This window comes from Dickeya sp. ws52, assembly GCF_007210685.1.
Lineage (GTDB): Bacteria > Pseudomonadota > Gammaproteobacteria > Enterobacterales > Enterobacteriaceae > Dickeya > Dickeya chrysanthemi.
In genome coordinates, this window is record NZ_SZVX01000003.1 from 56,985 (window position 1) to 172,327 (window position 115,343).

At 54.9% G+C, this 115,343-nt stretch carries 91 protein-coding genes (2 of these 91 cut by a window edge); 19 read left to right on the forward strand and 72 right to left on the reverse strand.

The window, feature by feature from the left end; translation table 11 throughout:
• The 3 genes from FDP13_RS03805 to FDP13_RS03815 form a co-directional block, all read right to left on the reverse strand.
• A protein-coding gene (locus FDP13_RS03805; RefSeq protein WP_143838703.1) for an efflux RND transporter periplasmic adaptor subunit crosses the window boundary here: on the reverse strand, positions 1 to 864 show its 5' portion. Its footprint begins 240 nt before the window's first position; only the first 864 of its 1,104 coding nucleotides appear in the window; the start codon lies at positions 862 to 864; its stop codon lies beyond the left edge, outside the window.
• A gap of 473 nt (positions 865 to 1,337) precedes the next feature.
• Complete coding sequence (locus FDP13_RS03810; protein WP_033577456.1) at positions 1,338 to 1,901, reverse strand: TetR/AcrR family transcriptional regulator; 564 nt, start codon at positions 1,899 to 1,901, stop codon at positions 1,338 to 1,340.
• Positions 1,902 to 2,060: 159 nt separating this feature from the next.
• Positions 2,061 to 3,065 (reverse strand): alpha/beta hydrolase, encoded by a 1,005-nt coding sequence (locus tag FDP13_RS03815; RefSeq protein ID WP_234424368.1) that lies wholly within the window; start codon positions 3,063 to 3,065, stop codon positions 2,061 to 2,063.
• A gap of 331 nt (positions 3,066 to 3,396) precedes the next feature.
• Here FDP13_RS03815 and FDP13_RS21605 point away from each other — a divergent pair, with 331 nt between their 5' ends.
• From FDP13_RS21605 to ggt, 3 genes are all read left to right on the forward strand, one after another.
• On the forward strand, positions 3,397 to 3,546 hold the full coding sequence (locus FDP13_RS21605; RefSeq protein WP_012769194.1) for a hypothetical protein: 150 nt from the start codon (positions 3,397 to 3,399) through the stop codon (positions 3,544 to 3,546).
• 587 nt (positions 3,547 to 4,133) lie between these two features.
• Positions 4,134 to 5,381: a glycosyltransferase gene (locus tag FDP13_RS03820; RefSeq protein ID WP_033577455.1), complete on the forward strand. Its 1,248-nt coding sequence runs from the start codon at positions 4,134 to 4,136 to the stop codon at positions 5,379 to 5,381.
• 351 nt (positions 5,382 to 5,732) lie between these two features.
• On the forward strand, positions 5,733 to 7,496 hold the full coding sequence (ggt, locus tag FDP13_RS03825) for a gamma-glutamyltransferase (RefSeq protein ID WP_143838705.1): 1,764 nt from the start codon (positions 5,733 to 5,735) through the stop codon (positions 7,494 to 7,496).
• On the opposite strand, the gene FDP13_RS03830 is transcribed toward ggt, so the two are convergent.
• Positions 7,490 to 9,088, reverse strand: coding sequence for a methyl-accepting chemotaxis protein (locus FDP13_RS03830; RefSeq protein WP_143838706.1), 1,599 nt, complete (start codon positions 9,086 to 9,088; stop codon positions 7,490 to 7,492). The two genes, ggt and FDP13_RS03830, sit on opposite strands and share 7 nt — an antisense overlap.
• Before the next feature lie 380 nt (positions 9,089 to 9,468).
• Between FDP13_RS03830 and FDP13_RS03835 the strand changes: the two genes are divergently transcribed.
• Positions 9,469 to 10,485: a S66 peptidase family protein gene (locus FDP13_RS03835; RefSeq protein WP_143838708.1), complete on the forward strand. Its 1,017-nt coding sequence runs from the start codon at positions 9,469 to 9,471 to the stop codon at positions 10,483 to 10,485.
• Here FDP13_RS03835 and FDP13_RS03840 read toward each other — a convergent pair.
• On the reverse strand, positions 10,476 to 11,360 hold the full coding sequence (locus tag FDP13_RS03840) for a LysR substrate-binding domain-containing protein (protein WP_143838710.1): 885 nt from the start codon (positions 11,358 to 11,360) through the stop codon (positions 10,476 to 10,478). The two genes, FDP13_RS03835 and FDP13_RS03840, sit on opposite strands and share 10 nt — an antisense overlap.
• A gap of 360 nt (positions 11,361 to 11,720) precedes the next feature.
• Between FDP13_RS03840 and FDP13_RS03845 the strand changes: the two genes are divergently transcribed.
• Both FDP13_RS03845 and FDP13_RS03850 read left to right on the forward strand, forming a co-directional pair.
• Complete coding sequence (locus FDP13_RS03845; protein ID WP_143838712.1) at positions 11,721 to 12,896, forward strand: pyridoxal phosphate-dependent aminotransferase; 1,176 nt, start codon at positions 11,721 to 11,723, stop codon at positions 12,894 to 12,896.
• 138 nt (positions 12,897 to 13,034) lie between these two features.
• Positions 13,035 to 13,811, forward strand: coding sequence for a transporter substrate-binding domain-containing protein (locus FDP13_RS03850; protein WP_027711587.1), 777 nt, complete (start codon positions 13,035 to 13,037; stop codon positions 13,809 to 13,811).
• Positions 13,812 to 13,922: 111 nt separating this feature from the next.
• Here the strand turns inward: FDP13_RS03850 and FDP13_RS21755 are convergent, their stop codons facing one another.
• The 5 genes from FDP13_RS21755 to FDP13_RS03875 form a co-directional block, all read right to left on the reverse strand.
• Positions 13,923 to 16,169, reverse strand: a complete 2,247-nt coding sequence (locus FDP13_RS21755; protein WP_234424369.1) for a hypothetical protein — start codon at positions 16,167 to 16,169, stop codon at positions 13,923 to 13,925.
• Between the two features lie 60 nt (positions 16,170 to 16,229).
• The gene (locus FDP13_RS03860; RefSeq protein WP_143838714.1) at positions 16,230 to 17,435 is read right to left on the reverse strand and encodes a hypothetical protein; all 1,206 of its coding nucleotides are present in this window, start codon (positions 17,433 to 17,435) and stop codon (positions 16,230 to 16,232) included.
• A 291-nt stretch (positions 17,436 to 17,726) separates the two neighbouring features.
• Positions 17,727 to 18,932 (reverse strand): hypothetical protein, encoded by a 1,206-nt coding sequence (locus tag FDP13_RS03865; RefSeq protein ID WP_143838716.1) that lies wholly within the window; start codon positions 18,930 to 18,932, stop codon positions 17,727 to 17,729.
• 223 nt (positions 18,933 to 19,155) lie between these two features.
• Positions 19,156 to 20,295 carry a hypothetical protein gene (locus FDP13_RS03870; RefSeq protein ID WP_234424370.1) on the reverse strand — a complete coding sequence of 380 codons (1,140 nt, stop codon included), beginning with the start codon at positions 20,293 to 20,295 and terminating at the stop codon, positions 19,156 to 19,158.
• 225 nt (positions 20,296 to 20,520) lie between these two features.
• On the reverse strand, positions 20,521 to 21,675 hold the full coding sequence (locus FDP13_RS03875) for a hypothetical protein (RefSeq protein ID WP_234424371.1): 1,155 nt from the start codon (positions 21,673 to 21,675) through the stop codon (positions 20,521 to 20,523).
• Positions 21,676 to 21,799: 124 nt separating this feature from the next.
• Here FDP13_RS03875 and FDP13_RS03880 point away from each other — a divergent pair, with 124 nt between their 5' ends.
• Positions 21,800 to 21,940: a DUF3885 domain-containing protein gene (locus FDP13_RS03880; RefSeq protein ID WP_231578136.1), complete on the forward strand. Its 141-nt coding sequence runs from the start codon at positions 21,800 to 21,802 to the stop codon at positions 21,938 to 21,940.
• A 174-nt stretch (positions 21,941 to 22,114) separates the two neighbouring features.
• Entirely contained in the window at positions 22,115 to 22,660 is a 546-nt protein-coding gene (locus FDP13_RS03885; protein WP_012769181.1) for an NADPH-dependent FMN reductase, read from the forward strand.
• A 49-nt stretch (positions 22,661 to 22,709) separates the two neighbouring features.
• Here FDP13_RS03885 and cobA read toward each other — a convergent pair whose 3' ends face one another.
• From cobA to FDP13_RS03925, 8 genes are all read right to left on the reverse strand, one after another.
• Positions 22,710 to 23,540, reverse strand: coding sequence for a uroporphyrinogen-III C-methyltransferase (cobA, locus tag FDP13_RS03890; protein ID WP_012769180.1), 831 nt, complete (start codon positions 23,538 to 23,540; stop codon positions 22,710 to 22,712).
• A gap of 27 nt (positions 23,541 to 23,567) precedes the next feature.
• Positions 23,568 to 26,216, reverse strand: a complete 2,649-nt coding sequence (locus FDP13_RS03895) for a nitrate reductase (RefSeq protein WP_143838720.1) — start codon at positions 26,214 to 26,216, stop codon at positions 23,568 to 23,570.
• Positions 26,213 to 30,373 (reverse strand): nitrite reductase large subunit NirB, encoded by a 4,161-nt coding sequence (gene nirB, locus FDP13_RS03900; protein WP_143838722.1) that lies wholly within the window; start codon positions 30,371 to 30,373, stop codon positions 26,213 to 26,215. The genes FDP13_RS03895 and nirB overlap by 4 nt, the downstream gene beginning before the upstream one ends.
• A 12-nt stretch (positions 30,374 to 30,385) precedes the next feature.
• A complete protein-coding gene (locus tag FDP13_RS03905) occupies positions 30,386 to 31,180 on the reverse strand; it encodes an ABC transporter ATP-binding protein (RefSeq protein ID WP_143838724.1) in 795 nt (264 codons plus the stop codon).
• A gap of 10 nt (positions 31,181 to 31,190) precedes the next feature.
• Positions 31,191 to 32,123, reverse strand: a complete 933-nt coding sequence (ntrB, locus tag FDP13_RS03910) for a nitrate ABC transporter permease (RefSeq protein ID WP_143838726.1) — start codon at positions 32,121 to 32,123, stop codon at positions 31,191 to 31,193.
• Between the two features lie 12 nt (positions 32,124 to 32,135).
• Complete coding sequence (locus tag FDP13_RS03915) at positions 32,136 to 33,434, reverse strand: CmpA/NrtA family ABC transporter substrate-binding protein (RefSeq protein ID WP_012769175.1); 1,299 nt, start codon at positions 33,432 to 33,434, stop codon at positions 32,136 to 32,138.
• A 450-nt stretch (positions 33,435 to 33,884) separates the two neighbouring features.
• Entirely contained in the window at positions 33,885 to 35,174 is a 1,290-nt protein-coding gene (locus FDP13_RS03920) for a nitrate regulatory protein (protein WP_027711580.1), read from the reverse strand.
• 277 nt (positions 35,175 to 35,451) lie between these two features.
• Complete coding sequence (locus FDP13_RS03925) at positions 35,452 to 36,960, reverse strand: hypothetical protein (protein ID WP_143838728.1); 1,509 nt, start codon at positions 36,958 to 36,960, stop codon at positions 35,452 to 35,454.
• Positions 36,961 to 37,926: 966 nt separating this feature from the next.
• Between FDP13_RS03925 and FDP13_RS03930 the strand changes: the two genes are divergently transcribed.
• Entirely contained in the window at positions 37,927 to 39,576 is a 1,650-nt protein-coding gene (locus tag FDP13_RS03930; RefSeq protein WP_234424372.1) for a family 43 glycosylhydrolase, read from the forward strand.
• A gap of 139 nt (positions 39,577 to 39,715) precedes the next feature.
• Positions 39,716 to 41,098 (forward strand): pectate lyase, encoded by a 1,383-nt coding sequence (gene pelA / locus FDP13_RS03935; RefSeq protein ID WP_143838730.1) that lies wholly within the window; start codon positions 39,716 to 39,718, stop codon positions 41,096 to 41,098.
• 158 nt (positions 41,099 to 41,256) lie between these two features.
• On the opposite strand, the gene FDP13_RS03940 is transcribed toward pelA, so the two are convergent.
• A complete protein-coding gene (locus FDP13_RS03940) occupies positions 41,257 to 42,237 on the reverse strand; it encodes an alpha/beta hydrolase (RefSeq protein WP_012769170.1) in 981 nt (326 codons plus the stop codon).
• Between the two features lie 684 nt (positions 42,238 to 42,921).
• Complete coding sequence (fdhE, locus tag FDP13_RS03945) at positions 42,922 to 43,857, reverse strand: formate dehydrogenase accessory protein FdhE (protein ID WP_033577442.1); 936 nt, start codon at positions 43,855 to 43,857, stop codon at positions 42,922 to 42,924.
• 332 nt (positions 43,858 to 44,189) lie between these two features.
• On the opposite strand from fdhE, the gene FDP13_RS03950 reads away from it, so the two are divergent.
• Positions 44,190 to 45,488, forward strand: coding sequence for an MFS transporter (locus FDP13_RS03950; protein WP_143838731.1), 1,299 nt, complete (start codon positions 44,190 to 44,192; stop codon positions 45,486 to 45,488).
• Between the two features lie 377 nt (positions 45,489 to 45,865).
• Here FDP13_RS03950 and fdoI read toward each other — a convergent pair whose 3' ends face one another.
• The 18 genes from fdoI to hybO form a co-directional block, all read right to left on the reverse strand.
• Positions 45,866 to 46,501, reverse strand: a complete 636-nt coding sequence (gene fdoI, locus FDP13_RS03960) for a formate dehydrogenase cytochrome b556 subunit (protein WP_143838733.1) — start codon at positions 46,499 to 46,501, stop codon at positions 45,866 to 45,868.
• Positions 46,488 to 47,390 carry a formate dehydrogenase subunit beta gene (fdxH, locus tag FDP13_RS03965; RefSeq protein WP_143838735.1) on the reverse strand — a complete coding sequence of 301 codons (903 nt, stop codon included), beginning with the start codon at positions 47,388 to 47,390 and terminating at the stop codon, positions 46,488 to 46,490. The genes fdoI and fdxH overlap by 14 nt, the downstream gene beginning before the upstream one ends.
• Before the next feature lie 15 nt (positions 47,391 to 47,405).
• Complete coding sequence (gene fdnG / locus FDP13_RS03970; RefSeq protein WP_072033838.1) at positions 47,406 to 50,456, reverse strand: formate dehydrogenase-N subunit alpha; 3,051 nt, start codon at positions 50,454 to 50,456, stop codon at positions 47,406 to 47,408.
• 855 nt (positions 50,457 to 51,311) lie between these two features.
• The gene (locus FDP13_RS03975; RefSeq protein WP_143838863.1) at positions 51,312 to 52,724 is read right to left on the reverse strand and encodes a PLP-dependent aminotransferase family protein; all 1,413 of its coding nucleotides are present in this window, start codon (positions 52,722 to 52,724) and stop codon (positions 51,312 to 51,314) included.
• Between the two features lie 11 nt (positions 52,725 to 52,735).
• A complete protein-coding gene (locus FDP13_RS03980) occupies positions 52,736 to 53,461 on the reverse strand; it encodes a glutamine amidotransferase (protein WP_143838736.1) in 726 nt (241 codons plus the stop codon).
• Between the two features lie 125 nt (positions 53,462 to 53,586).
• On the reverse strand, positions 53,587 to 54,063 hold the full coding sequence (locus FDP13_RS03985; RefSeq protein WP_027711569.1) for a YlaC family protein: 477 nt from the start codon (positions 54,061 to 54,063) through the stop codon (positions 53,587 to 53,589).
• A gap of 124 nt (positions 54,064 to 54,187) precedes the next feature.
• Complete coding sequence (gene hypF, locus FDP13_RS03990) at positions 54,188 to 56,488, reverse strand: carbamoyltransferase HypF (protein WP_143838738.1); 2,301 nt, start codon at positions 56,486 to 56,488, stop codon at positions 54,188 to 54,190.
• 385 nt (positions 56,489 to 56,873) lie between these two features.
• Positions 56,874 to 57,902 (reverse strand): hydrogenase expression/formation protein HypE, encoded by a 1,029-nt coding sequence (gene hypE, locus FDP13_RS04000; RefSeq protein ID WP_033576336.1) that lies wholly within the window; start codon positions 57,900 to 57,902, stop codon positions 56,874 to 56,876.
• Positions 57,902 to 59,017: a hydrogenase formation protein HypD gene (gene hypD / locus FDP13_RS04005; RefSeq protein WP_143838740.1), complete on the reverse strand. Its 1,116-nt coding sequence runs from the start codon at positions 59,015 to 59,017 to the stop codon at positions 57,902 to 57,904. Before hypD ends, hypE begins: the two co-directional genes overlap by 1 nt.
• Complete coding sequence (gene hybG, locus FDP13_RS04010) at positions 59,004 to 59,291, reverse strand: hydrogenase maturation factor HybG (RefSeq protein ID WP_013318684.1); 288 nt, start codon at positions 59,289 to 59,291, stop codon at positions 59,004 to 59,006. Before hybG ends, hypD begins: the two co-directional genes overlap by 14 nt.
• A 2-nt stretch (positions 59,292 to 59,293) precedes the next feature.
• Positions 59,294 to 60,532, reverse strand: coding sequence for a hydrogenase nickel incorporation protein HypB (hypB, locus tag FDP13_RS04015; protein ID WP_143838742.1), 1,239 nt, complete (start codon positions 60,530 to 60,532; stop codon positions 59,294 to 59,296).
• 70 nt (positions 60,533 to 60,602) lie between these two features.
• Positions 60,603 to 60,947 (reverse strand): hydrogenase maturation nickel metallochaperone HypA, encoded by a 345-nt coding sequence (gene hypA, locus FDP13_RS04020; RefSeq protein ID WP_012769155.1) that lies wholly within the window; start codon positions 60,945 to 60,947, stop codon positions 60,603 to 60,605.
• A complete protein-coding gene (gene hybE / locus FDP13_RS04025) occupies positions 60,940 to 61,449 on the reverse strand; it encodes a hydrogenase-2 assembly chaperone (RefSeq protein WP_050516111.1) in 510 nt (169 codons plus the stop codon). The genes hypA and hybE overlap by 8 nt, the downstream gene beginning before the upstream one ends.
• Positions 61,450 to 61,495: 46 nt before the next feature.
• Positions 61,496 to 61,996 carry a HyaD/HybD family hydrogenase maturation endopeptidase gene (locus tag FDP13_RS04030; RefSeq protein WP_033576338.1) on the reverse strand — a complete coding sequence of 167 codons (501 nt, stop codon included), beginning with the start codon at positions 61,994 to 61,996 and terminating at the stop codon, positions 61,496 to 61,498.
• Complete coding sequence (gene hybC, locus FDP13_RS04035) at positions 61,996 to 63,702, reverse strand: hydrogenase 2 large subunit (protein WP_012769152.1); 1,707 nt, start codon at positions 63,700 to 63,702, stop codon at positions 61,996 to 61,998. The genes FDP13_RS04030 and hybC overlap by 1 nt, the downstream gene beginning before the upstream one ends.
• Positions 63,680 to 64,879 carry a Ni/Fe-hydrogenase cytochrome b subunit gene (hybB, locus tag FDP13_RS04040; RefSeq protein WP_033576339.1) on the reverse strand — a complete coding sequence of 400 codons (1,200 nt, stop codon included), beginning with the start codon at positions 64,877 to 64,879 and terminating at the stop codon, positions 63,680 to 63,682. The genes hybC and hybB overlap by 23 nt, the downstream gene beginning before the upstream one ends.
• Positions 64,866 to 65,882: a hydrogenase 2 operon protein HybA gene (gene hybA, locus FDP13_RS04045; RefSeq protein WP_143838746.1), complete on the reverse strand. Its 1,017-nt coding sequence runs from the start codon at positions 65,880 to 65,882 to the stop codon at positions 64,866 to 64,868. Before hybA ends, hybB begins: the two co-directional genes overlap by 14 nt.
• A gap of 3 nt (positions 65,883 to 65,885) precedes the next feature.
• Entirely contained in the window at positions 65,886 to 67,013 is a 1,128-nt protein-coding gene (gene hybO / locus FDP13_RS04050) for a hydrogenase 2 small subunit (protein ID WP_012769149.1), read from the reverse strand.
• A gap of 225 nt (positions 67,014 to 67,238) precedes the next feature.
• Here hybO and FDP13_RS04055 point away from each other — a divergent pair, with 225 nt between their 5' ends.
• On the forward strand, positions 67,239 to 67,502 hold the full coding sequence (locus FDP13_RS04055; RefSeq protein WP_143838748.1) for a hypothetical protein: 264 nt from the start codon (positions 67,239 to 67,241) through the stop codon (positions 67,500 to 67,502).
• A gap of 303 nt (positions 67,503 to 67,805) precedes the next feature.
• Here FDP13_RS04055 and FDP13_RS04060 read toward each other — a convergent pair whose 3' ends face one another.
• Entirely contained in the window at positions 67,806 to 69,398 is a 1,593-nt protein-coding gene (locus tag FDP13_RS04060) for an ABC-F family ATPase (protein ID WP_012769148.1), read from the reverse strand.
• Positions 69,399 to 69,611: 213 nt separating this feature from the next.
• Here FDP13_RS04060 and FDP13_RS04065 point away from each other — a divergent pair, with 213 nt between their 5' ends.
• Positions 69,612 to 70,493 (forward strand): PhzF family phenazine biosynthesis protein, encoded by an 882-nt coding sequence (locus tag FDP13_RS04065; protein WP_143838750.1) that lies wholly within the window; start codon positions 69,612 to 69,614, stop codon positions 70,491 to 70,493.
• A gap of 391 nt (positions 70,494 to 70,884) precedes the next feature.
• Here FDP13_RS04065 and FDP13_RS04070 read toward each other — a convergent pair whose 3' ends face one another.
• The 15 genes from FDP13_RS04070 to lrhA all read right to left on the reverse strand — a co-directional run bounded on the left by FDP13_RS04070 (position 70,885) and on the right by lrhA (position 90,173).
• Positions 70,885 to 72,846, reverse strand: coding sequence for a multicopper oxidase family protein (locus tag FDP13_RS04070; RefSeq protein WP_234424373.1), 1,962 nt, complete (start codon positions 72,844 to 72,846; stop codon positions 70,885 to 70,887).
• Positions 72,847 to 73,486: 640 nt separating this feature from the next.
• The gene (nuoN, locus tag FDP13_RS04075; protein ID WP_012769145.1) at positions 73,487 to 74,944 is read right to left on the reverse strand and encodes an NADH-quinone oxidoreductase subunit NuoN; all 1,458 of its coding nucleotides are present in this window, start codon (positions 74,942 to 74,944) and stop codon (positions 73,487 to 73,489) included.
• Between the two features lie 6 nt (positions 74,945 to 74,950).
• On the reverse strand, positions 74,951 to 76,486 hold the full coding sequence (gene nuoM, locus FDP13_RS04080; RefSeq protein WP_033576386.1) for an NADH-quinone oxidoreductase subunit M: 1,536 nt from the start codon (positions 76,484 to 76,486) through the stop codon (positions 74,951 to 74,953).
• Between the two features lie 96 nt (positions 76,487 to 76,582).
• Positions 76,583 to 78,433, reverse strand: coding sequence for an NADH-quinone oxidoreductase subunit L (gene nuoL, locus FDP13_RS04085; protein ID WP_143838753.1), 1,851 nt, complete (start codon positions 78,431 to 78,433; stop codon positions 76,583 to 76,585).
• Positions 78,430 to 78,732, reverse strand: a complete 303-nt coding sequence (gene nuoK / locus FDP13_RS04090) for an NADH-quinone oxidoreductase subunit NuoK (RefSeq protein ID WP_012769142.1) — start codon at positions 78,730 to 78,732, stop codon at positions 78,430 to 78,432. Before nuoK ends, nuoL begins: the two co-directional genes overlap by 4 nt.
• The gene (gene nuoJ, locus FDP13_RS04095; protein WP_012769141.1) at positions 78,729 to 79,280 is read right to left on the reverse strand and encodes an NADH-quinone oxidoreductase subunit J; all 552 of its coding nucleotides are present in this window, start codon (positions 79,278 to 79,280) and stop codon (positions 78,729 to 78,731) included. The genes nuoK and nuoJ overlap by 4 nt, the downstream gene beginning before the upstream one ends.
• Before the next feature lie 10 nt (positions 79,281 to 79,290).
• Complete coding sequence (nuoI, locus tag FDP13_RS04100) at positions 79,291 to 79,833, reverse strand: NADH-quinone oxidoreductase subunit NuoI (RefSeq protein WP_012769140.1); 543 nt, start codon at positions 79,831 to 79,833, stop codon at positions 79,291 to 79,293.
• Between the two features lie 16 nt (positions 79,834 to 79,849).
• Positions 79,850 to 80,824 (reverse strand): NADH-quinone oxidoreductase subunit NuoH, encoded by a 975-nt coding sequence (gene nuoH / locus FDP13_RS04105; protein WP_012769139.1) that lies wholly within the window; start codon positions 80,822 to 80,824, stop codon positions 79,850 to 79,852.
• Positions 80,821 to 83,547: an NADH-quinone oxidoreductase subunit NuoG gene (gene nuoG / locus FDP13_RS04110; RefSeq protein WP_012769138.1), complete on the reverse strand. Its 2,727-nt coding sequence runs from the start codon at positions 83,545 to 83,547 to the stop codon at positions 80,821 to 80,823. The genes nuoH and nuoG overlap by 4 nt, the downstream gene beginning before the upstream one ends.
• 114 nt (positions 83,548 to 83,661) lie before the next feature.
• On the reverse strand, positions 83,662 to 85,011 hold the full coding sequence (nuoF, locus tag FDP13_RS04115) for an NADH-quinone oxidoreductase subunit NuoF (protein WP_012769137.1): 1,350 nt from the start codon (positions 85,009 to 85,011) through the stop codon (positions 83,662 to 83,664).
• Positions 85,008 to 85,538 carry an NADH-quinone oxidoreductase subunit NuoE gene (gene nuoE, locus FDP13_RS04120; protein WP_033576343.1) on the reverse strand — a complete coding sequence of 177 codons (531 nt, stop codon included), beginning with the start codon at positions 85,536 to 85,538 and terminating at the stop codon, positions 85,008 to 85,010. Before nuoE ends, nuoF begins: the two co-directional genes overlap by 4 nt.
• 2 nt (positions 85,539 to 85,540) lie before the next feature.
• Positions 85,541 to 87,340 (reverse strand): NADH-quinone oxidoreductase subunit C/D, encoded by a 1,800-nt coding sequence (gene nuoC / locus FDP13_RS04125; protein WP_012769135.1) that lies wholly within the window; start codon positions 87,338 to 87,340, stop codon positions 85,541 to 85,543.
• A gap of 117 nt (positions 87,341 to 87,457) precedes the next feature.
• On the reverse strand, positions 87,458 to 88,132 hold the full coding sequence (locus FDP13_RS04130; protein ID WP_012769134.1) for an NADH-quinone oxidoreductase subunit B family protein: 675 nt from the start codon (positions 88,130 to 88,132) through the stop codon (positions 87,458 to 87,460).
• Positions 88,133 to 88,150: 18 nt separating this feature from the next.
• Complete coding sequence (locus tag FDP13_RS04135) at positions 88,151 to 88,594, reverse strand: NADH-quinone oxidoreductase subunit A (protein WP_012769133.1); 444 nt, start codon at positions 88,592 to 88,594, stop codon at positions 88,151 to 88,153.
• 649 nt (positions 88,595 to 89,243) lie between these two features.
• Entirely contained in the window at positions 89,244 to 90,173 is a 930-nt protein-coding gene (gene lrhA / locus FDP13_RS04140; protein ID WP_012769132.1) for a transcriptional regulator LrhA, read from the reverse strand.
• Positions 90,174 to 91,511: 1,338 nt separating this feature from the next.
• Between lrhA and FDP13_RS04145 the strand changes: the two genes are divergently transcribed.
• Together FDP13_RS04145 and yfbR are read left to right on the forward strand one after the other, a co-directional pair.
• Positions 91,512 to 92,726 carry a pyridoxal phosphate-dependent aminotransferase gene (locus tag FDP13_RS04145; RefSeq protein WP_012769130.1) on the forward strand — a complete coding sequence of 405 codons (1,215 nt, stop codon included), beginning with the start codon at positions 91,512 to 91,514 and terminating at the stop codon, positions 92,724 to 92,726.
• Positions 92,727 to 92,873: 147 nt separating this feature from the next.
• Positions 92,874 to 93,473, forward strand: a complete 600-nt coding sequence (gene yfbR, locus FDP13_RS04150; RefSeq protein WP_012769129.1) for a 5'-deoxynucleotidase — start codon at positions 92,874 to 92,876, stop codon at positions 93,471 to 93,473.
• A 62-nt stretch (positions 93,474 to 93,535) separates the two neighbouring features.
• Here the strand turns inward: yfbR and FDP13_RS04155 are convergent, their stop codons facing one another.
• The 4 genes from FDP13_RS04155 to yfbV all read right to left on the reverse strand — a co-directional run bounded on the left by FDP13_RS04155 (position 93,536) and on the right by yfbV (position 97,300).
• Positions 93,536 to 95,371: an SLC13 family permease gene (locus FDP13_RS04155; RefSeq protein ID WP_143838755.1), complete on the reverse strand. Its 1,836-nt coding sequence runs from the start codon at positions 95,369 to 95,371 to the stop codon at positions 93,536 to 93,538.
• 144 nt (positions 95,372 to 95,515) lie between these two features.
• Positions 95,516 to 96,172 carry a sugar phosphatase gene (locus FDP13_RS04160; protein ID WP_143838758.1) on the reverse strand — a complete coding sequence of 219 codons (657 nt, stop codon included), beginning with the start codon at positions 96,170 to 96,172 and terminating at the stop codon, positions 95,516 to 95,518.
• Between the two features lie 41 nt (positions 96,173 to 96,213).
• Positions 96,214 to 96,708 (reverse strand): YfbU family protein, encoded by a 495-nt coding sequence (locus FDP13_RS04165; RefSeq protein ID WP_027711549.1) that lies wholly within the window; start codon positions 96,706 to 96,708, stop codon positions 96,214 to 96,216.
• 136 nt (positions 96,709 to 96,844) lie between these two features.
• Positions 96,845 to 97,300: a terminus macrodomain insulation protein YfbV gene (gene yfbV, locus FDP13_RS04170; protein WP_012769125.1), complete on the reverse strand. Its 456-nt coding sequence runs from the start codon at positions 97,298 to 97,300 to the stop codon at positions 96,845 to 96,847.
• A 451-nt stretch (positions 97,301 to 97,751) separates the two neighbouring features.
• On the opposite strand from yfbV, the gene ackA reads away from it, so the two are divergent.
• Both ackA and pta read left to right on the forward strand, forming a co-directional pair.
• Complete coding sequence (gene ackA, locus FDP13_RS04175; protein ID WP_143838760.1) at positions 97,752 to 98,954, forward strand: acetate kinase; 1,203 nt, start codon at positions 97,752 to 97,754, stop codon at positions 98,952 to 98,954.
• A gap of 90 nt (positions 98,955 to 99,044) precedes the next feature.
• A complete protein-coding gene (pta, locus tag FDP13_RS04180; protein ID WP_012769123.1) occupies positions 99,045 to 101,186 on the forward strand; it encodes a phosphate acetyltransferase in 2,142 nt (713 codons plus the stop codon).
• 100 nt (positions 101,187 to 101,286) lie between these two features.
• Here the strand turns inward: pta and yfcD are convergent, their stop codons facing one another.
• Together yfcD and yfcE are read right to left on the reverse strand one after the other, a co-directional pair.
• Positions 101,287 to 101,898 (reverse strand): NUDIX hydrolase YfcD, encoded by a 612-nt coding sequence (gene yfcD / locus FDP13_RS04185; protein WP_012769122.1) that lies wholly within the window; start codon positions 101,896 to 101,898, stop codon positions 101,287 to 101,289.
• A gap of 90 nt (positions 101,899 to 101,988) precedes the next feature.
• A complete protein-coding gene (gene yfcE / locus FDP13_RS04190; protein ID WP_143838762.1) occupies positions 101,989 to 102,540 on the reverse strand; it encodes a phosphodiesterase in 552 nt (183 codons plus the stop codon).
• Between the two features lie 252 nt (positions 102,541 to 102,792).
• Here yfcE and yfcG point away from each other — a divergent pair, with 252 nt between their 5' ends.
• The gene (gene yfcG / locus FDP13_RS04195) at positions 102,793 to 103,422 is read left to right on the forward strand and encodes a GSH-dependent disulfide bond oxidoreductase (protein WP_012769120.1); all 630 of its coding nucleotides are present in this window, start codon (positions 102,793 to 102,795) and stop codon (positions 103,420 to 103,422) included.
• 267 nt (positions 103,423 to 103,689) lie between these two features.
• Positions 103,690 to 104,598: a TIGR01777 family oxidoreductase gene (locus FDP13_RS04200; protein WP_033576346.1), complete on the forward strand. Its 909-nt coding sequence runs from the start codon at positions 103,690 to 103,692 to the stop codon at positions 104,596 to 104,598.
• Between the two features lie 64 nt (positions 104,599 to 104,662).
• On the opposite strand, the gene hisP is transcribed toward FDP13_RS04200, so the two are convergent.
• From hisP to truA, 12 genes are all read right to left on the reverse strand, one after another.
• Complete coding sequence (gene hisP / locus FDP13_RS04205) at positions 104,663 to 105,436, reverse strand: histidine ABC transporter ATP-binding protein HisP (RefSeq protein WP_143838764.1); 774 nt, start codon at positions 105,434 to 105,436, stop codon at positions 104,663 to 104,665.
• A gap of 25 nt (positions 105,437 to 105,461) precedes the next feature.
• Positions 105,462 to 106,178: an ABC transporter permease gene (locus FDP13_RS04210; RefSeq protein WP_027711543.1), complete on the reverse strand. Its 717-nt coding sequence runs from the start codon at positions 106,176 to 106,178 to the stop codon at positions 105,462 to 105,464.
• Positions 106,171 to 106,860, reverse strand: coding sequence for a histidine ABC transporter permease HisQ (locus FDP13_RS04215; protein WP_012769116.1), 690 nt, complete (start codon positions 106,858 to 106,860; stop codon positions 106,171 to 106,173). Before FDP13_RS04215 ends, FDP13_RS04210 begins: the two co-directional genes overlap by 8 nt.
• Before the next feature lie 68 nt (positions 106,861 to 106,928).
• Positions 106,929 to 107,708: a lysine/arginine/ornithine ABC transporter substrate-binding protein ArgT gene (gene argT, locus FDP13_RS04220; protein WP_033576348.1), complete on the reverse strand. Its 780-nt coding sequence runs from the start codon at positions 107,706 to 107,708 to the stop codon at positions 106,929 to 106,931.
• 379 nt (positions 107,709 to 108,087) lie between these two features.
• Positions 108,088 to 108,657, reverse strand: a complete 570-nt coding sequence (locus tag FDP13_RS04225; RefSeq protein ID WP_012769114.1) for a UbiX family flavin prenyltransferase — start codon at positions 108,655 to 108,657, stop codon at positions 108,088 to 108,090.
• A gap of 142 nt (positions 108,658 to 108,799) precedes the next feature.
• Positions 108,800 to 110,317: an amidophosphoribosyltransferase gene (gene purF / locus FDP13_RS04230; RefSeq protein WP_012769113.1), complete on the reverse strand. Its 1,518-nt coding sequence runs from the start codon at positions 110,315 to 110,317 to the stop codon at positions 108,800 to 108,802.
• A gap of 30 nt (positions 110,318 to 110,347) precedes the next feature.
• On the reverse strand, positions 110,348 to 110,839 hold the full coding sequence (cvpA, locus tag FDP13_RS04235) for a colicin V production protein (RefSeq protein ID WP_012769112.1): 492 nt from the start codon (positions 110,837 to 110,839) through the stop codon (positions 110,348 to 110,350).
• Positions 110,840 to 111,112: 273 nt separating this feature from the next.
• Positions 111,113 to 111,970, reverse strand: coding sequence for a cell division protein DedD (gene dedD / locus FDP13_RS04240; RefSeq protein ID WP_012769111.1), 858 nt, complete (start codon positions 111,968 to 111,970; stop codon positions 111,113 to 111,115).
• Complete coding sequence (folC, locus tag FDP13_RS04245) at positions 111,960 to 113,228, reverse strand: bifunctional tetrahydrofolate synthase/dihydrofolate synthase (protein WP_143838765.1); 1,269 nt, start codon at positions 113,226 to 113,228, stop codon at positions 111,960 to 111,962. Before folC ends, dedD begins: the two co-directional genes overlap by 11 nt.
• 79 nt (positions 113,229 to 113,307) lie before the next feature.
• Positions 113,308 to 114,219, reverse strand: a complete 912-nt coding sequence (gene accD / locus FDP13_RS04250) for an acetyl-CoA carboxylase, carboxyltransferase subunit beta (protein WP_143838767.1) — start codon at positions 114,217 to 114,219, stop codon at positions 113,308 to 113,310.
• A 229-nt stretch (positions 114,220 to 114,448) separates the two neighbouring features.
• On the reverse strand, positions 114,449 to 115,114 hold the full coding sequence (locus FDP13_RS04255; protein WP_370512547.1) for a DedA family protein: 666 nt from the start codon (positions 115,112 to 115,114) through the stop codon (positions 114,449 to 114,451).
• 77 nt (positions 115,115 to 115,191) lie between these two features.
• A protein-coding gene (gene truA / locus FDP13_RS04260; RefSeq protein ID WP_027711535.1) for a tRNA pseudouridine(38-40) synthase TruA crosses the window boundary here: on the reverse strand, positions 115,192 to 115,343 show its 3' end. Its footprint extends 679 nt past the window's final position; only the last 152 of its 831 coding nucleotides appear in the window; its start codon lies beyond the right edge, outside the window; the stop codon is at positions 115,192 to 115,194.

A 115,343-nucleotide genomic window follows, 5' to 3' on the forward strand; every position in this document is an offset into this window, starting at 1 on the left:
ATGGATGGCTCGCTGGGGGATCAGAATAGCGTCGGGGTCAACGGCCTGCGTCAGGTGAATACGGACGTACATACCCGGCAACAGCGCACCCTTTTTATTAGGGAACTCACCACGCATTAAAAACTGCCCGGTATCACGACTGACAGTGATGTCACTGAAGAGTAAGCGCCCTTCATGTGTTTCCGGCGAGCCATCAGCCGTCAGAGAAATGATCTGATTCTTACCCACCGATTGCGTATCAGCCGCCCCTTCAAAAGAGGCCCGCAGGCGACGTGCATCGGTTACGGGTTGCTGAAAGTCCGCGTAGACAGAATCAATTTGCTGAATGGTGGCAAGAGGCGTGGCTTCGTTCTGACCGACCAGTGCGCCTTCAGTGACCAGCGCCCGACCAATTCGCCCGGATATCGGCGCACGAACCGTGGCGTAATCAAGATTCAGTGCTGCGGCTTGTACATCAGCATAAGCAGACTGGCGTGTTGCCTGGGCTGTTTTCAGCGTAGTCTGCGCGTTATCAAAATCCTGTCGGCTCACGGCGCTGATGTCGACGAGGGGTTTGTAACGACGAAGAACGGCCTGGGCGTCGCTTAACGCAGCATCTGCCCTGGCAAGATCACCCTGTGCCCGAGATAACGCCATCCGGAAAGAGGCCGGGTCGATGTGAAAGAGGATCTGGCCTGCTTTAACCATCTCACCTTCGCGGAAATCCCGACTCAGGACAATACCGGCCACCCGGGCCCTGACTTCTGCCACTCTGACAGGTTCAATACGCCCGGGCAGTGTTGTCTGCAGTACAAAGGGCTGCGCCTTAACCGTTAACGATTGAACAGAAATGGGTGGGATTTCCTGTGCTACCGGATGTGACATGTCACATCCGGCAACCAGAAGTGGTAAAGCGAGTAAGGCTATTTTTCTACGTGCAGAAGGGCGTTTACATTTACCCCCACAATTATATTTTTTGCTGAAAAACATATAGCTTGAAGATGGCATGATACTGGATCCTGTTAAATATTGAATTAACGGTTAGTGACATGGAAATAAATAAACACGCACACACGTCTATTCCACATCGTGCATCAGATGTAGAAATACCCTGAAATATAAGTGCACTAGTTACATCAACTACTTCTCATCTATTCTCTTATTGGCGTCATAATAAAAAATTGAAAATACAATTACAGTGAAAAATGCGCAGGAGCATCCCTGCTAAGAAAAAGCAAATTTGTGCCAGGTCGGAACATGTGAATCAGAATTTATCGGTAAAGATAAAAAGCTGATGATTATTGGTATGTACTTCTGAAATCACCCTGTAATAAAAAGACATCACAGGGTGCGATATATTAATTAATCAGTTTCCAGAAAACGGCAAATCCCGCTTCTTTGTAGGCTTCTGCGTTTTCAGGATAGCGGGACGCAAACTTCACGGTTGAGTCAGCAAGTGACTGGAATACCGTATCAGCATAACCCCGGCTCAAACCGTTAAACACTGGGCTTTGCACAAATGCCTCATCCACCCCCATGTCAGGAAAGAATTCTGCGGCCTTTTGTTTTATTTCCGACGTAATCAGATCACCAATATCAAGATGGCTCAGTGTGATATTCGCTGAAGGGTTACTGACTCCCCATGAAATATAGCTAAACCACAAAAATCGAGCCCGCACTTCCAGTGAGGCAGACGGCGAGAAACCATTAGAGAGATAAGCACACAAGTCTTTTTTCAGATACAGGTAAAGTTCATTAATTAACTCTTCTTTACTCGGAAAGTAGCGGAACAACGTTCCCTCTGACAAACCGGCATGCTTTGCAATCATTGCTGTTGACGCACTGATACCACGTTCAGCAAAACATAAGCTGGCCGCTTCAAGTATTGCCTGTGCTTTTTCTTCACTACGAGGTCTTGCCATGTCACGTAAACCTATAAATAAGGAACCCTGAGGATTCAATTTTAATAAAAAAGTACTCACTCATTATAAGGAAACGATCTTCTGTTGCAACCCTTTACCCCATGTGATGTCAGGACAATACCCGGTGTTTCTACTTTACACATCCACCAGGTGTACACACTATTTCAGATTTGCTGCATAGAATTTGGTGAGTTGGGCGACAGCCTGATTAACGTATTCAGGTTTGTCATAAAGATCGAAATGCGAAGCGCCATCCAGGACCATCAGATCTTTATGCGTTGAGGCAGCACGCTGATACAAATCATGACCATCTTTATTTGAGCCAAATGCCCCCTGTTTGCTACCAACGATAATCTGCAAAGGTTGCGTCAGTAACGAGTCGGATAAGTAAAAGGCATCAAAGACTGTAACGGCATCCATACTGGTGAAGCGCATCTTGTTTTGCCAGTTAGGAACGGCACCTCTTTCAGTGCGATAGTGTTGCCACGCTTCCCGCAGGTCGATATCGTCAGAGGTTTTATACTCATCCGGAATGAATGGAATAATCATCGGTGCTTCACCTTGGGCTTCTGCGGTACGTTGCTTTGCTACCGCTTCAAGAGAAGCAATCGTGGCCTCCGCGCCACCGGCACGCATTTCACGTCCCGCGTTTACCGGCGCGACCACGCCGGCCGCTTTGATACGACGTTCACTCATGGATGCACTTACCGAGTACCCGCCTCCGGCGCAAATGCCGAGGACACCGATACGGTTTTCATCAACGAAAGACTGGCTAACCAGGTAATCCACCGCGCTACGGATATCTTCCACACGAGTAATCGGATCTTCCTTAAAACGTGGCGAGCCACCACTTTCTCCCTGGAAGGACGCATCCATGGTCAGGGTAACATAACCTTTCTCCGCCATTTTCTGAGCATACAGCCCTGCTGTTTGCTCTTTCGCCCCCCCAGCTGGAGGAACGGTAATAATGGCCGGGTATTTATGGGATTTGTCGAAGCCATCCGGGTAGCGGATGTTGCCCACCAGATTAATGCCTAACTTGTTGTGAAAACTCACTTTCTGGAGTGTCACTTTTGCCACCGCACCATGACTCGCGCCCATGATGGTGAAGGCGGCAACGGTTAGCACAGATAATATCCGCATGATTTTACTGTTAAATTTCATATTTACACCTGTACTTTATTAAGAAAATCGAGCGCTGCAAAAAGAGCAACTGCCCTATTAGCCATCGGATAAACCAACATTTTCACAGCGTACTTCCCACTGAGATCCACCTAACCACAATCATTAAATGAGTAAGTACTTGCTCATTATAGGCAGATTAGAAACCCAATCACAAGGAAAATGTTGATGCAACTGCTCTAGTTCTATAATTTTTTTATCAGGATGATGGCTAACCTTGTTACTTAGATAAATCAGATAATTGGACTGATCCTGCCCAGCATCCGTGGACGCGCGACTAAGTGAGTAAACTCTCAGCCAGAGGTGATTACTCATGACAAAACCCGCATCAACCAGTAAAACGTCCCGTAAACAGTACACGCCTGAATTCCGTGATGAAGCACTTAAACTGGCTGAACGCATCGGTGTCGCCGCCGCCTGCGAACTCGGCCCGGAACAATGTGAAAACCAGAACCTTGCTTAGGGCGGTGTCCACATTACGTGGGTAGGATCACCTCTCCCTGACGCTGTTACCCGTCAGGCATCTTCGCTGAACAATGCATAACTCACGATCAACATCGTCATCATCACAACTAAATTAATGCAAAATGAAACGAGTTAGCTGCTTTTTTCACTTAGGTTGATAATCAATCAAAATATTCATCAGAGCATTACGCAATCCCTTCAACACCGAAAACGCCGTGATAATTTAATTTTGTTATCTCTTTTTTTGCTATTTTATTTTTATATATAAAAAACAAATCAATGTGTAATCACTATTAAAACCATCTGCCGAAATAATACCTGTACAGCCTTACACTACCTCCCCTATACTCGCGACAACATGCTGACCAGTCGATTGTTATTATCGCTGCTCAGCGAACAGTTACGGTATGACGTCTTACCAGAACAGGCGAGACGCCCTATCCTCAGCAAACCAGCCTCATGCAGGGTAAAGGAAAAACGCTGAGATCCGTGAAAACGTAATTGTTCATGTCATGATTAATTACGGTAATAAATTACACATCAAGGAAGATATGCGTCGGAAATATTGGCGAACAGGAGGGAATCATGAGGATATTTTTATCCACACTTGGCTCTGCCGGAGATGTTTATCCGTTCATCTTAATAGGAGAAGCATTAAAGAATGCAGGATTAGAGGTTTACCTTTGTACTAATCCATATTTTGAGAAAACGGCAAAGGAAAGAGGACTTCATTTTATTCCGGTTGGCAGTAGCGAAGAGTATTTGCGTACTGTTAATTCACAACAATTGTGGCATCAACGCTCCGCCTTCAATGAAATGGTTAATTACATGAATGCGCAGCAAAAACCGGCCTATGACGCGCTGGAACCATGGGTAGACAGCTCTTCTGTCATCCTCACATCACTGTGGTCGTTCTCCGCCAAGATGTTCAGTGAAACCCATGGTTGCTGCGTCATTCCCGTCCGTGTTACACCCTCAACATTTATCTCCAGTTACGATCCGCCCCACCATCGTCAGCTGGCATGGAGTCGGCGACTGCCGATAGGTCTGCGCCGCCTGTTTTTGTATTTTGTCGAGAAATACCTGGTTGACCGTACACTGGCGCCCTTTATCAACGACTTCAGAAGCCAGCTACAGTTACCGCGTATCGAACGCATTCTGACATCATGGGCGCATCATTCAGATTCGGCTTTGCTATGCCTGTTCCCGGAATGGTTTGCCTCCCCTTTGCCAGACTGGCCGGCTCATGTTCATCAGGTGGGTTTCCCATTATTTAATTTGCTGGATAATCAGCAAGATGATGAGTTGGCACGCTTCATTGCACGTGCGCCTACCGTGATTTTTATGCCGAGCTGGGCATTGAGCACTAAGCGGGAATTGATCGTCTCTCTGGTCAAAAAAACCCGGCAACGAGGTTATCAATGTCTGATCATCAGCCAGCTAGACCACCATTTAACCGACGATGACGGCATTCGTGTCGAGCGTCATATCAACCTGAGTCAATACCTGCATCAGTGCGCCGCTATTCTCCATCATGGCGGCATTGGCACCATGGCGCAATCTTTCGCGGCCGGCATCCCTCAACTGGTTATTCCCAGTGCTTTTGATCAGTTCGACAATGCTCGCCGAGTCACCGCTATGAAATGCGGAACATGGCTTAAAGACAGCGATATCGACAACCTGGATGAGAAATTACGCCAGATCCTGGACGACCCCGATATTGCGGAAAATTGTCGACGTACCCGGCAGCAATGTGCTCCGACTCAGGCCGTCTGCGAGCAGATCGTCGCCACCGTGCACGATGCCTACACCCGACACATGGCCCGAAGCTAGCGCGAGCTCTCGTCTGCTCACATAGCTTGCGGTTAACACGAAGGCGATGCCTGACGCGGGTCAGGTGTCGCCTTCACGCATTTACTCATTTACTCATTTACTCATTTACGCTGCGCCGGACACCCCACGCCCAATACGCATCTCACGTTACCGGATTAGACGCGGACGATGTAAAAACAGCATAGCCCTTGTCCATTCACATTTCTGACGATTTTCCGTGCATGGCATTTCGCTGCGGTTACACTGATAACGCCATGTTGTTCAACGTAAAAATGGCACACGATATGCATAACTGAAAACACAACCAACACAGCACTAATAACAACGCCAATAAAACAACAAGGGGGTTCTATGGCATCAGGAAAATGGCGGCTGCCGTTAAGTCTGGCGGCATTACTGGTCAGCGGTGCCGTCCACGCAGTTTCCATACCCGCAGTGGAAGCAAAGAACGGGATGGTGGTGACGTCACAGCATCTGGCATCGCAAGTCGGTGTCGATATTCTGAAAATGGGCGGCAACGCCATTGATGCGGCAGTCGCCGTCGGTTACGCGCAGGCAGTCGTCAATCCCTGTTGCGGCAACATTGGCGGCGGCGGGTTTATGACGATTCATTTGGCGGATGGGCAGGACACATTTATCAACTTCCGTGAAACCGCGCCGGCCGCCGCATCTGCCAACATGTATCTGGACGCCGACGGCAAAGTCAAAAAAGACGCCAGCCTGTATGGCTATCTGGCCGCTGGCGTTCCCGGCACGGTGCTGGGGCTGGAAACCGCACGCGAAAAGTACGGCAAGCTGACTCGCGCTCAGGTGATGGCGCCCGCCATCAGGCTGGCGCAGGAAGGCTTTGTGTTGACCCGCGGTGACACCGATATCCTCGACACCACCGTCAAACGGTTTAAGCAAGACCCGGAGTCTGCGCGCATTTTCCTGCGCTCGGACGGTTCTGCCTTACAGCCGGGCGACCGGCTGGTACAGGCCGATTTAGCCAACACATTGCAGGCGATATCGGATAAAGGCCCGGATGCGTTCTATCAGGGCAAAATTCCCCAGATAATCGAAGACGCCGCCAAAAAAGGCGGCGGTATCCTGACTGCCGCCGACTTCGCCAACTACCGGGTGACCGAAACCAAACCCATCACCTGCAACTATCGTGGTTACCAGTTCATCTCGTCACCGCCCCCCAGCTCGGGCGGGATTACGATGTGTGAAACGCTGAACATTCTCGAAGGTTACGACCTGAAGAGCATGGGTTTCAACTCGGCGCAGGCCATCCATGTCATGACCGAAGCCATGCGCCACGCCTACATGGATCGCAACACCTATCTGGGCGACCCGGCGTTTGTCAAAAATCCCACCGACCGGTTGTTGAGCAAAGAGTATGCCGCCGAGATCCGCAAAAAAATCGACGATACCAAAGCCACGCCGTCCGAACAGGTCAAACCCGGTATGGAGCCGCATGAAAAACCGGAAACTACCCACTACTCGATTGTCGACAATCAGGGTAATGCCGTCTCTACCACCTATACGGTAAACGGCCGTTTCGGGGCGGTGGTGATAGCCCCCGGCACCGGCTTCTTCCTGAACGACGAGATGGATGACTTCACCGTTAAAATCGGCGAAAAAAACCTGTACGGACTGGTTCAGGGTGAGCGCAACGCTATTGCGCCGGGCAAACGCCCGCTGTCATCAATGAGCCCGTCGCTGGTGACCAAAGACGGCAAGATCTTCCTGGTGATCGGCTCGCCGGGTGGGTCGCGCATTATCAGCATCACGCTGCAAAGCGCGCTGAATATTCTCGATTTCGGTATGCTGCCGCAAGAAGCGGTGGACGCACCACGCATCCACCATCAATGGTTGCCGGACGAGGTGTACTATGAACAGCGCGGTTTGTCCGCCGATACGCTCGCGCTGCTGAAAGAACGTGGCTATAAGATGGTGGAACAGACGCCATGGGGCGCGACCGAACTTATCATGGTCGGGTTGCCTGGTGTGGAAGGCGTCATTCCCGCCAACTCCGGCAACGACTCGGCGGTTTCCGGCAAGGTACGCGAAGGTTATCTGTACGGCGCCAACGATTCACGTCGACCGGCTGGCGCCGCCATCGGTTACTGATACCCCAGCAATAGCTCTTGTTCTGCAACACGGGTGTCCGGCCGCGCGCCGGATGCCCGATCCGATAACCGAAATACCCCGACCGCCTGCACCAATTCCTCAGACTGACTGCTCAAGCTTCCCGCCGCGGCCGCCATCTCTTCAACCAGCGCCGCGTTTTGCTGGGTAGTACGCTCCATACTCACCACCGCTTCGCCGATTTGCGATACCCCACTGCTCTGTTCATGGCTGGCGGAGCTGATCTCACCCATAATATCCGTCACCCGGCGGATACTATTCACCACGTCCTGCATGGTGTGGCCGGCATTATCCGCCAGTGCGCTACCGCTTTCGATCCGCTCCACGCTATTGGAAATCAGAGTCTTGATCTCCCGCGCCGACTCTGCGCTGCGCTGCGCCAATGCCCGCACTTCGCCAGCCACGACCGCGAACCCACGCCCCTGCTCGCCGGCACGTGCCGCTTCCACTGCCGCGTTCAGCGCCAGGATATTGGTTTGAAAGGCGATACCGTCGATCACACCGATGATATCGGCGATGCGCTGGGCGCTGTCATTAATGTCGCGCATGGTGTCGACCACTTGCGTGACCACGCTTCCCCCCTGTTCTGCCACCTGGCTGGCCGTCTGGGCTAATTGGTTAGCCTGACGGGCGTTATCCGCATTTTGTTTCACAGTCGCGGACAATTGCTCCATGGAAGCCGCCGTTTGCTCCAGCGCACTGGCCTGAGATTCGGTTCGGGCAGACAAGTCATGGTTGCCGTGTGCAATTTCGCCGCTGGCCATCCTCACCGATTCAGCGCCATGCCGCACCTGCGTGACCATGCTGCCCAGACTTTCCTGCATATGCGACAAGGTGTTCAGTACCGTAGTAATCTCGTCGCGCCCACTGGCATTGATGGGATAGGTTAAATCGCCATTCGCTACCGCTGCGGCGGCCGCCTGCGCCTGCGACAGGCTGCGGACAATACCGCGCACCATCAACCAGCCGAACACCACGGCACCGCCGATGCCCGCCAGTACCGCCAGAATAGCCAGCGTTTTCAGCCACTGGTAACGTTGCACCGAGCTGGTGTATTCGTCTCTGGCAACCTCAACCTGCAGCGCCACCAGTTGACTCAGCAGTGCGTGGCCCTGCTTTTCCAGTGCGCTGACCTTGTCGTCGTAAAGACGTAGCGCCATATCGGTTTGCCCCGCCCGGATTGCCGCATCCGTCGGCTGTACGCCCTCCCGGCTATAGCGTTGCAGGTTTTCGGCAAGCTGGTCCGCCAGGCGCGTTTCTTCCGGCGTCAGGTAGGTCACACGGTACTCGGCCCACACCTGGCCGATATGGGACATATTCTGGTTTAATTCATCAATACGTTGTTGTCTGTTAAGCGCATTCGGTAATAACAGCATATCCATGATCAATACCCGGTTACGCTGCACCAGCCATTCCAGTTTTTCCAACTGCGCCAGCACCACCGTGCGATCTTCATAGACGGTTTTGAGCGACTGATTGGCTTTTTCAGCAGTAAAAAGACCAATAGCGCCCATAATCAGAATGCCTAACGATAGCATTCCGGTGAAACTCCATAATCGTGTCGAAATCTTCATGGCTACAAACCCTGTGCTGTGTAATGTCGTCTGTTGTTATGTTTCGAGTGACAATACCGTTATCCCGTACTCGCCAGGCCGGGCGGCGTATTTTTGCGTTGTCTGTACGAAAACAGGAAATGAACTATATATAAAACCTTGTAATGACATAAGGTTAGCAATTTCCTTAGCCGGCGCACAAAATAGAATGAAATAGCGTTTCACAAGAAGAATTGCATGGCGGCAACCCACTTTTCGCATGAGAAACGTTATTGATGTTATTGAAGTCAGCCATTTATAAAAAAACGTCAGTAATTATTTTTTATAGCGGCCGCTAATTAAAAAGAAATACTTATGATTGAATCTCACTCTTTGTGACACCTGTTCGGAGAAAGAAATTGATGTCTCATACTCTGTTACTGCCGGCACCGGTGCGCCCGGGCGACACCATCGGTTTCTTTTCGCCCTCCTCGCCGGCGACACACTTTGCCCCGGCACGGTTTGAACGGGCGAAAACCTTCCTTGAACAGCACGGTTATCGGCTGCGCGCCGGTGCGCTGACGGGAAAAGCCGATTACTACCGTTCCGGCAGCATTGCCGCCCGTGTTGATGAACTCAATGCGCTGATCCGCGACCCGGATGTACGCTGCATCATGTCTACCATCGGCGGTAACAACAGCAACGCCCTGTTGCCGTATCTCGACTATGACGCACTACGCCGCGACCCAAAAATCATCATCGGTTATTCCGACGTCACCGCGCTATTACTGGGTATTTATGCCCGTACCGGGTTGGTGACGTTTTATGGCCCCGCGCTGGTGGCATCGTTTGGTGAATTCCCGCCACTGGTAGACGACACCTTCGCCGGCTTCGTTGCTCTTACCGGCACCGTGCAGCCCGGCCATACGTATCATCCGCCATCAGGCTGGAGCGATGAACGGCTGGATTGGAATCAGCAATCGCGTGCCAAAACCCGCTATCCCAACCAGTGGCGTTTTGATGGCAGCGGTCGCTATCAGGGGCGGCTTATCGGCGGAAACCTCAATACCATGGCGGGGATCTGGGGCAGCCCGTTTATGCCGCCGATTCACGACGGCGACATTCTGCTGCTGGAAGACTCGCTGAAAGACATCGCCACCGTAGAGCGATCCTTTGCTCACCTGAAGCTATGCGGCGTGTTTGACCGGGTCGCCGCGGTGATTCTGGGTAAACACGAATTGTTCGATGACAAAGGCAGCGGCCGCGACCCGCTCACCGTATTGCGCGAGGTGATCAACGGGCAACCGTTGCCGGTCCTGGCGGATTTCGACTGTTGCCACACTCACCCGATGTTGACCCTACCGCTCGGCATCGGTGTGAGCATCGATTTCGACGCAGGCCAGGTCATGCTGTGTGATCCCTGGTTGCATCAAGCCTGAACCGCCGGCAAACAGGCGGTGAAGCGGGTCAAAAAGTCCGTCAGCCATTCCGGCTGCGCACCGGGTCGGTGCACCAGATAATAGGCCGCGCCGGTTCTCACCGTGCCGGCAAAAGGCATCGTCAATCGCTGGCGGCGAAGATCTTCCGCCACCAGCGTCACATCGGCTATCGCAATCCCAAACCCCTGAATCGCCGCGCTGATCGCCAAATCCATGGTGTCGAACTGCTGATTGCGGCGCATCACCTGCTCACTGATGCCCTGCGTTTTTAGCCACAATTTCCAGTCGCGCTGATCATGGGTGGGATGCAGCAACGTCAACCGGGCCAGTTGTTCCGGCACCAATGCCGTCTGCCCGGCCAACAACAAGTGCGGCGCCAGCACCGGCGACAGTACCTCGTCGAACAATTTGCCGTCATGCTGTGTGGGTGCGCGTTCTGGCGCAAACACCACCGCCACATCGAAATCTTCATGGCGAAAATCGACACCGTGCTCGGTGGTGGTGGTCAGGGCAACATGGAGATCCGGTCGTGACTGTTCCAGCATCATCAGGTGCGACACCAGCCAGCGCATGGCGCAGGTCGGCGCTTTCATGCGGATCGAACGCCCTTCCCGTACCCGGTCGGTTACCCGAAACAGTTGCTCGAACACCTCGCGGACCTCCGGCAGAAGCCGGCTTCCCTGCGGAGTCAGGCGCAAACCGCGGGCGTGGCGCTGAAATAACGCAAACCCCAGCCACGCTTCCAGCGAGGCGATTTGCCGGCTCACCGCGCCCTGAGTCACAAACAGCTCCTCCGCCGCGCGGGTGAAATTGAGATGACGAGCGGTGATCACAAATGCGTGCAGCGCATTCAGCGGCGGGATACGTTTATTCATGTTCAGCCATACCCTCCGGCGGGTAGCCATAAGTAAATTGATTACATAACTATGCAGAAAAAACGGCACTGCCATTGACCGGTTAATCCTGCATTACTGATGCTAACGGCCGTTCATTTCATCAGACATGCGGCTCATCATCACAGCAATTTATCGCTGATAGAGGATAAAATCACCAGGAACGGCCTCGAGCCATGCGTTTTTCTCATGGCTATTATGACAACAATTCGATTGTGGTACTACTACCGGCAACGTCTAATGCATGAATAGTTATTCATTTATTACGTTTTAACGTCTTGTGTTATTAACGTCTCGTGTTACTAACGTACGAGTATTAACGGCAACCCACGGAGATCACGTATGCCGATTCACACCCCGGTGCGGTTTAGTTCCAAATTACCGGATGTCGGAACGACCATTTTCACCGTTATTGGCCAGTTATCCAGCCAGCATAACGCGATTAACCTGTCACAAGGCGCGCCCAGTTTTCCGTGTTCCCCTGAGTTGATCGCCGGGGTGACGCGCGCAATGACCGAAGGTCATAATCAATATGCCCCGATGTCCGGGCTGGTATCACTGAAAGACGTGGTGGCGGAAAAAGTGCGACGTTTGTACGGCCAGCATTATGACGCCGGGCAGGAAGTGACGATCACCGCCAGTGCCAGCGAAGGGCTCTATTGCGCCATTTCTGCGCTGGTGCATCCGGGTGATGAGGTGATTTATTTCGAACCCTCATTTGACAGCTACGCGCCGATTGTACGGTTGCAAGGCGCAACCCCGGTTGCGCTGAAACTCGCAGTACCGGGGTTTAACATCGATTGGGACGAAGTGCAGGCCGCCATCACGCCGCGCACCCGCATGATTATCATAAACTCACCCCATAACCCGAGTGGTCAGGTGTTGAGCGCCGATGATCTGGCGCAACTGGCGCGCCTGACGCGCAACACCGATATCGTGATCCTGTCCGACGAAGTCTACGAACACGTGGTCTTTGACGGGCAACGCCACCACAGCATGGCAACCCACAGCGAGCTGGCGGCGCGCAGCGTTATCGTCTCATCGTTTGGCAAGACGTTTCACGTTACCGGCTGGCGCGTCGGTTACTGCCTGGCGCCAGCAGCGCTGATGGACGAGATCCTCAAAATCCACCAGTTTATGATGTTTTCCGCCGATACGCCGATGCAATACGCCTTTGCCGAATACATGGCGGACCCGGCGACCTATCTGTCGCTGGGCCAGTTCTATCAACAAAAACGCGATCTGCTCACGCAGGCGTTGCAGGGCAGCCCCTTTGAGCTGCTGCCTTCTGCCGGTTCCTTCTTCATACTGGCCAGCTTCGCGCACTTCAGCGATGAGAGCGACGGCGACATGGTTAAACGGCTGATCATCGACCACGGTGTGGCGACCATTCCGCTCTCGGCGTTTTACACCGATGGCACCGACAATAAGCTCATCCGCCTTTCATTCTCTAAAGATGGCGCTACGCTACTGGCGGGCGCAAACGCCTTATGTCAGGTAACGGGCTCGCGCCGTTAATCAGCATGGTGTGATCATTGCGAATATGAGTGCGCTTTGAAAATGACGATGCCGTACCTGATTGGCACCTGAGGACTACGGTTGTTTGATGATAACGTTTGCACACTACTGATTGATTTACCGGAGATCGTTCCCACTATGAAAAAACTAAGCATGTTGATGTTGTCACTGGGGTTGTTGTCCTCTTCCGTTGCACTGGCGCAAAGCGAATTGCGTTTTGGTCTGGAAGCGGAATATCCGCCGTTTGAAAGCAGAAATGCCAAAGGGCAATTGGAAGGGTTCGATATCGATCTGGGTAACGCTATTTGTAAGGCCGGCAACTTCACGTGCAGTTGGGTAGAAGCCTCCTTTGACGCGCTGATCCCGGCGCTTCAGGCCAAAAAGTTCGACGCCATCAACTCCGCAATGAACATCACGGAAAAGCGTAAAGAAGCGATCGACTTCACCCAGCCGATTTACCGTATTCCCACCCAATTAGTCGGCAAACCGAATACCGGTCTGGCACCGACGACTGATGCGCTGAAAGGCAAAAATATCGGTGTTCTACAGGGGTCGATTCAGGAAGTGTACGCCAAGGCGCATTGGGAGCCGAAAGGCGTGACGGTGACGAGCTACAAAGATCAAAATCTGGCCTATGACGATCTGGCGGCAGGCCGTCTGGACGGCACGCTGGTGATGGCGGCGGCCGGTCAGTCCGGCTTCCTCGACAAACCGGAAGGCAAAGGTTTCGCCTTTATCGGCGGGCCAGTAGAAGACACCGCGATTCTGGGCAGCGGCATCGGTTTCGGCCTGCGTAAAAGCGACGCCGCGCTGAAAGCCGAACTGGACAAAGCCATCAAACAGGTGAAAGACGACGGCACCGTCGAGAAACTGGCGAAGCAATACTTCCCCGGTTTTGACGTACGGGTGCAATAATCGCCGCTTGCCGCCGTTTCACATCCTGAACGACGGTTATGAAATCATAAGGCCCGCATCAGACGATGTGGGCCTTGTTTTTAGCAAATACCATTGCCGGGAAAACGTCGGTTACGGCAACGGTAAATCCTTCAGCCGACCGGGGTGTTGTTTGACGATGTCCCAGGGTATGACAGCCCAGTCGGCTTTGTGACACTCTGGTGCTAATCCAATCATAGCCTCAGGCAGGAAATGAATGCCTTGCGGGGTCAAATACCATTCCGGCGCTCCCCATGATGCTGATTCGCCATAACTGCAAGTCTCACCATCCACCTGAAAGTCATCTCTCATTTGCTTGGGATAACGCTTACTGAACAGCTCAACCAGCCAGCCGGTAAAATTCTCATCGGGATACTCGTCGTCTGTGGTTCCCGTCGTTTGATCAGGAATCGGTGATTCGGCGACCCACAGGATATCGGCCAGCGTCAGTGGTTTTGCATCACGGCTGCGTAGTGCACTCGCCCTGGTATACACTTCTCGCCCAACATCTGCGCACATAGTATCCACATCAATGGTATAGCTGACAGAAGATGGCGACAGCAGACGTAATGAAAATTCCGGCGAAAGAACTCCTTTACCATTGCTAGACATCTCACAGCGTTGAAAAAGCGCCGCCTGCTCCCACAGGCTGTCGATCAGTTTCGCATTTAAGCGGACGCGTTGCTCGGGGGTGTAACCAGAAACCAGCTGAGCTGTCAGCACATTACTTAGCGGATCCTGCCACCACTCCACTTCATACCCGTTAATCACCTCTTTTTTTACCTGTCGAGGTTCCGCGTTCTGGTTACGCACATAGTCATAGTGAGAACGTGCATAAAGGCTTTGCATAAAAGCCGATACTGGTGCCGTTACCGCCAACGGATGCAGCGTGACCTTCGCCGTTTTCCCTTTACCATTACGCCATTCTCCCTGCCAGCCTTGATTATCCACAGTATGCAACGTCAGTTCAGGAAGCTCGGTCTCGTCATCAAGGTACTTTTGACTAATCACTTCGCTCAATGCCAACTGCCCGTCAGCACGGCGATCCCCTGACAATTCCCGATCACGCAGCGTGCGGGTAGAAAAATAGCGCCCTGCTACAGAGTTTTCAGCATTGATATTCAGTTCCAGAACGATACTGTCATCACCCAACGTGCCGCTGAAAAGCTGCGGCCCGGCATCGTTGGTGTTAGTTACAACGCCTAGCAAATCCTTAAACCGACCGGGGTGCTGTTTAACGATGTCCCAGGGAAGAATTTCCCAGCCGGAACCTTTGCACTGCGAAGTCAGATTAGGGGTCATGGTCTGGAAATAGATACCTTTGGATGTCAGGCTCCAGGGGGCGTTCGCCCATACCTCCGGTGAACTGTAGTCACAGACATCCTCGCTCTCGTCATCCGTCGCCGCGGTCTGTTCCGGATAGAGCCTGGCAAACTGCGCCGCCAGCCATGTCGGCAAGGTTTCCTGCAAATAGTCATCAGGGATAGCGGAGGCATCCGGCACCGGCGATTCGTCTACCCACATCAAATCAGACAGCGTCAGCCAGCTCGCGTCAGAGACACGCAAATTATGGGGCGATACTTCCATATAACCGTGTGCGCCGCCGCAGCTTCTGTCGCCGGACACCACATAGCTGATCACTTTCTCCGATAGCAGGCTAATCTTTACCTTGTCATCCGAATGTTCACACTGCGCAGCGGCTATAACCGTCCGCCAGAAGCTCTCCCGCAGCGCGGCGTTCAAGGCAGCGAGCCGTTCCGCCGGGTAGCCAGAGGTCAACTGAAACATCGACAGTTTCGCGTTCGGCTCCTGCCACCATTCCACGTTATAACCGTTGACGACGCCTTGCTTGACCATCACCGGCTCCGCCGTTGCACGCAGTAGGTAGTCATAAGGTGATAGCTGGTAGAGCGACTGCATAAAGGGCGATAATCCGGTTGTCGCTATCGGTGCCACTAGCGACAGCTCAATGGCGAGCGGCTTATCCTGCCCCTGACGCCACTCCCCCCGCCAACCGTTATTATCGGCTGGCTGTAACATGATAACCGGGCTGTTGGTGGGTTTTGCCTCAGCATCGGCCTCGTCATCATTCTCCAGCGCATCCACATCAATATTCAGCGTCAGCACCCCTTGCTTGCTACGCTGGCCATTCATATGGTGAGTCACACGCTCAGGGGTGACAAAATAGCGACTCTCCACGCGCCCATCTAAGTTAACATCCAACTCCATCACTACCGGCGTTGTCCCCAACGTACCGCTATATACCACCGGCGTTGCCTGCACGCTTCCCGACAGTAACCCCACACCCAGAATCCCTGCAATAAAATAGATGCTTTTCATGTAATGTAGATATCTCTCTATTCTTGGATAAAGCAGCACCGTAATGCCGCTCACGCTTGCTTAAGGCAGCACCAATTCACCATTCTGCACATTCTCTGCCGGATGGCTTTTTACAAATGACCAGGGTAATAACGCCCATGAGTCATAGTTGGCTTTATTAATATTGTCATCGGCTGATACGTTAGAATAAAAACGCAAGCCTTTAGTCGTTGCGAACCAGTTTTTACCAACTTGCCCCCATTCATCAGGTGACGGGGCAGGATAAATTTCAGAGCGCGCCGTTAGCTCATCCTTGTGTAATGTGATCAACTGCTTATATAACCATTGCGGTAGTACACGATCAAAATAAACATGCAGTGGCCGGTATTCCCCAGCAGCATTTTTCTCCTCTATAGATAGCAATTGCGACAATGCAACTGGTTTTGCGGTACGGGTGGAAAGCGTTTGTGGTTTCAGCCAAACCATTTGATTGCTATCATTATCTTGCCTGCCATCAGTACCGTCGTACCGGATTATCGCTTTACAGTCTCTGTGATATATCTGGTTGATGTAACTGACCAATGACGAGGAAAGCAAGGTTATCTGAATCTGTTGTGCCAGATAACCTTCATTATCAACACATACCTGATGTTTCAGAATAGTGTTCCACCACTCTTGCTGTAATGTACGGTTCAGCGCTGACATCGTTTCCGGTGGGTAACCACTGACAAACTGAAAGACCCTCACTCGTGTCTGCGAATTCTGCCACCATGCCAGCCGATATCCCCACAGTTCTCTTTCACCCAGGAACTCCATTGGCTGGTTTTGCCATAACAGATAGTCATAGAGCGAAACGTCCAACAACCCTTGCTTTATAGTCTGTGTGCTATCGACAGGGACATCCGCACTGGATAGCTGCGCCAGATTGACCGGAAGGCGTTGCCCGTTTGACTTACGCCATTCCCCCTGCCAGCTCTGCTTTTTTGTATTGGGATGCAACACTATATGGTCTTGTTGATTCAGCGCTTCATTACTCACCGCTCTGTCCAACTGGCTATCCGGTACAATAACCAGCGATTCATTATCCATCCCTGCAATCCAGGTTGTCAGAACGCGGTTTTTATGATCCTGTACATCAAAGAAACGCCCGGTCCCCAATGCATCACCGAGCGTTAACTCCATAACGACATTGGTATTCCCTATCGTCCCACGATAAACATCCGCCCACACGCGTTGAGTTAATGCCAATAGCCCCAGCGCCAGCGCCATAACCGTGATACGTTTCATTATCCAATCCTTGCGGTTTATATTTATAACTTGTGTTTATATGCATCGGCCGTCCAGGAGTTGCCTTCAACAAACTCCACAGTAATATGGCCCACAAATCCTCATCCCATTCATTAAATCGATACACGCCAGACTCGTCACTCATCTGGTGGGGATAAAGTTTTTTTAACTACACTGTGATCCAGTCGATAAGAGTGACACCGTGTTTCGCTAATACCATTCGCCACAGCCTGTTTGAAAAACCCCACCGCTATGCCGATATAGCACCGGTATTGCCATCACACAGATTACTTAGGGAACAATCACAAACTGAAGCCGACCAGGATATTGATTTATAATGTGCCAGGGCACAACTTCCCATACTTCGTCATCGCACTCATCAGTGCCGTCCGGTCTTAATGGCTTAAATAAAATCCCTTCTGGTGTGAGGGACCAGCGCGTATTGGCCCATGTTTGCGTCGCCGTGTAGTCACAGCCTTTACCATGAGTACCGGAGCTTCGGGTCATTTTGGCTGGATACAATTGGGTAAACTGGCCTTTTAACCATTCAGGAAGGCGCTTCTGTAATTTATCTTCGCCATAATCATCGCCATTATCGTAATCATCGCCCATCACTGGCACAGGGAGATCATCAAGCCAAAGCAGATCAGATAATATTAATTCTGCGGTCCCCTCTCTGATGGTCGATGCATCTTGTCTGAGAGTAAATGTGTGATTAAATACTCTAACCTGGGGATATGAATCATCTGGACATTGGAATTTACCCATCAGGGTATAACTGACGGCATTTGGCGACAGCAAACCAATTTTGGTCTTCATGTTCCCTTCATGACTGCAGATACTCATCTCAGACAAAGTACGCCAGAAAATATCACGCAAGGTCTCATTAACGTATTGCCGCTGCTCGTTCGAATACCCCGACGTTACCTGAAACATGGAGGAGTGGGTAAGTGGGTCTTGCCACCATTCAACCGCAAACTGCCCAACATTCCCTTGCTTGATCATTTTAGGCTCGTTTCCCTGCTGAAAAAGCGCATCGTACGTTAACTTGTGATAGACAGTCTTCATAAAAGGGGACGCGCTGGCAATCGCGCTTTCGTCAGGAAAATCCGTCACAGGCAATAACGTCACCGCAAACGGTGCTGCGTTATTCTCATGGAACTCTCCGTTTAACCGATCACCCAATTCACCGTAAAGAATTAATGTTTGCTCCGTTTTTGCGTTAAAGTCATTAGTGTAATGTCCTAGCCGTAGAGTAATCTTTAGCGTATTACCGCCCTTAGCATTCTCTGTCTCTACTTTTGTTCCCAAAAGAGGGCGAGTAACATGTTCATCCTCGGAAGGGAAAAAATAACGCCCGGATATTTCCTCATCCAATGTCTGGTCGTCTGTCAGTTCTATCACTATCGGCACATTACCGAGTGAGCCCTTGTAAGTAAAATAATCGACAGGCATGATAGCCATACCCTTCATACAGACAAAACCCAGCGCCAGCACCAACATCCTTGAGGCTAATGTTAATAAATTCATATTAAGTAAATAGATAAGAAAGAAAGCGGATACTATAGCGGAAATGAACGATGCTCCGTAATCAAAAACAAAACGGCGTCTCGTTTCATCTGAATAAAAAGGAAAACCTTGTGCTTGTATCTACGGCTGCAACTGCCATGCAAGCTCACGTTATATCACGAGCCTGCATGGGTTTATCACAGATAGAAAATTAGGGCAGCGTCAAATCTTGCAAACGGCCACGATGCTGATTTACCAACTTCCATGGTAAAACTTCCCAGCCGCTATCATTACAAGTGCTCAGCATATTAGGAGTCATAGTTTGAAAGTAGATGCCCTTACGAGTGAGATACCAGGGCGTATCGACCCATATACTCTCATAAGTATAATTACAACCATCAAATTCCCCCTCTGCATCCCCCGTCTTGCTCATCTGAGACGGGTATAGCTTGTCGAACTGCTCTTTTAACCAAACAGAAAAGGTGTCTTCCCAGTAATCATTCTCAATAGCGTCCTCATCCGGTACAGGCCGCTCACCAACCCACAACAGATCAGACAGCGACAGCAATGTTGCGTCACTAACGCGAAACGTACGGGTAAATATTTCAGACGTTGGATGTGCCGCGCCCGGACAGCTGTGTTGCCCGGATATGATATAACTGGCGACATTCGGTGACAGAAAGCCAATTTTCACCCCAAAAATATTATTGTCACCACACCACGTCGGCCGCATCAGAATCTGCCAAAAGTCATCACGCAATTTGGCATTCAGTTGTTCGCGCTGCTCTGCCGGATAGCCCGATATCACCTGAAACATTGAAAAATTTGTCAGCGGATCTTGCCACCATTCCACCTGGTAACCATTAACAACGCCTTCCTTGGCCATTTTCAACTCATAGCCTTGCTGGAACAAAAAATCATACATTGACAGTGCATAAAGAGACTGCATGAAAGGCGAGAGTTTGACCACCGCCGTAGATTCCATCGGTGCTGCTGGCGACAACATTACCACCACAGGTGCTGTCTCTCCTTCACGCCACTCTCCTTGCCATCCCTGTTCTCCGGCGGCTCGTAGCGTCAAGACCCGGCTAATAGACGGTTTAGCCTCTGATTCATCATCAACCACGTCAGAATCATCGTCGTCATTAACCTCCAGCGCCAGCGAACCCTGATCACCCCGTGAACCAAAAAGCGAATGCGTTACATGCTCCATAGAAGAAAAATAGCGTCCTTCCACTTTGCCATCCGAGCGTATATTCAACTCCATCACCACCGGCGTTGTCCCCAGAGTGCCGCTATATATTATAGGTTTGGCTTGGGCCACCCCCACCAGACAAACGAAACCCAGCACCACTATCCTTGAGGCTAATGTTAATAAATTCATATTAAATAAACAGATAAGAAAAAGAGCCGATACTATAACGGAAATGGTTTAAGTACAGGAATCAAAAACCACGCAGTATTCTGACTCTATCCTAAATAATTCGAGTTGCAGAAAAATGGCTAGATACGGGGAGGGAATAACATTGAGTACCCCGGTCTGGATACATGCAAACCGGGGCATTCGTCGTGCATATTAAGGTAGCGGCAAGTTCTTCAAACGACCAGGATGTTGCTTCACGGCGCTCCACGGTACGATGGCCCAGGGAGCATCATCACAAATACTGTCATTCGCTGGGAAGGTCGGGTGGAAAAGAATGCCCTGAGCGGTCAGGCTCCAGCTAATATCGTGCCAGACTGAGATATCACGATAATCGCACTCCATTTTCATGCCGCCCGCGTTTACCATTTTTACCATCTCGGCTGGATACATGACTGACAGCTGCTCGACCAGCCAGGCGGGGAAAATATCATCGCGGTAATCTTTCGGTTCGGCACCTTCCGCTGGCACGGGAGAATCATCAACCCAGAGCAGATCAGATAACGGTATGATACTCGCATCCGTTGTACGCAGATTGGCACTACGCATACCCGTATAGGCGTGCATCCCGCCACAGAACATACTGCCTGAAATGGTATAACTCACTACCCAGGGAAATAACTGCCGGATCTGCATCTCCTCAGTGTACTCCGCTTGTTCGGGGCTTACGCCAATTATACATTGATAGTGATTAACCACCTCCTGCCACAGTTCCTTGCGCAACGTTGTATTCAATCCCGCCAGTTGGTCTGCCGGATAACCGCTGCGTAACTGAAACGTCGTCATGCCAGATAATGTATCCCGCCACCATTCCACATCATACCCATTCACTGTTTCCTGCTTTGTCATAACCGGTTCGGCCCCTTCATGCCGCAGGTATTCATAACGTGAATGCTGATACGCCTGTTGCATAAACGATGACGCTGTCGCAGGTAATTCGGTGACCCGCGACAGCACCACCGGATAGGATTTACCTTTGCCGTTGCGCCACTCGCCCTGCAAGGTGTTCTGATCGCGACTACGCAGCACCATCACCGGAATCGGCTCTTTGCCAGCTAGTGCTTGTTGGTCATCCATCGAATCATCGCCTTCCGACAGCACCAGATTACCCTGAACATCCCGTGAACCAGATAATCCAATGTCTTTGCGGTATTTAGTATAGAAATAACGCCCGCTAATACTTCGGCTCCCCGGCTGACTGAGGTCGCTATTCAGTGCCAACCCAATGGTCATATTACCTATAGTGCCGCGATAAACAGGAAAATCATCGTCAGCCTGGGCCACCCCCACCAGACAAACGAAACCCAGCACCACTATCCTTGAGGCTAATGTTAATAAATTCATATTAAATAAACAGATAAGAAAAAGAGCCGATACTATAACGGAAATGGTTTAAGTTCAGGAATCAAAAAAAGAGAAGGCTATACGGTCATTGATGGTAGCGCTTTTCCCCTACGACGATCGGGGGATGGATGTGATTGGCGATAATCATTCACTGTTAAGTGATCTCTACCAGCGCTTCAATCACTACCTGCTGGAATACGACCGCCCGCTTATGGCCCAATATTACGGTTAATGATATTTTTAATTCAAAGTACAAAAACGCCATTACCCTCACGTAATAGTCCGCACGGCTCAATGGCAATTTTCCCCCCACGCTCTATGCTATGACGAGTCAGGGACAAACGACGACGCAGTGCGCGCCGACGTTATCCTGGTGATTTTCTTTTCACACAAAAAGGACAACACCATGAATCAAATCAAATTATTAGGTATTGTCGGCAGCCTGCGCAAAGCCTCTGCCAACCGGGGATTGTTACGTGCCGCGCAGTCGGTACTGCCCGCTTATGCCACGCTGGAGATTGCCGACCTGCTGGATGTACCGTTTTATAACGCCGATTTGACCGAAGTACCTGAATCCGTACAACGCATCGCCCGTCAGGCCAGTGAGGCGGATGGCTTCGTGTTTGCCTGTACTGAATACAATTATTCGATGGCGCCGGCACTGAAAAATATTCTGGACTGGTTATCCCGCCTGCCGGATACCACCATTCTGAGCGGCAAACCGGCAGCGCTGATGGGAGCCGGCGGCGGTATGGGCACCTCGCGTGCGCAGTATCATTTACGCCAGAGTTGCGTCTACCTGAATATTCATGTGTTGAACAAGCCGGAAGTCTTCGCTAACGCCTTTGCCGGTGGTTTCGACGAGCAAGGCAACCTGAAAGATGAAAACATCACCGTCCTGATCGCCGAGCAAATGAATGCGCTGGTCGATGAGATTGGACTTAGAAGATAACGTATCCTTTCATCAGGCTACCGCCCGCCGTCGGGCGGCAGTCGCTCGCTTATGCCGCAACCGTTCCCACTTTCATCAGCGCCTCGCTGGCGACCGTCAGCGCCGGATGGCGACAAAAACGCACCACTTCCCCCACCACCAGCAAACTGGGCGATTGCGGTTGATAACGTGCCATCAGCGCGGGCAGGGTCGCAAGCGTCGCGGTCATCACGCGTTGTTCCGGCTGTGTCCCCCGCTCGATAATCGCCAGCGGCGTACCGGCGGGCAGGCCATGAGCCATGAGCTTCTGGCACAGACGGCTGGCATGACTCAGCCCCATATAAAACACCAGCGTTTGCTGGCCTGCGCCCAGCGTTTCCCAGTCCAGTTGCGGTTCGCCGTCACGGGCATGGCCGGTGATAAATCGTACCGACTGGGCACAATCCCGGTGTGTCAGCGGCAACCCTACCGCCGCCGCACAACCGGTGGCGGCGGTAATCCCCGGTACAACATGGCAACGGACGCCTTGCCGATGCAGATAATCCATCTCCTCGCCGCCGCGCCCGAAAATAAACGGGTCGCCGCCTTTTAAGCGCACCACGCGTTGCCCGGCTTGCGCCAGTTCCATCAACAGTTGATTGATTTGCGGTTGCGGCAGCGCGTGGTTTCCCTGCTGCTTGCCGACATCGATGCGCAAGGTCTCCGGTTGTACCAACGCCATGATATCGGTGGAAACCAGCCGGTCATGCACCACCACATCCGCCTGCTGAATCGCCCTCAGCGCTTTTATAGTCAGTAATTCGGCGTCGCCCGGACCGGCGCCCACCAGCCAGACATCGCCTGCCAGCAGCGGCTGGCGTTGATGGCCACGCGCCATCAGCGTATTCAGAGTAGGGTTCATGTTGTCACTCCTTAATCCGGGCGCGGCTCAGCCCGCCCGGCGCAATGTATCCGGCGTCGCATACTGTTGCAGCAACGCCTTCAGTTCCGGTATGCAGGACCCGCAATTGGTCCCGCATTGCAGGTGTTCCCCCAGTTGCGCCACGCTGTGGCAGCCCTGACGGATGGCATCGATAATGCGCTGTTCGCCGACCGCGAAACAGCTGCAAATGGTCGCACCCTGCGGTATTTCCCCCTGCGGCGCACACCCTGCCAGCAATGCCAGTCTGTCCGGCGTATGCTGCGACGGCGAGGCAAACGCCGCCAGCACCGCTTCACGCGCCAGTTGCGGACGATGCGCCCCCACATAAAGCGCCACGGCGACCTGCTCGCCCTGCCAGCCAACCGCATGAAACAACCGGTCGTCGCCCTGCGCCTGCTGAAATTCAACGTCGCTCAGGTCATATTGTCGGGTCAGCCAGTCGAGCCAGTGTTCCGGCGTGCGTTCGCCGGCAATCACGTAATGCGACACCCCGTCGGCGGTAATCCGGCTCCAGTAGCCGCAGTCCGGCGTTGCCACGTCGCCGCGGACAAACAGCTCGCCGAACCAGACGGCGGGCCAGCGCTGAATGCGTACCCGCGACTGTTTGCTTTCCGGCTGCCCGGAATAGGGATCGGTCACCGCCGCGACCAGGCTATCGACACGCGCCTGTGTGCTGAACTGTCGGTTCCAGTGCATAGGAACAAAAATGCTGCCGAGTTGCTGACCGCGTTGGACCTGCGCCCGCGCCAGCATCCAGCCCGAACCGGCGCTGATGCGCACCAGCTCGCCATCATGCACGCCGGCGTTTAGTGCATCCTGCGGATGCAGGTCGCAGTAAGGTTCCGGCAGATGCCGCATCAGGCGTGCGGCCTTGCCGGTACGAGTCATGGTGTGCCACTGGTCGCGCACCCGGCCGGTGTTAAGCACCAGCGGATACGCCGGCGACGGCGGGTTGACCGGCAACTGCGGGGTGATAGGCAGCAGCTGCGCCTTGCCGTCCGGATGCCAGCAGCGACCGTCGGTATACAACCGTGCAGTACCGTCGCTGGCGCCGGCCGTTACCGGCCACTGCACCGGGGTAAGCTGCTGCCATTGCTCATCGCTGAGCGTCGCCAGCGCGCTGATGTCGAAAGCGCGTTGGCCCTGATTCTCAAACCCGGACAGGGCGGCGTGTTCACGAAAGATCTGCGCCGGGTGGCGATAATCAAACGCGTCGCCGAACCCCATGCGTTGCGCCACCTGCGACAAAATCCACCAGTCGGCTTTCGCTTCGCCCGGCGCGGGCAGGAACGCACGCTGGCGGGAAATACGCCGTTCGGAATTGGTCACCGTGCCGTCTTTTTCCCCCCACGCCAGCGCCGGCAATAGGATGTCGGCACATTCCGTGGTGTCGGTGTGGCGCATTACGTCGGAGACGATCACCAACGGGCAACGCAACAGCGCCTGCCGCACCCGGTCCGCCTCCGGCATAGACACCACCGGGTTGGTGCCCATTACCCACACCGCCTTCACCTGCCCGGCTTCGATCGCACGGAATAGATCCACCGCCATCAGCCCCGGTGCCGACGCCACCCGGTCACTGCCCCAGAAACGGCCGACCCGCGCCACCTCTTGCGGGCTAAACCCCATGTGCGCCGCCAGTTGATTCGCCAGCCCGCCCACTTCACGGCCGCCCATCGCATTCGGCTGACCGGTAATCGAAAACGGGCCGCATCCGGCCCGGCCGATACGGCCGCTGAACAGATGCGCGTTGATAATCGCGTTGCATTTGTCGCTGCCGGACGCAGACTGGTTAATGCCCTGCGAATAGAGCGTCACCACCTTGTCGGTCTCGCTGAACCACTGGTAGAAGCAGGCCACGTCCTCGTGCCGTAACCGGCAGAATTCCGCTACCCGTTCTGGCGTCCACGCATCGGCGGCCGCCAGCGTCGCTTCCACCCCGCTAAGCGCGTCGGGCGGCGGCGCGTTCTGCTGCGCCAGGGCGCGCAGCAGTCCGTTGAATAACCCGGCATCGCTGCCGGGCGCCAGCGGCAGGTGTAAGTCCGCCGCATCGCAGGTGGCGGTCCGGCGTGGATCCACCACCACCACCCGCATGTGCGGGCGCTGCTGTTTGGCCTGCATCAGCCGTTGATACGCCACCGGGTGCGCCCAGGCGGTGTTGGAGCCGACCAGCACCACCAGATCCGCCTGCTCGATATCCTCGTAGTTACACGGCACCGCATCGGCGCCCAGCGCCCGTTTGTAGCCGATAACCGCCGAAGCCATGCACAACCGGGAATTGGTGTCCATGTTGGCGCTGCCGATGAATCCTTTCATCAGCTTGTTGGCGACGTAGTAGTCTTCGGTCAGCAACTGCCCTGAACCGTAAAACGCCACCGCCTGCGGGCCGTGCTGCGCAATGATATCGCCGAGCGACTGCGCGACCCGGTCCAGCGCCTGATCCCAACCGACACGATGCCCGTCAACCAGCGGCCACAACAGCCGCCCTTGCAGATCTAACGTGTCGCCCAGCGCCGAACCTTTGACGCACAACCGCCCTTGATTGGCCGGGTGCCGGCTGTCGCCTTCAATGGTCACCCTCCCGTCCGGTTGCGCAGTGGCAATCACTCCGCAACCCACGCCGCAGTAAGGACAGGTGGTGCGGCAGCCGCTCATAACGCCTCCGCCATGTCGGCCGCGACCACGCTTATCGGCTCAGCGGCCACCCAGATCCGCTCCTGCACGATGCGCACCGGCCAGGCACGTACGCGCAGTTGGCTGTCATCCGGGCTGACGCCGTCACGCAGGCGCAGACGCTTTTTGTACAACGGCGAAATCACCACCGGCTCGCCCGCCACGTCGCCGACAATGCCGCGCGACAGCACGTTGGCACCACTGCCCGGCTCCAGATTGTCGAGCGCGAATACGCGCGCCGCCTGCCCCGGTTGTGCCGCCGGGAGATGGAACAACGCCACCTGTTGATGACCGACGCGCGCCGCCATCCCTGCATTCGCCGGGATATCGCTGAGGAAACCGACGCACTGCCAGCCATCGGTGCCGGCCGCCTCGAATACGGTAGTCGGCTTTTTCTCTTCCGGGCGCGCCGGGCGAGGCTGACTGCGTTCCGGCACCATCACCACCGCTTCATCCGGGGTATCGCTGTTAAGGAACGCGCGGAACAAGGCCCGGTTTTCGTCATGCGCCAGCGTGGTCTGCCACTCGCACTGGTAGCTGTCGATAACATGGCGCATCTCTTTTTCCAACTCGTCGGCAATCCCCAGACTGTCGTCGATCACCACCTGACGCAGGTAATCAACCCCGCCTTCCAGGTTATCCAGCCAGACGCTGGTGCGCTGGAGCCGGTCCGCGGTACGGATGTAAAACATCAGCAGGCGGTCGATCAGCCGCAGCAAGGTGTCGGTGTCCAGATCGCTGGCGAACAGGTCGGCATGACGCGGTTTCATACCGCCATTGCCGCACACATACAGGTTCCAGCCCTTGTCGGTGGCGATCACGCCGATGTCTTTACCCTGCGCTTCGGCGCACTCGCGGGTACAGCCGGATACCGCCATTTTGAGCTTGTGCGGCGAGCGCAACCCTTTGTAACGGTGCTCCAGCGCAATCGCCAGCCCGGTGGAATCCTGCACGCCATAACGGCACCAGGTGGAACCGACGCAGGATTTCACGGTACGCAGCGATTTGCCGTAGGCATGACCGGTTTCAAAGCCGGCGTCGATCAACTCCTGCCAGATAGCCGGCAGTTGTTCCAACCGCGCACCGAACAAATCGACCCGTTGGCCGCCGGTAATTTTGGTGTACAGGTGGTAGCGTTCCGCCACCTGGCCAATCGCAATCAAGCCTTTCGGGGTTATCTCACCACCGGGAATGCGCGGCACTACCGAGTACGTGCCGTCTTTCTGGATGTTGGCCAGAAAACGGTCATTGGTATCCTGCAACGGTACGTGTTCAGGTTTCAGTACATAGTCGTTCCAGCAGGACGCCAGCATCGAGCCGACCAGCGGCTTACAAATTTCACACCCTAACCCATGACCATGACGGGCGATCAACTCGCCGAAACTGTGGATGCGGTTGACGCGGATCAGGTGGTACAGCTCCTGACGTGAATAGGCGAAATGTTCGCAGATATCTTTTTTTACCTCGATGCCCGACTGCTGCAACCGATACTCCATCACCTGCTTGAGCAGCGGCACACAGCCGCCGCAGCCGGTGCCGGCCTTGGTGCAGGCTTTCAGCGACGCCAGATCGGTACAGCCGTTGTCTACCGCCGCGAAAATATCCGCTTTACTGACGTTGTGACAGGAACAGATCTGCGCGCTGTCCGGCAGCGCCGCCACACCGAGCCTTTTCGGCGCGGCGCCGTCCAGCGCCGGCAGAATCAGGCTTTCCGGGTGCGCGGGTAACGTCATGTCGTTGAGTTTCATCTGCAACAACGTGCTGTAATCGCTGCTGTCGCCCACCAGCACCGCGCCCAGCAGCCGTTTGCCGTCCGCCGACACAATGATTTTTTTGTAAACCTGATTCGGCTCGTCGTTCCACTGATAACTCTGGCTGCCCTCGGTTTTACCGTGCGCATCGCCGATCGAGGCCACATCCACACCCAATAGCTTGAGTTTGGTGCTCATGTCAGCCCCGATGAACGTTTGCTCCTGCTGCGCCAGTTGAGCGGCGACGGTACGCGCCATCTGGTAGCCCGGCGCCACCAACCCGAATATCTGCCCCTGCCATACCGCACACTCGCCGATGGCGAAGATAGCGTCATCCGAGGTCTGGCAATGCTCGTCAATCACGATGCCGCCGCGCGTGCCTATCTCCAGCCCGGCTTCACTCGCCAACCGAACGCGTGGGCGAATACCGGCGGAAAACAGTATCAGATCGGTTTCCAGCGACGTGCCATCGGCAAAGTTCATGCGGTGACGCGCCTGCTCGCCTGCCGTGATGGAGAGCGTTTCTTTGCTGGTGTGTACATGCAGGCCCAACGCTTCGATTTTGCGCCGCAGCAACTGGGCGCCGCCATCATCCAGTTGCACCGCCATCAACCGGGGCGCGAACTCTACGACATGGGTCTCCAGCCCCAGTTGGCGCAGCGCATTAGCCGCCTCCAGCCCCAGCAGGCCGCCGCCGACCACCACGCCGCTGCGCGATTCGCGCGCGTAGTCGGCAATCGCATCCAGATTATCCAACGTGCGATAGACCAGACAGCCGGGGCGATCATTGCCTTTGATCGGCGGTACAAACGCATAAGAGCCGGTTGCCAGCACCAGGCGATCGTAAGGCGTTTCCTGACCGTTCGCGTCGCGCACGCAGCGGCGCTGACGATCGACTGCCATCACCTGACAGCCGGTACGCAGCTCAATACCGGTCTGCTCGAAAAAGCCTTCACCCACCATCGACAGCGATTCGGCGCTGCGACCGGCAAAATACTCGGACAAATGTACCCGGTCATAGGCCGGGTGGCGCTCCTCACCAAACACCACCACGTGATACTGTTGGTGCAGGTTGCGTTCCACCAGTTGCTCCAGAAAGTGGTGACCGACCATGCCGTGCCCCACTACCACCAATACGGGTTTACTCATGACAGAAATCCTTACGGCTTCAGGCCGTATGTCTATTTCAGGAAAAGAAAGACCAAACAAAAGCGACGACGGCGCCGATGGCAGCCTGGCCTCCATGGCCGCCAGCAGTTGCGGACTGTCGCTGACATGACCGAACAACAGCGCACCGCATAACCGATCGTCGCGGAATATCAAGCGGCGGTAATGACCGCCGAGCGGATCCGACAAGGTGTGGAGCCGATCACCCGCCTGCGGGTGCAGATCGCCTGCGCTCACCACGTCAATCCCCGTTACTTTCAGCCGGGTAGCCAGTGCCGTCGGCGCGTAATCCGCTACCGGCCGGCCCGCCAGTCTGGCGGCCAGTACATCCGCCTGCGCCAGACAAGGCGCCACCAGCCCTACCGTCTCCCCGTTCACCTCCGCGCATTCGCCGAACGCGCTGATGTCTTCATCGGTGGTACGTAACTGGCCATCCACCAGAATGCCGCGCCCGCACGGCAGGCCGCTGTCGCGAGCCAGCTCACATACCGGCTGTACACCGGTCGCCACCACCACCAGACCGGCGGGAAGACGCGTACCGTCCGCCAGCGCCACCGCCTCGACCTGGCTGTTCCCGCGCCTTTCATTACCGATAAACGACTGGATCTGCACACCGGTCAGGCAACGAATGCCGCGTTCGCGCAGACGGGCGCACAGCAGGTCGCTGGCGACATCGTCAAGCTGGCGCTCCATCAGCCGGGGGTGGCGGTGCAGCAACGTCACCGTGGCGCCTTGTAAGCGCAACGCGGCGGCAGCCTCAATACCCAGCAATCCGCCGCCAATCACCACCACCGGCTCGCCCTGCCTTACCGCCGCCCACATCCGCTCGACGTCATCCATAGTTCGAAAACCGGTCACGCCCGGCAGGTTGATGCCCGGCAACGGCGGCATAAACGGACGTGAACCGGTCGCCAGCACCAGGTGGTCATACGCCAGACGGCGGCGATCGGTGATGACCTCCCGCGTCGCCCTGTCGATACGCACTACCGACTCGCCGGTCAGTACCGTCACGTCCATCGCCTCGGGCGCGGACTCCAATTGCGTCTCCTCAAATTTTTTTTCGCCCCCCAGCACCGACGAAAGCAGCACGCGGTTATAACCGGCGCGCGGTTCGCGATCGATGAGGGTGACGCGGTAGCGTTGCGCTGCAAGCTGCCCCAGTTTCTTTACCAGCCGGGCGCTGGACAGGCCGTTACCGATGACAACCAGATGCGCGATCATCGTTTCCTCCCGTCAAGCCGCGTGCGGCTGTTTCTCGTAGAGGAAATGCAGCACCTGCTGGCGGTACTGGTGATAACGCGGGTCATCCGCCAGCGCCACGCGGGAACTTGGTCGTTCCAGCGCCACCGTCATGATTTCTCCCACGGTGGCGGCCGGGCCGTTGGTCATCATCAGCACCCGGTCGGAAAGCAGCACCGCTTCATCCACGTCGTGGGTAATCAGCACGATGGTGGTATTCAGTCGCTGCTGAATATCCATGACGGCATCCTGCAAATGGGCGCGGGTCAGCGCATCCAGCGCGCCGAACGGCTCATCCATCAGCAGCACCTTGGGTTTCATCGCCAACGCGCGGGCGATGCCCACCCGCTGCTTCATGCCACCGGAAATTTCGTGCGGGCGCTTGTTCAGCGCATGTCCCATGTGCACCAGGTCGAGGTTATGCACAATCCATTCGTGCATTTCGGCCTTGCCCATCTGGCCGCGGAACACCTGCTTCACCGCCAGCGCCACGTTGTCGTAAGTGGTGAGCCACGGCAGCAGCGAATGGTTCTGGAACACCACCGCCCGCTCCGGCCCCGGGCCGTCGATTTCGCGGTTGTCGCACAGCAGGCCGCCGCGGGTCGGCAGCGTTAACCCGGCAATCAGGTTGAGCAGCGTCGATTTGCCGCAGCCGGAGTGCCCAATCAGGCTCAGGGTTTCGCCGGCATGAATATCGAAACTCACGTTATCAAGCGCCACGAACGAACCGCTGGCGGTGGAGAAACGCTGGCTCACCTGCTGAATACGGATAATCGGTTGATTACGCATCGTTTTCTCCTTAACGGGTTTCATAGCTGAAGCGTTTGGCCAGCAACATCAGCCCTTGCTCAAGTAACAGCCCGACCACGCCAATCACCAGAATCGCGATGATGATGTTGGGCACATTGAGGTTGTTCCACTCGTTCCAGATCCAAAAACCGATACCGATGCCGCCGGTCAGCATTTCCGCCGCCACGATCACCAGCCAGGCGATACCGATAGACAACCGCACCCCGGTCAGCACGCTCGGCAATACCGCCGGCAGCAGGATTTTGCGCATGATGGTGAATTCGGACAGCTTCAATACCCGCGCGACATTGAGGTAATCCTGCGGGATCTGGCGCACTCCTTCGGCGGTGTTGAGGATCATCGGCCAGATCGAGCAGATGAAAATGGTCCAACTGGATGCCGGCTCGGCACGCTGAAACAGCAGCAGGCCGATGGGCAGCCACGCCAACGGGCTGACCGGACGCAACAGCGAAATAATCGGATTGAACATCGCCGCCATAAACCGGAAACGGCCAATCAGGAAACCGGCGGGAATGCCCACCAGCGCCGCCAGGCCGAAACCGATGCCGACACGCTCCAGCGACGCCAGCACGTTCCAGCCAATACCCTGATCGTTAGGCCCGGCCACGTAAAAGGGCTCGGCAAAAATGCTTTGTGCTGCCAGCCAGGTCTGCCACGGCGTCGGGAAGCCTTTACTGCTCAATGCCGCGATTTGCCAAACCGCCAGCAGCAGCAACATACCGATGCCGCCCGGCAACAACCGGGACACCCCCTGGCTCAGGCGTTGCCGCCAGATGGGGCGCGGCGCTGTCGCCGCCGGTTCATCTGCCGGCGGTATGGTTGCCGCTTCGGGTAACGTCACCACGACGGCATCGGTGACGGCGCTTGTTTTTTCCGGTTCAGCATCAGGGACGATCGAAAGAATCTGGGCTTGCGTTTTCATGGTCGCTCTCCGTTACTTTTTCACGCTGACGTTCACGCCGAAGCTGTTGGCATAACCGGCCGGATCGCTGCCGTCCCACCGCTTACCGTCAATCAATACGCTGCTGCGCATCTCGCCGGACGGCAACGGCACGTTACCGACCGCGCCGGCCGCCTGTTTGTAGATATCGATGCGGTTGACCTGACGGGCTACCGCCTGATAATCCGGCTCCTGCGTCAGCAGGCCCCAACGTTTGTGCTGGGTGAGAAACCACATACCGTCGGACAAATACGGGAAGTTCACTTCGCCGTCGTGGTAGAAGCGCATGGCGTGCGCATCCTGCCAGCGTTTACCGGCGCCGTTGTCGTATTGCCCCAACATGCGCCCGACAATCGTCTCCTCCTGGGTATTAACGTAGGCCCGCCCGGCGATGACGCGCGCGGTTTCGCGCCGGTTATCGTCCGAGCTGTCTATCCAGCGCGAGGCTTCCAGCACCGCCGCCGTCAACGCACGCGCGGTGTTGGGATTGGCGTTAACCCAGGCGGCGCTGGTGCCGAGGACTTTCTCCGGATGATCCGGCCAGATCTCCTGCGACGTGGCGGCGGTAAATCCGAGGCCATCGGCAATGGCGCGTTGGTTCCAGGGCTCGCCGACGCAGAAACCGCTCATGTTGCCGATCTTCATGTTCACCACCATTTGCGGCGGCGGCACCACCACGGTACGCACGTCGTCAAACGGGTTGATGCCGGCGGCGCCCAGCCAGTAGTAGAGCCACATGGCGTGGGTGCCGGTGGGGAACGTCTGGGCGAAGGTGTACGTCCCGGCCGGGCTGGCTGATATAAACTTTTTCAGGCTGGCGGCATCCGTCACGCCCGCTTCGCGCAACGCGTTGGACAGGGTGATCGCCTGGCCGTTGTTGTTGAGGGTCATCAACGCCGCCATGTTGTGCTGCGGCCCCGACGCACCGGCCTGCAAGCCGTACAACAACCCATAGAGCACGTGGGCGGCGTCCAGTTCACCCGACACCAGCTTGTCGCGCACCGCCGCCCAGCTCGCTTCCTTACTCGGCACAAGGGTGATGCCGTATTTCTTATCAAACCCTTTGACCGACGCCATCACTACCGAAGCGCAATCCGTCAGCGGAATAAAGCCGACGCGCACCTCTTTTTGCTCCGGGGCATCTGAACCGGCGGCCCAGGCGCTGTTCATTATCCCAGGCATTCCCGGCAGCAGCATGGCTCCGCCCAGCGCAGCGCTCCCCATCAGAAACCGGCGACGGGACAACATGGGTATTGGGTTATCAGTTTTGTTATCGGTTGTGGAATCACTCATTAACGACACCTCGGCAACCCGCCTTTCGGCGGCAAAAACAAAAAGGCGCCCATAAGCCATGCGAAAAATCGCACGCTTATGGGCGCCTTTGCCCAGCGTCTTCCCGCGCCGCCATTGGCACGGAAAAGCCGCAGTGAATTGTTACCGGAGATGAAGCAAGGGATGTGCCAACCTGCCAGATATCCCTATGACCGAACAGTGCATTGAGTAGACTGTCCATGCCGCGCCGACTCGCCGACGTGTCCCGATGGGGCTATTTTGCTCGCCAGCGGCGTAGCAAATATTGAGCTGGATCAATTCAGCCGGGATATCCGACAGATTGAAAAACCAGTTGGGTATCGAAGCGGAGCCTCACTTTGCCGCGGGGCAGCCGCCTGCAACTGCACTGTTATCTGGCACCGGCCGCACATTTTATGTGCATTCCGTGTGCGACGATGCGCGCTGCTCCCGTCAGAGACCTTCCTGAAATACATCGGCCACCGCCAGCATCGCGGTCGCAATCTCGATCAACTTCTTATTCTGGTTCATCGCCATGCGGCGCAGGGTTTTATAAGCGTCCTCCTCGCTCAAGCCCCGATGCTGCATCAATAACCCTTTGGCCCGGTCGATTTGGCGACGCTCATCCAGCGTCGCACGCATCGCCGCAAGTTCATGATCCAGCGCCTGCAATCGCCGTGTCTGCTGCTGCACCAGCGACAACAACGAACGGCCCAGTTGTGGCCGCACGCCGTCGCTGTCCAGCCAGCCGCCTTGCCCGCTCCGGCTCTGCTCCACCTCTGAATGGGCGATAAACACCGAATAGCTGTGATCTTCTCCCTGCTGTATCGCCATCAGGCCGGCGACGTCGGCTTGTTGATCAAGGCAGGCTTGTTCGGCCGCAGCGATACGATCACGGCACAGTTGCATCAACGTTTGCGCCAGTTGGTCTTCTATTTGTTTCATGGCATCGATTCGCGCCGTCGCCAGCGCGAACCATTGCAAACCGCCGTCCGGCGACAGGTTATCCGGCACTCGGGTGCAGGCGACGCGGCGCAGCCGCTCAAACTCGCGGTCGGTCGCCAGCGATTGCCAGCGTTCCCGACTGGCGTCGTCGGCAAAATGGGTAAAGGTATCGAAGCAACGCTCCTGGCGGTCGATCAAATCCAGCAACGTCTGCTGAACGCTGGCCGGGAACTCGCCGGCGGCAAACGCCGCCGCGCCGACCGCCCGCTCCTGCCCGGCCAGTTCCTTACCCTGCATAAAGCTGAACATCGCCACCAGCGCACGGGCGATCATCGGCTCCGCCGCGGTATCCGACACCTCAAACACCAGCGTCAGCAAGTGGCGGATGCTGTCGTTAAATACCGTCATCACATCCGACTGCGGTAACGCACGCTGACGCATCTGCTGGCGCATCGACGGCAACAGCCCCAGGGTATATACCACGCTGGCGACGCGGCTGAACAACCGGCTGGCTTGCGGCAGCAGGCTGGCACGCTGCGCCAGGTCATCAAGTTGCGCCATAAACTGCGATTCGGCCTGTTGTACATCCTGCTCGCGTTGCGATAATTCATCGGCGCACAGCCGCCCGTCCGAGCACAGGAACAGGTTGGATGTTCCTCGTTCCCGTTGCAGCATGTGCACCAGTTGACTGATGCGCCCCACCAGTTCGCCGCTTTGCAGCAGCCCGCGCAGGCTGTTCAGCTCACACTGACGCGATGCCATCAGAAAACGAATTGTCGTTGAAGGGTCCGCTATCATTCTCTCTTCTCTCCATACGGCATCGAATACCACCATGCCGTCATACCACCATGAAGGGTATTTTCCATGCAAAACCCTTGCCTTATCAGGCCCGCGCCTGACAAACCGTAAACCATTTTAGCATAGTGAGAACGCACGTCTCTGGCGGGGTCGCCAGCGTCCGGCACTGTGAGTGAAATAGCAGGAGGAGATTAGGTGAAAAGTGATTGATTGATAACACAGGGTAAACTGCTGCCGCCCTCATCTCGACGGACGACAGCAGGGTACAGACAATATCTTAATCGTCAGGATTTTCCTGCGGACCTGCAGAGGCACCGACTATCTCCGCGACCTTCGCATAAGGGAACGGCGTCACGCCGCCAATCGCCTTTTGCATTTCCACAGACTGTTTAACCAATGGCATTACCTGATCATTGATAATGAAATCACTGGTGTTTTTAGCGAAATTAGTTACGCAATCACGGCCAATTCCAGCCAGACAAGTATCACGAGCTGCATTGGCGGTTGTATCCACGGTAGAGAATATCTTGTTGCTGGCGCTCTGGAACATGGGGAAGAAATACAAATCGCTGGGTTTCCAGTAATTACCTTCAACAAAAGTAATCGTATCGTCACTATTGGAGACACCCATATAGAAGTTTGACTCAAACAAATTATTCACGATGTGTACGACCCCCACACCCGCTGCGCCCGCTTGCTTCCCGACTTCCGGCGAGCGTCCTGACGAATTCAAGATTCGGTTACCGATTAAGGTGATGCTCTCATTTTCCCCGATCAGCAACATCACCCAATAGTGGCGATTGTCGCAGTAATGCCCAACCTCGGTCGTACCATCGAAGAAATTATTGGAAATGGTTACCCCGGCGGCAGTGCCCCACCCGGCCACAATCATCTGACGACCAATGCGGGAAATATAATTGTGGTCGATCCAAATTCGGCTGGCGTTATCAATCGTGATGGCATCCCCGGCAAAGACGATACCTTCGTTAATATCGGTAATAGACAGATTGCGTATAATAATATTGGATACGCCTCCGCCCATGATGAGCCCTTTCCCTTTAATACCGGCCTCTTTACCGATACCGATTAGCGTCTTATTCGACCCGACCAGCATCGGGGAGCCGCCCGCCGCATCATGGGTAATACTGTAAGTAGGGCGACCGGCACAGTAATCAGCAAACTTGAGAATCCGTTCCGGTTTACCATTCACTTCACAACTGTTGTAAGAATAAGTACAACCTTCACTGGTTTTCATCCCCTCCAGACCGCGAAAATCAATCGTCGAGGTCAGTTGAATGATACGCGGCGTGGTATCGGCACAAGCGTTGTTGACGACGTTATCACACAGTGCTCTTTTCAACTCCTCCGGCGTGGAAACGGTCACCACTTCGCCGCCGTCCCCTCCCGTCACACCCGCACCAAAACCGACCGGCACGCCTTTGAACTCCAGCCCGACCGTTTTATCGCCGTCCATGGTCAGAGTACAGGTATCGCTGTTACCGCATGACGCCGCGTCACCCGTCCAGGCTTTGACGCCGTAACTGCCGTACGGACTGGCTTTTAACGTTAGCTGAGTACCCGCTGCATAACGGGCGCCGTCATCGCCCCCGGTAAGGGTTCCCTTGTCTGACGCGGTGAACGTCAAGCCATAGGTCGTCGCCGCCATGGATAACGCGGGCAGTGTCGCCAGCAAAAATACAGATAATGCCGCCATTCCCCGATGCCTGCGTCGCGTTATCGACGCAGAATTTGCAGAAAGACTATCGTGCTGAATATTATTGTTCATATCCCTTCCTTTATGAATATCTCTCAGACTTCAGGTTGCAGGTGTATTGGTTTTCCTCGCTCACCCCAGTCGCTGATTTGAGTCAGCCTCAGGGGACTCGCTACGTTACACTCTTCCTGCAACTCGAATTACTCTGGATATATATTGGCATCCGTTATATTTCATCTTGCCCGAACAGGGCCGTGCGGCATCATTGAATCATGCTGCAACGTGCCTGCCGACAATGCGCATAACTCTATTAAAAAAATTAATTTCACTTAAATACACTCTGGCCTAAAAAAATAATCAAAACAGATAATCTTCCTACCTGCCGGGGTGATTAAGCGACGAGGACTATTACACGACTGATATATTATAACAATAGCAATCACCCTGTTCATACCAGTTACAAAATTATACCGTTGTCATAATTTTCATCTCAGTTAAATGACAAATTTACATGATTTCCATCATGTATTTTCACCATCACATCACGTCACAATCAGTCAACTTATCAATAAATTAGGTTATCAATAATGACATTTTTATTACCTAAGGCCATATGTGACATATAAAAAACAGGTCGGCATCTAAACCAGAATCGGATCGACTCGATAATATGAAAATAAAAACAGTTAATATTACCCAACCGGTTAAATATAATTATTGAATATCCCCGTCATACTTCAAGTCATTCGAATTACAGGACAACACGCCAGTAACATAAACTGTGCAGGATTGCTACGTGGAGTAGAGGAACAGAATCGCAGTCATTGATATGTGTATGGCGACTGCCACCTGAGTACTGAACATCTTAGTACTGAACATAATGTGCGACAGACGTCACTCACCGAGATGAATACCTGAAAAAAGCTATCCTGATTCGAGCAGTGTCACGGAAAACTCATAAATATTATTGGAGGATATCGAGCTGTATCCCGCTATCGCTCGGGTTCGCCCTCTATTTTCATAAGCCAGGGAGATATTATGAGGCATTGGATGAAATGTACGGCCGGGCTACTGGCGTTCATCGCGCTGGCCGCCTATGGGGAAGGCCCCGTTACCCCTTGTGGCGATAGCGCCGTCGCGTCCTGGGCCCAAGGCATTGAACACCAGCGCAAGGCGGATTTGGGTAACGGCTGCTATCTCAATCCGATTATGTCCGGCGATCATCCCGATCCCACTATCCTGAAAGACGGCCATGACTATTACATGACCTTCTCATCTTTTGATGCCATTCCCGGCCTGGTTATCTGGCATTCGCAGGATCTGATTAACTGGCAGCCGGTCGGTCCGGCGGTCACGACGCCGGTAGATTCTATCTGGGCACCGGAATTGGTGAAGCACAACGATAAGTACTACCTCTACTTTATTACCAACAAGACCGACCCGGTTTCCGGTGCCAAAACCAAGAAATTCTATGTGATTACCACCGACAATATTCGCGGTGCCTGGACGCCGCCACGTGAGATCGTGGTTAAAAGCGATAAGGGCGACAACGGCGCCACCAGCGATCCCGGCCACGTCGTCGGTGAAGACGGCAAACGCTACATTTTTATGTCCGGCGGTGTTCGCGTGCAACTCAAGGACGATGGCCTCGCGGTTGCCGACGGCGAGGCCGGGATCGCCAAAACGGTATACGCCGGCTGGCAATATCCGGAGGAATGGGATGTAGAAAGTTTTTCGCAGGAAGGGCCAAAGATGCTCAAACATGGTGATTATTTCTACATGGTGCTAGCCGAAGGCGGCACGGCCGGTCCGCCCACCGGGCATATGGTCATCGCTGCACGATCGCGCTCCATCAACGGTCCCTGGGAGAACTCGCCCTACAACCCGATTATTCGTACACAAAGCGCGAGTGAAAAATGGTGGTCGCGCGGCCATGCCACACTGGTGGAAGGGATGGATGGCCAGTGGTACATGGTTTACCACGGCTATGAAAACAGCTTCATGACGCTGGGAAGGCAGGCGCTGCTGGAGCCGATCACATGGACGGCGGACGGGTGGTTTATCTCCGCCGGTTATGACGTCGGCAAGCCGATTCCTCGCCCCGCCGGCGGCCATGCCGTGCCGCACGGCATGGCTTTTTCAGACAGTTTTCGGCCAGAGGTGTTCGACAGCGTCTGGAGTTTCTATATGCCGGGTGAAAATGAAAAAGCACGGATTCGCTTTGACAACGGCAGCTTGCTTCTGCGCGCCAAAGGCCGCTCTCCTAAAGACACCACGCCCTTGTTTATTAATGCCGGCGATCTCGCTTATCAGGTGGATATCGAAATAGCGTTTGAACCCAAAGCACAAGCCGGGCTGCTGTTGTTTTATAGCAACCGGCTGTACGCCGGTTTAGCGTTTAACGCCAACGGGACGGTCATGCACCGCTACGGGCTGGAACGCAACGGCGCCAAAATTGCCGATATCACCGGCAATACGGTGCATCTGCGGCTGGTCAACCGGCGTAACATTTTGACGCTTTATACCAGCCCGGATGGCGAGAAATGGACCAAGTACGGCGTACAGATGGAAGTCTCGGGCTACAACCAAAACGTCGGCTACGATTTTCAGGCGTTACGACCCGCTATCTATGCCTCGGGCGAAGGCAATGTACGTTTCTCTCACTTCCGTTATACCGCGCTGCCTTAATGACACGACGGCGTGGTGATGAGCGGTGGTGAAACGTGTCTTATTGGGCCGGCAAAAACCGGCCCGTTACGTTTCCGCCTGGGCAAAGACATTTCCCGGTTTGCCGGGCATTTAACAATAACACTCATGGAGGATTTTTATGTCATACCCTCATACCCGTTTATCCCTGCTCAGCTTGAGCTTGTTTGCCGGTTTGTCCGCCGGCTTGCTGGCGTCGTCGCCGGGTTATGCCGCCGTCGCTGGGTGCGGTCAAAACTGTATCGATTATCTGCGTGAAAACGTGCAGGCCAGACCGTTGACGGCGGCGAGTATCGCTACCGTCAGCGATGCGATGTTGCGCACCCAGTTCACCAACTACCTCGCCACATCGGCCAGCGCCCGCAGCGCGGATAAAGCCGCCCTCGCCGCAGAGCGGAAAGGGATGACGACCGTGCCGGCACCGCGTGGGTCGGGCAAAAACAACCTCGCTACCATGCCGCTCAATCAATCGGGCACGTATTACCAGTCGGCAGAGGCGCTCGCCATCGCTCAGGAGATCATCAGCTTCCAGATCCCTTCCGGCGGTTGGGGTAAAAACATGTCGCGTACCGGCGTCGCACGTACTCAAGGCCAGTCTTACATCGCCGATGAGATTGACCCAAGCGAATCGGGCAGTTGGCGCTATGTCGGCACCATTGATAACGGCGCCACCACCACCGAACTGCGTTATCTGGCCAAAGTGCAAGCCGCGCGGACAGGCAGCAGCGAGACCGCAACGCTACAGGCGAGCATTGTCCGCGGCATCAAGTATTTGATCGCCGCGCAATATCCTAATGGCGGCTGGCCTCAGGTTTACCCGCTGGCGGGCAGCTATAACGACGCCATTACGCTCAATGACGACGCCATGCTGCGGGTAGTGATGCTGCTCAACGAAATAGGTAATAGCAGTAACAGTGATTTTGCCTTCCTGGATCGCAACCTGCGCAACAGTGCAGCCCAAGCAGCCACCAAAGGCACAACCTGGCTGGTGAACAATCAGGTGAAAGTCAGCGGCGAGTGGACTATCTGGGGGCAACAACACGATATGTTGACGCAATTGCCGACCGCCGCGCGAGCGTTCGAAATGGCGGCGCTCAGCAGCGCTGAAAGCGCCAAAATCACCGCGTTCCTGATGACGTTGCCCAACCCCGACGCCAAAATGCGGCGTGCGGTGTACGCCGCGGCCGATTTCTTCACCGCAACGCGCATCTCCGGGCAATCCTGGTCGAACGGCAAACTCTCCAGCTCACCGAACGGCGTGTTGTGGGCCCGCTTCTACGATTTGGATGCGTATACGCCGAGCGCAAGCAGTGTGGCCAAGCGTTCTCAGACATTGTTTGGCGATCGCCCGGATACGCACGCAACCAGCGCGTATGGTCTGGTCTTCAGTTCCATTGCCTCGGTATCGACTGAGCGGTTAACCGGCTATGCCCAGTACAACTCGTCACCGCAGAGCGTCCTGACGACTTTTGCCACCTGGAGTAAGAGCAACCCGCGCCCCTGATGCCGGAACCGTGAATAGCCGATCGCCCGAAAAGCGTGAGCGGAAAAGAGGCAAGAGAAGAAGACGAGAAAAACATCAACCTTCACGGGTGGGCCCCATGAAGGTTGATATCTCTTTACCGGAACCCGGGCCGCATAACCTGCAGCCCGGGTTGATTATTACAGCTGACCGTCGGTGCCGTTACCCCCGGTCGGAGCCGTTTGCGTGATAGGCTCACCCAGCGTTTGTTTGAACCAATTCACGATCTTGTTGATGATCACCGGCTGGAACCAGTTAATATCGCCATGACCGGCCCCCTCCAGCAGCAGGTACTCCGCTTTGTTGCCGCCTGCTACCAGCGCTTCATACAGCTGCTTGCTCTGCAACGGTGAAACGACGGTATCCGCACTGCCGTGCATGATGAGATACGGCGGTTTTTTCCCGTCGATATGCCCCATCGGGCTGGCATTAAGCGCCTTGACCGGGTCGCTGGTAATGGTGGCGCCGGGGAAATCCCCAAATGCCGTGCCATTGACCAACAACGCTTCCGTTACCGCCGGCGAATCATGCACCACGAGCAGGTTTTCAGGAAGGCCTTCGCCAATGCTTAACAAATTGGAAATGCCGTACGCCGAAACCACCGCCTGAACATCCGACGATTTATCCAGAAAGCGTCCTTTATCAAAGTTACGCAGCCCATTCGTCGCACCAGTCATTTGCGCGACATAACCACCGGCGGAATCACCCAACACACCAATTCGGTTCGGGTCAATGCCGTATTCCGCTGCATGTTCGCGCAAGTAACGCACCGCCGATTTGGCATCCTCAATCAGTGCCGGGTATTTCTCGGCCACCACACGATATTCCGCCGCCGCGACGACAAAACCGGCTTCCGCAAGCGCCATACGCACATCAATGTATTTGGCATACGCAGCGGAAGCGAAGCCACCACCGGGGAAATAGACAATCGCCGGTTTCAGTGTCGTCGTACGTGGGACAAGCAACGACATTTGCAACTGCTGTACTTTTTGTATACTTTTAATCTGGGAATAAACGATGTCATTAATCGCATCAATTTGTTGGCGTACTGGTTTAACACGAATAACCTGTGCGCCTTTAGTATATCCCATCAGATTATTAACACTGGTTGAATTAGCCATAATAAATGAGTCCTTAAATGATTTAGAGAAAATATTTTACAATCGCCTGTCAGGCGATAATTCCTGATGGCCATATTTCACCATTTTCCGAATAACAGCCGAATTGCGCATTGAATAACGCAATACATCGGCTCTTTACGGCAAGGAAAATAACACGTACTTTTATCAATGAGGAATAACAGCAAAAATAAAAACACGTAAAACAAACCGAGCCATAATGCCGACATGGCGGCAAGTTAAATATGACGACATATTCAGATAATACCTTTTGAACAACGCCACTATACTTGGCATTCAGAATATAAAAAAATCAGGCCTGTCCGTTGGTAGGGGGAAGAACGCCAAAATATCGGAAAGAAAACGCTTTATTATAAAAAATAAAAACAAAAAAGAGATAACAGGAAAAATAACGACACCTCTCTTTATTTATTGTCTTATTTTTATAATCAATTAATTACAAATGTAATTAACTCATGAAAGTGGAATTAAAAAGAATATATCCTAAATAACTTAAGTTGCAGAATAAAACGCGCTGCGTTTTGGACAACTCAGCGCGTTGGCCCATGATGGCAAGACTCATTATGATTCTTGTAACACGGCAAGGCAGGGGCTGACACAAGTCAGTGATACAACGTCAACGCCGGCGCTGGCTCCAGAGCACCAGCGCCGTGCCGACAGGCTGAGTTATCCCGCCTGTCGACTACTGTCCGGGAACAGGAATGGGTTGATGCTACTACGGGAGAAACCCTCTTCTTCCATCTTCACATCCAGCACCAGCGAGGCCAGGTCATCCGCCACGGCCTCCACCCGATGATCTTTTTCCTGATACAACAACTTCAGGTACGTGCCGCAGTCGTCGCAGCTTTCTACTTTAATCGCCGCGTTCTCGTCATCCAATGACCAGTAATGCAGCTTGCCGGCCTGCTCGCAATTACTGCACTTGACGCGCACCATGTGCCACTCGGTCTCGCACAGGTTGCAGTGCAGGTAACGCAAGCCGCTGGTTGTGCCTATCTGCACCACGCCGGAAACCGGCATACTGCCGCATACCGGGCAGAACTGGCGATGCTCACCCTGCTCGGCCTGCGCACGCCCCGGCAACTGCGTCGCCATCTGAGCCCAATACAACGACAGCGCAGCCCAGACAAACGGCGCTTTATCATTGTCTTGCGCCGTGAATTGCTGGCTGAGCAATGCATCCGCCAGCGCATCCCATTGCTGAACCGACATTTTCTCCAGGTTTTCCAGCGTCGCCAGCACCTGGCCGCCGGCGCCGGCCTTAAGTTCTTCGATCAAAGCCTGTAGCAAAGCGTGCCAGTGCGGATCGCGCGTCAGCGTCGCGGCATCCAGCGGCGGACGGCCGGCACTGTTGCGCACCAGATCAGTTAAATCTTTCTCCAGCGGATGGTCATGGTGCACTTTCTCTTGCGCATCCACCACCCCGGCGGCAAACAGCAAATAATCCGCCAACGGGTGATCCTGCGCCAGTTGACGCAAACGCTCGGCGCGGCCACGGTACAGACTTTTCAGGTTAGCGAATAGCAAAGGAGGAATAACGCCGAGGGTTGAGCTTTTCCCACTGTCGGCCAGTTGCTCTTGCGGCACGATACGAATACTCATCAGGTGATGTTTCCTGTTTATTCATGTTGCAGAGACCGCGCACTCGCCCGTGCGCCAGACCCGTTCTGATGCCCTCATGTTAACAGGTTATTCCCCACAATAAGCAGTGATTTTCCGCCCGATACGGCAAACGGGAACGTCGCTGCGAAACAGGATGGACAGGACCGGCCATCAACAGCACAATGCTTCGGCTGTTCTGCGCTGACGGCTTCAGGCGGGTTCGATTCATTTCACCTTTCGCCCCGGGGCTGCATGATAAAGCGCAGCGCCAATGCGTATCACGATCCCAATGCGTACACGATCATTGTGTCTACATGCAGGAAACAACGTACATGACCGCAGTAAATTTTCCGTCGCCCACAGGTGCCGCGGCGACTTACCGTAAAATCGCCTGGCGATTGATTCCATTTTTATGCCTGTGCTATCTCGCGGCGTATCTCGATCGCATCAACATTGGGTTGGCGAAATTGCAGATGGCGAATCAACTGGCGCTCAGCGACATCGCCTTTGGTCTGGGCGCCGGGTTATTTTTCGTCGGCTATATTCTGTTTGAAATCCCCAGCAACCTGATTCTGCAACGCGTCGGCGCCCGAATCTGGATTGCGCGCATTATGATAAGTTGGGGGCTGTTATCCGCCGGAACGATGTTTGTCGCCACGCCGGCGCAGTTCTATGTGTTGCGTTTTTTACTTGGCGCCGCGGAAGCCGGTTTCCTGCCCGGCGTACTGTTCTATCTCACACGTTGGTTCCCCTCCTGGCGACGTGGCCGCATTATTTCGCTGTTTATGATTGGCCTGCCGCTCTCAAGCGTGGTGGGTGGCCCGCTGTCGGGCTGGATTATGGCGCATTTTGATTTGGCTTACGGGCTGCACGGCTGGCAGTGGATGTTTCTGTTGGAAGGTCTGCCCAGCGTGTTGCTTGGCGTGCTGGCCTTCTGGCTACTCCCGGAAAACATTGAGCAAGCGAACTGGCTGAATGAAACGGACAAAGCGCAGGTGCGCGCCGACCTGGCAATCGATACCCGTGAAGCGCCGTACCTGAAGCATCGTTTTCGCGATGGTTTCCTGAACCTGAAAGTCTGGATGCTGGGCGGCATCGATTTCTCGATTTTGCTGTGTGCTTATGCCATGGGCTTCTGGCTGCCGACCTTCATTAAAAAAGCCGGCGTGGCCGATCTCAGTCAGATTGGCTTGTTAACGGCAATCCCCAGTGTAGCGGCGCTGTCAGGAATGGTCATACTCGGCGCCAGCTCCGACCGGTTACGCGAACGGCGCTGGCACATCATCGCGCCATTTTGGCTAGGCGCGGCGGCAATGGCGGCCAGCACCTTCTTCACTCAAAACATCGTGATGACGGTGCTGCTGTTCTCGGTGGCGCAAGCCACCATCATCGGTGCCGTACCGGTGTTCTTCAGCCTGCCGGCCACCTTTCTTACCGGCACCGCCGCCGCCACTGGCTTTGCGCTGGCCTGTTCACTGGCGAATATCGCCGGTTTGGTCAGTAACTCCATCATGGGTTTTGCAATGGAGCTAACCGGCAGCGGTAATGGCGCGCTGTGGTTCTTCGCTTTCTGCCTGTTGCTCAGCTCGCTGTTGGTGCTGGCGCTACCGGCAAAACTGGTCAATCGGTGAGCTGGATTAGACCTGGCAACATCATGCCAAAGCGAGAGATTGGGTTACAGATGATGGGTTTACAGCGTCAAAACCGTGCTGAGGCAGGCGACTTCGCCGGGTGAGCCGCATGGACGCGGCGAAAGCCCGTGCCGTGTTGGGAACACGTCACGGGCGGCCCGAACAGCGAAGGCGAATGCCGAAGGAACCGCGCTAGCGGCACGGTTTAGCACTCAGCCGGAGGTCAAGGAGAGGCGGCGTTTGAGCCTCTCCTTGTCGTGCGTGCGATGACGTTGCAAAGTAATCACTAACGTTATCAAGCACGAAACCTCCCACTGTTCTGACAGAGATTTGCCAACAACAAACAATAGTGCTGTTTGTCAACTGCACCTCGTAACTCAGTGTTGATTATCCTGCCCTTTGGATTGCAGCTCACGATGCCAGCGCGGGTGGTGTTTCTTCGCCCAGGCGCTGGACACCCAGCCTTCCACCATCGCGGTGATGGTGCCTTTCACCCACAACGCGGCATACACATGCACCATGATGGTCAGGATCAAACCGACCGCAGAGACCGAGTGCACCACCAGCGCCGCACGGATCACCGGAATAGAGAACGACGGTGCGAAGTACGGCCGCCAAATCACAATCCCGCTTGCCAGCAGCAACAACAGACAGGTAATCGCCAGCCAGAACACACACTTCTGACCGAAGTTATACCGGCCGGTATCGCCGACTTCTTCGTTACGGGCGATCTTGTGGATGTTTTTCGCCCACTCCAGGTCGCTGCGCTCAATCAGGTTATGTTTCCAGTAACGTAAAAACATCAGCAGGAAGGCGACAAACATCACCACCCCGACGAACGGGTGCAGAATGCGCGCCAGTTGCGGCGTACCCAGCACGTTCATCAGCCAGTTAAGCGACGGGAAGAAAAAACCCAGCCCGCTCAATGCGGCGAACACAAAGCAGAACGCCACAATCCAGTGATTAATGCGCTCGAGGGCGCTGTAACGCTGAATCCGATTACTCTTTTTCATGCTGCTTGCCCTCGTGGTGCGCTTCGTCATCGTCTTCTACCCGGTTCGGGCCGATACCCACGTAGTGGAATACGCTGGCCGCGAAGGTGGCGGCAAAACCGATGGCCGCCAGCGGTTTCCAGATGCCTTTCCAGAAGGTAACCGTCGGGCTAATGCTCGGGTTAGCCGGCAGGCCGTTATACAGCTCTGGCCTGTCTGCGTGGTGCAGCACGTACATCACGTGCGTCCCGCCGACGCCCGCCGGGTCATACAAACCGGCATTCTGGTAACCCCGGCTGTTCAGGTCTTTCACCCGTTCAGCCGCCAGCACTTTCATTTCGTCTTTGGTGCCGAAGTGAATCGCGCCGGTCGGGCAGGTTTTCACGCACGACGGCTCCTGGCCGACTTCCACCCGGTCAACACACAGGGTGCATTTGTACACCTTGTTGTCGTCCTTGTTCATGCGCGGCACATTGAACGGGCAGCCGGCGATACAGTAGCCGCAACCGATGCAGTGCTCGGACTGGAAATCAACGATGCCGTTGGCGTACTGGATGATCGCCCCTTCCGACGGACACGCTTTCAGGCAGCCCGGATCGGCACAGTGCATACAGCCGTCCTTACGGATCAGCCACTCCAGCTTGCCGTTTTCCTCGAACTCGGCAAACTTCATGACCGTCCAGGACTTGGCGCTCAAATCGGTCGGGTTATCGTAGACACCCACGTTATGCCCAACATCGTCACGGATGTCGTTCCACTCGGAGCAGGCCACCTGACAGGCTTTACAGCCGATACAGGTGGTCACATCGATCAGTTTAGCGACCTGCTCTTTATGGTTGCGGGCCTGCGGCGGCGGCGTCAGTGAGTTGGTCGCGGAGCGACGGATAATATCTTGTGATTGCATGGCCATAGTGTTTCTCCGCGACTACGCTTTTTCCACATTAACCAGAAACGCCTTGTATTCCGGCGTCTGACTGTTGGCGTCACCGACATGCGGCGTCAGGATATTCGCCATAAAGCCTTTCTGGGTGGTGCCTTCAAAGCCCCAGTGACAGGGTACGCCGATGGTTTCCACCGGTTTGCCCTGAATCGTCAGGGTACGGATACGCTTGGTGACGACGGCCTTCGCCTTGATATAGCCTCGTTTGCTGCTGACTTTCACCACATCGCCAGCCTGGATACCCTTCAGCTTCGCCAGCCCTTCGCCGATTTCTACAAACTGCTCCGGCTGCACAATCGCGTTAAGGCGCGCGTGTTTCGTCCAGTGGCGGAACAACTCGGTGATGGAATAGGTGGTGGCGACGAACGGGAACTCCTCTGCCGTACCGATATACGGGCGGTCGGCCGGCAGAATACGGGCTGCCGGGTTAACCTGAACCTTGCTGTAAACCGGGTTGTTTTTCAACGGCGATTCCAACGGTTCATAGTGCGCAGGGAAAGGACCTTCGGCCATCTTGTCGATAGCGAACAGGCGGCCCAACCCTTCGGCATTCATGATGAACGGACCGGCGGCGCTGCCCGGCGGCACGGTAACGGCGAAGTCCGGTACGTCGATCCCCGTCCACCGCTGGCCGTTCCAGCGAATCAGCTCTCGTTTGGCATCCCACGGTTTACCCTGCGGGTCTGCCGAGGCGCGGTTGTAAAGAATGCGGCGGTTCTGCGGCCAGCACCAGGCCCAGCCCGGCGTGCAGCCCAGGCCCGACGGGTCGGCGTTGTCGCGACGCGCCATCTGGTTGCCCGCTTCCGTCCACGAACCGGCGTAAATCCAGCAGAAACTGGCGGTGGTGCCATCATCACGCAACAGGGAGAAATCCGGCAGTAACTGACCTTTTTTCAGCAACAGGTTGCCTTTATCGTCGAACAGATCGGCCAGCGCACGGCCGTTGGCTTCTTTGGTAATTTCCTCGGCGGACGGGTCTTCCGGCTCCAGGTAATTCCAGCTCATGTTCAACACCGGTTCAGGATTGGCGCCGCCGTCTTTGGCATAGAGTTCACGCAGGCGCAGGAACAACCCGGCCAGAATCACCCCGTCGTGGCGTGCTTCACCCGGCGGCACGGCACCCTGATAGTGCCATTGCAGCCAACGCCCGGAGTTAACGATGGAGCCGTTCTCCTCGGCAAAGCAACTGGACGGCAGGCGGAATACTTCGGTCTGAATCTGGCTCGAATCCACATCATTGAGCTCGCCGTGGTTCTGCCAAAAGTTGGAGGTTTCCGTCGCCAGCGGATCGATAATCACCAGGTATTTCAATTTTTTCAGTGCATCGCGAGCGCGGTTGGAGTCGGCGAAAGCCGCCATCGGGTTGAACCCCTGCACGATATAGCCGTTGACCTTGCCTTCCAGCATCATGCGGGAGTACGCCAGCGCGTCGTAGCTCTTATCCCACTTCGGCAACCAGTCGTAACCCCAGTCATTCTCTTTGGTCGCGTTGTCGCCCCAGAAACTCTTCATCATGCTGATAAAGAACTTCGGCGTGTTCTTCCAGTAGTTGACCTGATCCGCCAGCAACGCTTTCGGCGTTATCTGATCCAGATACATCGTCAGCGAGGTCTGTTTTTCCGACGGCAGCGGCATATAGCCCGGCAGGTTCAGCGACAGCAACCCCAAATCGGTGTAGCCCTGAATGTTGGAGTGACCACGCAGCGCGTTCACGCCGCCGCCGGCCATACCGACGTTACCCAACAACAGTTGTACCATCGCCGCGGTACGGATAATTTGCGCACCGGCGGTGTGCTGCGTCCAGCCAAGGGCGTACATGATGGTCGCGGTACGATCCGGTACGCAGGTTGACGCCAGTTGCTCACAAATGGTCAGGAAATCCTGCTTCGGCGTACCGCACACGTTGGTCACCAGATCCGGCGTATAACGGCCGACGTGCTCTTTCAACAAGTTCCAGACGCAACGCGGATGGCTCAGGGTGTCGTCGCGTTTGGCAAAGCCGTTTTCGTCCAGTTCATACTGCCAACTGGTGCGGTCATACTTGCGCTCTTTTTCGTCGTAACCGCTGAAAATGCCTTCATCAAAGTGGTAATCGTCACGCACGATCAGGCTGGCGTTGGTATACGCCGTCACATACGGCATCTGCACCTTGTTGTGGCTCAACAAATAATTCACCACGCCCAGCAGGAAGGTGATGTCGGAACCGGCGCGAATCGGCGAGTACATGTCGGCCACGGCGGCCGAACGATTGAAGCGCGGGTCGACGACGATCAGTTTAGCGCCATTATGAATCTTGGCTTCTACCGCCCATTTGAACCCGACCGGGTGCGCTTCCGCCGGGTTGCCGCCCATCACCAGAATCACATTGGCGTTTTTGATGTCTACCCAGTTGTTGGTCATGGCACCGCGGCCAAAGGTCGGCGCCAGCGCCGAAACGGTCGGGCCGTGGCACAGACGCGCCTGGGTATCGATGCCGATCATCCCCAGCGCGCGGGCAAATTTTTGATCCAGTATCCCGGTTTCATTACTGGCGGCGGAGGAACACAGCATCCCGGTGGTCAACCAGCGGTTAACCGTCACCCCGGCGGCGTTCTTCTCGACGAAATTGGCGTCGCGGTCTTTTTTCATCAGGTGAGCGATGCGATCAAACGCGTCTTCCCAACTGATGCGCTGCCATTTGTCGGAACCCGGCGCGCGGTATTCCGGGTATTTCAGGCGTTGGTCGCTATGGATGAAATCCACCAGCCCGGCGCCTTTCGGGCACAATGAACCGCGGCTGACCGGATGATCCGGATCCCCTTCGATGTGATAAATGGATGCGGTGGCGTTTTTGGCGCCGTCGCCGAGGCTGTACATCAGAATGCCGCATCCTACTGAACAGTAGGTGCAATTATTTCGGGTCTCTTTGGCGCGCAACAGCTTGTATTGCCGCGTTTCGGCTAACGCCGCACTGGGTGAGAAGCCCAGTGCGGTGACCGTCGTTCCGGCCATACCGCCTGCGCATATTTTAAAGAACTGCCTTCTGCTGACCTGCATGGGAGATTCCTCGCACGACATCACTCAGAGCTATACCCGTCATTCGTCAAATTGCAGGTCCATCGGATGCGTAACAAGGCTCACCGAAACCTTACCCTGAAAGGCCAACGTACGACGCTATCCAACACGTTGTCCTGCAACTCTGATTATTGGGGGCAATATCGTATTTTATACCCTTCATACTTCAAGTTGCAGGTGTGTTGGCTGCGTTCGTTCACCCGAATCACTTACCTCAGTAAGCTCATCGGGATTCACTCACTTGCCGCCTTCCTGCAACTCGAATTATTTTGGGTATATGTATTAATGCTTTATTAATTTAAATGAATGCCGGCAGGGAACGAGCACAAACCCCTACCAAACATATGTATTATGTATCGACGAATAAAAAGCGCCAATTAATTATCTCAACAACAACAAATAAATCACAATTCATCGATGAAAAACGTTTTTTTAACGTTACCAACCAGTTAAAGATAATCATTCTCATTAATATGACCGAGTAAGTCATTCTATCGCTATGTTGTTTTTTACATAACGATCACAAGACAGCGGCCCGCACCAGGTTATTACAATAAGAAATAATTAAAATTTTCTTTATGAAATAACGTTAATCAACCATTACTGACCCATTGAGTCTCATGAATAAAGCTGGCGCTGACAGACGGCGATATCTGATAAAAAATAAATAACTTACCCCGATTAAAATGAATAAATCAGCCAATCGGGCCACCGCAATCTGGTTATTTCTTATTCTGGTTATTTCTTATAAAGAAAGATATCGCCGGTTATGCCGTTTATCGCCAAACAGGAATATGGCTTAAATAATGCGAAAGGCGGGGCGGGCTATCCGCAAGATCAGGGTAACTTTTTCAGTAAAGCCGCCAGCGTGATGATGGCGTTTTCCGTTTTTGCCTGCCATTCAAAGGAGGTATTGATGCGAAAATAGCGGTCGAACTTATCGCCGGTCGTGAACATTCTGCCCGGTGCAATGCTGATGTTTTGCGCCAACGCCTGCTGATACAGCGCAACGCTGTCGGCCCCTTCCGGCAGGCCGACCCAAAGAAAGTAGCCGCCGTCCGCGTAATAAATATCCACGCCGGCAGGGAAATGTGCCTTCATTGCCTGATACAACCGATGCTTACGCTGCTCCAGCGTGCGCCGTAAACGCCGCAGGTGACTGTCGTAACTGCTGGTCGCCAGATAGTCGGCTATCGCCAGTTGCATTGGTGCGCAGGCAGAAAGCGTGCTCATCAGTTGCAGTTGCTGAATACCTTGCGCCCAGCGACCTGCCACTACCCAACCGACGCGGAACCCGGCCACCAGACTTTTCGAAAACGAAGCACAGTGCAGCACCTGCCCGCTGTTATCCAGCGCTTTGACCGGCAACGGGCGATGAGCGCCGGTGTATAGCTCGCTATACACATCATCTTCGATCAACGGCACCTGATATTCGCTCAACAACGCGGCCAATTGTTGCTTTTTTTCCCATGCCAGCGTGCAACCCAGCGGATTGTGAAAGTTAGTCATCAACCAGCAGGCGCGAATCGGATAGTCCTGCAATGCCTGTCGCAACGCCGCCAGATCGATGCCGGTATGCGGATGGGTGGCGATAGCGATAGCTTTCAGTTGCAGGCGTTCGATAGCCTGTAATGCACCGTAAAACGACGGCGATTCCACCACCACGTAATCGCCGGGGCGGGTCAACATCTGCAAGCTGAGGTTCAGCGACTCCATCGCGCCGCTGGTAATGACTATCTCATCCGGCGACACGGCGATGCCTTGTAATGCGTAGCGCTGGGCGATCTGCTTGCGTAACCGTTCGTTGCCGGGCGGCAAGTTGTCCACCGCGCTTTCCGGCTGCATACGGCGCGCGACCGTCGCCAGCGAACGAGTCAACTGACGCTGGGGAAAGAGCCGCGGATCGGGAAACGCGGAACCGAACGGCACGACCTCGGGCGAACGGCTGGCACGCAAGACCTCGAAGATAAAGCGGTTAACGTCGACTTTTTCAGTCAGATGCACCGCGTCACCGCTGGCCGGCGGCATGACCGGCCGTTCAATACGCGGGGCGGCGTAATAACCGGACTGCGGGCGCGATAAAATCCAGCCCTGACTTTCCAGTAGCTGATAAGCGTGCAGTACCGTCATCAGGCTCAGGCCGGAATGCGCCGCTTTTTCGCGCAGCGACGGCAGCTTTTCCCCCGGCTGCCAGATGCCTGCCTGCAACTGCTCGCGCATCTGGTCGGCCAGTTGTTCGAATTTCGCCAGCGCCATACTCCTTAGCGAGACAACGCCTGCCGGACAAAATCCAGCAGCAATCGCCGCGCCCATGCCGGTTCCGTGTCGTCGGTCATTTCCGGCAATGCACAGTGGCGCAGGCAGGCGTTCATCACCGTCGCATCCATTTCCGGGTGGAACTGGAATGATAAGGTATGCGGCGTATAACGAATAATCTGGCAGCCATCCTGCGCCGATGCCGCCAACACCTGTGCGCCGGGCGGCGGCGTCACCACCGACTGAAGATGGCTGAGATAGGCGCTAAACTGCGTCGGTATCGCCGTCAACAGCGCATCGTTCGCCGCATTGTCATGCAGAGTCACGGTTTTCAGCCCCATTTCCCGCCCGTTGGGGTTATCCGCCACCGTGCCGCCCAAGGCGTGCGCCAACAGTTGATGACCGTAGCACACGCCCAGCACCGGCAACCCGGCCGACACACTCCGGCGCAGCCAGTCGGCGGTGCGTTCGCTCCAGTCCAGCCGGTCGGTCACCATCGACCAGGAACCGCTGATAATGGCGGCATCATGTTCGTTATGGTGCGGTAATGCCTCGCCGATATCCGGCCGTACGACGTGCAGTTGTACGCCTTCATCGGCCAGCGCGCTGCTAAACCAGTCGGCCTGCTGGCCGACAGCCGTAGCGATAGGTGTGGGTGGTTCGCCCATCTGCACAATGAGCAATGAAGGTGGTCGCGATGAAGAAGAAAAATCTGGGGTCAACGTGGTCATAGCGCGTCGCTTGTGCCTCGAAGGACGGTAAACAAGATAAGTTTTGAACGTACCACGCAAGACACGCCTTGTCATCGCTTCATGTCATTGATTTTTATTCACCCCGACACCCGGCGGCAACGCCATCACTGCCGGACGACTGAGCGGTAGGCCAGAGAAAAGACATCGTAAAAATAGAGGTAACCCTTGGTCTGCAACAAGCGGGTAATCCCTTCTTTTACCGGCGCGGCGACCTGCGGGTTATGCAGCAGCGCCTCCAGCGTCTGAGGCGACACATGGCGGCTGTTGTACCACTCGCCGTTGTAACACACCCGAAGATCCAGCGCGTCGATATCCTCAAAACGGTAGCGCGGGTTAATGTCCATCGACATCGCCAGCGACATCAGCGCCAGAAACAACGTAAATCCCACGACATAAGGCGCGCCGAAGTACGGCGCATACCACAAAATTAGCGCCACCGGCACATAGCTCACCAACATGCCGCCAAACAGATAAGGGTGGCTGATGATAAACCTGCGACTAAAACGAATGCGGTTATCACGCCGTTCTTCTCGATTCAGACGTTCGATTTCTTCATTCAGAATACGTTTCACTTCGTCCATACCGATCCTCCGCCCCAGCTTGTTGGTGCGCAACGGTAGCATGGCGCGCCAAATCAGAACAGATACAGTCTGGTGAGAAAAAACTATAACAGTTGGCTCGACATGCTGCTGGCTCAGTATTTGGTTATTCCGGAAGGGAAAGACGACTGGCGGCGATCAGCGCCTGCCCCAGCGCCAGCCCGCCGTCGCCGGCCGGCAAACGCGACGGCATCAGCAGGGTAAAATCCGCCAGCCGCTCACGCAACAGCGTGGCCAGCAAACGGTTATGCATCACCCCGCCCGAACACACGACGGTGTTGATGCCCTGTTCCCGCGCCGCCTGACGTACCAACGCCGCCAGCCCGTCGGCCAGCGCCAGATGAAACGCAAAAGCGCGGTCGGCCGGTGCGGCGCGATACGCCAAAAACTGGCGCCAAAAACTGGCCAGATCCAGTTGGCTGCCGGACAGCGGCAGAGTCACCGGCGGCCGCTCATTCTGATGTTGCCGGGCCAGTGCTTCCAGCCAGCAAGCCGCTTCCCCTTCCCAGCTCTGTTCGCCGGCAAACCCACAAGCCGCGGCTGCCGCGTCGAACAGCCGACCGGCGGACGACGCCAATGGCGCGTTAAGGCCACGTTCAATAGCCCGCGTCAGCAACGGCCGCACACCGACGGGGATCACGACCGCCTCCGGCAGAGACGCCCAATCCGGCACGAACGCCAGACACTGCGCCAGTAGATTACGCCACGGCTGGCGCGCCGCCAGATCGCCGCCCGGCAGCGCCACAGCAGGCAACCCGCCCAAATGCCGACACTGACTGTAATCCACCCGCAGGCACTCGCCGCCCCACCAGCGGTTGTCGCCGCCGTAGCCGATGCCGTCCAGCGCCAGCCCGATCACCGCCCCGGCGTCACGCGGCCAGCGGTGTTCAGCCAGACAAGCGACGATATGCGCGTGATGGTGCAGCACTTCAATGCAGGGGATGCCCAACCGCTCTGCCTGTTGCTGCCCCAAACGACGGCTGACATACCCCGGATGTGCATCCACCGCGATGGCCTTTGGGGTAAACCGGTAAATATCGGCAAACAGCGTTTGCGCCTGCCGGTACTGCTGCTCCACGTCGTCATCCGCCAGGTCGCCCAAATGCTGGCTGACGATGGCAGCGCTATCACGCAGCAGGCAGAAGGTGTTTTTGAGATCCGCCCCCATCGCCAGCAACGCAGGCTGCTCGCTAAACCCCGGCGGCAGCGGCAGGGCATCCGGCACATAACCGCGCGCGCGCCGTAGCATCTCCGCCCGCTCGTCCTGCATCCTCACTACCGAGTCGTCGGCCCGCTGCACAATGTCGCGATCATGCAGCAACCACAAGTCGGCGATAGTCGCCAACTCTTCCAGCGCCTGCGTATTATCCAGCGCAGGGGGTTTACCGCCGGCATTGCCGGAGGTCATCACCAGCGGTCGGCCCACCGCCGCCAATAACAGGTGCTGTAATGGGTTGGCAGGCAACATCAATCCCACTTCATCCAGACCGGGGGCTATCCCGGCGGCCAGTTCGCCATCATGGCGTAACGGCAACAGCACTATCGGTGCCGCCGGGCTTTGCATCAAACGTAACGCCGACGCAGGTTCCGCCACGCTACTGCAACGCGCCAGCCAATTAGCATCCGGCAACATCACCGCCAGTGGTTTAGCCGGCCGATGCTTACGTTCACGCAGCCGCGCCACCGCCTGCGCGTCGGTGGCGTCACAAGCCAGATGAAACCCGCCCAATCCTTTTACCGCCACGATCCGCCCGGCACATAGCGCTGCGGCCGCCTGCATTACGGCATCGTCGCCGTCCGTGATCGCGCCGGATGCGTCGCACAGCCACACCCGCGGCCCGCAAGCCGGGCAGGCGTTAGGCTGGGCATGAAAACGCCGATCCGCCGGGTGCTGATACTCTTGCCGGCACGTCGGGCAAAACGGGAACGCCGCCATCGCGGTATGAGGGCGGTCGTACGGCATCCGGCGAATAATGGTAAAGCGCGGGCCACAGTGGGTACAGTTGATAAACGGATAACGATAGCGGCGGTCATTCGAGTCAAACAGCTCATGGCGGCAGGCATCGCAGGTGGCCGCATCCGGCACGATGTGGGTATCCATCTGCCCGGCGCCGCTGTGTTCAATGATGAAATCGTCCGGCGGTGTTTCCCACGGATAAGGCCGGCATGTCATCTGGTCTATCTGCGCCAACGGCGGGCACTCGGCATTCAGCGCAGCAACGAAATCCGCCTCGGCGCTCGCCGGCCACAGCCGGACTAACACCCCCGCGCCGTCATTCAGCACACTGCCTTTGGCGCCAAGCCGGTGAGCAATTTGCCAGACATAAGGCCGAAACCCCACCCCCTGCACTTTGCCCTTAACGCGAATTTCAACGCCTGATGTCGTCTGTACATTAATAGCTGACATAGGTAAGAACCTATACTTGGGATCTATAGGATGAAGTTTCTGCAGCCAAGACGCGAATGTTCGTTTTTTCTGTTTCTTCTGTTTTTTCTGCGTCAAAAACTGTGCTGAGGTGGGCGACTTCGCCGGGTGAGCCGCATGGACGCGGCGAAAGCCCGTGCCGCGTCTGGAACGCGTCACGGGCGGCCCGAACAGCGAAGGCGAACGCCGAAGGCACCGCGCAGCGGCACAGTTTAGCTACCAGCCAGTGGTCAAGGAGAGGCGGCGTTTGAGCCTCTCCTTGTCGTGCGTGCGACGAAAGAACAGAGAAACCATATGGCTTATCGCGCACGAAACCCCTCACTATTTTGTCAAAAAAATACTATGGCTGTTTATCAACAGCCGCTTGTCAGCAAATCCTCGGCATGGGTTCGCTGTGGGGTAAATCCAGCAGGCGGGAGGTGCCGAACACCCCGCACAGGCGTACCTGTTTTTTGTCGGTAACGCTGCCGATGACCGCCGCATCGCGCCCCAGCGGATGCGACTGCAATGCGTCCAATACCCGGCTTTCCGCGTCTGGCGACACCGCCAGCACCAGTTTGCCTTCGTTGGCGAAATTGAGCGCTTCCAACCCCAGCAGTTCGCAGATGCCGCGCACCGCCGTTTTGACCGGTAACGCGCTTTCCTGTATTTCCATACCGCAACCGCTGGCTTGCGCGAACTCATGCAGGATCGCCGTCACCCCGCCGCGAGTGGCATCGCGCAACGCGCGTACGCCTTCAATCTGGCGCAGTGGCGCAATCAACGGTGCCAGCACCGCACAATCGCTGGTCAATTCGGCTTCCAGCCCCAGTTTCTCGCGTAAATTCAAAATAGTGGCGCCGTGATCTCCCAGCGTACCGCTGACGATCAAACGATCGCCGGGGCGAATTTCACCGGTGCCCCACTGCACATGCTGGGGAATCACGCCGATGCCGGCGGTATTGATGAAAATCTTGTCCGCCGCGCCGCGCGGCACCACCTTGGTATCGCCGGTGACGATCTGGATACCGGCGTCGCGGGCGGTCTGCGCCATCGAATTGACGATACGCAGCAGCGTTTCCCCCGCCAGCCCCTCTTCCAGGATAAAGCCGCAGGAGAGGTAACGCGGCAGCGCCCCGCTCACCGCCAGATCGTTAACCGTACCGCATACCGCCAGTTTGCCGATATCGCCGCCGGGAAACTCGATCGGGTCGATAACATAGCTGTCGGTGGTAAACGCCAGCCTGTCACCCTGCGCGCTCAACGCCGCCAGCGGCAAACGCGCCTGATCCTCACGCTCGGCCAACAATGGGTTGTCAAACGCCTGCAAAAACAGCCCTTCGATCAGTTGCTGCATCGCCTGCCCACCGCTGCCATGCGCCAGGGTAATTTCTTTTGGCAATAACCTGTTCTTCATCAGGCGCACTCCCGTCGATACTGATAATAAGCGGCACAGGCGCCTTCTGAGGACACCATCAACGCGCCGATAGCATTTTGCGGCGAACAACGCTTGCCAAACAGCGGGCAATCGCCCGGCTTGCAGCGCCCGGTGAGCACATCGCCGCAACGCGACAGCGGCTCATCCGCCACCTGCTGTTGCTGCGGGTTGAAACGGCGCTCGGCGTCAAATTCCGCGTATTCCGCCCGCAGTTGCATACCGGAATCGGCGATTTCGCCCAACCCGCGCCATTCACTGCTGGCTTTGGTTTCGAACACCTCGGCCATTGCCTGCTGCGCCAGCGTGTTGCCGCTGTCCGGCACAATGCGGCGATACTGATTCTCCACTTCGCAACGCGCATCGTGCAGTTGCTGCACCAGCATCAACAACGCCTGCAGGATATCCAGCGGTTCAAAGCCAGTGACCACAAACGGTTTATGGAACTGCTCACACAATGGCTGGTAAGGATAAGCACCGATGACCATGCTGACGTGCCCCGGCGCCAGAAAGCCATCGATACGCAAATCCGGCTGTTCCAGCAGACTTTTCAGCGTCGGAATGATGGTGATGTGCTGGCAAAACAGCGAAAAGTTATCGATACCACGACGTTTGGCCTGTTGCAGGGTCAGCGCGGTGCTCGGCATGGTGGTTTCAAATCCCAGCCCGAAAAACACCACCTGCCGATCAGGGTGTTGCTCCGCCAGCGCCAGCGCATCCAGCGGCGAGTAGACCACCCGGACATCAGCGCCGTGGCGACGGGCATCCTGCAACGACCCGTTGCGGCCCGGCACCCGCATGGCGTCGCCGAAAGTACAAAAGATCACGTCAGGGCGAGCGGCTATCTCCAGACAGGCATCGATCCGGCCCATCGGCAACACGCACACCGGGCAGCCCGGCCCGTGCACAAACTCGATTTCCGGCGGCAATAGCCGGTCGATGCCGAACTTGAAAATGGCATGGGTATGCCCGCCGCACACTTCCATCAGTTGCAACGGGCGCACCTTTAAGTGCGGCATAGCGTCAACCAGCGCCTGAATGCGCTGTAACAGCGATTTCGCCAGTTCGGGATCGCGAAATTCATCAACGTACTGCATAAATGGCTCCGGTTTGCCTGACTTCATCCAGTTCCAGCCCGACCGCCTGCATGGATTGCAGCGCCGCCAGCGTCTCTTGTGCTTCCTGCTCGTCCAGCAAACTCATGGCGAAACCGACGTGCACCAGCACCCACTGCCCCACCAGCTCCGCCGGGTCGCCTTCGCATACCAGCGCAATGTTTACCTCGCGCTGCACGCCGCAAACATCCACCCGCGCCGGATAATGCAGATCCGGCCCGACGGCGACCACTTTTCCGGGAACGCCCAGACACATAATTAGGCTCCTGACAGCAGTGACGGTTGTAACGGCGCTTGCGCCCCCAGAAGCTGGGCTTCCAGCCAGGCCAGCCAGACTTCCATCCCTTCGCCGGTGCGCGCCGACAGCGCCATCACCTCGATTTGCGGATTGACGCGCCGCGCGTTGGCGACACAGGCCTCGAGATCGAAATCCAGGTACGGCAACAGATCAATCTTGTTGATGATCATCAGCGAAGCGGCGGCAAACATATGTGGATACTTGAGCGGTTTGTCTTCCCCTTCGGTGACCGACAGTACCGCAATTTTGTGCCGTTCCCCCAGATCAAAACCGGCCGGGCACACCAGGTTGCCGACGTTTTCGATAAACAGCAGGCTCTGATTCGGCAGTTGCAGTCGGTGCATGGCGTCATGCACCATCTGCGCATCCAGATGACAGCCTTTACCGGTGTTGACCTGAATCGCCGGCACGCCGGTAGCGCGAATGCGGTCGGCATCATTGGTGGTTTGCTGGTCGCCTTCGATCACCGCGCACGGCACACGCTCACGCAGCAAATGCAAGGTATTGGTCAGCAGCGTGGTTTTACCGGAACCGGGGCTGGATACCAGATTCAGCGCCAGAATGTGAGCAGCGTCGAAATGCTCGCGGTTATGCGCCGCCAGTTGATTGTTTTTGCTCAGCACATCCATTTCAATCTGCAACAACCGTTGCTGGCCGACACCCGGCGCATGAGTGCCCGCCGCGCCCTGCCCGTAATGCAGGTGGTTTTCCTGCTCCATCGGCTGGAAGCGCTCTTCTTGCTGACGATGTTCGTGTGAACGCGCGTGATGGTCATGGTCATGGTCATGGTCATGGTCATGGTCATGATGGGCATGGCTATGATGGACATGATCATGGTGGTGGTGATCATGAGGTTCGTTGTCATGGTGGTCATGCGAACCGTGCGTATGGGCATGATGTTCATGCGTGTGGCGAACCGCCGACGGACGCGCCGCGCCGTGGTAATGGTGGTGCACGTCGCCGTGGTGATAGTAGTAATGGTGATGATGAATAATCACACCGGGCGCAGCCGAGGTTTCGTCATGCTCATGGTCATGCCCGTGGTGGTGGTCATGATGGTGAGGATGCGAATGAACAGGGTCATGACTGTGGCTATGTTCGTGGTGGTGATCGTGCGTATGGGGATGGTGGTGTGAATGCGCAGGTTCATCGCCCTCAATCCGGCGTTCTCCCTCGCCACAACCGCATGTGGTACACATTGATACGACTCCTCCGGTCAACCAGACCGCTTTTTACTGATGACACGCCGCGCTGAAAACGCCGCGTGTTTTATTCAATCGCCAGTTGCTTGAGTTGCAGGCTATCGCCTCCGCTTTCGACACGCAGGCTATGACTGCCGCAATGCGGGCAGCCGCTGTCGTGGTCGGTCACTTCCACCGGCTGGCTACACTCCCAGCACCAGGCCTGCGCCGGACGCACCGACAGGTGCAACTGACAGCCTTCCGCCAGCGTCTGACGGCAAACCGACTCAAAACAAAACTGCAACGCGCTTTCTTCAATACAGGACAGCGCGCCGATCTCCAGCCAAACGCCGGTGACCCGGCGGGCGCCATGCTGGCGCGCCTGTTGCTCAATCAACTCCAGCGCGTTGTAGCACAGGGAAATTTCATGCATCCCGCTGACTCCGATAACGGCTGAACAGCGCGCGGCGACTCAGGTTTTCCGGCGCATCGGCATTCTGCACCGGCAATGACAGCGCCATGCGTGCGCTTTGCTGCGCCAGTTGCAGCGCCTGTTCCGCACCGAGCGCCGGGTCCAGCGGCGACATCAGCGAGCAAGACAGATACTGTTGCCCGTCATCACTTTCGCTGACTACAAACTTCACGCTGCCGCAGGGCAACTCCAGCGCCAATCGGGTGGTAAGATCACGTCGGGGCCACTGCTGCCCCGGTCCCGGCAGTACCAACAGGCTCAACATCCACGGCGTCAGCAGGCAACCGAACCACTGCTGTTCAAACAGGGTAAAACCACAGGCCCGCACCGGAATACCGTCACGGTAAAACGGCAACATCCGCATACGCTCTTGCGCAATACGGCTAAACTCGGCTTCCAGCCAGGCCACCGGATTCTGATCATGCCCCGCAATCCACGCCAATTCTTTGCGCTCATCGGGTATTAGCGGCGGATTATTGCCGCCGTCGTATGCCGAAGCAGAAAAAATGTCAGTCACCGCACACCTCCTGCGCCGTTTTTTCCGTCACCGTCACGCCGCTTTGACGCAGCGCAGTAATCATGTGCTGTAGCGCCGGCTCCAGCGCACGGGTCACGGTATCGGACAAGCCGATACCGGAATCGAGCACTTCCGGCTCCACACCCACCAGTGTCAGTTGGCGGGGAAATTCACCGGTCAGTTGCAACGCCATCAGCACATCGGCCAACCCTAACTGATGCGGGGAGATCTTGCGGGTAAACAGCGCCGGGACTTCGCGGTCGCGCAGCACCGTCACACTGCCCGGCGCCTGACCGGTGAGCACGGCGTCGGCGACGATCAGGTGATCGCGCCCGGCCATGCATTCCATCAGCTCCATGCCGCAGGTGCCGCCGTCCACCACGTCAATGGCGGGCGTACAGTCAAACCGCTGCTCCAGTCGCTCCACCAGCCGCACCCCAACCCCTTCATCACTCAGCAAAATATTGCCGATCCCCAACACCAGTATGTTCATCACAGCACCTTAACCCGAGTGACTTCATTGCCGTTGACGGTATCCACCACATGCACCGCGCAGGACATGCACGGATCGAACGAGTGAATGGTACGCACCACTTCCAGCGGTTTGTGCGGGTCCGCCACCGGCGTGCCTACCAGCGACTGCTCATACGGGCCGGGCTTGTCGTCGCCGTTACGCGGGCAGGAGGTCCAGGTGGACGGCACCACCGCCTGATAGTTGGTTATCTTGCCGTTTTTAAACACCACCCAGTGCGACAACATGCCGCGCGGCATTTCACCAAAGCCGACGCCGTGAAACTCGGTATCCGGCGAAAAATCCGGCTTGATGAAGGTCTGGTGATCGCCTTTGCCGATGTTGTCCACCAGCGCCTGCCATTGCTGCGCCAGCGTATCTTTCAGTACGCAGCAGTGCACCGTACGGCCAATCACCCGGCCCAGCGTGGAGTGCAGATGTTTCTCTTCCAGTTGATGACCGCTGAGCGCCTGATAAGCCGCTTTTACCTGATCGAAGTGAGCCAGCGTATCTTTGTGCTTCGCCGCCAAACCGCACAGCAACCAGGCCAGCGGCCCCACTTCCACGGTTTTGCCGTAGAAGGTCGGCGATTTCACCCACGAGTATTTGCCGTCTTCATGCCAGCCGGTGTAATTCGGCCGGGTCAGCCCTTCCCACGGCGCCAGCGGCTGATCATCCTGATACCAGGCGTGTTTGCCGCTCTCGCGGATACCGTCGATCAGGAACTTGTCGCTATGGCTGGTGATCGGCCGGTAGCGCGACAGGTCGCTGTTTTCGATATACCCGCCCGCCAGCAGGAAGCTGCCGTTTTTGTTGTCGGTCGGCAGTTCCGGCACGCTCAGGTAGTGATCGGCACCGCGTCCCAGCGTCAGCCACTGCGGGTAGTGGGCGGCGATCACCGCGCAATCCACTTTGTAGACCTGTTCGATAAAATCGCCCAACCGGTCGATAAAGCTTTTCACGTACATCAACCGTTCCAGGTTGAGCACGCTCGGCGCATCCAGATTGATCGGGTTAGCCACACCGCCGACCGCCAGATTCTGGATATGCGGCGATTTGCCGCCCAGAATCGCCACGATGCGGTTGGCATCACGCTGGCATTCCAGCGCCTGCAAATAGTGAGCGACGGCAATCAGGTTTACTTCCGGCGGCAGCGACATCGCCGGGTGGCCCCAGTAGCCGTTGGCGAAAATCCCCAACTGCCCGCTGGCGACCAGATCTTTTAGCTTCTGCTGCACCTTAGTGAACTCGGCGGCGGTATTCAGCGGCCAGTCGGATAACCCTTTGAGCAGCGCCGCCGCTTTCTGCGGGTCGGCTTTCAGCGCGGAAGTCACATCCACCCAGTCGAGCGCCGACAACTGATAAAAGTGCACGATATGGTCATGGATGCTGTGCGCCGCCAGAATCAGGTTGCGGATGTATTGGGCGTTGACCGGCACGTTCAGGCCAAGCGCGTTCTCTACCGCACGCACCGAAGCGATGGCATGTACCGTGGTGCACACGCCGCAGATACGCTGCACGATCATCCAGGCATCGCGCGGGTCACGCCCTTTGACGATCTCTTCCATGCCGCGCCACATAGTGCCGGATGACCAGGCTTTGATGACCTTGCCGTTTTCAATTTCGCAATCAATGCGCAGATGCCCTTCGATACGGGTAATGGGATCAATGGTGATGCGTTGGCTCATGCTTTACCTCAGCCTGATGATGCGTATGTTCGCCTTTCAGCGCGGGCAGTACCGGCAGCAGGCGGATTAACAAGATGTAGGCGCAGACCTCAATGGCGACGAAGCCAATGGAAATCAGGATCTCCTGCGCTTTGGGGAAGTAGTGGTAGCCGTTGCCCGGGTTGAACGCCAGCAGCGAATAGCTCAGTCGCCACAACGCCGCGCCGAACAACATGCAAAGCGCGCTGACGAACAACCAGCGGGCATCCTGACGGCAGCGTTTCAGCCGCAACAACACCAGCGGCAGCACCATCAGAGCGGCTTCGCACCAGAACATGACGGCAAACCGGTCACCGGCAAACAACAGTGCGGTTTTCTGATGCCAGATGATTTCACCGAAGCGCAGCACCACAAACAGCAGTACCAGCACGTGGGCCAGTCCGGTCAATTTGCGGAATAACGCCTGTTCGTCCGGGCCGCGCCCTTTCAGCCCGGCCTGCACCAGCGAGCCTTCGAAAATCACGATCGAAAAGCCCATGATGAACGCGGTCAGCAACGACAGCAGCGGCAGCAGTTCATAGCTCTGCCACAGCGGATGCACCTTGTAACCGGCGGAAATCATCAGCGACCCCATCGATGACTGGTGCATCGTCGGCAGCAATGCCCCCAACGCAATGATGAAGAACATCACTTTGTTGAGCCGTTTCAGCGATACATGCCAGCCGAAGCGCTCCAGCACCACCGGTGCAAACTCCAGCGCCATCACCCCGATGTAGATGGTCATACACACGGCGGTTTCGAACAGCACCGAGTTGGTGTTGAAGTAACCGGGAATGTAAAAGTACGGCAGGTTCCAGTAGCGACCGACGTCGATGGTTATCGACAAGCCGCCCAGCGAGTAGCCGAACAGGCTGGCGAGCAACGCCGGGCGTACCAGTGGGTGGTATTCGCCGCGGTTGAATACGTATACCGCCCAGGCTAATGCCCAACCGCCGCAGGCAAAACCGGTGCCGACCAACAGGTCGAACGCGATCCAGATCCCCCACGGATAGCCGCCGTTCAGATCCGCCACCGAGCCGATCCCCAGAAACAGACGTTTCACGATCAGGATCGCGCAAATCGCCACCAGCGGAGCCAGCAGCATCACCGGCCAGCTCACCAGCCGACCGCCCAACGGACTTGCTTTATGCGCCGTCATGAGGTTTCTCCTGTGAGTCGTGCGTCTCTTCGCGCTCAGCACGGGTATTGCGATGCACCAGCACCGACAACCCGGCCAGTACCGCCAGCGGCAACACCATGCCCTTGTACAACGTGTGCTGGATGTGCTCTGAACGCGCACCGGTGGACAGCGGTTCCAGCGCCGGCATTTCCAGGTTTTGATACGGCACCCCGGCCAGCACCAGCACCTGCGTACCGCCCGCTTCCGTCTCGCCATAGACATAGCGTTCGTAGCTCGGCACGGTGTGCTGGTAGGTGTCTTTGCTACTCAACGTCTGGCGCGGATAGGCGTATTCATCGCCCGGTTTCAGCGCCAGCCGACGTTTCGCTTCCGCCAGCAATTGCTCGCGAGTGCCGTAAATCACGGCACCGGTCGGGCAGACTTCCACACATCCCGGCATACCGCCTTTGTCGAGCCTGGCCAGCTCAGGCTGATTGCACAGTTCGCATTTGTGGATCTTGCCGAGCGGGTTTTCATAGTCGTACTTCGGTACGTTGAACGGACAGGCCACCATGCAATAGCGACAACCGGTGCAGATGCTGGCGTCGTAATGCACCACGCCGGTTTTCGAATCTTTCTTCAGCGCCGACACCGGGCACACCGACACACAGTTAGGATCGACGCAGTGCATACATTGCTTCTTGATGTAGGCGTAGCCGTCCTTCGCCTGATCCTTATTCTTGCCCTCACCGCTGCGCCACACCTGAATGATGTTGTTGGTATACGGGCTCAGTTTGTCGTTGTTGGACCAGGTCGCCGCCCCGCCGGCATAGACTGCGCTATCCGGTTTATACTCCAGCTTGTTGACCTGCTGACATTTGCTCACACACGCCTGACAACCCACGCACAGCGTAGAGTCGTACAGCATACCGAGCGCGCCGGGGATCGGCGGCCGGTTGGTGGCCTCCGCCTGGCTGGCGAGCGGCGTACCCGCCAACAGCGCTCCCGCGGACGCCAGCTTGAAAAAATTGCGTCTGTTCACGGCTTAGCCCTCCCGGGATGCGTTGCCGGCGTCCTGCTGTTTTTGCTGCCGACCCAATTCGCGCACGGCCATCAGGCTGACGCCGGCGACCGCGCCCAGCACGCCGCCGATAAGCCCCGTCGCCGTCGCGGAACTGTTGCCGCCCTCCGGGCTGGTCACCGATGGTTTTTCAACCTGCGGCGTTGGGTTCTCCACATTGGCCAACTGGAAAATACCCTTGGTAAACCCGATGCCTTGCTCGTTACAGCCGTAGCATGGATGCCCAATCCCCACCGGCCAGATACCGCCGCCCACGTCGCAAAACTCCAGCGTCGGGCAGTTACCGTAGGTTTCCGGCCCCTTGCATCCCAGATGATAGAGACACCATCCCTGCCGATGCCCTTCATCACCGAACTCTTTGGCAAAACGACCGGCATCGAAATGCGGGCGGCGTTCGCAGTTTTCGTGGATCAGGCGAGCATAAGCGAAGGTAGGACGATTCTGGCTGTCGAGTGCCGGTGCGCGTTTATAGGTGATAATGTGCGCCACGGTCGCCAAAAAGTTGTGCGGGTTGGGTGGGCACCCAGGAATGTTGATAATGGTTTTGCCCGGCAGCACCGCCTGCAAGCTGGCGGCGCCCGTCGGGTTGGAGCCGCTGGCCGGCACCCCGCCCCAGGCGGAGCAGGAACCAATGGCGACGATGGCGGCCGCATGTTCGGCGGCGGCGCGGATGTGCTCGACAATCGGCTTGCCGGCCACCATACAGTAGATGCCGCCGTCTTTCAGCGGTATGGAACCGTCTACCACCAGTACGTATTTACCTTTGTATTGTTCGATAGCGCGGTGTTTATTCTCTTCCGCCTGCTCGCCAAACGCGGCGGAGAGAACTTCGTGATATTCCAGCGAGATAGTATTCAGCAGCAGGTTTTCAATGGTCGGGTGGGTGGAGCGCAGCAATGATTCCGTACATCCGGTACATTCCTGCGCGCCAATCCAGATCACCGGCGGACGCTGGGGAGACGTCAGTGACTGGGCCATCTCTGCGGCGGCGGCCTCTTTCAACCCCATGGTGGCGGCAAGCGCTGCACATAGCTTCATAAAATCACGGCGATTGATGCCGTGATGGGAAAGCATCATATTTTCCCCATTCATTCTTTATTATTCTCCTGTAGCCAAGTCGGAGTAACACATTTTCGTGCCGGCATAGAATAATGAGGAGAATAACGTCACCGACTTGATCTTTATCAATCGGCCGGGGAATAACCATTTTATTTATGCGCCTTCTGTGAAGTTCTCCGCGACATTTCTTTTTTAAAAACACGGCATGTCGGATTAAATGAGAAAATATCTCAACGCGTAACAAACGGATATTTTTCTGTGATCAAAAATTGCTTAATCGATTTAACTGCGACTTATATCAGTTATAATAAAAATATTATTTCATTGATTTTGAAATATTTTTATCGTTTTGCTTTTATACCTAAAATAATTCCAGTTGCAGGACAAAATGCGTTGTGTGTTGAACAACGAAGCGAATCCTTGAGCACTTACCCACGTCAGTGCCTGGGCGGAGCGACCATGCTGTCGGGAGCAGAGTTGAACGCAGCGTGCTGTGGCTCTGCAAGGGCGAAGGCCGAGTAATAAAGCCAACGCACCTGCAACATGAAGTATGACGGGTATAGCGGGTTTTATTTTTCGGTTATTTTTACATTCATCATTTTCTCATCAACCAACGCGCTTACTTTAGATACTTTACTTTTAAAAACGTAATTGCAGGATAATATCGCTGTTGAAACCGAAGATAAAAGTGCACAGTGCGGTTATTTTTCATTCAGTGTTTTCATTATTCTTCCACAATAGGTGATTGCCGCACGTTGCTTTTAACATTTCAGGCAATAAAAAAAGCAGCCGACAAGCGGCTGCTTTTCACCGAAACGCTGAATATTATTCGATTCCGCGGCTACGCAGGTAATCCTCATAACTGCCGCTGAAATCAGTCACTTTACCCGGCATCATTTCCACAATTCGGGTTGCCAGCGAACTGACGAACTCACGATCGTGAGACACGAACAACAGCGTGCCCTGATACAGCTCCAGCGCCATGTTGAGCGATTCGATAGATTCCATATCCAGGTGGTTGGTCGGTTCGTCCATCACCAGCACGTTCGGTTTTTCCATCATCAGCTTGCCGAACAACATGCGCCCTTTTTCACCACCGGACAGCACCTTCACTTTTTTACGGATGTCGTCCTGAGAAAACAGCAAACGCCCCAGCACGCTGCGTACCGCCTGCTCGTCGTCGTTTTCCTGCTTCCATTGGCTCATCCAATCAAATACGGTAAGGTCGCCGTCAAATTCGTATTCGTGATCCTGGGCGTAGTAACCGATGCGAACGTTTTCCGACCATTTCACCGTACCGGATTCCGGTGCCAGTTCACCAACCAATGTTTTCAGCAAAGTGGACTTACCGATCCCGTTCGTCCCCAGAATCGCCACTTTTTCCCCGACTTCCACCAGCATTTTCAACTGGCTGAACAACGGCCCGTTATCAAACCCTTTGGTCAGCCCGTCGATTTCCAGCGCGTTACGGAACAGCTTCTTGTCTTGTTCAAAACGAATAAACGGGTTCTGACGGCTGGATGCCTTCACTTCTTCCAGCTGTATTTTCTCTATCTGGCGAGCACGCGAGGTCGCCTGACGCGATTTGGAGGCGTTAGCGCTAAACCGGCTGACAAACGACTGCAATTCGGCAATCTGCGCCTTTTTCTTGGCGTTATCCGACAACAGACGTTCACGCGCCTGCGTTGCCGCCGTCATGTACTCGTCATAGTTCCCCGGATAAATGCGCAGCTCGCCATAATCCAGATCCGCCATGTGAGTGCACACCATATTCAGGAAGTGACGGTCATGGGAAATGATGATCATGGTGCTGTTACGTTCGTTCAGCACCTGCTCCAGCCAGCGGATGGTGTCGATGTCCAGGTTGTTGGTCGGCTCGTCCAGCAGCAAAATATCCGGATTGGAGAACAGCGCCTGCGCCAGCAGCACACGCAGTTTCCAGCCCGGCGCTACTTCGCTCATCGGCCCGTAATGTTGTTCCAGCGGGATCCCCACGCCCAGCAACAGCTCGCCGGCGCGCGATTCAGCGCTGTAGCCGTCCATTTCGCCGTATTTGACCTCCAGATCAGCGACCCGGTAACCATCTTCCTCGCTCATTTCACTCAGCGCATAGATACGGTCGCGTTCTTCTTTGACTTCCCACAGTTCGGCGTGCCCCATGATCACCGTGTCCAGCACGCTGTATTGCTCAAACGCGAACTGATCCTGACGCAGTTTACCGATCCGCTCATTCGGATCGATAGCGACGTTACCCGCGCTTGGCACCAAGTCGCTACCGAGGATCTTCATAAAGGTGGATTTGCCGCAGCCATTGGCGCCGATCAAACCATAGCGATTACCGCCGCCGAATTTGACGGAAATGTTTTCAAACAACGGCTTACTGCCGAATTGCATCGTAATATTATTGGTTACCAGCACAGCACTTACTCGATTCGGAATGTGATTTGGCGCGCATTATGCCACAAGCGAAACGCAGAATCCCGGCGATTATCGTGCATTTTTTAATCAAGCCGAATCTAACCACTCCCCTTCGCGCTCCCTTGCGCGGCCCACAGCCGACAATAGACACGACAGCACACGGTCAGGCGTACATAATGAGCATTGTCACGAATCGCAGAAGGAAAAAATCAGATGCCGTCATCACGCCGTTTTAAACAGGTCGATGTGTTCAGCTCTCATCCGGCTAAAGGCAATCCGCTGGCCGTCATTCTGGACGCCGACGGCCTCAGCGATGAACAGATGCAATCCATTGCTCACTGGACCAATTTATCGGAAACCACGTTTGTGCTGCCACCGGATAACCCACTGGCTGATTATCGGGTGCGTATTTTCACCCCATCGGAAGAGTTGCCGTTCGCCGGTCATCCAACGCTGGGGACGGCACACGCGCTGCTGGAATCTGGCCTGACGCCGCATGTACCGCATCAGCTCATCCAGCAATGCGGTGTCGGGTTAGTGCCGGTGGCGATTGGCAATGACGGCCAACTTGCGTTTCACGCGCCGGACGTCACGATGACAGAACTCGACTCGCACTATTACGCGTTGCTCGATAGTGCGATCGGCAGCCATTTACGTCATCCGGACTATCGTCCGGTCAACGTGCAGATGGGTATCCGCTGGCTGACGGTACGAATGGAAAGCGCACGCGCCTGCCTGGAGGCGCGTCCTAACGCCACTCATCTGCAACGCTTACAGCAACTCGGCCAAACCAATGGCGTAGCGATCTACGGACCGCACGACAACGGCAGCCCTACCGACTACGAAGTACGAGCCTTTTTTATGATCAATGATACGGTGGTGGAAGACCCGGTAACCGGCAGCGCCAACGCCTGTATCGCCCGAGTGATTCAGCACAGCCCATTGCCGGAACAAGCGGACCACAGGCTTGGTTATCGGGTACGTCAGGGCACCATGTTATACCGTGACGGCCGGGTCAACGTATCCTACATAGACGGTCAACCATGGATTGGCGGTTACAGCAATACCTTGATTGACGGACATATTACTCTTTAATTCACGCCCAGAAGGTGAGCGGGCAGGCTTAACTGGCCGCCCGCAGCTCACGTCACGATGCCATGAACGTAAAAATAATGTGACTTTCATCACGAAAAAGTTGAAATGACGATCCTGATCCATTATTATCAAAACCGTGATGAACATCACATAAAAACCACGACGATACACGACGATAATGGAGACACAACATGAACACATTCATCAGCTTCTTCAAAAAACTGGGCGACATCTACGTGAACTACTGCGAACGTATCGGCTCTATCATCAGCCCGTTTTAATATGAGCGCCGCAGACTAAAAGCCGCCGACTACCTTGAGGCGGCTTTAGTTTTTTCACTCCCTTTCAGCAATATCTCCCACTCATTTTTCAGTCCATCCCCCATTCCCGGTTACTTCGCCGGCGATGTTTGGTTTTTTTGCCCCTGTGACAGCACAATCTCGACATTTTCCATCATCCCCTTATCCTCGTGGTCCAGAATATGGCAGTGCAGTACAAATTCACCGATATAGCGCTGATAGCGGGTTCTTATCAGTATGCGGTAGTAGTTTTGCGGCGTACCCGTTAATTGGCCGGGCAATAAATTGGTTTTGACGAAAATCGTGTCTTTCCACTGCCCTTTCAAGCCGGCGAACTGGCTGTCGCCATCGGCTTCCGTGACGCCGGGCAGGCTGACATCACGCCCCTGAGGGTCGTAAATCGCGACAATCTGGAACGGATTCACATGAATATGAAATGGATGACTGACACTGTACGAGCGCAGTTCCCATTCTTGCGACGCCCACAGCGGCAACGTTATATCGATGCGGTTAGGGTCATAAGCCTTTATTTTTTTCGGTAACCACACACCATTAACGTTTTCGACGCCAAAATCGTGACCAATGGCGAAGATGTCCGCTTTATTCGGCTGTGTACCGCCAGCAAAGAAGACAATTTTCTGTTTTGGTTGACCGGCAATCTCTTCATCACTCACATTGCGAGTATGTGGTGCAAACCGGGTGAGGTAGATCTGGTTATCGCTACGATTGAGGTCATCAATAATGTCCTGCCTCACCGCTTCCGGCATCAGCTTCTGCGCCGAATAGGTCAGTTTCCGACGTAACGTCGGCACAAAATCCTGCACCGCGATATTGTCCGAGCCGGATACGGAAACGAACCCCAGCAAACTGTTGCCCTGGGCCTTACCGGTAATGCTGCCAGTCATGGATTGCGGTGGCTGGATCATGCAATAACCGCCCGACTGCGGAAACATCGTCAACAGGTCATAACGGTACCCCGGCTGCAACGTCACCTTATTCGCCGTCAGCGAATGGGCCATGGTTAATCCATCCGCGGCGACCACCTGGAAAGGGACTTTTTCACCAGAGCAGAGCTCGTTAATCAACGCCCCGACATCCTGACGGCGCAACTTGCCCAGATAAGCCTTGCGATGCAATTCGTTGAGGCTCAGGCCCGTCTTTATCTTACGAAATTCCAGATTGATGGTTTCCCTTACGCCGCCGTGAATCAACCGCCAGCGCTCAACCTGCCCGGCGGTGGCTTTGAAGGTCGGCAGTACCACGCCGTTAATGCTGGTCCAGCGGCCGGAAGCCTGCCAGGTGCCGGGACCGAACTGATCATAATTCTCAATGACACCCGTCTCATTGGGGCTGCAATCCCAGTTAATGTTGCCCTGCTTATCCCGCTTCAGCTTTCCGTCCCGGCCTAAGCAGGCATACTGAATCTGCTGAAACAATACCGTATGCTCGGGGAACGGTTTCTGAGTATCGGGGTCGATCAGCAGTGTATCCAGGTCGCCATTCGACGATGCAGTCGGTTTGCGGTCACCGTGGATGATAAGCGCCCCCGCCATGCCGCTGGAGACCTGCAACGCGGTGGAGCCATGCCGGTGTGTGTGATACCAGAACGTACCCGCCGGAATATCCTGCGAGAAGTTGTATTGATATTCAAAGCTATTGCCCGGATTCACCGACAGCAGCACATTGTCACTATTGCCGGTCGGGCTGATCCAGGCTCCGTGGGCATGTAGGTTAGTGCCGTTAAAGCAGTGGGGTGGATCGAGCAACTTCGGTGATGAGCGTGAATCATCTGCTGCCGATTGCACCCTGCCGGTATGGGAATGAACCGACATTGACGACATCTTTTCGCTCTCCGTCTGATGCGGCTGGCAACTGCTATCTACCGGCAAATTGTTCTTAAGCAGAATACGTACCGTATCGCCGGGCATGACATCAATCTGTGGCGCGACAAGCGGTGCGCCGATAATCCGCTGTCTGTCCGTACTGCCGGTATATCCACGCAAGTGCACCTTTTGAAAACGGTTTTGCGACGGGTCATAAATTTTTCCATCCACATACCCAACGTCCAGCTCATAATATTTTTCTCTGTTTCCCTCCTGAACACCACTAAAGTGATTCTGTAATAATGATCGGACCAATCGCTGCAAATGCGGCGGATTTTCGAATAGAAAATCTGCCTCTTTACTTTCGTCTGGCGCACTTTCATTTTCTGCCGATATGCCATCGGCATGGCTATCGAATACCACTAATGTCAGCAAGAAAATAAAAACAGCCCGGAATGTCATTCTGTATCTAACCTTGTCACATGTTGCCATTTCACCATCCTCTTTGACCTGACCTATTTCATGATTTTATTAAATTATTGAATAACATGAGAAATATAATTCACCCTTCGAATTGCCATTGAAGAACTGTAAATAAAAAAGATTTTGTCATTATTTTCTGACTGGAAACTTTTTGGGGAAAGTAAATAACCTGTTCACTGCGGACAATCAGATATTTTCCTAAACCTGCTCAGGACACTGTATCGATATTTTTCCGGAAAAAGAGGCAACCAATAACCGATTAAAAAGCAGAGAAATTAACGAATAGAAGCAAGATTTGGAAACAGAACCGCGGGGGATGAAAATGTTCAAGCCGGAATAGTAAAAAAGCCGCGATAGTTCGCGGCTTTCAGTATGACCTTCACAAGGATTACATCAGTGGCTGCGCCAGTTGCACCAGTGAAATCAGCGGTTGCGGATAGAGGCCCAGCAGCAATACCAACACGGACGAAATCAGCACCACCACGCCGCCGGCGGTCAATGCCCAGTTGTTCGGCGTATCGCGGTTCAGGGTCTGCGGCGCACTCAGGTACAGACTTACCAATACCCGCAGATAGTAGTACAGGCCGATAGCACTACCGACTACCACCGCCGCACTCAACCACCACAGCTGCGCATTCACACCCACTGCCAGCACGTAAAACTTACCGAAGAAACCCAATGTCATCGGAATACCGGCCAATGACAGCATCATCACCGTCATCACCGCAGAAAGAATCGGCTTATGCCAGAACAAACCACGGTAAGAGAACAGTGAATCCGCATCCGGACCACGGTACGGGCTAGACATCAGGCTGACCACGCCAAACGCCCCCAGGCTGCTGAACAGGTAACCGGCCAGATACACGCCGATGGTCTCCAGCGCCAGTTGCTGCGTCTGCACCGCAATCAGCGCTACCAGCAAATAACCCAGGTGAGCAATGGATGAATACCCCAGCAAACGCTTGATGTTGCTCTGCGCGACCGCCATCAGGTTGCCAAACAGGATGGACGCGAAAGCAATGATACCCAACGTCGTACGAACCGATTCGCTATCCACCAACGGGGCGTACAGGAACAAACGCATCACCGCACCGAAGATAGCAATTTTGCTGGCGGTTGCCAGGAAGGTGGAAACCGGTGCAGGCGCGCCCTGATAGACATCAGGAGTCCACAAGTGGAACGGCACCAACGACAGCTTGAAGCCCAGCCCAACCAGCATCATGCCCAGACCAGCCAGCAGCAACGGCGCGTGCAACTGGTGATCGCTCAGGTTCTTGCCAAGACTGGCGAAGCTCAGGCTTCCGGAATCGGCATACACCAGCGCCATACCAAACAGCAGGAACGAAGACGCAGCGGCAGACAACAGCATGTACTTGATAGCCGCTTCCAGCGAACGCTTCTGACGGAAGGCGTATCCCACCATGCCGAACAGCGGCAGGGAAATCAGCTCGATGCCAATGAAGAAAGCGGCCAAATGATTGGCACTCGCCAGCAGAATACCGCCCAACGCCGCAATCAGCACCAACAGGTAGAACTCATCCTTATTGTCCGGATAACCTTCCAGCCACGGATACGCAAAGGTACTGGTCGCCAGGCTCGCCGCCAGTACCAGACCGGTATAGAACATGGAGAAACCGTCAACCCGGATTAGCGGGGTAACGTCGGTCGGCCCCACCTGGCCGACCAGATAGAGTGATAACAGCGCAATATTCAGGCCGATGACCGTCAGCGTTGCGTTGATAAAATGGTTGCGTCGCCACGCAATGCACAGCATCACAACCACAACCGTCAATCCAACGATTAACAGTGGCGACATCGCGATCAGTTGTTGAGGAGTTATTGTCATGGCGAATTACAGCCCTGTCGTTGAAATTGTTGAACTCTGAACCGATGACGTAAACCAGTGTTGGATATTAGCCATCGCCGCGCTGGACGTATCCAGAATCGGCTGCGGATAGACACCCAGCAGCACCAGCAGTACCACCAGCAGCAGAATGAGTGACAGTTCACGCGCCGTCATACCTTGCAGCGGCTCATCCGACTTAGCGGCGCCGTAGAAGGCACGCTGCATCATCACCAGCGAATAGACGGAGGCAAACACCAGGCCGAAAGTCGAAATCACCGTGATCACCGGCACCACCGGGTAACTGCCGAACAGGATCATGAATTCGCCGACAAAGTTACCCGTCCCCGGCATCCCCAACGTGGCTACTGCGAAAAACAGCGACAACGCCGGCAAATAACGAATACGGCCCCACAAGCCACCCATCTGGCGCAGATCGCGGGTGTGCAGGCGTTCATACATCTGACCACAGATAATGAACAGACCTGCCGCCGACAGACCATGAGCAATCATCTGTATCACCGCGCCCTGATAAGCCAGTTGACTGCCGGAGTAGATGGCAATCATCACAAAGCCCATGTGAGACACCGAGGTATACGCGATAAGGCGCTTGATGTCGGTCTGTTTGAAGGCCATCCAGGCGCCGTAGAAAATACCGATAATGCCCAGCCACATGGCTATAGGCGCAAAATCGTGAGAGGCGGTCGGGAACAGCGGCAAACTGAATCTTAATAAACCGTAGGCCGCCGTTTTCAGCAGGATCCCCGCCAAATCCACCGAACCGGCGGTCGGCGCCTGACTGTGTGCATCCGGCAACCAGCCATGCAACGGCACCACCGGCATTTTCACCGCAAAAGCGATGAAGAAGCCCAGCATCAATGCATATTCCAGCCCGTAAGACATCGGGGTTTTCAGCAGGCGGGAATAATCAAAGGTCCATTCACCGGTAGCATTGTGATGGACGAACACCAACGCCAGAATGGCAATCAGCATCACCAGACCGCTCGCCTGGGTATAAATAAAGAATTTGGTGGCAGCGGCGATACGCGTCTTACCATCAGAGCCTTTGTGTCCCCACAGCGCAATCAGGAAGTACATCGGCACCAACATCATTTCCCAGAAGAAGAAGAACAGGAACATGTCGATGGCCAGGAAGACGCCAATCACACCGCCGAGAATCCACAGCAGGTTGAGATGGAAGAACCCCTGATAGCGTTGAATCTCACGCCAGGAACAGAGGATCGCCAGCACACCCAGCAGGCCGGTCAGCACCACCATCAGTAATGACAAACCATCCAGCGCCAGATGAATGGAGATACCGAAACGCGGTATCCAGCTAAGCATAAACTCCGACTGCCATTGCGGCAGGCCCGTCGGTGTCGCCAGCGAAAAGCCGCCTTGCAGCCACAACTGCAATGACAGCGCCAGTGTCAGCCCCATGGAGATCAGCGCGACCCAGCGCGGCACACGCGTGCCGAAACGCTCGAGCTGCCAGCACAGCAGGCCGCCGATGAAGGGGATAAGAATCAGCCAAGGTAGTAGCATGGCGTTTTGTGTCCCTAAATTAAAGAAAACGAAAAACTTGCTGCCTGCGGGGCCACTTAACATCCAGTGCCCCGCCCCTCTGCATTACCGCATCGTTTACACCAGCAATAGCAGTGCCAGCACCACCACCGCTCCAATACCCATTGAAGCGGCATACCAGCGTACTTGACCGTTTTCGCTGACGATCAGCGCACGGTTACCCCAACGGGTCAGTATGGCTGGAATGTTCATCAACGCATTCAGCGGGTCACGCTGCAACAACGTTGCAATGGCCAGATACGGTTTGACAAACACCTTGTCGTACAACCAGTCGAATCCCCACGCATGGAACCACCATGTCGAGAAGAACCGGCCCGGCGCGCTGTTGGCGACACTGGTCACCAACTGACGTTTGCCCAGCCACAATGCAGCCGCCAGCAGAATACCGGCAATGGCCACCACACCGGAGGCAATTTCCAGCGTCGTGACCTGACCGTGCTCAAGCTCGGTCGTGGCGGGCAGTACGCCGTGCAGCGGCAACGCAATCTGAGCACCGACGAAGGTGGACAGCACCAGCAGCACCAGCAACGGCAAGTGATGGGATAGTCCCTTACCTGCATGGGCTTTGGTTTTTGCTTCACCATGGAACACGATAAAAATCATCCGGAAGGTATACAGCGACGTCATAAACGCGCCCACCAGACCGGCAATGACCAGATTAATGTGGCCGTTGGCCCAGGCGCCGGCCAGGATTTCGTCCTTACTGAAGAAACCGGCCGTGACCAGCGGCAACGCCGCCAACGCCGATCCGCCTACCAGGAAGCTGGCGTACACCAGCGGAATGGTCTTACGCAGGCCACCCATCTTGAAGATGTTCTGCTCGTGATGGCAGGCCAGAATCACCGAACCAGACGACAGGAACAGCAGTGCTTTGAAGAATGCATGGGTCATCAGGTGGAAGATGGCCGCATCCCACGCCTGCACTCCCAGCGCCAGGAACATGTAACCTATCTGGCTCATCGTGGAATACGCCAGCACACGTTTGATATCGGTTTGAACCAGTGCAGCGAACCCTGCCAGCAACAACGTCACGGCACCGACATTGGCGACCAGTTGCAGCACATCCGGTGCTAACAGGAACAGACCGTGAGTACGCGCGATCAGATAAACGCCGGCCGTCACCATGGTGGCGGCGTGGATCAGTGCGGAAACCGGCGTCGGACCTGCCATCGCGTCCGCCAGCCAGGTCTGCAACGGCAACTGAGCCGATTTACCCACAGCGCCGCCCAGCAACATCAGCGTCGCCCAGGTGATGGCCGTGGAACCTTCGGCCAGGTGCTGCGGCGCCAGCACCAGCAGTTCGCGGAAGTTCAGCGTACCCAGTTCGCGGTACAGAATGAACAGCGCAATCGCCAGGAACACGTCGCCCACGCGGGTTACGATGAACGCTTTCATCGCTGCGGCGCCGTTGTTCGGGTTGGTGTAGTAGAAGCCAATCAGCAAGTAACTACACAGCCCCACGCCTTCCCAGCCGAGGTACATCAGCAGCAGGTTATCCGCCAGCACCAGCACCACCATGCTGGCGATGAACAGGTTGGTATACGCGAAAAAGCGTGAATACCCTTCTTCACCGCGCATGTACCAGGAAGCGAACAGATGGATGAAGAAACCAACACCGGTCACCACCGACAGCATGGTCAGCGACAACCCATCCAACGCCAGCGTAACGCCGATGTCGAACTTGCCGACCGTCATCCAGCTCCACAGGTGCTGGCTGAAGAAGGTCACGCCGCCAGGCTGTTGCCGACTGAGAAAGTCCACGATTACGCCGCCGGTCACCAGCGCAGCCAGCCCGATAGACCCGACCCCGACGGTCGCGGAAACATTTTCCGACCAACGTCCGCGAGAGAAAGCCAGTAACAGGAATCCGATCAGCGGAAACAGAATAGTTAAATAGAGTAAGTTCATCCGCGCATCTCACTGACAGTATCAATATTCAGGGTCTGACGGCGACGATACAGCTGAAGCAGCAACGCCAGGCCAATACTGGCTTCCGCTGCGGCCAGCGTAATAGCCAGGATATACATCACCTGACCATCCGGTTGCCCCCAGTAGCTTCCTGCGACCACAAAAGCCAGCGCCGCGGCGTTAATCATGATTTCCAGACAAATCAGCATAAACAGCAGATTGCGGCGAATCACGAGTCCGGTCAGCCCCAACACAAAGAGGATGGCCGCCAACAGCAAACCATGTTGTAGCGGAATCATGCGCGTTCCTCCGTTATTTTCTTATCGGCATCCTGATCTTTGGCAATCAGCTCTCCGCGCTTGTCTTCACGGCCAATATGGAAAGCCACCACCAAGCCAGCCAGCAACAGCATCGACGCCAGTTCTACCGCCAGTACATACGGCCCGAACAGGCTAATACCCACCGCTTTGGCATCAATCATATTACCGGCGATATTCTGGTCGGTAACGCTGATAATCCCTTTGACGATAATTGCCAGCAGAACCAGAGAAAGCACGCCCGGCCCTAACCATACGGTAGGCTTCAGCCACAGCTTTTCCTGCTCATCGACCGAATTGCCGAGGTTCAGCATCATGACCACGAAGACGAACAACACCATGATGGCGCCGGCGTACACAATTATCTCCAACGCACCGGCGAAATACGCCCCCAGCGAGAAGAACACACCGGCAACCGCCAGTAACGAAACAATCAGATAAAGTAATGCATGTACTGGATTGGTATGGGTAATGACACGCAATGTTGCCAGTACCGCAATAATCGCAGTCGCATAAAAAGCGAATTCCATGCTTGGCTCCTTAGGGCAGCAGGCCTTTAACGTCAATGGGTTTGGCTTCGTTTTCGGCTTCGCCCTTCTCTTTCCCATCAACAGCCATACCGGCCATCCGGTAGAAGTTGTATTCCGGATATTTACCCGGCCCCGAGATCAGCAGATCTTCTTTTTCGTACACCAGATCCTGACGTTTGAACTCACCCATTTCGAAATCGGGGGTCAGCTGAATAGCCGTCGTCGGGCAGGCCTCCTCACACATGCCGCAAAAAATGCAGCGAGAGAAGTTAATGCGGAAAAACTCCGGATACCAACGGCCATCCTTCATTTCCGCCTTCTGCAGAGAGATACACCCTACCGGGCAGGCCACGGCGCACAGGTTGCAGGCTACGCAGCGCTCCTGGCCGTCCGGATCGCGGGTCAGCACGATACGACCACGGAAACGCGGCGGTGGATTTACCGGCTCTTCCGGATACATTTTGGTTTCACGCTTCTTAAACGCGTTGGAACCCACCATACAGATACTGCGTACCTGGGTGCCGAAACCAATCAAAAGTTCTTTCAGTGTCATGGTTTATTCACCCCTATCAAGCGTTGTACAGAATGACCGCGGCGGTTGCCAGCAGGTTCAGCAGCGTCAGCGGCAGGCACACTCGCCAGCCGAAGGCCATCACCTGGTCATAACGCGGACGTGGCAGCGAAGCACGAATCAGGATGAACATCATCATGAAAAACGCTGTTTTCAACGCAAACCAGACGAACGGCGGTAGGAAAGGACCCTGCCAGCCACCGAAGAACAACGTTACGATAAGTGCAGAAACCGTCACGATACCGATGTATTCACCCACAAAGAACAGGCCAAATTTCATACCGGCATATTCAATATGGTAGCCGTCCGCCAGCTCCTGTTCAGCTTCAGGCTGGTCGAAAGGATGACGGTGACACACCGCCACACCCGCGATCGCAAAGGTAACGAAGCCAAAGAACTGCGGGATAACGTTCCATACGGTGGACTGCGCGTTAACGATATCGGCCATATTGAACGAACCGGCCTGAGCCACCACGCCCATCAGCGACAACCCGAGGAACACTTCATAGCTCAGCGTCTGCGCAGAGGCACGCACCGCCCCCAGCAGCGAGTATTTGTTGTTACTGGACCAGCCGGCGAACAACACGGCATAAACCGCCAAACCCGCCATCATCAGGAAGAACAGCACCCCGATGTTCAGGTTGGCGACCTGCCAGGTCGGGCTGACCGGGACGATCGCAAACGATAACAGCAGCGACGTAAACGCGATCACCGGCGCCAATATAAAGATCACTTTATCGGCAAACGGCGGCGTCCAGTCCTCCTTAAAGAACATCTTGAGCATGTCCGACACCAGTTGCAGCGAGCCGCCCCAGCCTACGCGGTTAGGCCCGTAGCGCCCCTGGAACAGCGCCAGCAAGCGGCGCTCCCCCATACTCATCAACGCGCCGCAACTTACCACGACCAGCAGAATCACGACGGCTTTGCCGACGGTAGCCAGAATATCCAGTACTTCCGGAGTCAACCAACTCATTGTGCAGCCTCCCGCAGCATTTCAACGGTCGCACCCGCCAACACCGGAGCAACGCCCGGGAAGCCCAGCGGCAAACCAATCTGGCCCTGATGCAGTTCGGCGCTCAACCGTACCGGCAAGCGCAGAGTCTGACCACCACAGGTGATGTCCAGCAACGCGCCGGCATTAACACCCAACAATGCGGCATCAGTCTGATTCACTACCGCACAAGCCTGCGGCATACGCTGCTGGATAACAGCAGAGCGCTGCGACATTTCATCGCTACCGAACAGGTTGTAGTAAGGCGCAACCTGCCACTGCCCTTGCTGCGGAGCAAACGGTGCGGGGATCTGGCTGAAGTACGGCAGCGAACCTTCGCCGGCTTCGATCATCCGTACGCCCGGATCGCCGTGGCGCAAATGTCCGCCCACTTCATCCTGGAATTTGTTCCACGCTTGCGGCGAGTTCCAGCCCGGCGCCCAGGCAAACGGCACCTGCTGACGATCAGCCAGTGGGCTGTTGTTGCCTTCCATAGAGAAGGTGAACATGGTGTCGCGGTCCTGCGGCTGACGCGGTTCGTGCACGCTGATATTGGCGCGCATGGCGGTACGGCCGCTGTAACGATGCGGTTCACGCGCCAGCTTCTGCCCTTTCACTCGGAACGAGGCATCCGGCGCAGCATCCTTGATAGCAGCCAATTGCGGCAACGCGTTAACACAGGCGTCAATCACATGGTCCAGTTGCGTCCAATCTACCTGACGGCTGTTATAGGTGATGTACAGAGAATGCAGCCAGCGCCAGCTTTCCAACATGACGACCTTAGCGTCGTAGTAAGTCGGATCGTAAACCTGGAAGAAGCGCTGAGCACGGCCTTCCTGGTTAATGAGCGTACCGTCGCTTTCGGCAAAACTGGCGGAGGACAACACCAAACTGGCTTTATCCATGATCGCCGTACGCTGATGATCCAGCACGATCAGGTTAGCGGCTTTTGCCAGCGCGGCATCTACACGCGCCGCCGGCGCATGACGATACAGATCGTTTTCCAGTACGACCACGCTATCGGCTTCGCCGGTTTCCAACTGCGACAATGCCTCATCCAGCGAGCCGCCGCCCATCATGGCGACACCCATGCTGTTGGCCGAAGCGGCGACGAAAGTCATGCCGACATCGGCACCGCGGCCTTTGAGCGCTTTGGCAACGTTGGCGGCGGCGGCGATCACATCGTCGCTGCCCGCGTTGGTGCCGGAGATAATCAATGGCTTGCGAGCACCTGCCAGCGCCTGAACAATCACGTCCACTTTCTGGCTAAGGTCGGCCGACAAATCGTTGACTGCCGGCGCGGCATCGTCGAGCGCATGGGCAATCGCGAAGCCAAGCCGGGCTTGTTCCGCTACCGGTGCACGGTAGCTCCAAGCAGCGATATCATCCAGACGAGTGCTATCGACGTTGGTGACAAATAGCGGGTGCTTGGCATGTTGACCGATATTCAGGATCGCCGCGATCTGCCAGTCGGCGACTTTCTGGGCCGCCGCCATTTCGCGAGCCTTGCCTTTCACCGCCTGACGCACCGCGAGCGCAATACGCGCCCCGGTCTGGGTCAGATCTTCACCCAACACCAGCACGGCATCGTAGCTTTCGATCTCACGCAGAGACGGAGTTCGCACACCGCTTTCTTTCAACACTTTCAGCATCAGTTGCAGACGATTTTGCTCCGCCTGCGAAACACCGGTATAGAAGTTGTCGGCGCCGACCAGCTCACGCAACGCAAAGTTGCTTTCTACGCTGGCGCGCGGCGAACCGATACCGATCAAGCGCTTAGCCTGACGCAACACATCGGCCGCGCCTTGCAATGCCTGCTCGGCGTTCAGGGCAATCCAGTCATCGCCGCGACGTTGCAACGGCTGACGAGGACGGTCTTTCAGGTTGACGTAGCCATAACCGAAACGACCGCGATCGCACAGGAAATAGTGGTTCACACTGCCGTTATAGCGGTTTTCGATACGACGCAACTCGCCGTAGCGCTCACCCGGGCTGGTGTTGCAACCCACGCTGCACTGCTGACAAATGCTCGGCGCGAACTGCATATCCCATTTACGGTTATAACGCTCGGAATGGGTTTTGTCGGTGAAGACCCCGGTCGGACACACTTCCACCAGGTTGCCGGAAAATTCACTTTCCAGCACCCCGTCTTCCGGGCGACCGAAATAGACGTTGTCGTGCGCACCGTAAACACCCAGGTCTTTACCATCGGCGTAATCTTTGTAGTACCGCACGCAGCGGTAACAAGCGATACAACGGTTCATCTCATGAGAAATGAACGGACCGAGGTTCTGATTGTGATGCGTACGCTTGGTAAAACGGTAACGACGGAAGTTGTGGCCCGTCATCACAGTCATATCCTGCAGATGACAGTTCCCGCCCTCTTCACACACCGGACAGTCGTGCGGGTGGTTGGTCATCAGAAATTCCACAATCGTCTTGCGGAACTGCTTTGCCTCGTCATCGTCAATGGCGATAAAGGTGCCATCCGACGCCGGCGTCATACAGGACATTACCAGACGACCACGGGTATCCTCCGCGTTCTGATACTGCTTGACCGCACACAGGCGGCAAGCACCGACGCTCCCCAGCGCCGGATGCCAGCAAAAGTAAGGAATATCAAGTCCCAGAGACAGACAAGCCTGCAGCAGGTTGTCCGAGCCGTCCACTTCATATTCTTTGCCGTCTACATGAATCGTTGCCATAGTCAGCATGCTTCCATAACAGCCCGCCTCAGGCGGGCACTAATCAAAAATTCTGTCTGCGGGATGAATCGACCTTTACGCCCGGCGTGATGCTCAACACACCAGACGGTGCGATTACCAGCGCTGTTTCAACAGGTTGGGTTGAATACCGCCAATCGGTTTGGCGTTACTGACGACCTGTCTGGCGATACCCGCCTCGAATTCATCGCGAAAATATTTAATGGCGCTTTGCAACGGTTCAACGGCTCCCGGCGCATGGGCACAGAATGTGTTGCCCGGCCCCAGGAATCGACACAGTTGCTCCAGCGTTTCAATGTCGCCCGGTTGCCCTTCCCCACGTTCCAGCGCTCGTAGAATTTTAACACTCCACGGCAAGCCATCACGGCACGGCGTACACCAGCCGCAGGACTCGCGAGCGAAAAACTCTTCCAGATTGCGCGTCAGCGATACCATGTTGATTTCGTTGTCGACCGCCATCGCCAACGCCGTTCCAAGACGGCTACCGGCCTTGCCGATATTTTCGAAATCCATCGGCAAATCAAGATGTGCATCGGTCAGGAAATCGGTACCGGCGCCACCGGGCTGCCAGGCTTTCAGGGTCAGACCATCGCGCATACCGCCGGCATAATCTTCCAGAATTTCACGGGCAGTGGTCCCAAACGGCAATTCCCACAACCCCGGATTCTTCACGCGGCCAGAGAAGCCCATCAGTTTGGTGCCGGCATCTTTACTCTTGCCAGCCGACAACCCCTGATACCACTCCACGCCATGCTCGATAATGGCAGGTACGTTGCACAGCGTTTCTACGTTGTTAACGCAGGTGGGTTTACCCCACGCACCGGCAGAAGCCGGGAACGGTGGTTTAGAACGCGGGTTGGCGCGACGACCTTCCAGTGAGTTGATCAGTGCCGTTTCTTCACCGCAAATGTAACGACCGGCACCGGTATGGACAAACAGCTCGAAATCAAAGCCGGTGCCCATGATATTTTTGCCGAGCAGGCCCGCTTCTGTCGCTTCAGCGATAGCACGACGCAAATTAGCCGCGGCTTCAACGTATTCGCCGCGCAGGAAGATATAACCGCGATAGGCTTTCAGCGCATAAGCGCCGATCAACATGCCTTCCACCAGCAGATGCGGCATCTGCTCCATCAACAGTCGGTCTTTGTAAGTGCCTGGTTCCATCTCATCCGCGTTACACAGCAGATAGCGGATGTTCATGCTTTCGTCTTTCGGCATCAGGCTCCACTTGAGACCCGTGGAGAAACCTGCGCCGCCGCGACCACGCAAACCGGCATCTTTAACCAGAGTCACCACTTCATCCTGCGCCATACCGGTCAGTGCTTTTTTCGCACCGGCATAACCATTCTTACTACGGTATTCTTCCAGCCACACCGGCTGTTTATCCGCACGCAGGCGCCAGGTTAAAGGATGCTGCTCAGCCGTCAGAACAATGTTTTTACTCATTGATACTGCTCCAGTAATGAATCGATATCATCAGGCTTCAACTGACTGTGGGTATCCTCGTCGATCATCATGGTCGGCCCCTTGTCGCAGTTCCCCAGGCAGCAAGTCGGCAATAACGTAAAGCGACCGTCAAATGTTGTCTGACCAGGCTTGATATTCAGTTTTTTCTCCAGCGCAGCCTGAATACCCTGATAACCGGTGATATGGCACACCACGCTGTCGCAGTAGCGGATCACATGCCGACCAACCGGCTGACGGTAAATCTGGCTATAAAACGTCGCTACGCCTTCGACGTCGCTGGCTGGAATACCGAGAATCTCGGCAATGGCGTCAATCGCACCATCCGGCACCCAACCGCGCTGTTTCTGAACAATTTTCAGCGCTTCAATCGATGCGGCGCGCGCATCTTCATAGTGGTGTTTTTCATGCTCGATAGCGTCGCGCTCTGTGTCACTTAACACAAAAACATCGCTGGCGGCCTGCGCCGGAGCATCGATAGGATCCTGAGTGTTGTTATGTTCGTGCATAATTAGCGGTCCACATCTGACATGACAAAATCAATACTACCGAGGTACACGATCAAGTCGGATACCAGACAGCCACGAATCACCGCCGGAATTTGCTGTAAGTGCGCAAAACTTGGCGTACGGATACGGGTTCGATAACTCATGGTGCTGCCGTCGCTGGTCAGGTAATAACTGTTAATTCCCTTGGTGGCTTCGATCATCTGGAATGATTCGTTAGCCGGCATCACCGGCCCCCAGGAAACCTGCAGGAAGTGGTTGATCAGCGTTTCAATATGTTGCAGCGTGCGCTCTTTCGGCGGCGGCGTAGTCAATGGATGATCGGCCTTGAAAGGACCTTCCGGCATATTCTTCAGGCACTGCTCCAGAATACGCAAGCTCTGGCGCAGCTCTTCCACTTTCAACATTACCCGGCTGTAACAGTCGCTGATGCCATCACCTACCGGCACCTCAAAATCGAAGTTTTCATACCCTGAGTAAGGCCGCGCTTTACGCACGTCGAAGTCGATGCCGGTAGCACGCAAGCCGGCTCCGGTCACACCCCACTCCAGCGCTTCTTTGGCGTTGTAGGCGGCGACACCTTGCGAACGCCCTTTCAGGATGCTGTTTTGCAGCGCCGCTTTGATGTAGGTATCCAAACGAGCCGGCATCCAGTCGAGGAATTCACGCAGTAAACGTTCCCATCCACGCGGCAGGTCGTGCGCTACACCACCAATACGGAACCAGGCCGGGTGCATACGGTAACCGGTGATGGCCTCCACCAGATCGTAGATTTTCTGGCGATCGGTAAACGCGAAGAACACCGGCGTCATTGCGCCGACGTCCTGAATAAAGGTACTGATGTACAGCAGGTGACTGTTGATACGGAACAGCTCGGACAGCATGACGCGAATCACCTTCACGCGCTCCGGCACCTCGATACCCGCCAGTTTTTCCACCGCCAGCACATAAGGCATTTCATTTACGCAACCGCCGAGGTATTCGATACGGTCGGTATAAGGGATATAGCTGTGCCAGGACTGGCGTTCCCCCATTTTTTCCGCGCCGCGGTGGTGATAGCCGATATCAGGAATACAGTCGACTATCTCTTCACCGTCGAGTTGCAGAATGATACGGAAGGCACCATGGGCTGACGGGTGGTTCGGCCCCAGGTTCAGGAACATGAAGTCTTCGTTATTGGTACCGCGCTTCATCCCCCACTCTTCCGGTTTGAAGGTCAGGGATTCCATCTCCATATCTTCACGCTGTTTGGTCAGCACGAAAGGATCGAATTCGGTAGCGCGCGCAGGGAAATCCTTACGCAGCGGGTGCCCTTGCCAGGTCTGCGGCATCATGATGCGCGTCAGATGCGGGTGGCCTTTGAACGTGATGCCAAACATATCCCACACTTCACGCTCGTACCAGTTGGCGTTGGGGAACAGTTTGGTCAGGGTCGGCATAGTGAGATCGTTTTCCGATAATGCCACCTTCAACATGATATCGCGGTTGCGCTCAATCGAAATCAGGTGATAGAAAACGGTAAAATCGGCGTCCGGCAAGCCCTGGCGATGAGTTCGCAGACGTTCGTCCACACCATGCAGGTCAAGCAGCATCACATAGGGCTTCGGTTGCTTCTTCAGAAAAACCACTACATCCAGCAGTTGCTCGCGTTTAACCCACACCACCGGCAAGCCGGTGCGCGTGGCCTGAACGGTAAAGGCGTCTGGTCCAAACCGGTTACACAGCTCGCCGACGACCGGATCATCCAGGTGATCGCGGGTTTGCCATGCAGGCAGAGCGACATCGTGCGTCGTTAAATCTGTCATAAATATGTCACCACAGTAAATGTGCTATTTCTGTGACTGATGATGGCTACACACGTTTATCGTGATATGAATTTATCGTGATCTTACGTAGCCACTACAGTCCTCACTCACAGGGGGTCAAATCTCATCAGGAGAACGTAGATTGGTTACCGCAATACGTTCGCCTCGTTTACGTTCACGCTCGGATTGCATGTTGGCGCGGTAAACCCCCTGATCGCCTACCACCCATGACAGAGGGCGGCGTTCCTTACCAATAGACTCTTTCAGCAGCAACAACGCCTGCATGTAGGCTTCCGGACGCGGCGGACATCCCGGGATGTAAACATCAACCGGCAGGAATTTATCCACACCCTGCACTACGGAATAAATATCGTACATACCGCCGGAATTCGCACAGGCTCCCATGGAAATAACCCATTTAGGTGCCAGCATCTGGTCATATAAACGCTGAATGACCGGCGCCATTTTTAAAAACGGCGTACCGGCCACGACCATAAAATCCGCCTGACGCGGTGAAGCGCGAATAACTTCGGAACCAAAGCGCGCAACGTCGTGCACCGACGTAAATGACGTCGCCATTTCCACATAACAGCAGGAAAGACCGAAGTTATAAGGCCACAGGGAATTGCTGCGCCCCCAGTTGACCATGCTGTGCAGCGACTGTTCGAGATTGCCCATGAAAACGCTGCGATTGACATGCTGCTCAAGCGGATCGCCGACAATCTCTTGCTTCTGGAGGGGGTAACGGTCGTTCTCACCGTCCGGGTCAATGCGGGTGAGCGTATAATCCATCTTCTAATTGCCTCGCTATTACTGCTGATGAGTGTTGGTGGTCTGAGTCACGACATTGGATTTCACGACTTGTCTTTTGGAACGCACAGGCGTCCAGTCCAACGCGCCGATACGTACCAGATAGACCAAGCCAGCCAACAGCACCAAAATGAAAATTGTAGCCTCGACGAAGCCTATCCACCCACTCTCCCGGATAGAAACAGACCAGGCATAAAGGTAGAGGGCTTCAACGTCGAAAATAACGAAAAACATAGCAACCAGGTAAAACTTGGCGGAGAGACGCAACCGTGCGGAGCCGACGGAATCGATACCTGATTCATAAGGAATGTTTTTGTGTCGCGCCCGGGCTCTTCCCCCTAAAAGGAAACCGCCGAGCAACATAAAGCCGCAGAGACCTACAGCAACGATAACGAATAGCGCAAAAGCCCAGTGATGGGCGAGGACTTCAGTAGTTGTTGACATACTCTTGCTTACTCATCAAAAGTGACCGGACACCTGCTCTTTGCTCGGCAGTTTGTCGCCACATCGATTAAAAGGAAGGATTTTTCGCCACAAAAACGCCACAACTTATAAGGTTAAGCAGCTGTTTAATGCGGTCTGATTCCCTGTTATGTAACCTTATTTTCAACGCCACTAAAAATAACAGCACATTACTTTACATGCACGTGGTTTCGTTAACATTTTGTGTGTAATGCGGTAACTAAATCGAGTCAGTTAATCGCCCCACGTTAACGATTCCTCCTGCAGAAAGCCCTTATAGGCAGGGTGACTATATCATTTTCGGCAAGAATTCCTGTTCCCCCATAGTGTTAATAGGGGTATTTTTTGATCCAGGGCACACTTTTTTCATTTATGTTAGTAAAAAAAGCATGTTGGTTGTTCATCCATTAACCTTTTCATTCAATCAACATAGATTTAAAAAAAAAGAAATGCAGTTTTAATAATAAGGGAACACGTCTGATGAGGTAAACCATAGTGGGTAGCCAGAAGACGGCGAGGATAGGCTACGATGTTCAACGCAACCGTAGTCAAAAACGAGAGATGAATAAACAAAGCGTAGCGTGGCTTATCGCCCAGCTACGCCAAGAGTCAGATAATATCTGTTAATGAATTAGTCGGTAGGAGGGTCCCGCATCTCGCTTTCCGCCGCCGAGCTAACCGGCAGCAGATGAGAACGCGTGCCAGACTCGATAGCACTGAAAATGGCATTAGTCAGATCGTTGTCATGATCCGGGTTCTTGCACAGGTAGTAACGAGTATCAGGTAGTCTCGGCAATCCTTCCTCTTCACCCAGCACACGCAGCTCAGGGCTCATCATCTCTACCGAGCGTACCGTAACCCCCAGACCGGCTTTTACCGCTGCACGCACGGCGGACAGGGTAGAGGCGACATAAGAAATCTTCCATGGAATACCGGCAGCCGTCAGTTGCTCAAGCGCCAGCGTGCGGAACGGACTCGGCTCATCCAGTACAACCAATGAAACGGTTTCACCCGGTTGATACTGATAATCGGCCGCGCAATACCACAACGTCGGTGATGTACGCAGCAACACATGGGGTAAATCCTCGGCATTGGACGTAGTAATGACCAGATCAATTTTCCCCTGTTGCAGCATATCCGCCATTTCTGCGCTGCGTTTAATACTGACCGCAATCGACAGCTTTGGAAACACCGTAGTCACACGTTGCAGGATGAAAGGCAGAATGGTATCCGCCGTGTCATCCGATGCGCCGATGGTCAGTGTTCCCTGAATATCGCTATACATCAGTGAGGCGCAAGCCTCATCATTGAACTGCAGAATTTTTCTGGCATACCCAAGAAACTGGATGCCATGCTCGGTTAGCAGCTTATTTCGCCCATGACGGGCAAACAGCTCCTTACCGATCAGCTGTTCCAGACGCTGCATCTGCTGACTTACTGCCGACTGCGTTCGACACACAGCAACAGCAGCTGCCGCAAACGTATTCAAATCTGCAACAGCGACGAACGTTCTCAACAGATCAAGATCAAGGTTGAGGACAGGGCGACTTGTATTTGTCATACGGTTCTTCACTTATCTATTTTAATTTTTAACAAACATACCTGGTGTTGATGTCGATGCCCCGGCAAGTACCGGATGCACAATAAAAGACGGACAGTATCGCAGACGAACGGTTTCGACAAAAGGTTGTGAATATTCCTTTCTTCGAATCGTCTCTCTCCCCCAACCTCCTTATTCAAGCATCTTATTACGTAATCAAACTCTCAAAAACAACCTTTTTATTTATTTTAGATAATAAAATAAAAACTCAAAAAACACCAGCCGTCTCACTTAGCCACAATTTACAATCGCGAGATATAAGATTTTGATTGTTTTTACTTTAAAAACGTCTTCATAGAAATATACGACATCTCTTACTTTTCACTTTTGACGCATACTTTGTGCATCATTGATTCTCCGTTTGCTTGAAAAAGACATTACATGCAAAACATCGGCACAGCCTCAACATACATTATTCAAATTGAAACCTTGTTTTAATAAAGTAACAAAAATCATCAATTGACTTGATGAATCCAACCTATCCGACAGAATCACCTCACGTGGGGTGCACAGGTAAAAAAATCGGCCTTCACCACGCATAAATACCTTTAATACAGCGAGTTACTATTAACTGATGACCCATTTTTTATGTAAAGATTTTTGTTTTTTTGTAAAAAAAACAAAAATAATGCAAAGACACGCCATGTAACATAAACGTTTATGAAGTTACACGTAGAAGGCCCCCACAGTAAAAATTTTGTCTTATCGGCAATAAGATATACTGGTTTCATTTATTCCCTTCCGGCCATTTACGCTATTCGATTTAATAACTCCACTTTTTATTATCAGCGAGTTGCCTCTCTTTTATTTTATCATTGGTAAGAGAGTGTCAGGCGATTTTCGATGCGAGAAACATCAGCGTGTTCTTCAAACATTACCGTATTTAGAAAATGGTTTTTATAACCACGGCACACGCTATCATTTCATGATACCGGTTTCAGCGTTTAAATCAGGTATAAAAAATACGCCAATTGCATCTGAGATTATTCCTTCCATGCCACGTGAAGATGATTAATGCCTCATTAAAAAATGCGAGTCAGGCTGAATAATTGACCGATATCAGATGGCTTTTTTATAACCACTTGCATCCAGTTAAGACGAAAAACAAAAATCGACGCACATTTTCAGAACATTCCGTTAACAATGCGTGCCATTTATCGCTGTTTCGCTGGTAACCATTATCCTGGAAGCCGCGTCACAGCCATTGTAATGATTCTTCAAAACACACGCCGGGAAGAGTACATTAGTCGGGTTAGGCGATTACTCATCAGGAACAGGATCCTGTAAAAGGTTTGTTACATGTTACCAATAGAAAAATCGAAAAAACTGGAAAACGTTTGTTACGATATTCGCGGACCAGTACTAAAAGAAGCAAAACGACTGGAAGAAGAAGGCAATAAAGTACTCAAGCTGAACATCGGCAACCCGGCACCTTTTGGGTTTGAAGCGCCGGATGAAATCCTGGTGGATGTGATTCGCAACTTGCCGACGGCACAAGGCTACTGTGACTCTAAAGGGCTTTATTCCGCCCGTAAAGCCATCGTACAGCACTACCAGGCTCGCGATATGCGCGACATCACGCTGGAAGACGTTTACATCGGTAACGGTGTATCCGAGCTGATCGTTCAATCAATGCAGGCGTTGCTCAATACTGGCGACGAAATGCTGGTGCCCGCACCGGACTACCCTTTGTGGACTGCCGCCGTCTCACTTTCCAACGGACATGCCGTGCACTACCGTTGTGATGAAGAATCAGGTTGGTTCCCGGATTTAGACGACATCCGCAGCAAAATCACCCCTCGAACCCGCGGGATCGTCATTATCAACCCGAACAATCCTACCGGGGCGGTATACAGCAAAGAACTGCTGCTGGAAGTGGTTGAAATTGCCCGTCAGCATAGCTTAATTATTTTTGCCGACGAGATTTACGACAAGATTCTTTATGACGACGCACAGCATCATTCCATTGCCGCACTGGCTCCGGATTTGCTGACCGTCACCTTTAACGGCCTGTCCAAGACTTACCGCGTAGCCGGGTTCCGTCAAGGATGGATGGTGTTGAACGGGCCGAAAAAACACGCCCGCGGTTACATTGAAGGGCTGGAAATGCTGGCGTCGATGCGTTTGTGCGCCAACGTACCGATGCAACATGCCATACAGACAGCTCTGGGCGGTTACCAAAGCATTAGCGAGTTCATTCATCCGGGCGGTCGTCTGTATGAACAGCGCAATCGAGCTTGGGAACTGATCAATCAGATTCCAGGCGTCTCTTGCGTCAAACCGAGTGGCGCGCTGTACATGTTTCCTCGTATTGATGCTAAGCGATTCAATATTCATGACGACCAAAAACTGGTGCTAGACCTGCTGTTGCAGGAAAAAGTGCTGTTGGTACAAGGCACCGCATTCAACTGGCCGGAGCCGGACCATCTGCGTATCGTGACCTTGCCGCGGGTTGACGAACTGGAAATGGCCATCAACAAATTCGGTCGTTTTCTGGAAGGTTATCACCAGTAAATGAACAACGTCCCGGTGTCAATCGGCACCGGGCGCCTCTTCTCAACCGCTGTATTGCTGTTGTCTTGTACTGTACCCGGCCTGATTTGCTTCTTGATGCCGGAGCCGCCACAATGAACCTTCATTGCCGTACGCTGAGAGATGTTTATGGTTCAAAGTCACTTCTTCGCCCATTTATCCCGTCTGAAACTGATTAGCCGCTGGCCGCTGATGCGCAATGTCCGAACAGAGAATGTCTCCGAACATAGCTTGCAGGTAGCATTCGTCGCACATGCGCTTGCGGTAATCAAAAATCGCAAATTCAATGGCAATATCAATGTCGGCCGCATCGCTTTACTGGCGATGTACCATGATGCCAGCGAAGTACTCACCGGCGATATGCCGACTCCTATCAAGTATTACAATGCGCAAATCGCCCACGAATATAAGAAAATTGAAAAAATCGCCCGCCACAACTTGATTGCCATGCTACCTGCTGAACTACAGCAAGACTTCAGCCCGTTGCTGGATGAATCCCACATCAGTGAAGAGGAACATGCCATTGTTAAACAAGCGGATGCGCTTTGTGCTTACCTGAAATGCCTGGAAGAATTATCGGCGGGCAATAACGAGTTTCTGCTGGCTAAAGCCCGGCTGGAAAAGACGCTGCAACAACGCCAGAGCCCGGAAATGGATTATTTTATGACGGTGTTTATTCCGAGTTTTAGTCTGTCGCTGGATGAGATCAGTCAGGAATCGCCTCTTTGACCGCCGCCGAAGGCAAAACCGAACAACCTGAATCACACCTCAGGCTGTTCGGTCTTTTGCGTTCAGAATGGATATAACCATGGCACCATCACCACACTCACAACCATCACCAGCAGCGTAAACGGTACACCAACCCGAACAAAATCACTAAAGCGATACCCACCGGGTGCCAGTACCAATGTATTGACCGGTGAGGAAACGGGCGTCATAAACGCCGCCGAGGCGGCAATCGCGATGATCATCGCAAAAGGATACGGTGAAACTTGCATCTGTTCCGCGGCGGCGACGGCAATCGGCGCCATCAATACTGCCGTCGCCGTATTGGATATAAATAACCCCGTCAGTGCGCACAGCAAAAACAGGCACACCAGCATGACATGCGGCCCCGCATCACCGCCAATCTCCATTAACCCTTTGACCACCAGTGCTACGCCGCCGGTTTGTTGTAGCGCCAGCGCAAACGGCATCATCCCGACAATAAGAATCAGGCTCGGCCAGTGCACCGCACGGTAAGCGCTGTCCATATCAATACAGCGAAATTGCCCCATCAACAGACATGCAATCAAGGCCGCAATAGCATTCGGAATCTCATCGGTGAGCATCATCGCCACCATCAGCGCCAGACAAAATAACGCATGTGGGGCCTGATTACTGGCAGGTGCGACTTCATCGACTTCCGCCGGCAGATTGAGCACAATAAAGTGGCGTTTGTGCTGATGCAGCAGGCGGATATTCTTCCAGTCACCGATAACCAGCAGGATATCGCCCAACTTTAACGCTTCATCAGCCAATGTGCCTTCCAACGCTTCACCGTCGCGGCGAATGCCGACCACAGTCAACCCGTAGCGACTGCGAAACGACGCTTCCTGCAACGTTTTGCCCAGCAGTCCGGAATCAGGGATTAGCGACACCTCCGCCATGCCTACATCACGCGCCTGTTCAGAGAAATATTCACCGCGCAATACCATCGGCTCCAGCCGCTGGGTGGCGCAAAACTCACGCAGATCCACATCCGATGCCGACATATCTATCAGCAGCACATCATTCAGCCGCAATTCGCTATTACCGCTCACGCTCACCATAATGCGTCGGAATTTTTGCCAACGCTCAATCCCCACCACATTCGCGCCATAGCGCTGGCGTAATTGCAAATCGTCCAGACGTTGGCCGATTAACGGCGATCCGGTTCGTATCGCCAGCCGACGCGCCCGCCCGGTCAGGCGATATTCCCGAATCAGATCACGGAACGTTTTACGTTTCCAGCCCTCTTTCACACCATCGCCGTCAGTTACGGTCAGCCAGAAACGCGCCACCAGCATATAAACAATACCGGTCAGTAACACCACCATGCCGATCGGCGTGACGCTGAAAAAGCTGAATCCGTCCATTCCGATACGCATCAGTTCACTACTGACCACCATATTGGGCGGAGTCGCGACCAGCGTCATCATGCCGCTAATCAACCCGGCGAACGCCAGCGGCATCATCAATCGGGCGGGAGTGGTTTTCATCCGCGCCGCCACATTCAGTACCACGGGAATAAAAATAGCGACGATACCGGTAGAACTCATGAAGGCGCCCAGTAGCGCCACCGTCAACATCAGTAGAATCAGCATACGGGTTTCGCTCTGGCCGGCCACACGCATCAGCCAGTCGCCGACCTGATAGGCAACCCCGGTTCTCACCAACCCTTCGCCGACCACAAACAACGCCGCGATCAGGAATACGTTTGGATCGCTGAATCCGATTAGCGCCTCCTGCAGAGTTAGCGTACCACTCAATACAAACGCTACGATCACCAACAGTGCAATCACATCCATACGAAGTTTACCGGTGGCAAACAGCACAATGGCAATCGATAGCAAAATGACGACCCAGACCAGCGAACTGCTCAGCATTCCCCCTCCTGACATTAACGGTTCTTATTCATCAGGCGGTGAACCGGTAAAAAGCAATGCAGCCGGATAACCGCTCAAAACCAGAATGCCATAAAAAAACCCTGACAAAGCAGGGTTTTGATCATGTTTAGAGGGATTTAAACATCAATTCAGGGTGAGAGTTACCCGGCCATCGGCTGTACGTGAAACGTGCAATTGCTCAAGGGAATGTAATACGGCGGCCACCTCATTCAGATGCGGCGTATCAGCGGGAGCGTTCACCGCAATCACTTTGCATCCGGCCGCCAGACCTGACAGCACGCCGGCAGGCGCATCCTCCACCACGACGCATTCCTCAGGGGAAAGGCCCAGCCGTTGCGCTCCCAACAGATAGGCATCCGGATTCGGTTTACCGCGCGCAACCTGCTCCGCCGTAATAAACTCGCGCGGCGCGGGCAACCCCGCCGCACGATGACGTGCATGTGCAATCGGCACCGTTCCCGACGTCACTATCGCCCACGGGATATCCAGCTCATCAAGCCTGGCCAGCAGCGCTTGCGCGCCCGGCATTGCTTCAATACCCGTCGTATCCGTCGCCTCCACCTGCTCAAGCTCGACAAACTCGCGCTGAATCGTCTCTTCACTGGCGCCGGCCAGAAAATGGCGCAGCGACGTTATCGCCTGTTTGCCATGAATAAAGTCCAGGACTGTCTGCGGTGCGATATCATGATCTTTTGCCCAATTGCTCCAGGCCCGCTCCACCGCCGGCAACGAATCCACCAGCGTACCGTCAAGATCAAACAGAAAACCTTTACACTCCACAGAAAGCCCCTTGTTTTTTACGTAATCCGCCCTTGAACGTCTCAGGCATTGATGATTTGTGCAATCTCCACCGCACTCAGATGATACTGGCGCGGACAAGATTGCCAAATCGCCAGCATACGGACGTATTTATCCCACATTTTGGTCTGTGAGTTAAAGCCGTGCGTGCCGGAGTCAAAGTGAGGATAACGCCCTTCCACATGCACCATAAAGCGCACATAGCCAAGATAGCGCGCTTCAGTCGCCGCATCGAAACCCAGAAACGCCAGGCGGCGTTCGTCCATATCCGGCTTATCTTTCAGATTCGCCCAGGAAACCTGCAACGCATGGTGCATTTCCATCACATTGATGAGGGTACGACACACATCTTCACTTAAATCGCCGAAATCGCGATCCAGCTCGCGCATTTGCAGCCCGTAACCTCGTTCAATGATGGTTTGCAGACGGCGATAACGCTCAGCATTATCGGGATCCAGCATCGACATCATTTTGTATTGATTAGATAGGATAAGTCTTTGAGCATTGGTCATTTCCATGGTGCACTCCTGAATCTGATTCCGACGAAAGGGATATTGACAGCAGAATCGCACAGTGGCCGGCGTTCGTTTCTTGATTTAAAACAGCATCCAATGGAAAAAAACTCAGCCTCTTTGGCTAAAAACCGGGTTTACATCAAAGAGAGTCCAGGAAGGTCTTGTCGAGTTGCCTGAAAGCTCGATTCAGCACATCCGCCAACATCTGGTAGGTCGGTTTCCCTTCCACCGGCGTCAGCGCTATTCCTGATTCCAGCAGCTTATTGCGAATTTCATGAAACCAATGCAGTAATGAAGGCGGCAAAGGCGTAACGGAACGACGCCCCAGCCACCAGAGCCCCTGCATCGGTAAACCAAGGGCAAACAGCGCCGTCGCCACACTGGGCCCTAACTGTCCGCCCAGTGCGATTTGCCACGTCAGGGTAAAGACGGCTACAGGCGGCATGATACGAACGGCAAAGCGGGTGGCGCGCACCACGCGGTTTTCAGGAAACACGGGTGCCAGCCGCTTATCCGCGGGCCAGGTCTTCATATAGTGCTGACCAAAACGGAACAGTTGCAGCCATCCGGTCTTGTCGGAGGGGGTCGTCGACATGCTCAACCTCAACTTCACATATAAAAAATAAAAATTTTGTACAAACTACCAACTGCAATTGACAAGCTTAAAATATATTTTGTGTTTAATGATTGCTGTCGGTATCCTAAATTAGCCTTTTGGCCGCGATAAAAGCCGTTTGACGCCGTTTTGTACTCGCTGTGAGGCATATGCTGTTTCAGGCAGCGTTTACAGTGTCGGCTGGCGAATCCGGTCAGTGTTGATTCAGCGCGCAGCAGTACGAATCTGCTGTCGCCGTTTTTTGCTGCGCCGATGTCACCTCGCAGGAGCGTTTATACGCTGCCGATCGTTCGTCACATCGGTATTTTTCGTTGTCATGTCTGGAAAATTCACCCGGCCATGATGTTAATCATAAATGTCAACCGCCTTCTGCGCTACGCTAGCTGTTGTATGACATTTTTTTAACCATGTATAACAAGTAGGTACTTCCATGTCGAGTAAGTTAGTACTGGTTCTTAACTGTGGTAGCTCTTCCCTGAAGTTCGCCATCATTGATGCCGTGAGCGGAGACGAATACCTGTCTGGTCTGGCCGAGTGCTTCAATCTGCCCGAAGCACGCATCAAATGGAAAATTGACGGCGGCAAACAGGAAGCTGAGTTGGGTGCCGGCGCCGCCCACAGTGAAGCACTGAGTTTCATCGTTAACACCATCCTCAGCCAGAAACCGGAGTTGTCCGCTCAGTTGGTGGCGATTGGTCATCGTATCGTTCACGGCGGTGAAAAGTTCACCCAATCCGCCATTATCAACGACGACGTGCTGCAGGGTATTAAAGACGCGATCCCGTTCGCACCGCTGCATAACCCGGCTCACCTGATCGGCATCGAAGAAGCGCTGAAAGAGTTCCCGAACCTGAAAACCAAGAACGTCGCTGTATTCGACACCGCGTTCCATCAGACTATGCCGGAAGAAGCCTACCTGTACGCACTGCCGTACAAGTTATACAAAGAACACCACATCCGCCGTTATGGCGCTCACGGTACCAGCCACTACTTTGTTTCCCGCGAAGCGGCAAAAGTTCTGAACAAGCCGGTAGAAGAGCTGAACGTCATCACCTGTCATCTGGGCAACGGCGGTTCCGTTACTGCCATTCGTAACGGCAAATGCGTTGACACCTCCATGGGTCTGACCCCGCTGGAAGGTCTGGTGATGGGAACTCGCAGCGGTGATATCGATCCGGCTGTGGTTTTCCACCTGCACGACTCTCTGGGCATGAGCGTAGACAGCATCAACAAGCTGCTGACTAAAGAATCCGGCCTGTTGGGTCTGACTGAAGTGACCAGCGACTGCCGTTACGTAGAAGATAACTACGAAACGAAAGAAGACGCCAAACGCGCCATGAACGTGTATTGCCACCGTCTGGCAAAATACATCGGTTCTTATTCCGCGCTGATGGAAGGTCGTCTGGATGCGGTGATCTTCACCGGCGGTATCGGTGAAAACGCGGCGATGGTGCGTGAACTGACGCTGAAACAGCTGGGCCTGCTGGGCTTCGAGGTTGACCACGAGCGTAACCTGGCTGCCCGCTTCGGCAAAGGCGGCAACATCGCCAAAGACGGTACCCGTCCGGCATTGGTCATTCCGACCAACGAAGAATTGGTCATCGCTCAGGACGCACTGCGCCTGACCGCCTGATAGTCTCCCCACTCCGTCAGCTTAGGCTGACGGAGTTGTTTTAGCAGCATCGTTTTTGAACAACGAGCAACCGCAAACAGAGGTTAAGCCGTGTCCCGTACAATCATGTTGATTCCTACCGGCACCAGTGTGGGCCTGACCAGCGTCAGCCTGGGTGTCATTCGTTCCATGGAACAAAAAGGCGTGCGCCTGAGCGTATTCAAACCTATCGCTCAAGCACGCTCTGGTGAAAGCGCGCAGGATCAGACTACCACTATCGTCCGCGCTACCTCCGCTATCCCAGCCGCTGAACCGCTGGCAATGAGCTACGTGGAGTCAATGCTGAGCAGCAATCAGCAGGACGTACTGCTGGAAGAAATCATCGCTCGCTACCACGAGAGCACCAAAGACGCGGAAGTCGTATTGGTCGAAGGTCTGGTACCGACGCGTAAACACCAGTTCGCCAACGCGCTGAACTATGAAATCGCCAAAACGCTGAATGCAGAGATCGTTTTCGTACTGGCGCTGGGCAACGATTCTCCGGCACAGTTGAAAGAGCGTATCGACATTGCACGTTCCAGCTTCGGCGGCAGCAAGAACAAAAACATCACCGGCGTTATCATCAACAAGCTGAATGCACCGGTTGATGAACAGGGCCGTACCCGCCCCGACCTGTCTGAAATCTTCGATGATTCCACCAAAGCCAGCGTTGCCAATATCGATCCGAAGCTGCTGTTCGCCAACAGCCCGCTGCCGGTTCTGGGCTGCGTACCCTGGAGCTTTGATCTGATCGCAACCCGCGCCATCGACATGGCGAACCACCTGAATGCGCGCGTGATCAACGCCGGCGACATTCAGACTCGCCGTGTGAAATCAGTGACTTTCTGTGCGCGCAGTATTCCGCATATGCTGGAACATTTCCGCCCAGGCTCACTGTTGGTGACCTCCGCCGACCGTCCGGACGTATTGGTTGCCGCTTGTCTGGCCGCCATGAACGGCGTTGAAATCGGCGCCCTGCTGCTGACCGGCGGCTACGCAATCGACCCGGCCATCAGCAAACTGTGCGAACGCGCCTTCCAGACCGGCCTGCCGGTATTCATGGTTAACACCAACACCTGGCAGACTTCGCTGAACCTGCAAAGCTTCAACCTGGAACTGCCGCCGGACGATCACGAGCGCGTAGAAAAAGTGCAGGAATACGTGGCTCGCCACATCGATGCCCAGTGGATCGATTCCCTGACCGCCACGTCCGAGCGTTCACGTCGTCTGTCTCCGCCGGCATTCCGTTATCAGTTAACCGAACTGGCGCGCCAGGCCGGCAAACGTATCGTGCTGCCGGAAGGTGACGAACCGCGTACCGTTAAAGCCGCGGCTATCTGCGCCGAGCGTGGCATTGCACAGTGCGTGCTGCTGGGTAATCCGGATGAGATCCAACGCGTAGCCGCTGCACAGGGTGTCGAACTGGGCAAAGGCATTGAGATTATCGATCCGGTTGAAGCCCGTGAGCGCTATGTTCCGCGTCTGGTCGAACTGCGTAAGAGCAAAGGCATGACCGAAGTGGTTGCTCGCGAACAACTGGAAGACAACGTCGTACTGGGCACTCTGATGCTGGAACAAGGCGAAGTTGACGGTCTGGTCTCCGGCGCCGTTCACACTACGGCTAACACCATCCGTCCGCCGTTGCAGTTGATCAAAACCGCACCGGGCAGTTCACTGGTCTCCTCCGTGTTCTTCATGCTGCTGCCTGAACAGGTACTGGTGTATGGCGACTGCGCCATCAACCCAGATCCGACTGCCGAACAACTGGCGGAAATCGCTATTCAGTCTGCCGACTCGGCCGCCGCTTTCGGCATCGAACCGCGCGTGGCGATGATCTCCTACTCCACCGGTAACTCCGGTGCGGGCAGCGATGTGGATAAAGTCCGCGAAGCAACCCGTCTGGCGCAGGAAAAACGTCCGGATCTGGTGATCGATGGTCCGTTGCAGTACGACGCCGCCATTATGGCCGACGTTGCGCAGTCCAAAGCACCGAACTCGCCGGTTGCAGGTAAAGCCACCGTGTTCGTATTCCCGGACCTCAACACCGGTAACACCACCTATAAAGCGGTACAGCGTTCTGCCGACCTGATCTCCATCGGGCCGATGCTGCAAGGTATGCGTAAGCCGGTTAACGACCTGTCCCGCGGCGCGCTGGTAGACGACATCGTCTACACCGTCGCGCTGACCGCCATTCAGGCCACCCAGATTGCCTGATCGACGGCCTTACCGGCGCATCTTTCGATACGCCGGTAGACAGAAGCAAAAACGCCAGCAAATGCTGGCGTTTTTATGGAAACCATCAGGGGAGCAACACTCAATGCTCTTCTTCTACGGCATCGCGGCCTTCTGTTCCCGCCGCATCATCGTTTTGAGCACGTGATAATACACGCTGCGGTTTAACGTAATCGTTGCTGCCGCTGTTACGGCTCAGCCACAGCGACAACGCTTTGAGCGAATCCGGGGTGAACTCATCGCAGCGCGCGGTAATCTCTTCCGGCGTCAGCCAACTGACCTCGTCAATTTCTTCTGCCTGCAAGGCAAACGGGCCATGCATGACACAACTGAACAACGCGCCCCAGACCCGGCAGTCATCGCTTTCATAATAAAACAAGCCATGCTCGGCAAACGGCACGCCCGCAATGCCCAGTTCTTCTTCCGCTTCACGGCGCGCCGATTCCAGCAGATTTTCACCGCTTTGCACTACGCCGCCGGCGGTCGCATCCAGCCAGCCAGGGTAAAAATCTTTGGTTTCGGTACGGCGCTGAACCAGAATCTTGCCCATGCCATCATGTACAACAATGTAAGTAGCACGGTGCCTCAGGTGCTGAGCACGCATCTGTTGGCGACTCGACTGGGCAATAACCTCGTTGTTTTCATCAACGATGTCGACCCACTCCGTGCCTGCCGTCTGTGTTTGTTCCACCATCCTCTGAAACCCTTTCGTCGTGGCGCGGTCATGCGCTTCAGTTTTTAGAAATATTGGAATTATCGATGTAATACGAGAGTAGCGTCTAAATTAGTGGCTAATCGCAACCTGCGCAATAGTCTCGCCACTCCCTAATGACACAACCCGCAACACCCCTGATTCCAGCAAACCGTAACTGGCGGGATAGCCGCCTTTAGGCAGACTGACGGAGCCGGGATTAAAGCAGAAAATGTCATCACGCCGCTCGGCCACCGGAAGGTGCGTGTGGCCAAACACCAGTACATCGCCGGCATGTAGCGGCGGGCGTTTTTCCGGGTGATAGAGATGTCCGTGGGTCAAAAATAAGCGGTTGTCAGGCAACAGCACCTGTTGCCAGGGTGCGGTGATCGGAAACTGCAACAGCATCTGGTCAACCTCGCTGTCGCAATTTCCCCGAACCGCCACAATTTGTGAAGCGTAGCGGTTCAGTAAACTCGCGACATCTGCCGGTTGGTAGCGATCCGGCAACGGATTACGAGGGCCATGATTAAGAAAATCGCCCAGCAGGATCAGCCAGTCGGCGCCGCTCTGTTCAAAACGGGCCAGTAAGGTTTCGGTGGCCGACAGTGAGCCATGCAGGTCAGACGCAAACATCAGTTTCATGGTTCTATCCCGATGCGTGAACATATTCAGTCCCGCTATAGTACCAAAAACCGATGTCACTACAGGTTAAAATTATCGGTCTATCGTGTTTCCGGCCGGAGCCCCCATGCCGCGATTATCTGTATGAAAGATAAAGAATAGCCATAACGGTTATTTATGTTATATCCGGGAAAGTGCTAGGCTTTCGCCTGCCAACTGTTTTTCAGAGCCCTCGCCTACGGCTGACGGCTTTCCCCAATGGAGAGATGATTCATGATTGATGTGTATTACGCCCCTACCCCTAACGGTCACAAAATCACCCTGTTCCTGGAAGAAGCACAGTTACCCTATCAATTACACCAGGTGGATATCAGCGCCGGCGATCAGTTTAAACCGGCGTTTCTGGCCATTTCCCCCAATAACAAGATTCCTGCCATCGTCGATCAGCAACCTGCCGACCAGGGCGCACCGATCAGCCTGTTCGAATCCGGTGCTATTTTGCTCTATCTGGCCGAGAAAAGCGGCAAGCTATTGAGCTCCGATGTGCGGGAGCGTGCCGCCACTCTGCAATGGCTGTGCTGGCAGGTAGCCGGTTTCGGGCCGATGCTGGGACAAAACCACCATTTCAATCACTATGCTCCGCAGCCGGTACCCTATGCTATCGACCGCTATCAGAAAGAAACGGAACGGCTATACGGTGTGTTGAACAAGCAATTGTCCGAGCACGCCTGGCTGGCCGGCAATGAGTACAGTATTGCCGATATCGCTACCTATCCTTGGGTGGTGTCTCACGAACGCCAGCGTATCGACCTTGACGCCTTCCCGGCGGTGAAAAGTTGGTTTGAACGAATTCGCGAGCGCCCGGCCACGCAGCGCGCCTACCAGCTCGCCGCTAAAGCCTGATCAGGCTTGCCGCCATGCCCGATTTGCCGGGCGTGGCTTCTCCGTCCTATTCGGCAATCATCAAACGCTTTGTTACCACCAGACATGCTGTTCTGTCATGAAAAGTGCTTGTTCCGCTGATAAAAATTCCCTGAGATGTGGTTAACATCACCGGCAGGTACGGATGGATCATCTATGCTAAAACCAATGGAGAAACGCGACTTCGGCGCATACGGCACCATTGCCCGGCTAAAGGAAATAACCTGATATACAAAGCGAGGCCAGCTTATGAAGCTACTGATCACCGGGGGAACCGGCCTTATTGGGCGTCATCTGATTGCGCGCTTGTTGTCCCTGTCGCACCAGGTCACGGTGGTGACTCGCTCTGTGGAGCGCGCACGACGGCTGTGGGGAGACCAGGTCAATTATTGGCACGGACTGGAAGAACACACCTCGCTGGATGGTTTCGACGGCGTTATCAATCTGGCTGGCGAACCGATTGCCGACAAGCGCTGGACCAAAGTGCAAAAAGCACGGCTGTGCCAAAGCCGTTGGGATATCACCCGCCAGCTCGCGCAGTTGATTCGCCGCAGCCAAACGCCTCCTTCGGTATTTTTGTCCGGTTCGGCGGTTGGCTACTACGGCGATCAGGGGCAAGCGCTGGTAACCGAAGATGAACCGCCTCACGATGATTTTACCCATGAACTTTGCGCCCGTTGGGAGGCGCTGGCGCTGGAGGCGGAAAGCGATCATACCCGTGTTTGCCTGATGCGTACCGGGGTGGTTCTGTCGGCCGAAGGCGGTGCGCTGGCCAAAATGCTGCCGATTTTCCGGCTGGGGATGGGTGGACCCATCGGCTCCGGCAGGCAATACCTGCCGTGGATTCATATTGATGATATGACCAACGCTATTTTATATCTGTTGGACACCCCCATGCTGAGAGGCCCCTTCAACATGGTGTCGCCCTACCCGGTGCGTAACGAGAAATTCTCCGCCATGTTGGCGAACGTGTTGGATCGTCCCGGCTTTATGCGTACGCCTGGCTGGGCGCTCAGGATACTGATGGGGGAAGCCGCGACACTGTTACTGGGCGGGCAGCGGGCCATTCCCCAGCAATTGGAGAAAGCCGGGTTCGGTTTCCGCTTTTTCGAACTGGAAGAAGCCTTGAACGACTTGTTACACCCTCGCGCCAACTGAGTGATTTCAACCAGCGCGAGGAGTGCGTGATGTGAGCAACGAGACGTCTACAGTGACGTCAACGTTACTTCAGCGCACCAGACAGGAATTGCTGCAAACGAGGGCTTTGCGGGTTGCCGAATACCGCCTCCGGCGACCCTTCCTCTTCCACCAGCCCTTGATGCAAAAAGATCACATGGCTGGATACATGCCGGGCAAACTCCATTTCGTGGGTCACCACCACCATGGTTTTGCCCTCTTCCGCCAGTTGCTGCATGATGCGCAATACTTCGCCCACAAGCTCAGGGTCTAACGCCGACGTCGGCTCGTCAAACAGCAACACCTCCGGCTCCATCGCCAGCGCACGGGCGATAGACACGCGCTGCTGTTGGCCGCCGGACAAATCGGCCGGGTATTTCTCCTGTGACGCACCGGTAATACCCACCTTATTCAGGTAGAACTCCGCACGCTTGCGGGCTTCCGCCTTGCTCAACCCCAGCACCTGCACCGGCGCTTCCATCACGTTCTCCAGCGCCGTCATGAAGCTCCACAAATTGAAATGCTGGAATACCATAGTCAGCCGGGTACGCAGCAGCTGTAGCTGTTTTTTATCGAATACCTTCAGTTGATCGTCTTTGTCCCGCACCATGTGAATTTCCTGTCCATTCACATGGATAGACCCTTCACAAGGTTTTTCCAGAAAATTAATACACCGTAATAAGGTGCTTTTACCCGATCCCGATGACCCGATAATCGAAATAACGTCCCCGGCTTTAGCCTGTAATGAAATGCCTTTCAGCACCTCATGCTGACCATAACGCTTACGTAATTCCGTCACCATCAGCTTGTTATTCTGCATGATTTGTCTGTTCCTGCACTATTTATTAATGGGATGAACGGGTGTGAAGATGCCGTAACCAGCGGCGTTCCGCCTTCCTGAACAACGAGATCAATACAAATGATATCGCCAGGTACATCACGCCGGCGATGCCAAAGGCATAAAACGGTTTATAGGTAGCGGCGTTGATATCACGCGCCACTTTCAGCAAGTCCGGCACCGTGACGGTAAATGCCAGCGAGGTGGAATGCAGCATCAGGATGACTTCGTTGCTGTAGGCCGGTAACGCGATGCGCAATGCCCCCGGCAAAATGATGCAGCGATATTGTTTGAAACGTGAAAAACCGTAGGCCCGCGCCGCTTCGATTTCACCGTGCGGCACAGAACGAATGGCACCGGCGAAAATTTCCGTGGTATAGGCGCAAGTATTTAGCGCCAGCGCCAGAACGGCGCAATTCAGGCCGCTGCGAAAAAACGCGTTCAACAAGTCGGTGCCGCGCACGATTTCCAGGCTGTATACGCCAGAGTAAAACACCAGCAATTGTACGTAGAGCGGCGTGCCGCGGAACACATAGGTAAAAGCCCAGACCGGCAACCGGTAGCGGCGACGAGGCGAGACGCGGGCTATCGCCAGCGGAATCGCCATCAACCCGCCGAGGGTCACCGATATAATCAGCAGCCACAGCGTCATCGCCAGCCCGGTAAGACGGTAGCCGTCACTCCACAGCAAGGCTTGCCAGTATTGTTGCAGAATCTCACTCATAATTTACTTTCCGGACTCCCTGTGAGTAGCGTTTTTCCAGCCACCACAGCACCCCGTTGGACAAGGTGGTAAAAATCAGATACAGCACACCGGCGACAATCGCGAAAAAGAACGGATGATGCGTTCCCTTTCCGGCCAATTGCGTTACTTTGATCACATCGCTCAGCCCCAGCAGCGACACCAGCGCGGTCGACTTGAGGATCACCTGCCAGTTGTTGCCAATCCCCGGCAAGGCAAAGCGCATCATCGACGGGAACATGATGCGGCGAAACACTTTCATCGGCGAAAAACCAAACGCCACCGCCGCTTCAATCTGACCTCGAGGCACCGCCAGATAAGCGCCGCGGAATGTTTCAGTGAAGTACGCGCCGTAGATGAATCCCAGCGTAATAATCCCGGCCGCCAGCGGATCGATATCGATTTGATCCATACCCAGCGTTTCGGTAACGCTGTTAAGCGCCATCTGCAAACCATAGAAAATCAGCAGCATCAGCACCAGGTCCGGTACGCCGCGAATCAGGGTGGTATAGCCAGAAAAACAACCGGATAGCACTCGGCTGGACGACAGCTTGGCCGCCGCACCCACCAGGCCAATCAGCAGTGACAGCAGCAGCGAACACACCGCCAGTTGCAGCGTCATGCGTGCGCCATCCATGATTAATTCGGAATAGCCATAAAGCATTACATCAATCCGCTCAGAAAAGACATGCCCCTGCCCGCACCGGGCAGGCAGGGGTTAATCAGGAAGGCTTAATCACCGTATACGTTGAAGTCAAAGTACTTCTTCGCCAGCTTGTCGTAAGTGCCATCCTGACGCATGGCGGCAAACGCTTTATCCAGAGCGGCTTTCAACTCGGTTTCGTTCTTGCGCAATCCCATACCGGTGCCGACGCCGAACAGTTTGTCGTCTTTCACCGCCGGGCCGGCAAACACATAGTCTTTACCCGCGGCCTGTTTCAGGAAACCTTCGCTGCCCGCCACTTCATCCTGAAACGCGGTATCGATACGGCCGGAGGCCAGATCGGCATAGATCAGGTCCTGATTCTGGTAGGCCACCACATCCACGCCCTTCGGTTGCCAGTACTGGTTGGCGTAAGCTTCTTGCGTGGAAGCCTGCAACACGCCGACGCGTTTCCCTTTCAACGCCTCCAGCGTCGGCTGAATCGGCGAGCCTTTTTTCGCAATCAAACGTGCATTGGCGGCGTAAAGTTTGTCGGTAAACGCAATCTCCTGCTGACGCTTTTCAGTGATCGACAGGGAAGAAATGATGGCATCGATCTTTTTCGCTTTCAGAGACGGGATCAGCGCGTCGAAATCACTCTCGACAAAGGTGCAATTTGCCTGAATCCGTTTGCACAGCTCTTTTGCCAGGTCGATATCAAACCCCACCAGTTGACCACTGGCATCCTTGGATTCAAACGGTGCGTAGGTCGGGTCAGTACCAATCTTGATATTTTTAGGAACCTCGGCGAATGCGCTGCCTGCAGCCAATACCAGTGCGAGGGGCAAAAGCTTCAACATTTTTTTCATTGCGTTACCCTATTTTATGATTGTGTATGTCTAAGTGATTCGTGAATTTGACCGCGAAATAATGGTGATGAATACGTTTGCTGTGTGAATTAATTTGCGTGCTGTTTGCAAAAATATAGCAAATTTTATGCCATAAAAAATATGCTATTCTGCATAAAGTCAGGCAGCGTGATCATGATAAGTGCATCAATATAATCAATGAATTATGCTGAAACATGCGATGAAATAAGCGGTGAGGCGAAGCTGGCACGCACTAAATGCACGAATTTAGTGCATGACAATGCACCACAAAAACACAATGCATTGTCATGGTGCAAAAAAACGGTTTCTCTCAGCGAACCAGCGCGGTGACGGCGTGGCACGAGCCCCCACGGAAGGCTTACGCCCCCTGCCAGCGGGTAAACAGATCCTGCGGTAATGCAATATCAAACTGATCGAGTACGCGGTTAACCGTCTGATCGATGATGTCTTGCACAGTTTGTGGGCGGTGATAAAACGCAGGCACCGGCGGCATGATCACCGCGCCCATTTCTGCGGCCGCATTCATTAACCGCAGATGACCAATATGAAGCGGCGTTTCCCGCACACACAGCACCAGCGGGCGGCGCTCTTTCAGCACCACGTCTGCCGCACGGGTCAACAGGCTGTCAGTATAACTGTGGGTAATGCCAGACAGGGTTTTGATAGAACACGGCAGGATCACCATACCTGCCGTTTTGAACGACCCGGATGAAATGCTGGCGGCGATATCGCGTGAATCATGCACGACATCAGCCAACGACTGTACATCACGCACCGTCAGATCCGTCTCCAGGCTCAACGTTTGCCGGGCCGCCGGGCTCATCACCAGATGCGTTTCAACCCCGCTCACCGGTTGTAGCACCTGCAACAACCGCACCCCATATATCACGCCGCTGGCGCCGGAAATACCGACAATCAGTCGCTTCATTTTCACCTCACAGGCCCAACGTCGCCGAGACGGTAACCACTCGTGCGCTGACTTTGCCGCATCCCCCCAAGATTGGCAAGAATAACAGCGACAAAAAAGGGAGCCGTAGCTCCCTGTATCACAACCAATCGCGAGGCGATGCTTACCCTTCGTTATGCAGTTCCAGGTCTTCGACTTCATTCTGGCTACGCATCGCTTTAGCGTCGTCATTGCGCAGCGCTTCCAGATAGTCCAGATAGTCCTGGTTCACATCTTTGGTGACATAAACACCGTTGAACACCGAGCATTCAAACTGAACAATTTCCGGGTTATCTTCACGCACGGCTTCGATCAAATCGTCCAGATCCTGGAAAATCAGCGCATCGGCGCCAATAATCTGACGGATTTCTTCCACTTCGCGACCGTGAGCGATCAGTTCATTAACGCTTGGCATATCAATGCCGTACACATTCGGGAAACGAATTTCCGGCGCTGCGGAGGCCAGATAGACCCGACGAGCGCCTGCTTCACGCGCCATCTCCACAATCTGTTGAGAGGTGGTGCCGCGCACGATGGAGTCATCCACCAGCAGTACATTCTTGCCGCGGAATTCCGCCCGGTTGGCATTCAGCTTACGACGCACGGATTTGATGCGAGTCTGCTGGCCCGGCATGATAAAGGTACGGCCGACGTAGCGGTTCTTCACAAAACCCTGACGGTAAGGCTTGTTGATAATACGGGCAATTTCCAGCGCGATATCACAAGACGTCTCCGGAATCGGAATCACCACGTCGATATCCAACTCTTCCCACTGGCGGGCAATCTTCTCACCCAGCTTCTGACCCATGCGCACACGTGCGCTATAAACCGAAATCTTGTCGATAAAGGAGTCGGGGCGAGCAAAATAAACGTATTCGAACAGGCATGGGTGGCTTTTCGGGTTTTCAGCGCACTGGCGAGTAAATAGCTGACCGTTCTCGGTGATGAACACCGCTTCCCCCGGCGCCACATCACGCAGGAATTCAAAACCCAAGGTATCCAGCGCGACGCTTTCCGACGCTACGATATATTCGTTGCGGCCATCGTTCAGTTCACGCTTACCGATCACCAACGGGCGGATGCCGTTCGGATCCCGAAACGCAACCATACCGTGACCGATAATCATGCCGATACAGGCGTAAGCACCACGAATCTGTTGGTGCACCGCCGCTACTGCGGCAAAGATGTTATCGGCTTCCAGCGGGTAGTGCTGAAAACGGTCCAGTTCTTTGGCAAACACGTTCAGCAGAATTTCGGAATCGGAGGTGGTATTGACGTGGCGGCGCCCTTCTTCGAACAGCTTCTGACGCAGTTCATGAGCGTTGGTCAGGTTACCGTTATGCGCCAGCGTGATCCCGAATGGGGAGTTGACGTAAAAAGGCTGGGCCTCTGAGGCACTGGAACTGCCTGCTGTGGGATAGCGGACATGGCCAATCCCCATGTTGCCCTGCAACCGCTGCATGTGCCGGGCTTCAAACACATCCTTCACCAGGCCGTTTGCTTTGCGCAGACGAAAGCAATTGGTCTCATTAATGGTGACGATGCCTGCGGCATCCTGCCCACGGTGCTGTAACACCGTTAACGCGTCATAAATCGACTGGTTGACCGGTGTAAAACCGGCGATACCGACAATACCGCACATGTGGTCTTTTCCTCATCAGCGCTACCGCGGCTAGATGTGCCGCGGCAAGAAACTCGACGTGCTTTGCAGGTAGTCAAAAAACCACCTGATGATATAACTGAACTGCGGGATTAACTGAGATTGCTTCCAGTCAGCACTCTGTGAAAAACCGGTGAAGGTATCGAGAAAAAACAGTAACGCAGAGACGATCAACACACCGCGTAAAGCACCAAAGCAAATGCCCAGTACCCGGTCAGTGCCTGATAATCCGGTGCGTTCAACCAACGAACCGATCACATAATTGACGATAGCACCCACAATCAAGGTCGCAATAAACAGAATGGCGATAGCGATACCGTTACGCACCAGTTCATCATTAAACCGCGTGAAATAGACCGCGAGATAGACATAGTAGTGGCTGGCGATAAAGAACGCCGCCCCCCAGGTCACCAGCGACAACGCTTCACGTACAAACCCCCGGATGAGACTGACCAGAGCCGAGAATCCGATAATACCGATAATGACGTAATCAACCCAAACCATGAACCATCCTAATAATGAACGATGACAATCATAGCGCCGGTCATCCTGTTCGCGGCGCATTCTAACAGAAAAAGAAAACGTTTGCGTAGCGTATTTCCGGCCGATTTTTTCGATAGGCGAATAAATAAAAAAAACCTCTCGCCGTCATAGGAATAGCATCCGTGGTTTGCTACTCGCTACGGCAAGACGGCGCTGATTCGCCGCACAAAATACAAGGGGCAAGGTCGCTGCGCGCCCCTACCCCTGAATGTGGTTTATTGCTTATCGGCTGACTCAGCGCGCACTGTAAGGCCGAACCTGCCCGCCCAACCCACTGAGTTGCTGCAAGTCTCCCAACGCGGATTGCAGTTTCTGCTTCGAGGCATCCGGCCCGACATAGATACGGGTAATCTGCCCCACTACCGGTGTCGACGGCACGGTATAAGCACGATAGCCGGACAGTCGCAACTTCGCGACAATCTCATTGACTTTATCGGCATTTTTAAGCGCCCCCAATTGCACGACAAAAGCCTGACCTGCCGGAGCCTGCTCCTGAGCCGGCGTCTTGGTTTCCGTCGGCTTGTTTTCCGGCGTACGGGGTTCCGTTTTGGTTTCCGCCGCGCGGGTATCGGCCGGCTTTTCGACCGGTTTAGCGTCAGCCGCTTTGCTTTCCACCGCTTTCACGTCAGGCTTAGGCCGGGTATCCGCTTTCGTCTCCGGTTTTTTGGTTTCCGGCTTCGCCGGCTGGGCCTTCATCGCAGGCGGCGCGACCTGTTGTACCGGTTGACGAGGCTCCGTGACTATCGGTGCGGCAGGCGCAACCTGACGGGCAGGCGATGACGCCGAGGCACCATGGCGCTCGGGCACGGGTGCCGGCGTCAGGTGCGGTTCTTCTTCCGCCCCGGCGCCCACATCACTTTTGTTTTGCATCGCCGCTTCAGCGCCTTCAGGCGGCTGGGCAGGCAACGGCTGATTGACAGGCGGCATCGACTCCGCCTCCAGTGTATCACCAGGCTTGGGAACCAGCGGGATGGCGGCAAAATCCTCTTCATAATGCTTTTTTTTGCCATCCAGCAGCCCAGGCAGCACGATGACACCCAGCGCGACCAGCACAACGGTTCCCACCAGGCGATTCTGAAACTTACTCGCCATGCATTCCGCCCCCGTCCAACGCTTCCATCACATGCGCGACAGTATGGAAAGAACCGCAGACAATCACCACATCATTTTCTCCGGCGTCCCGCATTGCCTGTCGCCAGGCTGTCGCCACATCCGGGTACTGCGTGCAGTCCGTCAAATGTTCAGCCAGTTGATCCGCGCCGGCGCCGCGCGGGCCTTCCAGCGGCGCGCAATACCAGACATCGACCTGCGGTTTAAGATGCGACAGCGTACCGGGAATGTCTTTATCGGCCAACATGCCGACCACCGCCCGCACCTGACCGGTACGCGGTAAATCAGCCAATCGTGCGGCCAGATAAGCCGCCGCATGAGGATTATGCGCGACATCCAGAATCAACAACGGTTTTTCGCTCACAATCTGGAAACGTCCCGGCAGTTGTGCCTGACGCAATCCCTGACGAATAACCTCGGCGGTTAATGCAATATCGGAAGCGTACAACGCCGCCAGCGCCGTTGCGGCATTGGCCAACGGAACGGTGGGAACGGGCAACGCCTCGTACTGAACATCGTCACACTGCCAGCGCCAGCCGTCGCCCTGCAATGCAAACTGCCAATATGCACCACGGCGAAACAGGCGTGCGCCTTTTTCCTGCGCCACTGCGGCAATGGAAGCCGGCATATCCGGCTCACCGACCACGGCCGGCCGGTTGCCGCGGAAAATCCCCGCCTTTTCCCGGCCGATACTTTCCCGATCGTTACCCAACCAATCGGTATGATCCAGCGCGATGCTGGTCACCACCGCGACATCGGCATCCACAATATTGGTGGCGTCCAGACGCCCGCCTAGACCCACCTCCAGTATCACCACATCCAGTTGCGCCTGTTTGAACAGCCACAATGCCGCCAGCGTGCCGAATTCAAAGTAAGTCAACGAGATACCGTTACGGCCCGCTTCAACCGCAGCAAAGGCTTGTGCATGATGGAATTCCGGTAATTCACGCCCTTGAATACGTACCCGTTCGGTGTAACGCAGCAAATGTGGTGAGCTGTATACCCCAACCCGAAGCCCGGCCGCGCTCAAAATGGACTCCAGCGCGCAGCAGGTGGTACCTTTGCCGTTCGTGCCGGCCACGGTAAATACGCGGGGAGCAGGTTGCAGCAGGTCGAGGTGTTCCGCTACCTGCCGGATACGATCCAGACCAAGATCAATGGCCTGACTGTGCAGATTTTCAAGATAGTGAAGCCACGTGGCCAAAGGCGACGTGGCTTGAGGTGTCTGAAGATTGTCCATGAGTCCCGTTCACTGACTTACGGTTGATTGCTGCCGGGAACACGGCAACAACGCCGCCCCGCTCCCGGCTCATCATTGATTAGGCATCACTCTGTGATTCCGGCGAGGTGGACATCCGCACCACAGCGGGCTCCTGCGGTTCCGGGCGGTGAGTCAGCCGGGACAGGATGCTGGCCAATTTGTAGCGCATATCGGCACGACGGACGATCATGTCGATAGCGCCTTTTTCCAGCAGGAACTCACTACGCTGGAAACCCGGCGGCAGTTTTTCACGCACCGTCTGTTCGATAACGCGCGGGCCGGCAAAACCGATCAATGCTTTCGGCTCGGCGATATTCAGATCGCCCAGCATCGCCAGACTGGCGGATACGCCGCCCATTGTCGGGTCGGTCAACACCGAAATATACGGTAAACCACGCTCACGCATTTTCGCCAGCGCCGCACTGGTTTTCGCCATCTGCATCAGCGACATCAGCGCTTCCTGCATACGGGCACCGCCACTGGCGGAGAAACAAACCAGCGGGCAGTTGTCTTCCAGCGCTTGCTCCACGGCACGAACAAAGCGCGCACCGACAACCGACGCCATCGAACCGCCCATGAAAGAAAACTCGAACGATGCGGCAACCACCGGCATGTCGTACAACGTCCCTTTCATCACCACCATCGCATCTTTTTCGTCAGACTGCTTCTGCGCGGCGGTAATACGGTCTTTGTACTTCTTCGAGTCTCTGAATTTCAGGACGTCTTTGGGCTCCAGCTCGCTCCCCAGCTCCACCATGCCTTCCTTGTCCAGAAACGCGTGGAGACGAGCCCGGGCAGACAACCGCATGTGGTGATCACATTTCGGGCACACTTCCAGATTACGTTCCAGCTCGGCACGGTAAAGCACCTGACCGCAACTGTCACATTTCGTCCAAACCCCTTCAGGTATGTTCGCCTTACGGGTGGGTGTGACATTACTTTTATTGAGAATTCGTTCAATCCAGCTCATTGATAACCTTTCTGCTTGAACCTGGCACCAGCCAGTACGCTGCTACACGTTACCCAATCCCTGGCAACGCCGCCTATGAAGCGATATCTCATCCCGATGCGTCGGGACGCGATATTGGTATTCAGGCCTGTTTATACAAACACCGCCGTAAATGCTGCTCATTAAACCATAACGATCCGGGCGTGTGGACAAAAAACTGGTCAAACCGGATGTTAAAATAATTTTCCACTTATTTCATATTTTGCCGCGTCATAGTGCGTTTATGCCGCCAGAACTCGATTAAACCCGGCAGGATGGAGATGAAGATTATCGCCACAATCAATAACTTCAGGTTCTCCTGCACCAACGGCAGATCACCGAACAGGTAACCGGCATAAGTGAACGACAGCACCCACAAAACCGCCCCGGTCACGTTGTACAGAGCGAACTCGCGATAACGCATGTGTCCCATCCCGGCGACAAAGGGCGCAAATGTTCTCACAATCGGGACAAAGCGCGCCAGAATTATTGTTTTGCCGCCGTGGCGTGCATAGAACGCGTGGGTCCTTTCCAGATAGCTACGCCGGAAGATGCGCGAGTCGGGATTGCGGAATAATTTCTCGCCGAACAATCGGCCAATGGTGTAATTGACCGCATCGCCCAACACCGCCGCCAACACCATTAACGCCACCATCGTGTGAACATTGAGGTCGTTAGTCGGCAATGCGGCCAGTGCGCCGGCGACAAACAACAGCGAATCACCGGGCAGGAACGGCGTCACGACCAGCCCTGTTTCGCAAAACAGAATCAGAAACAGAATTGCGTAGATCCATACGCCATACTGCGCCACCAGCTCAGCCAGATGCACATCGATGTGCAGAATGAAATCTATGACAAACCGTACAAAATCCAGCATAATCGCGTCCTTATCAGTTCAAATGCCGACTTATTCAAAGTCGGCCTCGTCGTTTATCGACGGCGCGCCGGCTCCCCTCACACCACCTCGTCCGGCAGAAACAACGGCCCCATCGACGCACCGGGAATACCGAAATTCGCCGGATAATCCACCGCAACCAAATACAGCCCGTCGGCTTTTGCCGTCGCGGCCGCCAGGGTGCGATCTTTGGCCGCCAGCAGCTCGGCCA

Coding starts and splice junctions, on each gene's coding strand:
- nuoI (WP_012769140.1), bottom strand. CDS start 79,833: ATGACACTGAAAGAACTTTTGATTGGTTTCGGCACCCAGGTACGCAGT.
- nuoJ (WP_012769141.1), bottom strand. CDS start 79,280: ATGGAATTCGCTTTTTATGCGACTGCGATTATTGCGGTACTGGCAACA.
- nuoE (WP_033576343.1), bottom strand. CDS start 85,538: ATGCACGAACATAACAACACTCAGGATCCTATCGATGCTCCGGCGCAG.
- hybB (WP_033576339.1), bottom strand. CDS start 64,879: ATGACGGCGCATAAAGCAAGTCCGTTGGGCGGTCGGCTGGTGAGCTGG.
- FDP13_RS04225 (WP_012769114.1), bottom strand. CDS start 108,657: ATGAAGCGACTGATTGTCGGTATTTCCGGCGCCAGCGGCGTGATATAT.
- nuoG (WP_012769138.1), bottom strand. CDS start 83,547: ATGGCAACGATTCATGTAGACGGCAAAGAATATGAAGTGGACGGCTCG.
- yfcG (WP_012769120.1), top strand. CDS start 102,793: ATGATTGATGTGTATTACGCCCCTACCCCTAACGGTCACAAAATCACC.
- cvpA (WP_012769112.1), bottom strand. CDS start 110,839: ATGGTTTGGGTTGATTACGTCATTATCGGTATTATCGGATTCTCGGCT.
- FDP13_RS03920 (WP_027711580.1), bottom strand. CDS start 35,174: ATGATAGCGGACCCTTCAACGACAATTCGTTTTCTGATGGCATCGCGT.
- ggt (WP_143838705.1), top strand. CDS start 5,733: ATGGCATCAGGAAAATGGCGGCTGCCGTTAAGTCTGGCGGCATTACTG.
- FDP13_RS03810 (WP_033577456.1), bottom strand. CDS start 1,901: ATGGCAAGACCTCGTAGTGAAGAAAAAGCACAGGCAATACTTGAAGCG.
- pelA (WP_143838730.1), top strand. CDS start 39,716: ATGTCATACCCTCATACCCGTTTATCCCTGCTCAGCTTGAGCTTGTTT.
- hypD (WP_143838740.1), bottom strand. CDS start 59,017: ATGCAGTACGTTGATGAATTTCGCGATCCCGAACTGGCGAAATCGCTG.
- FDP13_RS21605 (WP_012769194.1), top strand. CDS start 3,397: ATGACAAAACCCGCATCAACCAGTAAAACGTCCCGTAAACAGTACACG.
- FDP13_RS03860 (WP_143838714.1), bottom strand. CDS start 17,435: ATGAAACGTATCACGGTTATGGCGCTGGCGCTGGGGCTATTGGCATTA.
- FDP13_RS03820 (WP_033577455.1), top strand. CDS start 4,134: ATGAGGATATTTTTATCCACACTTGGCTCTGCCGGAGATGTTTATCCG.
- nirB (WP_143838722.1), bottom strand. CDS start 30,373: ATGATCGCGCATCTGGTTGTCATCGGTAACGGCCTGTCCAGCGCCCGG.
- fdhE (WP_033577442.1), bottom strand. CDS start 43,857: ATGAGTATTCGTATCGTGCCGCAAGAGCAACTGGCCGACAGTGGGAAA.
- FDP13_RS04215 (WP_012769116.1), bottom strand. CDS start 106,860: ATGCTTTATGGCTATTCCGAATTAATCATGGATGGCGCACGCATGACG.
- nuoH (WP_012769139.1), bottom strand. CDS start 80,824: ATGAGTTGGTTGACTCCGGAAGTACTGGATATTCTGGCTACCGTCGGC.
- FDP13_RS03845 (WP_143838712.1), top strand. CDS start 11,721: ATGCCGATTCACACCCCGGTGCGGTTTAGTTCCAAATTACCGGATGTC.
- argT (WP_033576348.1), bottom strand. CDS start 107,708: ATGAAAAAAATGTTGAAGCTTTTGCCCCTCGCACTGGTATTGGCTGCA.
- FDP13_RS03905 (WP_143838724.1), bottom strand. CDS start 31,180: ATGCGTAATCAACCGATTATCCGTATTCAGCAGGTGAGCCAGCGTTTC.
- FDP13_RS03980 (WP_143838736.1), bottom strand. CDS start 53,461: ATGACCACGTTGACCCCAGATTTTTCTTCTTCATCGCGACCACCTTCA.
- FDP13_RS03930 (WP_234424372.1), top strand. CDS start 37,927: ATGAGGCATTGGATGAAATGTACGGCCGGGCTACTGGCGTTCATCGCG.
- FDP13_RS03915 (WP_012769175.1), bottom strand. CDS start 33,434: ATGAGTGATTCCACAACCGATAACAAAACTGATAACCCAATACCCATG.
- yfcE (WP_143838762.1), bottom strand. CDS start 102,540: ATGAAACTGATGTTTGCGTCTGACCTGCATGGCTCACTGTCGGCCACC.
- FDP13_RS04255 (WP_370512547.1), bottom strand. CDS start 115,114: ATGCTGGATTTTGTACGGTTTGTCATAGATTTCATTCTGCACATCGAT.
- dedD (WP_012769111.1), bottom strand. CDS start 111,970: ATGGCGAGTAAGTTTCAGAATCGCCTGGTGGGAACCGTTGTGCTGGTC.
- nuoM (WP_033576386.1), bottom strand. CDS start 76,486: ATGCTACTACCTTGGCTGATTCTTATCCCCTTCATCGGCGGCCTGCTG.
- FDP13_RS03985 (WP_027711569.1), bottom strand. CDS start 54,063: ATGGACGAAGTGAAACGTATTCTGAATGAAGAAATCGAACGTCTGAAT.
- FDP13_RS03830 (WP_143838706.1), bottom strand. CDS start 9,088: ATGAAGATTTCGACACGATTATGGAGTTTCACCGGAATGCTATCGTTA.
- nuoL (WP_143838753.1), bottom strand. CDS start 78,433: ATGAACTTACTCTATTTAACTATTCTGTTTCCGCTGATCGGATTCCTG.
- ntrB (WP_143838726.1), bottom strand. CDS start 32,123: ATGAAAACGCAAGCCCAGATTCTTTCGATCGTCCCTGATGCTGAACCG.
- hybC (WP_012769152.1), bottom strand. CDS start 63,702: ATGAGCCAACGCATCACCATTGATCCCATTACCCGTATCGAAGGGCAT.
- hypE (WP_033576336.1), bottom strand. CDS start 57,902: ATGAAGAACAGGTTATTGCCAAAAGAAATTACCCTGGCGCATGGCAGC.
- FDP13_RS04200 (WP_033576346.1), top strand. CDS start 103,690: ATGAAGCTACTGATCACCGGGGGAACCGGCCTTATTGGGCGTCATCTG.
- FDP13_RS03885 (WP_012769181.1), top strand. CDS start 22,115: ATGAATCAAATCAAATTATTAGGTATTGTCGGCAGCCTGCGCAAAGCC.
- hypF (WP_143838738.1), bottom strand. CDS start 56,488: ATGTCAGCTATTAATGTACAGACGACATCAGGCGTTGAAATTCGCGTT.
- hybG (WP_013318684.1), bottom strand. CDS start 59,291: ATGTGTCTGGGCGTTCCCGGAAAAGTGGTCGCCGTCGGGCCGGATCTG.
- FDP13_RS03950 (WP_143838731.1), top strand. CDS start 44,190: ATGACCGCAGTAAATTTTCCGTCGCCCACAGGTGCCGCGGCGACTTAC.
- FDP13_RS03895 (WP_143838720.1), bottom strand. CDS start 26,216: ATGAGCGGCTGCCGCACCACCTGTCCTTACTGCGGCGTGGGTTGCGGA.
- fdxH (WP_143838735.1), bottom strand. CDS start 47,390: ATGGCCATGCAATCACAAGATATTATCCGTCGCTCCGCGACCAACTCA.
- FDP13_RS04065 (WP_143838750.1), top strand. CDS start 69,612: ATGCCGTCATCACGCCGTTTTAAACAGGTCGATGTGTTCAGCTCTCAT.
- fdoI (WP_143838733.1), bottom strand. CDS start 46,501: ATGAAAAAGAGTAATCGGATTCAGCGTTACAGCGCCCTCGAGCGCATT.
- accD (WP_143838767.1), bottom strand. CDS start 114,219: ATGAGCTGGATTGAACGAATTCTCAATAAAAGTAATGTCACACCCACC.
- FDP13_RS03840 (WP_143838710.1), bottom strand. CDS start 11,360: ATGAATAAACGTATCCCGCCGCTGAATGCGCTGCACGCATTTGTGATC.
- hybO (WP_012769149.1), bottom strand. CDS start 67,013: ATGAATGGGGAAAATATGATGCTTTCCCATCACGGCATCAATCGCCGT.
- yfbV (WP_012769125.1), bottom strand. CDS start 97,300: ATGTCGACGACCCCCTCCGACAAGACCGGATGGCTGCAACTGTTCCGT.
- cobA (WP_012769180.1), bottom strand. CDS start 23,540: ATGAACCCTACTCTGAATACGCTGATGGCGCGTGGCCATCAACGCCAG.
- fdnG (WP_072033838.1), bottom strand. CDS start 50,456: ATGCAGGTCAGCAGAAGGCAGTTCTTTAAAATATGCGCAGGCGGTATG.
- FDP13_RS03815 (WP_234424368.1), bottom strand. CDS start 3,065: ATGAAATTTAACAGTAAAATCATGCGGATATTATCTGTGCTAACCGTT.
- FDP13_RS21755 (WP_234424369.1), bottom strand. CDS start 16,169: ATGAAAAGCATCTATTTTATTGCAGGGATTCTGGGTGTGGGGTTACTG.
- FDP13_RS04135 (WP_012769133.1), bottom strand. CDS start 88,594: ATGTCAACAACTACTGAAGTCCTCGCCCATCACTGGGCTTTTGCGCTA.
- FDP13_RS04030 (WP_033576338.1), bottom strand. CDS start 61,996: ATGAACATACTGGTGTTGGGGATCGGCAATATTTTGCTGAGTGATGAA.
- FDP13_RS04210 (WP_027711543.1), bottom strand. CDS start 106,178: ATGAGTGAGATTCTGCAACAATACTGGCAAGCCTTGCTGTGGAGTGAC.
- ackA (WP_143838760.1), top strand. CDS start 97,752: ATGTCGAGTAAGTTAGTACTGGTTCTTAACTGTGGTAGCTCTTCCCTG.
- FDP13_RS04145 (WP_012769130.1), top strand. CDS start 91,512: ATGTTACCAATAGAAAAATCGAAAAAACTGGAAAACGTTTGTTACGAT.
- yfcD (WP_012769122.1), bottom strand. CDS start 101,898: ATGGTGGAACAAACACAGACGGCAGGCACGGAGTGGGTCGACATCGTT.
- yfbR (WP_012769129.1), top strand. CDS start 92,874: ATGGTTCAAAGTCACTTCTTCGCCCATTTATCCCGTCTGAAACTGATT.
- FDP13_RS03925 (WP_143838728.1), bottom strand. CDS start 36,960: ATGAACAATAATATTCAGCACGATAGTCTTTCTGCAAATTCTGCGTCG.
- FDP13_RS03835 (WP_143838708.1), top strand. CDS start 9,469: ATGTCTCATACTCTGTTACTGCCGGCACCGGTGCGCCCGGGCGACACC.
- folC (WP_143838765.1), bottom strand. CDS start 113,228: ATGGACAATCTTCAGACACCTCAAGCCACGTCGCCTTTGGCCACGTGG.
- nuoN (WP_012769145.1), bottom strand. CDS start 74,944: ATGACAATAACTCCTCAACAACTGATCGCGATGTCGCCACTGTTAATC.
- nuoK (WP_012769142.1), bottom strand. CDS start 78,732: ATGATTCCGCTACAACATGGTTTGCTGTTGGCGGCCATCCTCTTTGTG.
- FDP13_RS04130 (WP_012769134.1), bottom strand. CDS start 88,132: ATGGATTATACGCTCACCCGCATTGACCCGGACGGTGAGAACGACCGT.
- purF (WP_012769113.1), bottom strand. CDS start 110,317: ATGTGCGGTATTGTCGGTATCGCCGGTTTTACACCGGTCAACCAGTCG.
- FDP13_RS03880 (WP_231578136.1), top strand. CDS start 21,800: ATGGTAGCGCTTTTCCCCTACGACGATCGGGGGATGGATGTGATTGGC.
- nuoC (WP_012769135.1), bottom strand. CDS start 87,340: ATGACAGATTTAACGACGCACGATGTCGCTCTGCCTGCATGGCAAACC.
- hypB (WP_143838742.1), bottom strand. CDS start 60,532: ATGTGTACCACATGCGGTTGTGGCGAGGGAGAACGCCGGATTGAGGGC.
- FDP13_RS03940 (WP_012769170.1), bottom strand. CDS start 42,237: ATGGCTAATTCAACCAGTGTTAATAATCTGATGGGATATACTAAAGGC.
- hypA (WP_012769155.1), bottom strand. CDS start 60,947: ATGCATGAAATTTCCCTGTGCTACAACGCGCTGGAGTTGATTGAGCAA.
- FDP13_RS04155 (WP_143838755.1), bottom strand. CDS start 95,371: ATGCTGAGCAGTTCGCTGGTCTGGGTCGTCATTTTGCTATCGATTGCC.
- lrhA (WP_012769132.1), bottom strand. CDS start 90,173: ATGACAAATACAAGTCGCCCTGTCCTCAACCTTGATCTTGATCTGTTG.
- FDP13_RS03850 (WP_027711587.1), top strand. CDS start 13,035: ATGAAAAAACTAAGCATGTTGATGTTGTCACTGGGGTTGTTGTCCTCT.
- FDP13_RS04165 (WP_027711549.1), bottom strand. CDS start 96,708: ATGGAAATGACCAATGCTCAAAGACTTATCCTATCTAATCAATACAAA.
- nuoF (WP_012769137.1), bottom strand. CDS start 85,011: ATGAGTAAAAACATTGTTCTGACGGCTGAGCAGCATCCTTTAACCTGG.
- hisP (WP_143838764.1), bottom strand. CDS start 105,436: ATGCAGAATAACAAGCTGATGGTGACGGAATTACGTAAGCGTTATGGT.